This is a genomic window from Bradyrhizobium sp. USDA 336 (assembly GCF_044908355.1).
In the GTDB taxonomy this organism is placed as follows: Bacteria; Pseudomonadota; Alphaproteobacteria; order Rhizobiales; family Xanthobacteraceae; genus Bradyrhizobium; species Bradyrhizobium yuanmingense.
The window spans coordinates 1803627-1914334 of the sequence record NZ_JBIYDC010000002.1 but is presented as its reverse complement, the minus strand read 5'-3'; the positions used below and the strand labels follow the sequence as shown (position 1 = coordinate 1914334).

Sequence of the window (110708 nt, the reverse complement as noted above, 5' to 3'; positions counted from 1 at the left end):
GCGCTCGACCGGCGCTGCCGTGCGCCTGATCACCGACGGCGACGTCGCCGGCGTCATCCATTGCGCCGACCCCGACAACACCGGCGTCGACATGTATCTCGGCACCGGCGGTGCACCGGAAGGCGTGCTCGCCGCCGTGGCGCTGCGCTGCATCGGCGGCCAGATGCAGTGCCGCCTCATCCTCGATTCCGACGAGAAGCGCGAGCGCGCCGCCAAGATGGGCGTCAACGACCCCAAGATGATTTACGGTATCGAGGACATGGCGCGCGGCGACTGCCTGTTCGCCGCCACCGGCGTCACCACGGGCTCGCTGCTGTCCGGCGTCAAGTTCCGCAAGGACGGCGTCATCGAGACCGAGACGGTGGTGATGCGCTCCGTCACGGGCACCGTGCGCTACATCAAGGCCGAGCACCGCGAGCTGGCGAAGTTCCATCTGGATTGATCCAGGCAACAGCAACTGCCGTCATTCCGGGGCGACGGGACCGCGCGAAGCGCGCGGCCCGGAGAGCCCGGAATCCATCGGACGGCAGATTCCGACGCGAAATGGATTCCGGGCTCGATGCCGCCCATCGCCCCGGAATGACAACAAGAACAATCGGAGGAAAGCGCCCATGTCCGATCTCTCCGCCGTCAAAGCTCTCGTCTTCGACGTGTTCGGCACGGTCGTGGACTGGCGCACCAGCCTGATTACCGACTTCATGTGGTGGGGAAAACGGCGCGGCATCAGCGCGGATTGGACCGCGCTCGTCGACGGCTGGCGCGGCATGTACATGGCCTCGATGGACGACGTGCGCCAACATCCCGAGCGCGGCTACGTCATGCTCGACGATCTGCATCGCCGCTCGCTGGAGCAGCTCGTCGAGAAATTCGCGATCAGGGGCCTCACCGAGGCCGATCTCGATTACCTCACCAAAGGCTGGCACCGCCTGCATCCCTGGCCCGACAGCGTCGCCGGCTTGAGGCGTCTGAAATCAAAATTCGTGATCTCGCCACTCTCGAACGGGAACGTCGCGCTGCTCACCAACATGGCGAAGTTCGCCGGCCTGCCGTGGGACCTCATCATGTCGGCTGAGCTGTTCGAGCACTACAAGCCCGATCCCGAGACCTATCTCGGCGCAGCAAAGCTGCTCTGCCTCAGGCCGGAAGAGGTGATGATGGTCGCGGCCCACAATGGCGATCTCGCCGCCGCGCAGAAGAACGGGTTGAAGACCGCCTTCGTGGCGCGGCCGACCGAATACGGCCCGCTTCAGAAGGTCGATTTCGAAGCAACCGGCCAATGGGACATCGTCGCGAGGGATTTTGGCGGCATCGCGGACAAGCTCGGCTGCTAGGATGGGCAAGGGGATTCCCGAGCCGTATCAGCATCTGCGAACCTTCGCGTTCGGTGACAATCCTGCGCTGGCTGACGAATTGGTCGAGCTCGTCGTCATGGGCATCAAGACCGCGACGTGCAGCACCGAAGATGAGCCGAACACGTCTACGCCAGGTGAGCGCTGGGTCGTGCTCGACGGGCGAGCAGAGCCGCGCTGCGTCATCGAAACCATCGAGGTGACATATCGGCGCTTCAATGAAGTCGACGCAGCCTTTGCACATGATGAGGGAGAAGGCGACCGGAGCCTGGGTCATTGGCGCCGTGCCCATCAATCCTATTTCGGCAGGCTCGGGCGCTATAGCGACGACATGATGCTGATGTGCGAGCGTTTTCGCCTGGTCGAGGTCTTCGGCGATGTCGAGACCGATCGATAGCTACGAAACGGCGATCGGCAGTTCGGGATTGCTCGACGAGCTGCGGGAGTTCGATCCACGCGTGGTCGGGACGCTGCCCTTGGGACTCTCGACGCCGACGAGCGACATCGATGTCGTCTGTCACGTCGTGGACACGGCAGCTTTCGCCGAAGTGGTCTGGCGACGGTACCGCTCCTGTGACGGGTTTGCGCTCTACCAATGGTGCTCCAGCTGGCGGCCGGTGGTCGCCCGCTTCGAATGGGATGGCTGGCCGTTCGAGCTGTTTGGCGATCCGAGGCCGGTCGATCAGCAGGAAGGCTGGCTGCACTTCGAGATCGAGCGCAGATTGCTCGCGCTCGGCGACGGGCGTCTGCGCAAAGCCGTGGCCGACCATAGGGCGCGCGGGATGAAGACCGAGCCCGCGTTTGCCGCCGCGCTCGGCATTGCCGGGGACCCGTATTCCGAATTGCTTGCATTGGGCCGTGAGACCGACGCTCAGCTGCGGGCCCGCCTGGAGTGCCTGTAAGGTTCGCCGCGAGGGACCGCACAGGTCCGGGCGGCCCGCGCCGCCCGGATCTGAACTGACGGCTACAACGTCATCTTCATCGGCTCCGGATAGTAGCGGAAACCATCTCCGGCCTTGGCGACATGACCATAGCCTGGCCAGGCGAAGTGATAGGACATCACCGGGATCTTGTTCGCGGCCAGCATCGTCAGCAGCTTGACGCGCGATTCGGCCGCCTGCTTCGGGTCGGAATCGTAGGAGAACTCCATCCGTGGCTTCTCCAGCAGCAGCACCGAATGGTGCGAGAGATCGCCGAGGAAGGCGAACGACTTGCCTGCCGACGAGACCATGAAGATGGTGTGGCCGACGGTGTGGCCGGGCGCAGCGATCGCCTGCACGCCAGGCAGGAATTCCTCGCCGTCCTTGAAGAACTTGATCCGGTCTCGGACCGGCAGCAGGTTCTTGCGGGCGTGGACGACGAAGTCCTTGGCCGCGCTGCCGAGCTTGCCTTCGTCGGTCCAGAAGTCGAAATCGCTCTGGGCGATGTAGACTTGCGCGTTAGGGAACAGCGGCTTGCCGCCCTCGTCGACGATGCCGCCGATATGATCGATATGGGCATGCGAGCACACCACGGCGTCGATGTCGCCGGGTTTGATGCCGGCCTCGGTCATGCTCTTTTGCTGGCGGCCGGTGCTGGCACCGAACATTTTCGATGAGCCCATGCCGGTGTCGAACAGGATGAGCTTGTCTCCGGTGTTGACGATCGGGGAATTCTGTTCGAGCACGACATTGTCCGGCGACAGGAAATTGTCGGCCAGCATCTTCTTGACCTCTTCCTTGGAAACGCCGGTGAAGGTCCCGGAGGGATCGCCGAGCGGAAGTGGTCCGTCGGATACGACGGTCACCTCGGCATCGCCGAGAATGAAGCGGTGCCAGTAGGGCGTCTGGGTGCCGAGCTTGGGCGCCCGCGCCATCGCGCTGCTGCCGAGCATGGCGCTGGCGCCGAGGCCGGCGCCGAGTGCGAGTAGGGACCGACGCGAGACGTCGAATGTCATCCTTTTTCTCCGCTTTCGTTTTTCACTACGCGTTGTGCGCGTTGTGTTCGGCTCGCGCCGATAGGCGGATGCTGCTCCGGTTCAGATGAGCTAGCAAGTGGAATCGGTTTTGACGATGAGCGCCGCCTGCCGAAGCGAAAGCCATTCCGGCCGCCCGCCAACAATTGTGTCACCTTTGTGTCTGGTGTGTCTGGTGATCGTATGCCCCGGCATCACCAGCTGTATCGGACCACGCCCTTGCCTGCGTAGGAACGCGTGACGTTCGAGAACTCACCCTCGAACGTCCCGGCAGCCGACCAGCCGGTGAGCCACTTCTTCTCGACTGATCCCGTCACCAGCGCGGAGTCCGAGGCCATCGCTGCACCGTTCACGACAAAGCTCGCGCCGGGCAGAGCTTGGAACGTGGCTCCGATGACGCGGTCGGGACTGAAGTCGTGCGCCCAGGCGAGCCGCCCGCGCAAGGTGACGATCCCGTCAGCCTGGGCGAACGATTTGTCCGTGCGCAGGCCGAGCTCGGTGCGGGTGTTAGTGACGCTCTTGGCACCATAGGCCAGCGCGAACAGGTTGCCGCCAACGATGGCCTGTTCGGCGTAAGCCGGCAGGTCGAACGTCGTGAACTGCGCTGCGGCGTAAGGCGTAAGGCCGACCCCCTGCGTGACGAAGCGATAGCCGCCCTCGAGGCGGCCGGAATAGGCGTTGGCGTTGAACTCGGCGCGCAGGCGATCGACGCCGGCAACCGTCACGGTGCGATCTGTGGTGATGTCCTGCCATCCATAGGCCAGCGCACCGGTGATGTAGGCAGGGCCGACGATGTGCCGGAAGAAGGCGCCGACCTGGAACAGGTCGGACCGGCCGCCGCCGAGCGCGTTCGCTACGGTGAAGTTGGTGCCGCCGCCGGCGAGCGCGAAGCCAACCAGCGTATCCCGCGAGATGCGATAATCCGCACCGACGGCGGTGCCATAGAGGTTGCTTGTGGTGGTGTTGGACCCGACGACTGTACTGCCGTCAGTCTGCTGCGCGCCGCCGAAGCCTGCCGCCCAGACGCTCCACCGCTGCTCGAACGACGGTGCAACCGGTGCCTTGGTGTAGATCGCAGCCAGTGCGTCGTTCGGCTTGCGCTTGCGCGCGTACGCCAAGGCGGTCTCATCCGCATAGGCATTCGGCGTGCCGCCCGCACTGACGGGATCGCCGCGGCCCGCAATGAACGGATCGGTCATCACGCCCATGAACTGGTTCATCGCGTTGAAGGTCGCCTGCTGCGGCGCGCTGCCGACCTCGCCGGAGAGCTGGGTCAGGCCGGCGGGCGTCAGGCTACCGAACACCATCGGGATGGTGCCGTTGCTGTTGAAATAGTTGATGATCGCGTTGCCGACGTTCTGCTGATTGACGTTGAGGTTGCCCGATGGAGGCACGAAGTTCAGCGCAAGGTTCAGATAGGCGTGGGTGGCGTCGTAGCTCAGCGTGGTATTAAAGCCCGAAGGCAGGCCGACATTCAGGACCGTCGGATCGAATGTGCCGCTGACGCTGCCTGCGTTGAGAATGGTGTACTGCTTGGCGACATAGCTTCCGGCCGCGAAGCTCGCAGCTACCGTGGCACCGCCGAGGGTCGCATTGCCGGTCACATTGGCAAAAGTCGACGTCGTGGGGTCCACGTAGACAAGATACAACGCCCCGGACTGCATCGCGAGGCTTGCCACGGTCATGGACGTGCCTGGCGCGGCTACAATGCCCGGCGACAAAAGCCCACCCGCGTTGATCTGGGTGGCGCCAACGGTGCCGCTGCCGACCAGTTGGCCGCTTGCGTTCACCGTGGTGAGGACCGAGGATGCAATCGAGCCAATCACGGCGAGGACGCCGCTATTGACGGTTGTTGACCCGGTGTAGGTGTTCGCAGCCGTCAGCAATGTCACGCTCGTTGCGCTGTTGCCATTCTGCTGGAAGGCGCCGGTGCCGCTGATCACGCCTGTGAAGGTGAGAACGTTCGAGCGATTGACGGCGAAAGTGCCGTTGTTGACGACGTTGCCGACAATCGAACCGGTCGTGCCGCCATTGCCGAGCTGCAACGTGTGGCCGGAATTGATGCTGGTCCCACCGGTGTAGGTGTTGGCGCCGGTCAACGTCACAGTGCCGGATGGGCCGAAGCTCAGGCTCAGGCGCCCGGCGCCCTGGATGACACCACCGAAATCGCCGTTCATGATGGATATGGTGGTCGCGGCACTGGATCCGGTGTTTACCGTTCCTGCGCCGAGCAGGTTGCGCAGGGCGCTGGTATGGTCGTTGTAATCGAGGACCGCGCCTGCGGCCACCGTCGTTGAGCCGGCGTTGCCTGTAAGAAACGATAGGATGCTGTCGGTTGCCTGCAACGTGCCGCCGTTGACCGCGAGCGTCGTACCGGTGCTGACGGATGTGCCGACCGCGAACTGCACTTGAACGGTTCCCGTATCCGTTGCGGATCCGAACTGCACATGAGCGTCGTTCATGCTCATGCCGCCCGCGGCCAACAGAGTTGTGCCGGCGCCCGCCGCCAGGGTCGAGGTCGTGGCGGCCGTGAAGGTAATATCGTTCGCCAGTGTCCCGGTGACGGTCGTGCGTAATGTGCCGCCGCTCATGGTCATGGCGCCGCCGCCGAACGCGTCGATCGCGCCCGCAGTTGCGTGACCGCCCGTCAGTGTCCCGCCAGTGACCGCGGTGCCGCCCGCATAGGTGTTGGTGCTGTTCAGCGTGACTCTGCCGGGACCGGCGACCGTCAAGCTGCCGGGACCTGTGATCTGGCCGGTGCTGTCGACCATAAACTCCGCACTCGCGGAGGCCGTCGTGATGACGGTGTTAGAATTGAGCTGAAGAACGCCGCCGGCCGTAATATCGCCGGTCAGGAACGGGTTGCTTGATTGCACATTGATCGCGGCCGAGCCCGCACTGGTCTGCATGATCAGGGTGCCGTTGACGAAACCGAAATTGCTGTTCGTGGCCGAAGAGTTCAGATTCAACGTGCCAATCGTGAACGTCCCGGCCTGCAGATTGACTTGTGGACCTTGATTCGGGACCGTCGCATTGAATGTCGCAACAGCGTCGACTGCGTTGGGAACGGTGGCCGGCGTCCAATTTCCGCTTACGGCCCAAAATCCGGGGCCGCCATTCCAGGTCTGGGCGGCCGCCTGGCCGGAGATCGCCGTGAGCAGACCGGCCGCCACGGCGGGTAGCGCCGCCGTCAATGCGGTACTCGTCAACAGCGCCTTGATTGAACTCGTTCTCCGCCTCGTACGCGAGCCGCCAACCTCAATTGCCAATTCCACAGGGCGCCCCGATGCAATGCGTGGCCAAATGTTCCGAGCGAGACATACGTAGCTGTTTCGCCGCCGGCGGACCACCGGCGCCACTTCTCGTCGCCGACCTCACTGACGATTTCGGGGCGGTGTGATTGCGGGGCAACAGAAGGTTGCTTGTTTTCCGGGCAGCGCGACCACCCGCCGGTGTCTCGCCACTCACGCAATACGCAACGTGGGCTCACTGCCTTCCGTCTCGGCGAAGCCCGCCTGCAGCACCTCTTCGCGCTTGTGACGGAGATGTGCTCGCAGAATATGCGAGAGGCCGACGCCGTCGCGACGCTGGAGCGCGTTGAGGATTGCCTCGTGCTCCTTCACGGCCAGCGCCCAGCGCTGCGCCGTCATCGGCGTGACATAGCGCGCGCGCCGGATGCGCGCGGTCACCGAGGTGTAGAGCCCGGCGAGCACGGGATTTCCTGCTGCGGTCACGATGGCTTCGTGAATGGCACGGTTGCCGCGGTAGTACTGGATCAGGTCGCGCTCGCGATAATGCTGCACCATGTCCGCATGCGCGGCGGCGATTGCGTCGATCTCGGCGTCGCTGATGCGCTCGCAGGCGAGCTCGCCGGCGAGGGCCTCCAATCCCTGGCAGACCTCGAACAGGTCGCGCATGTCCTTGTCGGTCAGCTTTGCCGCGCGCGAGCCGCGATGCGGCAGCAGCTGCACGAGCCCTTCCGCGGCCAGCACCTTGAGCGCCTCGCGCAAGGGCGTGCGCGAAATTTCGAGCCGCTCGCACAGCTCGCGCTCGGGAATCCGCGCGCCCGGCGGGATTTCGCCGTCCAGCAGGATGGCGCGGATGCGGTTGACGACCTCGTCGTGAAGCATGGCTCTGAGCTCAATTTGAATGCAAAATCGAACTTATATGGGGGAATTGTCAAGTTCCAGCTTGAAAATTCCAAGTTTTGCATTCAAAAATGCAAAAAACAGAAAGGTATGAGGAAATGGACCTGCAAGTGGAGGCAGAAGACCTCGTGTTCGAGTGCGACGGCGGCATCGGGCGGATCACCTTCAATCGCCCGCAGGCCCGCAATGCCTTCACTTTCGCCATGTACGAGCGGCTTGCCGCGATCTGCGAGGAGGCCAACCGCGACCGTGATATCAAGGTGCTGGTGCTGCGCGGAGCCGGTGACAAGGCCTTCGCCTCGGGGACCGACATCAACCAGTTCCGCGAATTCAAGACACCGCAGGACGCCATCGATTACGAGAGCCGCATCGATCGCGTGCTGACCACGCTCGAGCAGTGCCGGGTGCCAACGATCGCGGCCATCAACGGGTTCTGCACCGGCGGCGGTGCGGGCATTGCCGCGGCCTGCGACCTCCGCATCGGCACGAAAGCTGCGAAGATCGGATTTCCCATCGCCAGGACGCTCGGCAACTGCCTCTCGATGTCCAATGTCAGCCGTCTCACCGCGCTGATCGGCGCTGCGCGCGTCAAGGATCTGATCTTCACCGCGCGCCTCGTCGACGCAGCGGAGGCCGCAAGCGTTGGCCTGCTCGGCGAGGTCGTCGAGGACATCGCCGCGCTGGACAAGCGGGCCGACGAGGTCGCCCGCCTCGTCGCGAGCCATGCGCCGCTGACGCTGAATGCGACCAAGCAGGCTGTCAGTCGTCTGCAACGGCGGCTGACGCAGGACGAAGGCGAAGACCTCATCCTGATGTGCTACACGAGCCAGGATTTTCGTGAAGGGCTCGATGCTTTCCTCAACAAGCGCGCGCCGCAATGGCGCGGCCAATAGGACGAGCCGATGCAAAGCGATCGATCGCAATCCACCTCTCGCCGTTCGGGACCGCTGGCCGGCCTCAAGGTCATTGACCTCACCCACGTCATGGCGGGACCGACCTGCACCCTGATGCTCGCCGACATGGGCGCCGACGTCATCAAGATCGAGAAATGGCCGAACGGCGACGACACCCGTCATTCGGTGCCGCCGAAGATCGGGGACGAGGCGGCCTCGTTCCTGATGATGAACCGCAACAAGCGCGGCATCGTGCTCGATCTCAAGACCGACGGCGGCAAAGAGGTGCTGCGCCGGCTGATCGCCGATGCCGACGTGCTGGTCGAGAACTTTGCGCCGGGCGCGATGGAGCGCCTCGGCTTCGGCTACGAGGCGCTGCACGCGGAATTCCCGGCGCTGATCTATTGCTCGCTGTCGGGCTTCGGCCGCACCGGCCCCTACAAGCACCGCAGGGGTTTCGATCTCGTCGCGCAGGCCATGAGCGGCATCATGAGCTTCACCGGCGAGCGGCCCGACGGTCCGCCCGTCAAGTGCGGCCCACCGCTGTCCGACATCACCGCCGGCCTGCTCGCGAGCATGGGTATCCTGGCGGCCTACACCCATCGCCTCAAGACCGGTGAAGGGCAGTGGGTCGAGACTTCGCTTTACGAAGCTGCGCTGGTGCAGACCTATTGGCAGTCGACCATCGCGCTCGCGGCGGGCACCGCGCCGCGAGCGATGGGCTCGGCCCATCCGCTCAACGCACCGTACCAGGCCTTCGAAGCCGCGGATGGCTGGCTGGTGGTCGGCGGCGCCAACAAGAAGCATTGGCTGTTGATGCTGGAAGCGCTCGGCGCGAGCGAGCTCGCCGACGATCCGCGCTTCGTCACCGGTGCCGATCGCATGGCCAACCTGAAAGAGCTCGAGGCCGTCCTGAGCGAGTGCTTCCGCAAGCAATCGCGGGCGCATTGGCTGGCGGCGCTGGACGAGAAGGGCGTGCCGTGCGGCCCCGTGCACGACATGCTGGAGGCCCTCAGCGACCCGCAGACGCTGGCGCGCGAGATGGTCGTCGAGGTCGAGCACTCCACGCTCGGTCCCGTCAAGACGATCGGGCTTCCCATCAAGTTTTCGGAGACCCCGGGCAAGGTGCTGTCGGGCGCACCGATCTATGGTGAGCACACGCGAGAGGTTCTGGCCGAGCATGGGTTCGACCAGTCACGAATCGAAGCGCTCGAAAAAGAAGGCGCAATCGTCTCGGCCCTGGAAAGATGCGAGGAACACGTCGCCTGACCGGACGTCGATACGACAACAACAAAAGATAAAAATCAGCTGGAGGAAATCATGGGTCGGACGTCAACATTTCTGCTCTCCGCAGCCGTAACCGTGCTCGCCGGCATGATGCCGGCGCTCGCCGCCTGGCAACCGCAAAAGCCGATCGAGTTCGTGGCCACCGCCGGCCCCGGCGGCGGCACCGACAATCTCGCGCGCGCGGTGCAGAACATCATCACCAAGCACAAGCTGATCGAGCAGCCGATCGTCGTCGTCAACAAGGGCGGCGGCAGCGGCGCCGAGGGCTATGTCTACGGCAAGGCCTCCGCCGGCGATCCCTACAAGGTGATCTTCGGCACCTCGAACGCCTGGCAGCAGCCGCTCGTCTCGAAGGTCGCCTTCAACTATACCGATCTCACCCCGATCGCGGCGATGGCGCAGGACGAGTTCCTGCTCTGGGTCAAGCAGGACGCGCCGTACAAGACTGCGGGCGATTATCTGAAGGCGGCCGCAGCGGGCGAATTCAAGATGGGCGGCGCGCAGTCCAAGGACACCGACGAGGTGCTGACGCGCATGATCGAGAAGGTCGGCAAGGTCAAGCTGACCTATATCCCGTTCAAGAGCGGCGCCGAGACCGCCGTGCAGCTCGCCGGCGGACACCTCGATTCCCACGTCAACAACCCCAGCGAAAGCCTCGGGCAATGGCGCGGCAGCACGCAGCGGCCGCTCTGCGTGTTCAGCCCGAAGCGGCTGCCGCAGGGGCCGAAGGTCACTGCGACGGATGGCTGGGGCGACGTTCCAACCTGCGTCGAGCAGGGCCTCGACATCAAGCAATATGAGCAGCCGCGCACGGTGTGGCTGCCCGGCAAGGTCACGCCGGAGCAGGCCGCGTTCTATGTCGACCTCATGAAGAAGGTGCAGGCGACGCCGGAGTGGAAGGACTACATCGAGAAGACCTCCCAGGTCGACACGTTCCTCACCGGTGCCGAGCTCGAAAAATTCATCAAGGAGGACCTCGAGCGCGTCAAGCAGGTCGCGGGCGAGCAGGGCTGGCTGGTGAAGTAAGGCATTACGCCATGATCTCACGCCGCACGCTTGAACTTGCGACAGCCGTGCTCACCGGCAGCTTCGGCGTGGCCGTCGTCGTCTCCAGCCTCGACAATGGCATCGGCTGGTCGAGCGCAGGCGTGGACGCCGGCACGTTCCCGTTCCTGACCGGGATCATCATCGTGGTCGGGAGCCTCACCAATCTGGTACGAGGCGTGCTGCCGGCCGCGACGCTCGCAAACGTTCCCATCGCGATCACGTCCATCGAGCTGCGTCGGCTCGCCGGCCTGTTCGTGCCGGCTGCCATCTTCGTCGCCGCGATCCCGCTCGCCGGGATGTACGTCGCCTCGGCTCTCTACGTCTTCACCGTGCTGGCGATCCCCCAGCACCAATCGGTGCCGCGCGCGCTCGCCATGGCAGGTGCCACGGCGCTCGCGCTCTACCTCGTGTTCGAGCGCATGTTCCAGGTCAGCCTGCCGCACGGCGCGCTCGCTTCGGCGCTCGGGTTCTGAGGGAGCAGCGGGATGGACAATCTCCAGGAACTCCTGCACGGCTTCACCATCGCGGTCACGGTGCCGCATCTGGTCCTGATGGTGGTCGGCGTGCTGCTCGGCATTCTCGTCGGCGTGCTGCCCGGGCTGGGCGCGCCGAACGGCGTGTCGCTGCTCCTGCCGCTCACCTTCGGCATGCAGCCGGTCTCGGCCATCATCCTGCTCTCCAGCATGTATTGGGGCGCGCTGTTCGGGGGATCGGTGACCTCCATCCTGTTCAATATCCCGGGGGAGCCGTCGTCGGTGGCGACCACCTTCGACGGCTATCCGATGGCGCGCGACGGCAGGCCGACCACCGCGCTCGCGACCGCCTTCGGTTCGGCGGCGTTCGGCGCGCTGGTCGGCGTCATCCTGATCACCTTCCTCGCCTCCTGGGTGGCGCAGGCTGCGCTCGCGTTCGGGCCGGCCGAGTATTTTGCCGTCTATTTTCTCGCCTTTGCCAGCTTCGTCGGCATGGGCGGTGCGGCGCCGATCAAGACCGTCGTGGCGCTGGCGCTCGGCTTCGCCATCGCCGCCATCGGCATCGACACGGTCTCCGGAAGCGTCCGCCTCACCATGGGCGTGGACGAACTCGTCAAGGGCGTCAGCTTCGTCGTGGCGGTCATGGGCCTGTTCGGCATTGGCGAACTGCTGGTCGCCGTCGAGGAGGAGTTTCACGCCCGCGCGGTCTCTTCCAAGATCGATTGGCGCGAGGTGTTTCGCGCCGTCGGCCGCCTGCCGCGGCACGGCGTTGCGCTGCTGCGCAGTGCCGCGATCGGATGCTGGATGGGCATCACGCCGGGCGGCCCGACCGCGGCCTCCTTCATGAGCTACGGTATCGCGCGGCGCTTTTCACGGCGCGGCCGACACTTCGGCACGGGCGAGGTCGAGGGCATCGTCTCGCCTGAGACGGCCGATCATGCCGCCGGGACCAGCGCGCTGCTGCCGATGCTCTCGCTCGGCATTCCCGGCTCGGCGACCGCGGCCGTGATGATGGGCGGGTTGATGATCTGGGGCCTCAATCCCGGGCCCATGCTGTTCGTGGACCAAAAGGATTTTGTCTGGGGCCTGATCGCCTCGATGTATGTCGGCAACATTGTCGCCGTCGCCCTGGTGCTGCTGACGGTCCCGGTGTTCGCCGCCCTGATGCGGATTCCCTTCGTGGTGATCGCGCCGCTGATCGTGATCATCTGCGTCGTCGGCGCTTATTCGGTGTCGAACTCCTATCTCGACGTCGTCATGATGCTCGGCTTCGGGGTCGTCGGCTATCTCTTCAAGAAGCTGTTCTATCCGCTGGCGCCGCTCGTGCTCGCGATCGTCATCGGCGACAAGGCCGAGGACGCCTTCCGGCAGTCGATGCTGATCTCCAAGGGATCTCTCGGCATTTTCTTTGCGAACAAGCTGGTGACGTGCCTGATCATGGGCGGCATCGCGCTGCTGCTGCTTCCGCTTCTGTTGCAGCTGCCGCGGCTGTGGCGCAAACCTGCGTCGCCCGCGACGGATGCGCCAGTCCAGGAAAGGGCGATCATATGACCGCAAAGCCGCTGATTGCGCTGGCCATGGGAGATCCCGCCGGCATCAGCCCGGAGCTGACGGCCAAGCTCGTGGCGCAGGACGACATCCGCGCGGGCTGCCGGCTCGTCGTTATCGGCGACCGCCGCATTTTCGACGAGGGCGCGCGCATTGCGGGCGTCAAGCCGGAGCTGAAGATGCTAGAGCAGGGCGCCGATCTTCGCGCAGCGCAGGAAGATGCGCTGTTCGTCGATCTCCGCCACCTTGCTCCCAGAGAGGTCGAGCCCAAGACTGCGACCCTTGCCGGCGGAAAATTCGCGCTGGCCAATTACAGGCATGCGCTCGAGCTCGGCCGCGACGGCCATGTCGACGCGGTCTGCTTCACGCCCTTCAACAAACAGGCGATGCGCCTTGCCCGCGCCGAGTACGACGACGAGATCGCGTTCTCGGCCGAGGTCGTCGGTCTCAAGACGCCGGCAAGCGAATTCAACGTGCTCGACCGGCTCTGGAACGCACGGGTCACCTCGCACATCCCGCTCAAGGACGTCGCTGCGAATCTATCCGGCGAACGCATCCATCGCGCGCTCAAGCTGACCGATTTCTGCATGCGGAACGCCGGCTTTGCGCGGCCGCGCATCGCGGTCGCAGGCCTCAATCCCCATGCCGGCGACGGTGGCAATTTCGGCCGCGAGGAGATCGACGTGATCGCGCCGGTGGTCGCAGCAAGCCAGCGCGAGGGCATTGCCGCGGAGGGACCGTTTCCGGCCGACACCGTGTTCCTGCGCGCCAAGGCGGGCGCCTTCGATGCCGTGCTGACGATGTATCACGACCAGGGCCAGATCGCGATGAAGCTAATGGGTTTCGATCGCGGCGTGACCTTGCTCGGCGGCTTCCCGTTCCCGATCTGCACGCCCGCGCATGGCACCGCCTACGACATCGCGGGGCAGGGCATCGCCTCGATCGGCGCCAGCCGTGCCGCGCTGCTGCTCGCCGCGGAGATGGCGCGGCGCACCGGCTGATCGCATGCTGATCTAGCGTGCCCGCCGGTGCCTCAGCGGCTCGCGAGCCATTTTGCGAGCGGCGTCGCCCCGAGCCGTGCTTCGCCGAGTGGGTTCAACGACGTGTCGTCGATGGGAGTGCCGTAGTACAGCGCCGTCCGATCTCCGATCACGGGGCGTGGGTCGCCGGACGCCTTCAGGCGGCTCGCGATGAATTCATTGAAGGGGGCCTTCTCGGGGCCGGCGATATCGATCGTGCCGTTGAGCGGCCGGCCGCTTGCGACCTCCGCGAGGCGATCGACGACGTCGTCGGCCGCGATCGGCTGAAATTGAGCCGTGGGAACGACGATCTTCCCCTCGATTGCGCTTGTGTCAGCAATGGCCGCGAGGAATTCGAAGAACTGGGTGGCGCGCACGATCGAGTAGGGCACCGAGGCGGACTTGATGACGGTTTCCTGCGCCAGCTTGGCACGGAAATAGGCGTTGTCGGGCGAGCGGTCGGTGCCGACGATCGAGAGCGCCACGTGATGCTTCACGCCTGCTGCGGTTTCTGCCGCGACGAGATTCTCGCTCGATTGCTGGAAGAATGCGAGCACCGCTGCCGGCTCCCAGGACGGTGCGTTGGCGACGTCAACGACCACATCCGCGCCCGAGAGCGCTGCGGCAAGGCCTTCCCCTGTCACGGCGTTCACGCCGGATCTCGGCGAGGCCGCCACCGCTTCGTGGCCTTGCTGCTTGAGCTTCGCCACCAGTCTTGATCCGATCAATCCGGTCCCGCCGATCACGACGATCTTCATGGCTTGCCTCCTTGCGGTTGCCGAGCGCGAGATGATCGAAGCCGATCGAAACTCCCGCCTCTCACATCGAGAATGTGGTGCGAAGTGACTCTAGCCGATCCATGGCGCAGGCTCTTGCCTGTAGCGGGCTTACCTTGCCGGAAAATGCTGCCAGCGTTTTGCCCGACGTGTCAAAATGTTTGGTCGCCGCAAGCGGCGTGGCCCTTGAAAATGCTAATGAAAACAATCCCCAGGCTACTGTGCATGGGGTTGTTTCGCAGTTTTGGATGGGACGGGCGACGGCCTCCGATTCCGGGAGGCGGCCGCTGCTCGCCTCACGACCCGCAGACGATCACGCCGTACCAGCCGAGCCCTCGATAGGTCTCGTAGCCCGGGGTGGCGTGGAACGCGACCAGCGTGCCCGTGCGTTCCTGATAGAAGCCCGAGCGCTGGCCGTTCAGCGACAGCGAGATGCGCTCGCTGAGGATGCCCTGGCCGTCGGACGCCGCGATCACGCGGAAATTCGAATCGACCAGCAATACGCGCGCCTTGTCGCTGTCGCCGACGCGCACGCCCTGCACGATGGCGCGGGCCTGCGGCTCCCAGTCGAAATGGATGGCGAGAACCCCGATCGGCGCGCCATGGGCCTGGCCGCCGGCGCGGACGCTGGCGCAATAGGTCGCGACCTGCGCATTGCCGAGCAGCGGCTGGTTCTCGACGTCGCCGGCGACATAGTCGTCCCCCGAGCGCAAGGACCGCGCGTCACGAAACCACTTGGTGTGGGCGACGTTCTGGCCGACGACGCGGAAGCGGTCGGCGCGGCCGTTGGCGATGACGTTGCCGTCGAGGTCGCAGAGCCAGAGATCGAGATAGACGGTGTAGGCCCCGAGGATCACGCCGAGGCGCTGCGAGGCATGGGAGACGGCCGCAGCATTGGACGAGGCTGCGCAATCGACCACGGCGGAATCGGTGGCCCACCAGCGCACGTCGCAGGTGCGTTCGTAGAGATTGCGGTCGATCAGCTCGATCGCGTTGAGCGACAGGTCGACCATCCGCTCGCCGCGGGAGCGCTGGCTCATGCGGTCGATCGAGGCGACGAGATCGCCGGTGCGTTTCGTCAATTGGGTCTCGAGCTCGCGGGCGATGGTTTCGACCTGCTGGCCGACGCCGCGCACCTCCTGTGCCACCACCGCAAAGCCCGCGCCTTGCGCGCCGGCGCGGGAGCTCTCGATCAGCGCGTTCAGCGCCAGCATCTTCATCTGGTTGGTGATCTGCTGGATCGACTTGGTCTTGTCGACCGCGATCTGGTTGACCTCGGCGGTGAGACGGTTGATCAGCGCGGAGACGTCGGAATCATCGTCCGCGGGTTCGGTGGCGATCGGCTTGGCTTTCAGACCCAGCGCAGCAGACATCGGGAACTTCCCTTGGCAATGAGGTCTGATCTGCAATGAACGGGGAACAACGACTTACAGATCGAATACGATTCTTTTTCGAGGATTCCGCCTAACGCCTGCTTAATTTGCTGTTCGGCGGGATGCCTAAATGATAGTCACTCCGGCCTGCCTGCTGGCCATCCACCGCTTTGTGCGTCCCGGCCGTTGCAAATCGCCGGGGTTTCCCAGCCAATCCTTTCAAGCCAGTCGCGGCCCCGAGCGTGTCGCCCGGACCCGAGTTCCCAATCGATAGCCCTCGTCATGACGCCTCCCGCATCCGCGCTCCCCGTCGAAGCGCCCCAGGCCTTCCTGGGCGTGGCGCGCTCGCTCACCGACAAGCTGTGGCGCGACCGGCTCGATGCGCGCGGGGCAGCCCAGGCGCTCGCCATCGTGCAGCGGCACCAATTGCCGGAACTGCTGGCGCGGGTGCTGGCCGGCCGCGGTGTCGACATCGATGCCGTCGCCGACTTCCTCGATCCGACCATCCGAAAGCTGCTGCCGGACCCGTTCACGGTGACGGAAATGGAGGCCGCCGCCAAACGCATCGCGGATGCCGCGACCAGGGGCGAGAAGGTCGCGATCTTCGGAGACTACGACGTTGATGGCGCGACCTCGGCGGCGCTGCTGGCCTGGCATCTGCGCCATTGCGGGCTCGATCCGCTGATCCACATTCCCGACCGGATTTTCGAGGGCTACGGCCCCAACACGGAAGCGGTGCGCGCGCTCGCGGGCAAGGGCGCCACGCTGCTCGTGACCGTCGATTGCGGCACCACCAGCATCGAGCCACTCGCCGAGGCCAAGCGCCTCGGCATGTCCGTGGTCGTGATCGACCATCACCAGGCTGGCACGGAGCTGCCGGTGGTGGATGCGCTGGTCAATCCGAACCGGCTCGACGATCTCTCCGGCCTCGGTCATCTCGCCGCTGTCGGCCTCGTGCTGGTGACGCTGGTCGCGGTCAATCGCGAGCTGCGGCAGCGTGGCTTCTGGACCAGCGAAATGCCGGAGCCCGATCTCCTGGGCATGCTGCATCACGTCGCGCTCGGCACCGTCGCCGACGTCGCGCCGCTGATCGGCCTCAACCGCGCTTTCGTCGCCAAGGGGCTGATCGCGATGCGTCGGCGCGACCATGTCGGCCACACGGCGCTGATGGACGTGGCGCGGCTCAACGGCCCGCCGGAGGCCTGGCATCTCGGCTTCATGCTGGGCCCGCGCGTCAATGCCGGCGGCCGTATCGGCCGCGCCGATCTCGGCGTGCGGCTGCTGCTCGAAGGCGACAGCGTCGAGGCGGCGCGGATCGCGGCCGAGCTCGACCGTCTCAACAGCGAACGTCGCGTCATCGAGCAGGCGGCGGAAGCCCAGGCCGAAGCCGAAGCGCTGGCCTCGATCGGGCTGGAGGACAAGCTCGCCGTGATCGTCACGGCCTCGGAAGGCTGGCATCCCGGCGTGGTCGGCCTCGTTGCCTCCCGCCTGAAGGAGAAGTTTTCGCGGCCGGCCTTTGCCATTGCGCTGGAGCCGGGGGGGATCGGCACCGGCTCGGGCCGCTCGATCGCCGGCGTCGATCTCGGCAAGGCGGTGCGGCAGGCGGTCGCCGACGGCATTCTGCTCAAGGGCGGCGGCCACGCCATGGCCGCGGGCGTGACGCTGCGCAAGGAGAAGCTCGCCGAATTCCGCGCCTATATCGAGACGGCGCTGGCGCGCGACGTCGCCGAGGCGCGCCACGTCAACGAGCTCTATATTGACGGCGCGGTCACCGCCCGTGCGGTGACGCCGGAGCTGGCGACGACGCTCAACCGCGCCGGTCCCTTCGGCAGCGGCAATCCGGAGCCGGTGCTGGCGCTGCCGTCGCACCAGCTCGTGTTTGCCGACGAGGTCGGGCAGGCGCATCTGCGCCTGCGCTTCAAGGCGGGCGACGGCGCCATCGTCAACGGCATCGCGTTCCGTTCGGTCGGCCAGAAGCTCGGCAATGCGCTGCTCGCCAATCGCGGCCAGCCGATGCACGTTGCGGGCTCGCTCTCGGTCGATCGCTACCAGGGCGCCGAGCGTGTGCAATTCCGTGTCGTCGACGTCGCGCTACCGGACCAGGGGCCATCCGTGATTAGATGACGCATGATCCGGAAAAGTGCGAAGCGGTTTTCCGACAAAGATCATGCGCAAAAAATAACGGCCTCGAACGACAAGAAAAGGGAGTGAGCATGGCAGGGCAGGTTGAGGGCAAGGTCGCGCTGGTGACGGGTGGCGCCTCCGGCATAGGCGAGGCCATCGTCGAGCTGTTCGCGCGCGAGGGCGCGAGTGTCGTCGTCACCGATATCGACGAGCTGCGCGGCCCGGAGCTCGCTAGGCGCGTAACAAACGTGGGCGGCAAGGCGATCTTCCTGGAGCAGGATGTCACCAGCGAAGAGCGCTGGATCGAGATCGTCGCCGAGATCGCAAAGCGCTTCGGCCGGCTCGACGTGCTCGTCTCCAATGCGGGTATCGGCATTTCCGTGCCGTCGATCGTCGACATGACGCTCGCCGACTGGCGCAAGCAGAACGCGATCAACCTCGATGGCGTGTTCCTCTCGGTCAAGCATTGCCTGCCTTTGATGCGCAGGACCGGCGGCGGCTCGATCATCATGATGTCCTCGCTGGCGGGCCTGCGCGGCTCGCCCGGATTGTCGGCCTATTCGGCGACGAAGGGCGGCGTGCGGCTGTTCGCCAAGTCGATCGCGATGGAATGCGCGGCTGCGGGCGATGGCATCCGGGTCAACTCGGTTCACCCCGGCATCATCGACACCCCGATCTGGGGCAAGATCCCGACGGGGGCGGCCGGCGCCGGCCAGAACGCTCCGATCGATCCGGAGGAGCGCGCCCGCGTCGTCACGCCGCTTGGCCGCGCCGGCCACGCCGCGGAGATCGCTTCGGGCGTGCTGTATCTCGCTTCCGATGCCTCGCGCTACGTCACCGGCAGCGAGCTCGTCATCGACGGCGGCATGAACGCCGGCGGCGTGCCGCGGCGCGCTTGAGCTGCGCAGGGCAGGGTGGCTGCCACAGGGGCTGACGCGCAGGCGTTGCCCCTGTACAAGATGAGCAACTGCCAACCGACAGAGGTTTTACTCGCCATGGCGCACAGCCTTCACGCGTCCTCGCCCGCGCCGCATCGTTCGAACCGGCCCGATCTCGCCACCGACGCGATCCGCACCGCGCGCGAAGATCTCGCCGCCTGCTTCCGCATGGCGGCGCGCAACGGCTTCGAGGAAGGCATCTGCAACCACTTCTCGGCCGTCGTGCCGGGTCATGACGACCTGTTCCTCGTCAACCCGTACGGCTACGCCTTCCGCGAGCTGACCGCCTCGAAGCTCCTGATCTGCGACTTCCACGGAAATGTCCTCGACGGCGAGGGCGTGCCCGAGGCGACCGCGTTCTACATCCATGCCGAGATGCACAAACGCCTGCCGCGCGCCAAGGTCGCGTTCCACACCCACATGCCCTATGCGACGGCGCTGTCGATGACCGAGGGCGAGCCCCTGATCTGGGCCGGCCAGACCGCGCTGAAATTCTACGGCCGCACCGCGGTCGACCGCGATTACAACGGCCTCGCGCTCGACAGCCGCGAAGGTGCCCGCATCGCGTCCGCCGTCGGCGATGCCGACATCGTCTTCATGAAGCATCACGGCGTGATGGTGCTGGCGCCGACCATCGCGGAGGCCTGGGACGATTTGTATTATCTCGAGCGCGCCGCCGAGGTGCAGGTGCTGGCGATGTCGACGGGGCGGAAAGTGCTGCCGGTGGATCCCGCCATTGCGGCGGAGACCTACAGGCAGATGCGCGAGGGCGATTCCGAGTCCGCCCGGCTGCATCTCGCCGCGATCCGGCGGCAGCTCGATGCGGAGGAGCCGCAATATCGGCACTGACCACGATGTCATTCCGCGGCGCGCGAGCTGCGCTGCGTATCAGCGGGCCGCGTTGAACTCTGACTTCAGCCAGTGTCGTACAGCCTCGACCGGCTCGGTGAGCGGCCGGTCGCGGCTGCGGACCAAGTGCAGCGAAGAGCCTTCCAGCTCCGGCCCGAATGGTGCGATCAACGTTCCCTGCGAAAGTTCGTCGGCGACGAGCACAAGACTGTGCAAAGCGATACCAGCACCCGCGACGGTTGCCTGGATGGCATGGGTTTCATCGCTGAAACGCACGCCGGCGCGCGCATCAACGTCGTTAATGCCGGCCGTCTTGAGCCAGCGCCGCCAGGTCGGATTTCGGGCATCACGACGGTGCCAGTCGAAATGTAGCAGTGTTGCTGAGCGCAGGTCGCTCGGTCTTCGGATGCCCAAGCGCGGACTGACCACCGGCGCGAAACGATCGACCGTGAGCGGCTCGGCAATCAGATCGGGATAAGGACCAGAACCGTAGCGAAGTGCGAGGTCCGCGGTCGAATTGAGATCGGCCACCTCCAAGCTCGCAAGCAATGTGAGATCAATGTCGGCTCTGCTCTTTCGGAGCCCAGCAAGACGCGGCACCAGCCATTTGGCTGTGAAAGCCGGCGTCGCCGAAAGTGTGACCACCGCCCGGCGCCGCTTCCGGCTCAATCCCTCCAGAACACGCGCAAACGCATCAAAGCCGTCGCGCAGGACTGGAAGCAGGACCTGACCTTCCGCGGTGAGCAGAACCTGTCGCGTCCGGCGCTCGAACAGCCTGACCCCGACCGTCTGCTCCAGCTGTCGCACCTGATGGCTGATCGCGGTCGGCGTGACGTGAAGCTCGTCGGCGGCGCGCTTGAAGCTGAGGTGACGTGCCGCCGCTTCAAATGCACGCAATCCCGCCAGCGGAGGAAGCCTTCTCATCGCGAACTCGAGGATGAATGCAGTTCATCCATAAGCTGAGCAACTTTCGTTTGTCAACGACGGGCCTGAACCGATCTATTGGTCAAACAGATGAGAGGAGTTCTGCAATGCAACTGCTACAGATCGATTCAAGCGCGCGGTTGGAGCCTTCAGATGCAAATCCGCGTGGTTCGCACACCAGGCGTCTGACTCAGCGTTTCGTCCAACGATGGCTACGGTCGCGGCCGGGGGATCGCGTCGTCAGCCGCGACCTCGGTCGCTTCGCACCGAGCCCGGTGACGGACGGCTGGGTCAAAGCGGCCTTCGCGAAGCCCGATCGGCGCGAGCCATGGATGAGCGAGGCTTTGGCGGAAAGCGATGCGCTGGTCGACGAGTTGATCTCAGCTGATCTGATCGTCGCGGGCGTGCCAATGTACAACTTCGGTGTGCCAGCGCAGTTCAAGGCATACATAGACAACGTCGTTCGGGTCGGACGCACGTTCGGCTTCGACCGATCACGCCCGGACGATCCATATTCGGCGCTGCTTGCGGGCATGGACAAGCGTCTTGTCATGCTCGGCTCGCGCGGAGACTACGGGTACGATCCGGGCGGGCGTATGGCCACCGTCAATCATGTCGAAGGAGCCGTCCGGGACGTGTTTGCTTTCATCGGGATCACGGCCTTCCACAGCATCGCAGTCGAGTACGACGAATTCGCCGACGATCGGTTGCAGGCGTCGATTGCCGCGGCCGAGCGTGCCGTGGATGACCTCGTCGACGAGCTGCTGAAGCTGACAAAACAGCGAAACGCGGCCTAAGGGTCGGCTGCAGCTGCGGCGGAGGCGCCAGCGCCGACGCTCCCAGCCGTGCTAGTTGGTTTGCCGCAGCTTGGCCAGCACTTTGAGCCCGCCGTAGCCATCGGCGGGCACGATCCCGACCTTCTGCTGAAAGTCCTTGACCGCCTTCATGGTGTCGTTGCCGACGCGGCCGTCGGAGCCGCCGGTGTCGAAGCCGGCCTTGGTCAGGCGCGTCTGCATCTCCTGCACTTCGGCGAGCGTCAACGCACGCTCGGAGCCCGGGAAGGGCTGGATGAAGGGCGGAGCTCCCAGGCAGCGATCCCCGAGATGGCAGATCGCAAGCGCGTAGTTCATGGAGGGGTTGTAGCTCTTCACCGAGTAGAAGTTCGGTCCGAGCAGGAAAGTCGGCCCGCCCGCAACCGGCGTCCACATCTGCGCGGATGCGGAGGCTTGCGGAAATGGTTGGCCGTCGGCACGCGTCACGCCGGCCGCCTGCCAGGCCGCATAGGTCCGGCTGCCGCTCATGTTGGCGGGCGCGCGCACCTCGTAGCCCCAATGCTCGCCGCGGTGCCACTTGCCGCGATTGACGAGATATTTTGCGGTCGAGCCCAGCGCGTCGTCGGGCTTGCCGAACGGAGAGACCTTGCCGTCGCCGTCATAGTCGATGCCGACATTGAGCCAGACCTCCGGCATCCATTGCGAATGGCCCATCGCGCCGGCCCATGATCCCCGCATGTCCTCAGGCGTGGACCAGCCCTTGTCGACGATGCGCAATGCATTGATCAGCTCGGTCTCCCAATAGGCCTTGCGGCGCGGCTCGTTCCAGGCGAGCGCGGCGAGCGATGGAAACACCGGCCGCATGTGGTTCTGCTGCACCAGCGGATCGCCATAGGCGGACTCGACGCCCCATAGCGCCAACAGCGTGCCGCGCTCGACCCCGAAATCGCGCTCGATGCGGACGAACAGCGCCTCGTTGTTCTTCAGCGCGATCTTGCCGTTGATGATGCGCCAGTCCGAGACGCGGCGGTTGATGTACTGCCAAACCTGCTCGCGGAATTCGGGCTGGTTGCGCATCTGCGCAAACACGCCCATGTCCGGTTCGACCCGTCCCATCGCGCGCTGCCATGTCGCGGCGGAAATACCTTTTGCCATCGCGCGCGCACGAAAGCTCTCGCGCCATTCGTCGAAGCCGGGAGGCGCGGCGAGAGCGCGGGTGGGAAGCGCGAGCAAAGCGGCTGCACCGAGCGTCGATTGGAGCAGGGCGCGGCGTGTGTGACGGGGCGAGGAATCAGTGTGCTTCATGGGCACATTCTAGCCGGAAACATGGCACGCGTGAGTCGGTTCCGAAACGGCCGCGTGCGTCAACTCGGCCCGACCCCGTCGGTCGTTCCCACCGGAACAAGTGCCGCACTCCCGCATTCCCTCCACGCCAGGACGAGGAGAAGAGCCGGCCGTGGTTGGGCCGTCCTTCCTGTTTATCGAAGCATCGGGGTGGAATGAAGATACGCACGCATGCCGAAAGCCATATCGTCGAACTCGACGACGGATCGCAATGGAAGATCTTTCCCGGCGACCTCGCGACGACGCTGAGCTGGAAGCCCGAAACCGATCTGCGTCTGGAGCCGAGCGGTGAGCGGGTGAATTCGCACGTGCTGGTCAATCCCGCCGACCAGACCCGCGTGCGGGTGATCGCAGCCGACGAGAGCTGGCCGGACGGCGCAGTCAAGAACGCCTTGAAAGGCGGGTAGCAGCCGCGTCAGCAGGCGAATGCCGGTCGCCTAGTTCTCCTGAAGGTCAGCCGCGATTCCGGCAAGCCACCGCCGGATCGTGGTTTCCGCCTTTGCATCCAAATTGCGAGCGAGCCGCTTCTCCAATTCGAGCACACGCTGCCGGCACGTCTTCAAAAGAGTCGCGCCTCGCGGCGTCAGCGTCCATTGCTGGATGCGGCCGTGAACGGGATGAGGCGTCATCGCAATCGCGCCGTCGCGTTCGAGATTGCGGATGATGACGCCGACGGTCTGGGGCGTCAGGAAGGTGAGGCGGGCGACATCGGCCCCCGACAAGCCCGGATAGGCGTTCAGCATCGTCAGCACCGCGAATTGCGGCGAGGTCACGCCGAGATCGGCGAGCGTGCGCTCCATCGTCAGGCGAACCGCGGCGTGGGCCTGGCGCAGCAGATAGCCGAGATAGCCTTGCTCGCCGCGCTTGCCTTCGCCCGGTGCCGGGACATGCACCGCGCCGGCTGCAACGGCCTTGCGGCCCGATTGCAATGTCATGACATTCGTCTTGCGCGACATATAAGAGCCCTTATAATGTATCCGAGCTCTTATAATAAGCCGAGGTGAATGGCAATGGCACACGCCCGCAGCGAATACGAGGATTTCAAGCGGATCGCGCCCGATGCGTTTGATCTGGTGCTGGCGCTGGGCCAGCTTGCGGCCAAGGCCGGCCTCGACAAGCAGCTGCTCGAGCTGGTCAAGCTGCGCGCCTCGCAGATCAACGGCTGCGCGTTCTGCGTGCAACACCACGTCCTGCTGTCGGAGCGGATCGGCGTTCCCCTCGACAAGCTCCATCTGCTCGCGGTCTGGCGCGAGGCGCCGATCTTTTCGCCGCGCGAGCGGGCTGCGCTCGCCTGGGCCGAGGCGCTGACCTGTCTGCCGGACGGCGTCAGCGAGGAGGTCTACGCGGAAGCGTCCGGCGAATTCTCCGAGACTGAACTGACGTACCTGACCTCGGCGGTCGCCTCGATCAACGTCTGGAACCGTTTTGGCGCGGCGTTTCGCTGGACGCCTGCAAAGCGGCCGGCGGCCGCCGTTGCAGCTTCGTCCTGACGGGGAGAGGGGAAGATCACGATGACAGCCATGAGCCTTTCAGCCGTGCAGTACCCGTTGCCGTCACGTTCGACAGCGTTCGCCGTCATCGCAGGATTAGTCTGCGCGCTGGCAATCGGCAAAGCTCTGCCGGTGACGATCGACAGCGTGTCCAGCGCCCTCGCGCCGCTCTGCGCGACGGCGGCGGAAGGCTCGCCGCTCGACAAGGTTGAGCCGATCGGCTCCTACGCGCTTCCGAACGTGCCCGGCAAACGCGTTACCATCGTGCGCGTGTCCTACGGTCCGGGCGGGTTTTCGCGCCCGCATCGTCACTCCGGCTCCGTCACCGCCTACATCACCAAGGGCGAGATCCGCTCGCAGCTCGGCGGCGGCCCGGTCGAGACGTTTGGCGTCGGCCAGTCCTTTTTCGAACCGCCGGGCTCGACGCATCTGGTCTCGGCCAATGCCAGCATGACCGAGCCGGCGGAACTGATCGCGGTGTTCGTGGCGGATGAGGGCGCGCAGCTGACGACGTTCCTGGAATAGGCTGCGCGCGTCATCCGCAATGGCTGTGCTCAGGCCGATCGCGATCGCCTCAACCGCTTCCAGGCCGGCGCGAGTCCGTATTGGACGACCGGAATGGCGACTGCGCCGACGAGCAGTCCAAGCGCACCCGAGATGGCTGCCTCGACCGACCATTCGACGATGCCGGCAACGGATGGAAGGAGATGTGCGGCAGCCTCGGTTATGGCATGGACCGTGTGGCCGATCGCGGGTGGGCCGTACTTCTCGATGCCGTGCAGGATGATGCCACCGCCGACCCAGATCATGGCGGCGGTGCCGATCGTGCTCAGCACCGCCAGGAAAACGGGCATGCCGCGGACGAGCGCGCGTCCAAGCAATCGGATCGCCCCGCCGGCGAGTGAGGCCCCGTCGTAGCGCGCGAGGGCCATGCCGGCATCGTCCGCCTTCACGATCAGGGCGACCACGCCATAGACCCCCACGGTGATAAAGAGGCCGACCAACGCCAGCACCAGCGCCTGTGTCCAGATGCTGCCCGCCGGGAGGGCCGCCAGCGTGATCGCCATGATCTCCGCCGACAGGATGAAATCCGTCTTGATGGCGCCAGCGACCTTCTCGTCCTCGACCGACTGGGCATTCAACGCAATCGGCTCGAGCTGAGCTTCGTGCTGGTGCGCATGATGCGGCATCACGGCTTCGAGCACCTTTTCGGCGCCCTCATAGCAGAGAAAGGCGCCGCCCAGCATCAGCAGCGGCGTGACCGCAGCGGGAAGGAAATAGCCGAGCAGCAGGGCAATCGGCAGCAAGATCAGCAGTTTGTTGCGTAGCGATCCGACCGCGATCTTGCCGACGATCGGCAGCTCGCGTTTCGAAGCGAAACCGATGACGTAGTTCGGCGTGACCGCCGCATCGTCGATGACCACGCCAGCCGCCTTTGTGCCTGCCTTGGCTGCCTGGCTAGCGACATCGTCGAGCGAGGCTGCAGCCACCTTTGCGATCCCCGCGATATCGTCGAGAAGACCGATCAGTCCAACACTCATCAACCCATCCTTCTTCGTTCGAGCGGGGGGAGTGCGCGACCAGATGCGTCCTGCCCGCTCCAGCAACGAACCAGTACGCTGTCAGTTCTCCTCGCCGCCCGCTCCCTCGCGCAGGTCAGGCTTGAGCACGTCTTCCGGCAGCGCATGGGCCACCGGCTGCGCCGTGACCGCGATCTCCGGGCCGATCTCGCGGCCGCGCGCGCGGATCAGCCGTTCATAGGCCGAGACCAGCGTCACGTAGGGGCTGACCCAGATCCAGCCATCGCGGGTGAACACCTGGACGTCGAAATGCAGGTGCATCGAGGTGCCGGCGGGACGGTCGAGGTAGTTCGAGATCACGCCGATCTTCTCGCCTTCGGTGACGATGCGGCCGTTGAGCACGCCATCGGCGTTCATCGCATGCGGATTCATGTGCATGTAGCGGAAACGAATGTGCTCGGTGCGGCTATTGACCTGAAGCGTTGCGGCCTGGTCCTTGGCTCCACGGATGACGATTGCGTCACGCACGGCGACGACGCCGCGCCGCTTGGGATCGCAGGGCTCGCGGCCTTCACCGGGCGAAGGGCAGTCGGCGGCGCGGATGTCCTCGCCCTGGTGGCCGTAACCTCCGCCGCATTGCCACACCTCGAAACTGCGCGACTCGCAGAAATTGTCGCGCCAGGGATAGGCGGTCGGGCCTTCGCTCTTGTCGCGCTTGCCGAAGGATTGGGAGCGCACGAAGGCGGGCGCCTTCTCCAAGGGAAAGCGGATCTGGGCGTAGGCCATGGCGTCGGGATGACCGCCCTGCTTGCGGTAGCCGGTGTTCGGAATGATGTCGCCGCTCGGCCGGTAGCTGAAATCCGGTGAACGCACCGCGGGGCGATCGATAATGTTGGAGGCAACGTCCGCCAGGGGCCGCATGCGCTGGCCGCCTGCGACGCGCAGCGCCTTGAGGAAACGCTCGGCGACTGGATAGGCCTCCTTGCAGGCGAGCCGCCGTGGCCTCGCGACACTGTCGAGGCACTGGATTGAGACCACATAGGCGGCGCCGAAGCGGGTGAAGGCGTAGCGCACATAGCCTTCCCGGATGAACCTGCGTAGATCCGGGTAGGTTGCGGCGAGCGGCTTGACTGGCTCGCCCTTGCCCCCGGCCGGATCGGCGATGTCGTAGAGCAGCGCCGAGCCCGTGATCTGCACCTCGACAGGCTTTGCGTACACCCGGCTCGGCATGCCGTCACCGGCGCCGGGCTCGATCGAGAAGGTCGCGCTGTAGCCGGCAGGACCGGCATCGAACATGTCGACGGGATTGAAGTCGGCTTGGTAGCGCGCTAGCGCGAGCGTCGCCGGCGCGCCGCTGCGCTGCGCATCGAGATATGCGGCGGCGTCGAACGGCAGCAGCACGGGGACGGGACTTCGGGTAATGCCGGTGAAGAAGCGCGAGGAGACCGCGTTGAGCTGCACCAGTGCCGGCATCGCGCGCGGATCGTAGCGCGGCACCGAACGGCGCGGTGCGAAGATGAAGTCGCCCGCAATTTGCGGACGGCTGTTGATCTCGCTGCGAAGCTGGTCGAGCGCCGCGCGCCACTCGATGCGCAGGGCCGTCAGCGAGGGGCTGCGGAATTCATCCGCAGCGATCGGTGCGGCAACGAGAAGCGACGGCCACGCCAGGAGAAGCGAGACGAAGCGGAGACTGTTCCTGCCCACTGCTTCGCCCCCGGCGGTACCTGTTCCGATCCTCGATGGCTCGCTTAGTCCTTGGCACGCTCGGAGTAGGAACCGTCTTCGGTCATCACCACAATGCGCGTGCCGACCGAGATGTGCGGCGGCACGGTGGTGCGCACGCCGTTGGACAGCACCGCCGGCTTGTAGGAGGAGGAGGCGGTCTGGCCCTTGGTCACCGGCTCGGTCTCCACCACTTCCAGCGTCACGCGCTGCGGCAGTGCGATCGACACCGGATTGGTGTCATGCATCGACAGTTTGACGGTCATGTCCGGCTGGAGATACGCGGCCGCGTCGCCGACGACGTCCTTGGAAACCTGAACCTGGTCGTAGGTCTCGGGGTTCATGAAGTGGTAGCCATCGCCATCTTCGTAAAGGAAGGTGTAGTTGCGCTCTTCGATGGTGGCCTTTTCGACCTGGTCGGTGGTCTTGTAGCGTTCCGAGATCTTTACCCCGTCCGAGATTCGGCGCATTTCGATCTGGCTGACCGGGGTTCCCTTGCCCGGATGGATGTTCTCGGCGCTCACGACGACATAGAGCTTGCCGTCTTGCTCGATCACGTTGCCCTTGCGAATAGAACTGGCGATGACTCTCAAAGCTGTATTTCCTGCTTGCTTGGCCCGGCACCAGCCAGGACGTGGTCGAATTGCTGGGGGACTTGGGGCCTCAAATCGGACCTCGGCACCCGTTTCGGGCCGCAACATACTGATTTTGCCGTTGGATGCCAGCATTTTGCTGCCGGCCGGGGCGGTGGGTTGATGGCTGGGGACAAGCCGATGTCGCCGTTTTGGTCGCCCGCGCGCCACCTCGACCGACGGCCGTTCCTCCAGGCAAGGGGCGCCGTGACCGGAGCTTTGCGGGGGTTTTTCGCCGAACAGGGGTTTGTGGAGGTCGAAACCTCCATTATCCAGGTCTCTCCGGGCAACGAGACCCATCTGCACGCCCCCAGGACCGAGATCATGCGGCCCGATGGCAGCCGGGCCAGCCGATACCTGCGCACCTCCCCCGAATTCGCCTGCAAGAAGCTGCTGGCGGCGGGCGAGACGCGGATTTTCGAGTTCGCACGGGTGTTCCGGGACCGCGAGCGCGGCGACCTGCATCTGCCCGAGTTCACCATGCTGGAATGGTACCGGTCGGGAGCGCCCTATGATGCCATCATGGCCGATTGCGTCGTCGTGATCGCCCGGGCGGCGCAGGCGACCGGGATCGGAACCTTCTCCTTCCGCGGCCGGACCGCCGATCCCTTCGCCGAGCCGGAGCTCCTGACGGTCGCGGGCGCCTTCGCGCAGTTCGCCGGCGTCGACCTGCTGTCGACAATCTCGGGCGGCGAGGGTAACCGTGCGGCGCTTGCCGCGGCGGCAGCCGGGAAGGTCCGCGTCGCCGAGGACGACACCTGGTCCGACATCTTCAGCAAGGTTCTGGTCGAGCACGTCGAGCCACAGCTGGGGCAGGGGCGTTTGACCATCCTGTTCGAATACCCATCTCCAGAGGCGGCGCTGGCGCGGGTAAAGGCGGACGATCCGAGGGTCGCCGAACGTTTCGAGGTCTATGCCTGCGGCGTCGAGCTCGCCAACGGCTTTGGAGAGCTGACCGATGCCGAGGAGCAGCGCAAACGCTTCACGGAATCCATGACGGAGAAGCAGCGCCGCTATGGCGAAGCCTATCCGCTCGACGAGGATTTTCTGGCGGCGGTCGCCGCAATGCCGGAGGCGAGCGGTGTCGCGCTCGGCTTCGACCGGCTGGTGATGCTGGCGAGCAGCGCCACACGAATTGATCAGGTGGTGTGGACACCGCCTGCGGATGAGAGATGACAAAGACGAACCTTGCACGCACTCTGCGCGAACCTGCCGAGCTGGTAGCCGAGGGCCTGGCGCCCGCATCGGCGCTGCCGGCGCTCGAACGCGTCGCTGCGCGCTATGCCGTGGCGATCACGCCGGATCTGGTCGGGCTGATCGATGCGACGGATCCCGACGATCCCATCGCGCGGCAGTTCGTTCCTGTTTCAGCCGAGCTCGAGGCGCAGCCGGGCGAGAATGCCGATCCGATCGGCGATCACCCGCATTCGCCGGTGGCGGGAATCGTGCACCGCTATCCCGACCGCGTGCTGTTCAAGCTCGTGCACGTCTGCGCGGTCTATTGCCGCTTCTGCTTCCGCCGCGAGATGGTCGGGCCCGGCAAGGAGAACGCGCTGTCGGAGAGCGCCTATAGTGCCGCGATCGACTACATCCGGTCGCATGACGAGATCTGGGAAGTGATCCTGACCGGCGGCGATCCCCTGATGCTGTCGCCCCGGCGGATGAGCGAGATCATGGCCGACCTTGCGGCCATCGATCACGTCAAGATCATCCGTCTCCACACCCGTGTCCCGGTGGCCGAACCCGCGCGCGTCAGCGCGGAGATGGTTGCAGCCCTGAAGGTTGCGGGCGCGGCCACCTGGGTCGCGGTACACGCCAATCACGCGCGCGAACTGACGGGGGCCGCGCGCGATGCCTGCGCGCGGCTCGTCGATGCTGGAATTCCCCTGGTGAGCCAGTCCGTGCTTTTGCGCGGCGTCAATGACGACATCGCCGCTCTCTCGGATTTGATGCGAGCTTTCGTCGAATGCCGGATCAAGCCCTATTATCTGCACCACGGCGATCTCGCCCCGGGAACGGCGCATCTGCGCACGACGTTGGCAGAGGGGCAGGCCTTGATGCGGCAGTTGCGCGGGCGGGTGTCGGGTTTGTGTCAGCCGGACTATGTCATCGACATTCCCGGCGGTGCCGGCAAGTCGCCGGTGGGTCCGAATTACGTGTCGGCGGTGAAAAATACCGCAAACGAGACAAGTGAAGCGGAATCAGAAACGCGCTATCGTATCGTCGACTATTGCGGCGACGTTCATCTCTATCCGCCCGAAGCATGAGTGGCGATGGCATCGACGCTGACTTGAGTGCTGGGCTTGGACGCTGATTTGAGAATGGAGAAATGGACATGACGAAGATCATGCTGGCAGTATCGCTCGTGGTCTTGCTTGGCGGCGCGGCTGTTGCGCAGACCGGCGGCTCCAAGGGGTCGACCTCAAGCGGCGCATCGTCCGGATCGGTGTTGCCGGCGCCGGTCGGTCATCGCCAGCCGCGTGCCAGCGATGTGCCTAGCGAGAAGAATCTGAGCGATGCGAACGATCCGCTCAGCAAGGAAAACCAGGCGCTCGACAAGAAGATCAAGAGCATCTGCCGCGGCTGCTGAGGCTTTACACCTCTCCCCGTCGGGGAGAGGTGAGGAACGAGGCATCCTAAACTCGTGATCCGTCAGGCTGACCTCTCGTGCAGTCCGGCGCGCTGGATATTGCGGCGAATCTCGACCGCGTCGGCGAGCTGCTCGAGCGTCTTCGCCGTCGTTGCCCAGTCGATGCAGCCGTCCGTGATGCTCTGCCCGTAAGTGAGCGGCTTGCCCGGCACGACATCCTGGCGGCCGGCGACGAGGTTGCTCTCGATCATCACGCCCATGATGCGGCTCTCGCCGCCAGAGATCTGGCGGGCGATGTCGGCCATCACCAGCGGCTGGTTCTCCGGCTTCTTGCTCGAATTGGCATGGCTGGCATCGACCATCACCAGCGGGGCAACGCCGGATTTGGTCAATTCGTTGCAGGCCGCCGCAACGCTTGCCGCGTCGTAGTTCGGCTCAGCTCCGCCGCGCAGGATGATGTGGCAGTCCTCGTTGCCGGCGGTCGAGGCGATCGCCGAGCGTCCGAGCTTTGTGACGGCCATGAAATGATGGGGATGCGAGGCTGATTTCACCGCGTCGGCCGCGATCCGCACATTGCCGTCGGTGCCGTTCTTGAAGCCGACCGGGCAGGACAGGCCCGAAGCCAGCTCGCGATGGATCTGGCTCTCGGTCGTGCGCGCGCCGATCGCGGCCCAGGAGACGAGGTCGGCGATGTATTGCGGCGTGGTCATGTCGAGGAACTCGGTGCCGGCGGGCAGGCCGAGATTGTTCACCGCCGCGAGCACGTTGCGCGCGAGCCGCAGCCCCTTGTTGATGTCGAAGCTGCCGTCGAGGTCGGGATCGTTGATCAGGCCCTTCCAGCCAACCGTGGTGCGCGGCTTCTCGAAATAGACCCGCATCACGATCTCGAGCTGATCGGCGAGATCCTCGCGAAGCTTTGCGAGCCGCTCGGCATAGTCGAGCGCCGCCTTGGGATCATGCACCGAGCAGGGGCCGACGACGACCAGAAGGCGGTCGTCCTGATTGCTCAGGATGGCATGGATGGCGTTGCGCGCGGCCATCACCACACGCGTCGCAGTGAGCGTGCGCGGGACCTCCCGCATCACCTCTTCCGGCGTGCTCAGTTCTTTCAGTTCGCGGATACGAAGATCGTCGGTCGTGCTCAGCACGGCGGGCTCCTGTCTGTTTTAGAACCTGCCGGCCAATAAAAAAGCCGCCAGGTCTGGCGGCTGTTCGGACGTTTGCTGCAATGTTTCAGATTGAGCGCGATCCTCCCGCCGCCAGCGAGCTGTCGTAGCTAAAATACCAAAAATAGCTGGTGGCGACGGTGATCATGGAAAGGCCATATAGCGTGCCGCTGACGCCTTGTCACCCCCCAATCAGAATGTGGAGCGACGAGGCGCCTCAACTGTTGCCTTTGCGTGCCGCCAGCGCCATTCCGATCAGGGTGGCGCCGCCGAAGAGCAGGTTGATACCGACGAGGACGCCAATGGCCCACTCCGCCGAGCTCGGCAGCCCCGTGATCACCATGAACGAGATCGCGATGTCGACGAGGCCCGAGATCAGCAGCCATGACCAGCGGCCGCTGAGCTCACGGCGGTGCTCCAGCGCGTACATGATAGTGGCGACGCCCTCGGCGAGGAAATAGGCGCCGAGCACGATAGTCAGCGTCAGCACGGCCTGCATCGGCCGGGCCAGCAGCAGCAGGCCGGTGAGCACGGCCAGCGCAGCCGAAATCAGCGACCACCAGAAGCCCGGCGTGCTGCGCGCCCAATAGGTCGCGATCAGTCCGCCGATGCCGCCGATCAGGAACATCCAGCCGAGGAAGATCGCAGTCGCAAGACTGGCGAGCGGCGGCAGGATGAGCGCAGCAATGCCGAGGACGGCAAGCAGGATCCCTTCGAACAGAAAAGCCTTCCAATGTGCCTTGACCGCCTGGTTCATCTCGGATTGGAGGCGGACAAATTCCTCGGGCGATGTCATCGTCTGGCTCCGGAACGAGAGGATTGCGTCCCAATCTAGTGGGCCTGTCGCGCGTTCGCCATGCGTTGGATCAAGTGCCGCCGGGCGCCGACGAAAAGCCTTCTGCGTTGGTGCGAATGCGGTTGCGGCCGAGAATGTAGATCGCCGATGTGACAATCAGAAGCGCTAGGCCGAGCAGGATCGAGACGAAACCGATCGGAATCAGCGCCAGCGTCAGGTTGCGCTCGGGGTTGATCAGCCAGTGATGAATCGAGGTCAGGACGAAGGCGAGCCCGACGAAGCCGATGCCGCCGCCGGCGAGCAGCAGCGCCCACATCCGGCGCAGCTGGCTGAGCCGCTCGCGCGCGACATCGGTTCGCGGCGCGTGGTGGCGCGCGACGCGCCGCACCAGGCGGATGGCGAAGGCAATCGAGCCGAAGCCGATCAACAGGCTCGCAGCGCCCAACCACATGCGGAGTGTCGGATCGAGATCGGGCATGCGCTGGAGCGTCAGCAGCGGGAAGTCGAAGGCCGTATGGAGCGCAAGCGGGCCGCCGAAGATCAAGAGCCGGCTGGAGAGACGGGCCCAATCGCGATGGTGGCGGTTTGCGCCAAGCGCCGTGCCGGCGCGCGCGATGGTCAGGTAGGCGCCGGCGATGATGCCGAGCGCGCCGTGGAACGGCACGGTCAGGACGCTGCGCAGCGCGGCGAGCGAGCGCCACATGTCGGCGTGATGGACCAGGTAGGCGAGATTCTCGTAGGCGGCGAAGCCGAGGCCGACCGCGGCGCCGTAGACCACTGTGTCCATCGGATTGGCAAAGGTGCGCCGCTTGGTCGAGGAGACCAGCACGATGGCGAGCACCTTGACTGCCTCCTCGGGCAGCGCGACGCCGAAGATCGAATGCATGGCCAGCGCCGCCCAGGGATCGTCGGGGGCGGCGACCATCTTGGCGAAGGGGGCGCGGGCGAGACCCAGCAGAGAAATGCTGGCCGCGCCTAACAGGAATGCGGTCCAGACCTGGGCCGGCGGCCCGGGGCGTTCCTCGGCAGCGATGACGAGCCAGAGCAACAGCAGCGCCGGGGCGATAGCGGCAGTTCCAATGACGGTGGGGAGCGCTTCGATCAGGTACATTGGCGCCGAAAATAGGTTCCCTTGATCCGCTTATCTACGCTCACCGATGCGACCATGTGTCATGCGCCGGCTGTCGGCTTCCTGAAGGCGTGCGACAGCTGCCGTTCATCCGGGCTCATTGTGGGGAGTAGAATGCGAGCGCAATCAATCGCATGATGGCAGAAGCTCGCCAGTCAGGGCAACGATTGCCCGGCACGCTGGGGATTGTGATTTGCAAGCCAGTTCAAGGAAATGCGCGGGATTCCTCGATTCCTGGCTTACCCGGCCCATCGGCCCGCGGGCGCGAGGCCCTCGCCTGGATGCAGCGCCAGCGCCTTCCGAGCTCAGTGCGTGGTGATCGCGGGCGGCGCGTCGGGTGCGACGTCGAAGGCGCCGAGATGGAATTCCTCGCCGGCGAACTCGTTTGACTCGGAACTCTGTGCCAGCAGCGTGAACGCGGCCTGCGGGTATCGCTTCCAGATCTCCAGATCGCCGGCGGTGATGGTGAGCCAGCCGAACGTGTACATGTAGCGTCCGGGCTCGGTGACCCGGCCGACCCTGTCCCAGGTGATCTTGTCGACTGCCATTCGGTCCCCCGATTGCAAGTCTGCAAAATGACGTCCGGCCCGAGGCTCAGACCTGCAAAAGCTGATCCGGCATTGGGGCCGCTATAGGGCGGCGAATTCAGGCCGACTTCAGCAAGGGCGCGCGGACGATCAGGCGGACGAGGTCGTCCCGGTCCAGCTTTTCGGCGAATTTGACCGCAAAGCCGTGCTCGAACTTGCGGATCACCCGCCCGACACAGGCGCCGACCGCAAGCGGGGTTCCGACCACCGGATCATACTCGGAGGACACCGCGACGCCGGCCGTCGAGACGTCGATGATGAAGCATGGGTGACTGCTGCCGTCCGCGAGGGTCAGCACGGTGTGCGAGACCTGCGGAACGAAACGCGCGTCAAGCCGCAGCTCCCGAACGCTGGCATCCTTCTGCTTCTTCTCGAGCCAGGTCAGCTTTTCCGACATCCAGGCGCGCCGCGCCCGCGTCATCTCGAGCTCCATCAGGAAGCCCGCCTTCAGCGTCGCGCTGATGGTGCCCTGGAATTCGCCGAAATCCTCGAAGTAGGAGGTCAAGCGCTCGCCGACCTTGCCGACCACGGGCACATCCACGATCATCCGGAACGGCGAGACGCGCTTGGTCCGGCAGGCGAAGCTGCGGAGCTTGCCCTCGCAATCATACCAGCGCGGCAGCGAGTAGCTGCCGCTGACCGTAACATCTACTGCTCGCTGCCTCAGGAAGTCTGCGACGGACATGAGCGCTGACCGGGGGTTCGGGTGATTGCCGTAGTTCCACGGTAGCGAACAAATTCTAAGCAAGTGATACCGCTGCCCAAGAGCTGGGGTGAATTTTCGGTAAACGACGCTGGGCGATGATGTCCCGGAATTCGCGGCATAAGGTCCTTGGCAACTGCCAGCGATCGCATGGGCCTACCGCGATCCGAAGAACGCCAAGAGCAAAGCCAGTGCGCCGATCGCCGCCGTAAGCTTGACCGCCATCCAGATCCACCCGCCCGGAGCGAGTTCAAAGCCGAACCATGGGGCGGAGCGACGCATCACCTGGACTGCGACGGATTCGGCGAGGGTGAGCGCGACAGCGATGCCGGCGAGCAAGGACCAGGAGTCGGCCGGGGGCAGCCATGGTGCGAGCCAGGCGGGGACCGAGGCTCTGACGGAGGCGAGCAGCGCGAACCATCCGAACCAGAATACAAAGCCCTTGATGATGTCTGGGCCGATTGTCCCTGGCTCGAAGCGGATGCCGATGTGGCCGAGCGCGCTTTCGATTCGCTCGCCATCGGTCAGGAAGAGAAAGGCACCGAGGTAGAGCGGAACGCGCGATTGGAAGAGCAGGGCGATGACACCGAACAGGACGATGTGGCCGATGGCGTCGCCGAGAATCTCCGCGCCGGCTTTGCCTGACCGCTCGGGCGGCGGGCGTCGTCAACGTCGCTTGGCGGTCCGGAAGCGATCGGACTCGGGCCATGTGATCGAGCATCTTGGCAAGCCGGTCCGGCGCGTGCTGGTGCGGGTGGCGCAGCCATGTGGGAAGCGCCGGCATCGGGGATGCGTCTGTGATGTCGTCATTGTGCTGCGGCATGGGCCTCGACCGTTTCGACCTGACATTGGTCGGAGACGAGGGGCGAGGAGGTTCATGCTGCCACGGCGGCTTTGCGCCTCTGGCGCTCCCTAGCGGAATCGAACCGCTCTCTCCACCGTGAAAGAGATGAGAATAGGTCCATGGCCGTCCACCTCCGTAACAATAGACATCGACAAGGCACAAACGAAGCTCAGGAAGATCCGCGGGCAGTTGACACGCGACCAAGAGAACTGGGCCGCCCGGGTTGGTCAACTCACGGCAGCGGCCAAGAGGTTGAGCGCTGCGATCATTGCGGCCGGTCGATGGAGGGCTGAGGCATGGCCAAGCAAAGGAGAAGCCCATCACCCGCGCGGGCATCACGCGGCGTCGCAACGCCGCCAAGCGTCGCCGGCTACGTCTAAGGACGCCTCTGGGCCGGCTCGACGCAGACGGTGCGTCGTGAGCGCAGAACATCAACCGGCGCCTGTTGTGGCTCGCGATCGAATGGGGACTGGAGCGAGCTCCGAAGGTCGGTCCCGCGCCCAGCGCCGAGCTTTGCGACTACTGCCGGAAGCACGGGATCAACTTCGACTGGATGCTCGACGGCGATCTAAAGGGCTCAAGAGGATGATCGACGAACGCCGAGGGCACCAGAGGGCTGAGCGAGCCCTTATGGCGAGGTATGCCCAGCTCACGCCTGAGCACCAGCTGATCGTGACCGCCGAGATCAACCGCATCCTGGCGAGCGCGACCAATGAAGCGCCATTGAGCAGAGCCCGCCGGTTCACGCTGGCGGGCCGTTCGTTTTCGGGCATCTCCGCGTGGAACAACCGCCACTTGCAATGGAACCGGAATTAACATATGATATTTTTATTACAGTTCAGATTATTACAGTTCAGAGTTGTGTTCGTTGAAGCAGATTGCACCCCAGGGGCTCTGTCGGCGCCCCGCTCTCGTCACGCCTGAAATGGTTGCACTCGCGATACTCGGGGGTCTGGCCCTGCTTGCTGTGCTTTGGGGGTGGTCGAGCCCACGAGTTGAGACGCCCCAGCACGTGGTCACCAAGCCCAATCCTCCTGATTGCTACTCAATCGCCAACAGGGTAGCCGCTGGCTGTTTCGAAAAAAATAAATGAGCGATGCCGGCGGCTTGCCTCGCGGCGACCGCAGGTTGCACAGGAGGCGCGACCGGCCGCGGCTGATGACGCACCGCCCCGGGCTCAGGCGGTAAGCACGAGGGCCCGCTGGTTTACGCTGGCGGGTCGTTATTTTTCCAGACTTCTGCCAAGCTGGCCTTATGATCTAGGGGATTCGGAGACATCTCGGTTAAGCGAGCATGGGCATGCAAGCGATGACGCGGGTGATATTGGTCGGCCTTCCTAGCCTACTTGTCTCTGCTTGTGTGAGCTCTAATCAAGTCACTTCCGGTCCGACAGCCCGATCGGGGGCACCATGGGCGCGAGATCTCAATGAACCGCCCCCTCGACGACAGGCGGCTGATGCAGCGATCTCAGGCATAAAGGCGGACCTGAATGCTGCGCGCGAAAGAGCTTCGCACTAGGGCTTGGCCCCGGGCTGCGCCCACAACGTCCGCCGGCCGGCGCGCTTTCCATTACTCAGATTGTAAATGCTTTATTTCGCTACCGCTCGTTCTGTGCCAGCATCGCGGCGCAATAGACCGGCCGATCGAATAGCAGGAAGGTGGAGCCGCTTTAGACGTCGCGCGCTTGGCTGTCTGGTGCTCCGGATTCAGCAGGCCCCAGAGTACCGCTAGAGCGGCCATGGCTCCGACCATCGCTAGGGCGAGCTTGTCGAGCTTCGTGAAAGCGGTGCGGCGATCGAGCCCACGTCCATGGGTGTTCGCACGGGTTTATTGGCCACACGTTGGACACGGCGGCAGAGTGGATCTTCAAGTGATTGGTTTTGGTGGCGCTCCCTAGCGGAATCGAACCGCTCTCTCCACCGTGAAAGGGTGGCGTCCTAACCGATAGACGAAGGGAGCAAACGCAGGGCCCTGCCGATTGTCCCGGCACGGCCGCTGGCCGGCCGAACAGGGCCCGGCGGCTTGCAGCGGGCGAACGTATAGTGGCCTTTGCGCTCCCGGGCAAGCCGTTCGGGAACGGTCTTTCGGCCCCGGTGGATAGCCCGGGGCGCGGGATCATTCGGAGGCGATTTCAACGGTTTGTTAGCGTTCCCTGCGTAGCGCTGGACGGGGAGATTTTGCCGATGCCACCGCCGAAGAAGCGCGCAGCCCGCAAGCTGCTGTCGCAGCATGCCTGGATCACGCTGGACGGCGGCTTTGCCGCGCGGCACTGCCTGGTCCAGGACATCTCGGATTCGGGCGCCAAGATCACCCTGGACGAGGACGCGAGCCAGCTTCCCGGCGTGATCCGGATGGCCTTTGCACGCGATGCGCGCACCGGGCGGAGCTGCCAAGTGGTCTGGCGCCGCGGCAAGTCGGCCGGCGTCAGGTTCCTCTGATCGCGGACGGTTCGATGGCGCGCGGGACCGGTCCAGGCTACAAGGCGGCGATGCGCACGCCGCTCCTCATCCTGCTGTCCTTGCTGGCCACGTCCGCGACCGCGGCCGAGAGCCTGCGCCTGCCGCCTGCCGAGCCACCGCAGGCCGGCAAGGCGCTGCCGCTACACGGCAGCACGGCCGGCAAGGCGCGGGCAGGCGCCTGCGCCGCCTATGGCGCTGGCTTCGTGATGGCCGAGGGCACCGGGACCTGCGTCAAGCTCGGCGGCTCGACCAGCGTCGACACCGGCATCCGGCGCTGAAGCCCATGTCCGCGGATCTGGTGCGGCTCGACATCATCGTCCCCGTGCTGATGTATTGCGCGCTGCTATGGTGGATCGGCCGCGGCCTCAGCTGGACCGCGCGGCTCGCCACGGCTGCGGTGACTCTGGTGCTGATCGTCGTCGTGCTGCTGGTCGAGCGCGGCTGGCGCTAAAGCCTCAAACAAAACCGCGAAAACAACCCCATGCACAGTAGCCGTCAAGCGCGGCCGTGACGCCGCGGGGCGCGCGCCCGAACGCGGATTCCCCGCGCGATCGCCGCAGCTTAAGGCGCGCGAGGTGCTCACGACATCGGCGGTGCGACGAATTGCGCAAATCCCGGCCGCTTGCCGAGCTCGGCGAGCCAGCGCGTGAGGTGCGGCTGGGCCGGCCGGCTGATGCCCTCGACCCCGAGCCAGCGCCGCGCATAGGATCCGACCGCGATGTCGGCGAGCGTGAACGCATCGCCGTCGATGAAGGGGCGCGTGGCGAGCAGGCGGTCGGCGATGGCCCAGACCTCGGCGGCAGCATCGGCATCGCGCTGCACCTGGATCATGTCGCGCTCGGCGGGCGCGGTGCGCACGATGCCCCAGAACACCGGGCGGTCGACCGGCTGCACCGTCGACAGCGTCCAGTCGAGCCAGCGGTCGACCGAGGCGCGCTGCTTCGGCGCCTCGGGATAGAGCGGCGTGCCGCGGCCATGCGCGAGGCAGAGATAGCGCATGATCGAGTTGGACTCCCACAGCACGAAGTCGCCCTCGACCAGCGTCGGGATCCGCGCGTTGGGATTCATCGCCAGATAGTCGGCCTCGCGGGTCTTGCCGTATTGCATGCCGGCATCGATGCGCTCGTAGGCGAGCCCAAGCTCGGTGCAGCACCACAGCACCTTCTGCACGTTGACCGAATTGGCGCGGCCCCAGATCGTCAGCTTGGTATCGGCCATGAAGCTCTCCCCGCGGCATTGTTCGGCGTCGTAGCCTGGATGGAGCGAAGCGCAATCCAGGGTCGGCGTCCCCGCATTCCGCTGCGCTCCATGCGGGCTACAATCCACCTTGCTGCGGGTGATAGCGGAATTCGGCGCGCGGAGCGATGCGCGATTGCATCGCGCCCGTCATGCAAAAAGCTCCGCACGCGGCGGAGCTTTCCTTGCAAAGTTCAAGCTTTTCGCTCAGCGGCCGAAGAACAGCCACAACAGAATGATCACCGGGATAGGCACGCCAATCATCCAAAGCAACAGCCCTCTCGCCATCGCATCCTCCTCCAAATCGGTTTCGTGAAAGGAGAACGTCCGGCGAGGGGCCTGGTTCCTGCCTGTGGCTTACCAATGGCCGGTGTTCGGCATCGACGCCCAGGGCTCCTGCGGCGGCTTCGGATCGCCCTTCTGCAGCAGCTCGATCGAGTGCAGGTCCGGCGAGCGGACAAAGGCCATGTTGCCGTCGCGCGGCGGACGGTTGATGGTGACGCCCGCCTTCATCAGCTTCTCGCAGGTGGCGTAGATGTCGTCGACCTCGTAGGCGAGATGGCCGAAGAAGCGGTCCTCGCCATACTTCTCCTCGTCCCAATTCCAGGTGAGCTCGACCAGCGGCGCCCCGCGCGTCGGCGGCTGCTTCTTCAGCGCCTCGAGATCGTCCGCCGAGCACAGGAACACCAGCGTGAACCGCCCCTTGTCGTTCTCGATCCGCCGCACCTCCTTCAAGCCCAGCGCATCCTGGTAGAACTTCAGCGCGACATCGAGATTGCGCACGCGCAGCATGGTGTGGAGGTATCGCATGGTTGTTGCTCCCTGGAACGGACGGAGGGTTTTGTCTTGGGCCGGGACGGCGGGTAGGAAATAGCAGGAAACGGGGAGGAGGGGCAGGGGGAACGTATGCGTGATGATGTGGACGAACGCCCCGCGTCAGCAGCCTGCAAGGCAAAATGAATCTGGCCACTGTTAACAACACAGATGGTATCGGCTCGTTCAAGATTGTACAAAGAGGGTACGAGCTTCCTCGCCAAAATTCCCAAGGATAACGTGCAGCATCAGCAATCAAAGCCGGAGAGAGACCAGCGCGGTGCAGCGTTCCATGAGGCTGGACACATTGTTGTGGCGTGGTGTCTAGGTCTAACCGTCGGTGGGGCGCAAATAGCCATCGGTGGTGACGATGCCAAGGGCTCTGCGGAGATCCAAAGCGCAAGCCATACGGACCTCGTAGACCAACTCGCAATTTGCGCGGCCGGTTTAGAAGCACAGGAGCTCTTTGACGCCCTCACGCATGAAGGAGCAGGCTGGGGTGATTACGGGAAGATGGTAGAGCTATTGGGACACCTTGAGGAAGAAGAGCAATTGAGAATGATGCATCGAGGACACGGGCGCGCATCGGATCTCGTGTCCACGCACCGCGCAAAGATTGAACGACTTGCTCTGACATTGTTCGACAAGAAGCGCCTGGGTGCGGAGGAGATCGCAAGGATTCTAGCGGACTAGCCGCGCCACAATTGCGAACGACATGCATGCCCTATGGGCGGGTTCGGTCGATGCCAAGCATTGGTGGGACGAATAATCAGAGGAAGACGTTCCTTGAGCAAAAAGCCCGACAAGTATCGAGGATGGCGAGATCCCGTAGGGCAACTCGTGCGCATCCGTACCGCGTTGGACATTATGCTGTCCTTTCGAGACAACTACCGCAAGCGGATGGAAGACGTGACGTCGGTCCTAGCGACCGTGAGACGGGAGACAGTGCCGGAGCGCATTCGCCCGCTGATCAATCGCATCATGGATGTGAGAGTGTCGGTACGAAAAGACCATGGGCACGGAAACACCCTCTGGCACTTCGAGAACCTGACCCCAAGACAGCGGAAGCAACTCCGCGCCGACATCCGCAATCTGTACGAGGCCTGTGCCTTCGACCTTGGCGCCATGGGAGACCATGAGTTCGTCTACCCAAAAGCTGAGCCGATTGAGCCCCTCAAGCGGGTGAGGAAGAAGAAAGCGGCAGATAGATAACCTCGTCTACGTTCCGCGCGGCGGCATGGGTGGAGTTTAGTGGAGTCTAGTGCACTGTCAGCGCAATCCAGGAATTGCAGATGGTATTCATTGATGCTTTCAGCTGGCATCGGCGACTTCACGGCCCGAACGTATGGCGGTATTCTCGCCACAAGGAGGGGCTCGATATGGCAAAGAAGGTCCGCGCAAAAAAGCTCGTCAAGAAAGAGATCACGACACGAAAGGGCGTCAACATGCTCAAGGGGCAATGGACGCTCATAAGCCCCAATTTGCTGGAGTTCTCGGCAACGCTGGTAGATTCGGTCAACGAGGGACCGGTTCGGCTCGCGATATTCCGCGTTCCCAAGGGATGGCTGAGCTCAAAATGAGACGCCGGGAGCTTGGCGTCTCACTTCCACACGATCTCGAGGCGACCGCCGAGCGCGGCGAGGTGGCGATCAGGAACGAATTGAGTGCACTGTCAGCGTAACCTCCGAGATGCTACAACGTGCGGCTGTGAATCTGTAGCAGGAGGGGAATGGTGGATCCTGAAAAACTGGTGTCACAACTCAATGCCGTGCGTGCTGCCCCCGCGCCGCATGTCGTGGCGTTCCTGGCAATGGCCCTACTCGTATACTTTGCCGTCGACTGGCGCTATTCGGGCATCGTTGCAAATCGGGATGCAACCATCGCCAGCCGGGATGCTGAACTCGCGTTGGCGCGGGGGCAGAGAGACGCCTACAAGGACAAGCTGAATGGCGCGTCACCGGACGAAGCAAAAAATCGAATCGAAGACCTCCAGCGCCAGGTTACTGCGCTCGCAAAGCACATTGACCCGCGATCAATCAAAGCGGACCAGGAACGGATTCTCGCCGCTGCGCTCAAGATTACGGATGGCACCAAGCCGCCGATCGGAATTGCTGCGGATGTCGCGTGCACTGATTGTTCTATCTACGGGAACGACATTGCGCGGATCTTTAATGATGCGGGCTGGGGAGTGACCGTCGGCATCATCATGGGAAATCCAACCCCTTCGATCGTAGGCCTCAACGTTGGTGTCGCTGATCCCGGAACGCTCAGTCCCATCGAGGCTAAGGTGATCAATGCGCTGAAGTCCGCCGGCGTACCATTCACGATGTCAGGTGGAGCAGTTCGACGCACCGACCTGACCGTGGGACCGGTGCTGTCGCGATAGCGGGGCCGCCGCCTATATGAACGAACGAAATTCGGAGGACTTTAGAAATGTCGCCACTGGAGCATTTGAGGATCTGGTCTGCGACCCTTGAGATAGATCTCCAGCAGGAACCGTCCGGTGAGAACCGCTGGATGATTGGCAAATTACGGTGACAGTGAATTTATCTGGCAGCACGAGTGAGTGACCGTCACCGTAATTTCTGCCACGTGCGCCAATCCTTGGCATCGACTTTCGCATTTGACCGCGCACATCGCCCCTACTTGCACTCAAAGCTCGCCGCGCTCTCGGGATCGCCTTGGCCCTTGTACCGCGCATGTTGCGGATAGGCGCAAAGCGGCCGGCTGCGGCCGGGAAAGGCTGGTCCCGTCGCGACCACCGCATCGGGCGCCTTGCCGTCTTCCACCCAGTTCACGACCGCGGTGAGGAGATCGAAGCGATCGAGCGCTGCGCCGCTCGAGCAGTGACCCATGCCAGGCACCAGGAAGGCCCGGCTCCATTTCTCCCGCACCAATTCCATGCCGCCGGAATCCGCCGCCATGCGCTCGTAGTAAGTCACGGTGTCGTTCGCCGAGAACCAGGGATCGCTCACACCGTGGTAAAACAGCAGCTTGCCGCCATGGCCGAAGTAGCTCGAAAGGTTGGTCCAGTAGGCGGTGTTGGTGAGGCGATCCATCCCGCTCGCGTTGACCCGGTCTTCGAGTTGATCGACGTTGATGCTTTCCCAAACGGGCGGTCCGACCGGACTGCGCGCGCCTGTGGCCAGGATGCCGGGAATGGCAACGCCTTCGGCTGCCACGCCGCTGTCCCACGGGAACGGCGGGTAGACTTGCGTGCCGCGTGAATTCTTCGGCCCGGCAAAAGCTTTCTTCAAGGCATCGACCTGCGGCGGCGCCACGCAAGAATCCGTCTTGTCGCCCTTGCAGGTGAGGACCGCGGGATCGAATTGACAAGCCTTGCCGTCGAAGATCAGGCCATCCTTGACGCCGTCCTTGGCGTCGCAGGCATCGAGGATCGCGTTCGTGATCAGCTTTCGCTCGGCCGGAGAAAACGTCTTGGCGGGCTCCGGCTTGCCGGACGCATCTTTCGGCGCGATCTGGCTGAAGGCAGCGTTGGCCCAGGCGAGACCGATATTGGAATTGCCGGTGCGCATCGCAGGCGCGCCGGCGACGATGCCGTCGAATTGCTCGGGATAGCGCGCCGACGCCAGCATGCCTTCGCGGCCCCCGGTTGAGCAGCCCGTGAAGTAGGAACGCTTTGCGGGCTGGCCATAGTAATGCGCGACGATCGCCTTGGCGGCCATCGTCACCTTGCCGACGGATGCATGGGCGAAGTTGAGCGCGGCTTCCTGGTCCTTCAGGAACGAGGCATCGAACACCGCGCCTTGATGACCGCTATCGGTGGAGACCACGGCAAAGCCGCGCGCCAGCGCCGGCACCTCGCCGGCCGCGTGGTAACCCAGCGGCGGCCGGATCGAGCCGTTCAAACCACCGCCGCCCTGAAACAAAAACCGGCCGTTCCAGCGATCGGGCAGGGCGACGGCAAAGCCGATCGCGTAGGACTTGCCCTCGACGCCCACGCGCTGATCGATCACGCCATCCGCGCGGCAGTTCGGCGGCAGCGCCACCGATACGGTGGCCGGCGCCGGCGGCGACGGCTGCACGGTGCCCGGCGGCGCCTCCGGCACCAGCTCGGCCTTGGTGACTGTTGCCGTCGATCCCGGCATCGTCCAGCCGGTCAGGTCAGCGCATTTGAGCGCAGGTGGTATGTTGGCTGAATCGTCGGCGCTTGCCGGCGAGATCGCAATGACCGTGATGGCCGCTATCAGACCCAGGCCAGCCATCGCATCATCAAGCGCCACCTTTCTTTTTCGCTGCATCGTTCCTCCCTGCGCTTTCTGAATTTTATTGCGGCACTTAACTCACGCCGGCCGCCGGCCGATCTGCTGCAGCGACACTGAAACTATCTTGTGTTATTCGGCAGGTGCAGTCCAGCGGCGCAGGCTTTCAACCGCTCTCGTCATTGCCTCCGCACTTGAACCCCGCCAGAGGTCGCGCCGACCAAACGGCATGGCCGCACTCGTTGCAGAACTCCTGTTCGATCTCGTCAGAACCCTCGTGGGTAGCTGGCTGAGACAGGCTGTAGTGGCCATCTGTGCGTGGCTCGATACCAAGATTCACGGCCGCGCGGCACGCTTTGTCGTGGGCGGGTTGCTCGGGATCGCCGCTTTTTTCCTCGTTCCTGTTATCGCTGGCTTGCTGGGTCTTTGATGCCCTGGCTGAGGACGTACCTTGTCATCGCATTGGCCATCGGGGCGCTCGTCTCGACGGTGCTCCTCGTCCTGGAGCCGCTGACCGACTTCGCGTTTCTTTGGCTGGAGTGGCCGGGTATCAGCGCAGCGTATTTTTTCCGGGGAGCGGTCGGAGGACCCATTGTCGGCATCGCCATTTCCTGGGTCGTGAATGCGCTGACTTACGGTCTGGGTGCTTTCGTCATTCTCAGCGTCATCAAGGTGCTGAGGGAAGCATGATCCCTCACGCCGTCTCCTCGTCACCCTTGGCCACGATCTCGACTTCGAAATAGCCCATGTCGCGGAGCTCGGCGGCTTTCTTCTCGGCCGCTTCCCTTGTGTCTCGCTTCAAGATGATCTGGCCCGCTCCGTCGCGGGCACAAACGAAATAAGGCATTTTCGATTCCCAATTTCGTTTGCATACGCACGGAGCCGGGTTCCCGCAATTGGACGGCTCACTCGTCCAGCCCGGCCTTTTGCCGCATCTTGTCGATCAGCTCCGAGGCCTCGGCCTTGGTCAGTTCTTCCTCGGGCAGGTCCTGGTGAGCCTGCTCGGCCAGGGTCTTGAGATAGGATTCCTGGGCTCCGGTCATCGGGTCGTCGCCGGAAACCCAGTCCTTCGGGTCCTTCCGGGTGTTGTCGGCCATCGCGCATCTCCTATTCGGTTTTCCGTAGAACGTCAGACTCGACTCTTCGTTCCGTTTTTGTTCTCATGGGCCATCTCTAGAATTTGCGAGGCGGAACAATGCCGGACCTGGACTTTCTCAGGCGGGAGATCGAACGGATGCGCATCCAGATGGGCAGGCAGAGGAAGGAGATCCTCCAGCTGCAACGGGCGGGTATCGGCACGGCCTCGGCCGAGGCGTTGCTGTCGCGGATGCAGGCGAAGGTCGAGAGCCTGTGCGCGGAACGCGATGCGCTGAAGGCGGCAGAGCCGCGCCAGTCCAAGGGCAGGGTGCTCGGCGGGAGGACATGGTGAGCAGGCGATGGTTCGACGATGAGCGAGACCTGTCGCCCTTCCTGACCGCGCTCGAGGACGTCCGCCGCAGGGCGACGCGGGAAGGGTGGTGCTATGCCCACGTCCAGGCCATCATCGTCGCCATCGACCAATACGCGGAAGCGGCGACAGGCAATCGCGAGTATTTCCTCAACAAGCCGGTTTCGATCGGGGACAACCGGAAGGCCGCAGACATTCCGTGAGCGCCCGAGCGGCTCTCGGGACTGCGCGGCTATCGTTGCCGATCAGCGCGGTGAGACCGAGGAGGAGGGCGCTGACCTCATGCGTTCCGCCGAAGCGGTCTTGCTTCGCGGCGAAGGCCTGGCGCGGCGCTTGCCCGACTTCGGACCAGCTTTTGGTGTGATCCCGTTCTGCTCGTCGAACTGCTTCAGCCAGGCCGCGATGTAGCGCGGGTCGTCGGGACAAAGCCGCTCGAGCAAACGAAGGTTCTGCGCTCTGAATTCCACAAGGGTTTTCGGCATCACGGCTCCTCAAAACCCTGCCCGTCGCAAAAAGTGCGGCCGGACGGCCGCCGGGTCAACGGCAAAGAGCGCTTGAAATCCCGAGCGAGCTGATGCAGCGCCAAAGCGAAAACCCCGCCCTTTCGGGAGCGGGGTTCTCTGTCGAGGTGAAGCTTAGGGACGCTTCAACTGTAAGACGCGCGAGGGCTAAGAAAGTTCAAACGAAAGTGCGCCGCTTCGCTGGAGTGGGGACGGGTTAGTCTGAATCGATTGCCGCGGCTCCTTCACCTCTCCCGCTTGCGGGAGAGGTCGGCGCGTCCGGGCGATGCGAAGCATCGTCCCGCGCGCCGGGTGAGGGCTTTCTCCTCTAGGGATTGTCCCATTGCGGAAATACCCTCTCCCCAACCCTCTCCCGCAAGCGGGAGAGGGAGCGCACCTCCGTCTTTGCAGCGATCGAGCTTCATTTCATCGCGCTCTAGAACGTGGAGGCGCTCGCGCCGGGCCATTACAAATCCGTAAGTCGGTTGAAAATCGACGCCGCAAAACTATCTCTGCGTCAGGCGGCAGCGTAACAAGCCGCCCCTCAACTGACACCCAGCCGCCGCGCTCAGAAAAAAGGCGAAGCTGGGTCCTTTGACATTCCCTGCTCAGGTCCCGCCTCATTGGCCTCAGAGGCAAACGTCGATGGCTGCCCGCACCTACAATCACGAACGCTGGTCGGAAGACGACGACCGGCTGCTTCGATCCATGTGCGAAACCGGAAAGAGCCTCACGCTGATGATCGTGAAGCTCAAGCGCCCCATTGCATCGATCAGGTCGCGCGCGATCGAGCTTGGCATCAATCTGCCGGGCACGCGCATCGGGCTGCGACGGAAGCGGCGAACAGCCCGTACGCCCAGACAAAGCCGCTGAAGGCACCACGACAATTCAGCCGCGCCGCTCTGCTGCGGAGCGGTGCGGCTGCAACCAAGCTCAGGCCGCAATCCGGTGTTCGACGGGCGCCGTCAGGAACTTGAGCGCTTCGGCGTGGGCGAGATCCGGAACCGCGATCGCCGTGTGGCTGTACATCGCGTGTGTGCGCGACGTCGCGATCTGGTCCAGGATCCCCTTGCCCTTGATGACGTGGAGGCCCATGCCGTCATCGACCGGGAAGATCGCCAGCACCACGTCGTAGGCCGCGATCACGGCTCTGAGCGCCTCGGCCTTGTCTTCGGCGACATCGACGAAAATACGAACATCCGCCGCGAGTTCACGCAGCTCGTTAAAATCCAGCACTTTGAGGATACTCCAACGCAACCAACCTGAGTGAAGCTTGGTCGCGTTAGGTTACTGAAGCGTCAACAAGGGATCGCCGAGCCACAAGTTTCACGACGAGGTGACGCCAAAGCGCGATGCTATCTAGGGCTTGGCGTCCTCCTTGCGCAGCCTGGCCTCGGCGGCCTCGTCCACGAGGGTCAGGCGGGCGCCGTCATAGCTCAGCTTGAGACCGCGGCCGACGATCCAGATCCAACCCTCCCGGTCCTTAATGGCCGAGGCGTTGAACTGCTCGGAGATCGATTTGACGGCAGCTTCCTGCGATCCCGGATTGTTCAGCGTTGCATTGACGCGCCAGATCGGATGCCTGGGGTCGGTCTCGTCGCCATCAACGGCGACCTTGGCGCCGTTGATGTCGCATGAGAGGGTGTACGGACCTCGGCTCGGCCGGCAGAGATAATGGCGTCGCCCGACGAGCTTGTTGGCCTCGTCGAATGTCATCCCGGGCGAGAAGCCGAACATGTCGGACTTTTTCACGAGGGCGAAGGACGTGGGCTTCAAGAAGCTAGGCTGGATCGCGACGAGGGCTGCGACGGCGACCACGATCAAACCTGCGATGACGATAGCGACCTTCATCAGAACCCCATCAGATACCTGTCCTGGCTTATAGCAGCCGCGCCGCTGTGCCAGGTTCGAGAAATTGCAGGTCCTAAAATTGCAGGTCCTGCAACGTCTTGCACAGGAAGTCGGGAACCTCGCGGAGCCCGTGCTTGCGTTTTTGGCCTCGATAGGGTCTAAGCCCGATCGCTTCATGACTTCTGGCATGAATCAGCAGCGCGCACTCGCGGGTCCGGCCGCGTCCCCAGCAGCAGAATTGCTCCGCGCACCCATTCAAAGGAATTCAGACCATGGCGAAGATGACGAAGACCCAATTGATCGATGCAATTGCCGAGGGCACGCAGCTTTCGAAGAACGACGTGAAGTCGGTGATCGAGTATATGGCGACGGTCGGCTACAAGGAGCTCAACGAGTCCGGCGAGTTCGTCATTCCCGGCTTTGTGAAGATGTCGGTCGTGAACAAGCCGGCGACCGAAGCCCGCATGGGCATCAATCCCTTCACCAAGGAGCCGATGCAGTTTGCGGCGAAGCCCGCCAGCAAATCGGTCAAGGCCTCGCCGCTGAAGGTGGCCAAGGACGCCGTCTGACGTGCCGGCGATGTCGGTGCGGTGGGCTCATTGACGCGCCGGCGCAGCAATCAACGGCCGAGGACCAGGTGGTGCTCGGCCATTGCGATGCCCGAACATCACGACGACCATCAGGGTAACCAGCACGCGGTACTCGCTTCGTCCTGAACGACGAGCTTTGTTCCCTCACCATGCTCATCCGCTTCACAAGAAAAAGCCCCGCGCTTTCGCGCGAGGCTTTTCTGGCTGACGGCGTTGGGATTTCAGCGCCTGGCCGACAGCCATGGCTTTAACCTAAAGTTGAAATCGCAAAAAGCAACAGCGCCGCCACGACGGAGTATGTTCGTCAGGCGGCGCTGCCGTGTAACTGGGCGCTGAAATCCCCAGCTTCCATAGGTGCTTGTCGCGCCGAAAAGGTTCAACGCCGCCCCCCACCAAAATTTTACGTCCGGGGCTGGACTTTTTGTTCTCATTTTGTTCTAGTGAGACGCGTTGATGGACCGTTGGAGGTTGCTCATGACCGTCGAAAAACAGCGCGAAGTGATCAGGCTCTGGAACGAGCTCAGAAAGGTCGAGGGCCCTGCGGCGGAGGAGCTGCGCATCCAGATCCTCGAATGCTTCTCGAAGGAGAAGCCGAAGCGGGCGGCCTGACTTTGTCGACGCCACGCGGCAACGCGCAAGCGCGATCCGCTCCGAGGGGGCGCGCTTGATCTGTCGCCGCGTTGCTTGCCGGCGAAGAGTCTTCTCGAAGTTGTGTCGAAGAAGAGTCTTGTTGCAGAAGAGACTTGTTGCAGAAGACACTCGTCGAAGAAGGGTCCCGCCGGGTCGACGGTGTGAGCGTGCGCGCTTTCATCGATCGTTAGGAGTTGCTCTCCGCGCATTCTTGCGACTCCGATTCGTTCTTCGCGAACGAAACGGAGTCGAAGCTGGAACAAAGCCGGGCGTTCTTGCGCCGCTCTCGCCGCGAAGGTGCCGGATGCGTCTGGCTAACGATAGCTTATGCGGATGCCGATAACCCTATTCGGTTAGGTTAAAAGCCCAATCGCGTTGCGCTTGCTGCGCCTTGGGGTAGGTGTTCGGCAACGACAAGCAAGAAACGCCTTTGCCAAAAACGATTTGCGCAAGCAGCAATTTGCCATGATGCCTTTTTCAGCTCCGTCCTTTTTCCAAGGCGACCGGCACACCTACCGGCGCGTCGCCGTCGTCGGCACGCTGTTCTGTATTGCTTTCGTTGTGATCAGCTTCTCGCTGCGGCCGCAGGCTGAGGACACGCGCGTTGCGGTCAAGGCCGACCGTTTGGTGCGCACGGCAGGCCAAGCCGCGCGCGCCAACTAACGCTCGTCGCCGCAACGGCGGTCATCGGCCGGCGCCTGCGGGCATCCGGCGCCGCGCGAGGCGAGCGCCACGAAGCCGGCATAGCCGGACAGGTTGAGCAAGACTTCGAGCCAGGCGGGCATATCTCTTTCTCTCCGCTCAGCAGGGAACGGACTCAACGTCCGCGCGCATTCCTGGTTCCATACTCCCCGCGAAGAAACTCAGAGCCGGGTGGACGGGTCGAGCCGGCGGCCGAGGGTCGCGACGGATTCGCTCGACGGCTGCTCCTTGAGGAACTCGGCGATGGCCTGCGCCAGCTCGCGGTCGCTCATCGGCGTCGGCGGCGGGCGCAGCGTGCCGACACCGAAGCTGCGGACGATCTCGTCGTAATGTTCATCCTCGGATTTGGGAGCCAATTTACGGATACGGGCCAGCAAAGCGGATAAGGGCAAACTCTCCTCCATGATCGTCGTCCCCGCTGGCAACCGTCATGGTCTGCTGCCATCTGCTCCCATGAAACTGAAAACCCCGCCAGCACCGCGGAGATGCTGACGGGGTCTTCGTGCTGTCGCCTCGACCCGGATGGCGGAGGCTCCCGCACTTGAGACGCTAACCGCCGTCTCGCCGTTTCGTTCCCGCCTCATCGACATTTCTTGCCTGCGGGCTGGTTCCATCCATGCGCAACCATCGCAGGCGCTCGCCGTTGTCTCCGCGACACGCGAAGGAGGACAAGCATGAAGAAGACACTGGCAGTTCTGGCCACCATCGCGGCGGTCGGTGTGACCGCGGTTGCGGCGCCCGCGCCGGCTGAGGCGCGCGGCCGCGGCGGCATCGGCCCGGGCCTCGCGTTCGGCCTCGCCGCCGGCGCGATCACCGCGGGCGCAGTCGCGGCTTCCCAGCCCTATGGCTATTACGGTCCCCGCTACCGCTATTACGACGGTCCCGCCTATTACGGACCGGGTCCGTATGCCTATTACGGCGGGCCGTACTACCGTCACCACCACTACCGTTATTGGTAGTCGGCGAATAGCGAAAAGCCCGGAGCGGTGCTCCGGGCTTTTTTCGTTCGCATGTCGTCATTCGTATGTCGTTGCGCCTGCCGGCGCGATGATGCCTACGGCCAGAGCGAGGGCCGCTCGACCTTGCGGGCATTCTCCAGCGTCGCCACGAAGTATTCCTCGCGCTCGCGCTTGAACTTTTCCTGTGTGGCACGGAAGGCGGCGACACGGGCGGCGATTTCTTCGCGTTCGCGCTCTTTGCGCTGTTCGTCTTCGGTCATGTCAAATCCCCTCGACACCTGAGTATGTGCACATCCGAACTCAAGCACTGCCGCCGCAATCACGTTGAGTCGCGTCAACACATCCATTGGCACTTCCGAATGGGGCGTCAATGGGGAGGAGGCATTGCAGGATTGTGATATGCGAAGGTCGGAAGAAATTGCCGAGTGCATTGCATTGGCGCTTGATAAGAGCGTCAACGATCTTGTCGCTTGCGTATGTTGCTGTCAGGCCAAACTATCGGGGAGGCGCGATTGATCGCATCGGATCTGCAGAGCGGTATCGAACGGCTCGGCGACATGATCGCCGAGGCCAGGACCATCGTGCCGTTCACCGGTGCCGGCATCTCGACCGAATGCGGCATTCCCGACTTCCGCTCGCCGGGTGGAATTTGGACGCGTAACCGTCCGATCCCGTTCGACGAGTTCGTCGCGAGCCAGTCAGCGCGGGACGAATCCTGGCGCCGCCGCTTTGCGATGGAGGAGGTCTTCGCCGCAGCGAAACCCGGCCGCGGCCATCGGGCGCTGGCATCGCTCTACCGCGCCGGCAAGGTTCCCGCCGTCATCACCTAGAACATCGACAATCTGCACCAGGCCTCGGGATTCGCGCCGGAGCACGTGATTGAACTTCACGGAAATACCACTTATGCGCGCTGCATCGGCTGCGGGCAGGACTATCCGCTGGACTGGGTGAAGCGCCGTTTCGACGGCGATGGCATCGCGCCCAACTGCACCGCCTGCGACGCGCCGGTGAAGACCGCCACGATTTCCTTCGGGCAAATGATGCCGGACGAGGAGATGCAGCGCGCGACAGCGCTGTCGCAGGCCTGCGATCTCTTCATCGCGATCGGTTCCTCGCTGGTGGTCTGGCCGGCGGCCGGCTTTCCGATGATGGCCAAGCGCGCCGGTGCACGTCTCGTGATCATCAATCGCGAGCCGACCGAGCAGGACGACATCGCCGACCTCGTCATCCACCACGACATCGGCGAGACGCTCGGGCCCTTTGTCGGCAATTGAGGCATCAATTTGATTCGCGGCTGTGCAAGCTGTTCATAGGTTCCGGCGAATCTCTTTTTTGTCTATGCGTCTCAACCGGGAGTGTTATCTTTTGAGTCGAAAGATTCGCGTCGCGTCGAATTGAGAACATTCTCTTAAGACGCGTGATTCGAGCGCCGCCAATGTGGCGGGTTGCATGGCAGTGTGGGGTCCGGGGTTATGGGGTCGTCGGACGGATTTGAGTCCAAGAAGCTTGGAGTTCCCGGACAGGGCACCTCGCAGGGGCGATTGACGCCGGGCGAGCATGGCGGAGCCGGCCGCGACAATGCGCTCAATCCCTTCACCGGATTGGGCGAAGCCAGCGCCAATCTCGTCGAGGTCACCGGCGTCATTAAATGGTTCGACGCCTCCAAAGGTTACGGCTTCATCGTTCCCGACAACGGCTGGCCGGACGTGCTCCTGCACGTTACCGTGCTTAGGCGCGACGGCTTCCAGACCGCTTATGAGGGCGCCCGCATCGTCGTCGAGTGCATCCAGCGCGCCAAGGGCTACCAGGCCTTCCGCGTTGTCTCGATGGACGAGTCGACCGCGATCCACCCGGCGCAGATGCTGCCGCCGCGCACCCATGTCACGGTCACCCCAACCAGCGGGCTGGAGCGGGCCCAGGTCAAATGGTTCAACCGGCTGCGCGGCTTCGGCTTCCTGACCTGCGGCGAGGGCACCCCCGACATCTTCGTGCACATGGAGACCCTGCGCCGCTTCGGCATGACTGAGCTGAGGCCGGGCCAGTATGTGCTGGTCCGCTTCGGGCCCGGCTCCAAGGGCATGATGGCGGCCGAGATCCATCCCGAGACCGGATCGCCGGGATTGCAGTCGCACTAAGGCTATGAATTCCAGCAATTGTGAGCAGAGGCGCGCCGCAAGTCCGGCGCGCCTCTTCCTTTTCCGGCGGTCGCCGCGTAAGGACTGACTGAAGTCCCACGCCATGAGAGCCCCCATGACTTCTGATCGAAAGGACGCCTGGTCCGCTCTGAAGGGCTGGCTTGCCGCCATCCTCGTCATCGCCGGCTGGGCCGTCGCCGGCGCGCCGGCCGGCGCCGCCAGCTTCCAGCCGCTCGAGATCGTCACCAAGAACGGCGTGCAGGTGTTCTCGGTCGAGATGGCAACGACCCCGGAGGAGAAGGAGACCGGCCTGATGTACCGCAAGGAATTGGCCGACGGCAAAGGCATGCTGTTCGACTTCAATCCCGAGCAGGAAATCTCGATGTGGATGAAGAACACTTATGTGTCGCTCGACATGATCTTCATCCGCGCCGATGGCCGCATCCTGCGCATTGCGGAGAATACCGAGCCGTTGTCGACGAAGATCATCTCCTCCCGGGGACCCGCTCGGGCCGTGCTGGAGGTGGTGGCGGGGACGGCGCAGAAGTACGGCATCCGCCCCGGTGATCGCGTCGGCCACCCCCTGTTCGGCGGCAAATAGGGCGGGCAGGGCCGATTGGGCTCAGGGCCGGCGGCTTTGGAAAGCTTGCTGGCGCTCCGGGAAGCGTGTATCGACGAGGCTCGCCGGACATTCGGGGTATAGCGCAGCCTGGTAGCGCGGCAGTTTTGGGTACTGCAGGTCGTTGGTTCGAATCCAGCTGCCCCGACCATTCCCCGGGCGGCGCTGGCCTAGAGGTCAGCATCCAACCGGCATGGCCTGGCATCCACGCGTCCGGCCTCCGCTTCGCCTGGAAATCAGCAAAGCCTCATCGAACCTTTGGGCGTCGCGATAGACAAATCCGTGTTGGGGATTTCAGCGCCCAATGTCTAAACGGACGCCGCCAAGCGATGAATATTCCGCTTGTGCGGCGTTGCGTTTTGCCCGGCGCGCTCGTCAGTTCGAGGCGTGCCAGCCGGGCGGAAATGGCACGTACGGCCAGGCCATCTGATTGTCGTTGGCGGCTTGCGGCGGCCGTTGCGAGGCCGTGCTCACGATTGGCGCGGGCGGGATCACGCGCAACGCGAGGCGCAGACGCGCACATTGCAATTTCATCATTGTCGTCCCCCCAGCAATCTACTTGCTTCCAAACGTCCGATCGTCTGCAAAGTTCAGTCTGAAAGTCACCCTGCGCCGAAACGGCGCGCTCGTCCTCAAATCACGGACATTCTAGAAAAACCGGCGCGGGCTTTCAACCAAACGCGCCGCGCCATCCCAAGAAGTAAGGTTGATCGGCAAGGTTAAAGACGAGCGGCTGTTGCGGCCGTTTGGCTGGCTGCTATCAGGTCGGTCCCGGCTCGCGATGGGCTGTCCACTCTGTGCCACCACAGATGACTGTTCGTCGCGGCGCGCGGATCAGCCTAAGTTCTGCGCCAGCGAGTTCTGCCATGGCTATTGACCGCAACATCGGGACCATCGGTCCGCAGTCAAACTGGACCGAGATCTGGCACCTCTGGACGGTGATCGTGCCGCGCCGCTCCATCAACGGGCAGTTCGTGCTCGGCAAGGTCTGGCGTCGCCACGACGGCCGCGACTGGATCTACAAGAAGTTCACCGAGTTCGACGGCGAAGAGGCGGCTTAACTGCCGCCTCTCTCAGGCCGCCTTCGCTTCCGCAGCCGGCTTGGCCGGCGGCGGCTTCAGCGGCTTGTCTTGTTTCTTCGACCACGAGATGTAGTAAGCCACGGTCGTCATGATCGCGATGCCGGCGACACTGACGAAGATCTGCGCGAGCAGCGACCCTGAGCTCATCGACAGCTCGAAATGACCGACGAAGGACAGGAACACGCCAACGCAGAACACGGCGAGCGACTGCTGGCCGCAGACGATTAAGGGGTCGAACACCTTCCACTCCAGCCCCGGCCACTCCTTCGGCACGAAGCGGATCACCAGGATCACGATCACCACGAAGTGGAGGAAGCGATACGGTGCGAGGTTGGTCTTGTCATTGGGGTTGAAGGCCGAGAACAGCCATTCCGGGAACATGCCGCCGAAGGTGGGGAAGCGGCCGGCCATGGTCATGACCAGCGCGAACAGGAGATAACCGAGGCAGACCCACAGCGTAACAGGCGAATTGATCAGCGCTGCCGAGCGCCGCGCACCGCCCATGGAGCACCAGGCGCCGAACACGAACAGCACCTGCCAGCAATAGGGGTTGAAGTACCACTGGCCGGCCGGATAGGCGGTCAGGTTCCAGCCGTTATGGCGCGCGACGAGCCACAGCACGATCGACAGGATCATCGTCAAATCGGGCTTGCGCAGCATGAACCACAGCACGGGCGGAAACAGGCCCATCAGCACGATGTAGAGCGGCAACACGTCGAGGTTGAGGGGCTTGAAGCGCAGGAACAGGCCCTGGCGCAGCGTCTCGGTGGCGTTGTCGACGAGGCCGGCGACGTTGAACTCGTTGATCATCTCGGAATCGCCGAAGCGCAGCGCGAGATAGCTGATCGAGGCGATGTAGATCACGAACAGGATGATGTGGGCGACATAGAGCTGCCAGACCCGCTTGGTCAGCCGCGTGGCGCCGACGATGAAGCCGCGGTCCAGCATCATCCGCGCATAGACGAAGGAGGCGGTGTAGCCGGAGATGAAGACGAACAGGTCGGCCGCGTCGGAAAAGCCGTAGTTGCGGGTCGTGATCCAGTTCACGACGTTGTCGGGGATATGGTCGAGAAAGATCGCCCAGTTTGCGACACCGCGAAACAGGTCGAGCCGGAGGTCGCGACCCTTGTCGGGAAGCGTGGCGCTGACGTTCAGGAAGGCCATGCGTCGGGAGCTTTCAGAGAGGACAGAAGCGCGGAGATCGATGAAACCGGGCCGCCAAAAGGGGTCCCAGGATGAGACGCGGGTACGCAATTGTCACGGTGCAGCATAATGACTATACCGTTGGCGAGGGTTGCCGGGGCCGGAATCAGGATCAGTTCCCAACCGGCTTCTCTATACTATCCCCGAGATTTCCACCAACTGCCACCGTGACGCATCGAAATCGAACGGAAAGATCAAGAGGCCCGGACCAGTCATGACCGCACGCATTTTCAAGCCCGCCAAAAACGCGATGCAATCCGGCCGGTCCAAGACCAGGGAATGGCAGCTCGATTACGAGCCGGAGCAGCCGCGCTCGGTCGAGCCGCTGATGGGCTGGACGTCGTCGGCCGACATGAAGCAGCAAATTACGCTGCGCTTCCACAGCAAGGAAGAGGCGATCGCCTATTGCGAGCGCAAGGGCATCGCCTATCAGGTGATCGAGCCCAAGGAGTCGATCCGCCGGCCGGTTGCCTATGCCGACAATTTCTCGTTCCGCCGCGGCGAGCCCTGGACGCATTGAGGGGCCATTCTCACCCGAAGCATCGAAAGTGCCGTCATGCCCGGGCTTGTCCCGCCTGCGCGGCCGAAGCCGCTTCGGCGAGGCGAAGGCCCGGGCATCCACGTTTTTGGCGGTAGACGAAGAACGTGGATGGCCGGGACGAGCCCGGCCATGACGAAGGGAGCGGCTGGTCGCCCGCGCCTGAGAACCCTTGGCACCAATTCCGCCCCGTGCTTCGCTGCCCCGCATGACACGACCAGGACGAGGTGGGGGATGGCGGGGCGTGACCAGCTCGACGGCGTCGATCTGAAAATCCTATCCGAGCTGCAGCAGGACGGGCGGGTTCGCAACAACGAGCTGGCGCTGCGGGTCGGCGTGTCCGCGCCGAACTGCCTGCGGCGGCTGAAATCGCTGTTCAGCCGCGGCGTGATCCGGGCGGTGCGCGCCGTGATCGACGAGCGGCTGCTCGGCTATGAGGTGGTGTCGTTCGTGTCGATCCAGCTCGGCAGTCAGGCCCAGCCGGTGCTGGAGGCGTTCGAGAGCTCGATCGCCGCGATCCCGCGCATCCAGCAGTGCTGGCGGATTTCCGGTGACACCGACTATCTGCTCAAATGCGTGGCCCCGAGTGTCGAGAGCATGCGTCAACAGCTCCTGCATTTCGCCGCGATGCCTCACGTCAAGAACGTCCGCAGCTTCCTCGTGCTCGGCGTTGCCAAGGACGTGCCGCTGCCGTTGCAGGAGATCGCGGTGCCGGAGCCGGCTGGGTAAGGCTCGAATATCCCACGATCAATCGAATTTCAGGGGCGTGCCTTAGCGATACCGTCCCCGAAACTCGCGCGGGGAGGTGCCGGTCCAGGTACGGAAAGCGCGCGAAAAGCTCTTCTCGTTGCGGAATCCGGCGATCTCCGCGATGCGCTTGATCGGCGTTCGGCCGCGCATCAGCTCCTGTTTTGCCAGTTCGAATTTTGCTTCTTCCTTGAGATAGCGCAGCGAGGTCGACTCCTCGCGCAGACGGCGGTGCATCGTGCGGGTGGAGAGCGCGAGCTCGCGGGCGACGTCCTCGGCGCCGAGGACCCGTCCGCGCGCATCGCGCAGCACGCGGCGGACGCGCTCGACCAGCAGGCGGTCGCGCCGGTAGGGCAGCACGGTGAGCCGGAGCGCGCCCTTGAGCATGTTGTCGAGATCGGCTGCGCTGCGCGTCAGCGGCAGCGAAAGATAGTGCTTGTCGAAGACGATGGCCGCGCGGTCCGCGTCAAAGCGGAGGCTCCGGCAAAAGATGGTCGGATAGACCGAGACGTGGCCGGGCTCGGAGTAAGGAAACTCAGCCGCGCGGAGCGCGATCTGGGAGTCGACAGCCCAGCATGAGAAGCCGAGCACGTAGCGGAACAGTGTGACGAGGCAGAACTCGCGGAACGGCCCGAGGTCGCGGAGCTGACGGATCGACACGACGGCGGTCTCTTCGCCGACCTCGAGATCGAGCAGCACATCCTCTGTGACCAGGCGGTGATGCCGGCACCAGCGCTTGAGCGCGACCTCCAGCGTCGGTGCGGTGATCGAGGCCCGGCACAACATGCCATAGGTGCCCCACGGCAGCCGGCGCGAGAACCAGCCAAGCGCCTCGTCATCGAGCTCGCGCATGGCATGGCCCGCCAGCGCCTCGAACTGGGCCGCGGTCACACGCCCATCAGGAGAATTCAGGAGCTCCGGCGCAACCTGGCCGCGGATCAAGGCTTCGGCGGGATCGCGGCCGTAATGCTCGTACGCGGCCACCACGCCGCGAACGAAGGCGGCGGGCGTGACGGCGCGGCGCGGAATTGCGGTGGCGGCTTGAAAAGGCATCGGAATTCCTTTCGGAAATCCTCGTCAAGTTTGGCGGAAAATGCAACCTTTTCGACTGCAAGAGGGCCGGGACCGGGCTAGGTTCGGAGCCCAAAATAGGGAGGACTCGCCTTGAACATCCCGAGCATCGATTTCGATCTGGGCGAAGACATCAGCCTGCTGCGCGACACCGTTCGTTCGTTCGTGGAGGCGGAGATCACCCCGCGTGCCGCCGAGATCGAAAAGGCCAATCTTTTCCCCGCAGACCTCTGGAAGCGCTTCGGCGACCTCGGCCTGCTCGGCATGACCGCGCCGGAGCAATATGGCGGCTCCAATATGGGCTATCTCGCCCATATCGTCGCCATGGAGGAGATCTCGCGCGGTTCGGCGGCCGTGGCGCTGTCCTACGGCGCCCATTCCAATCTTTGCGTCAACCAGATCCGCCGCAACGGCAATGACGCGCAGCGGCAGCGTTATCTGCCGAAGCTGATCTCCGGCGAATATGTTGGTGCCCTCGCGATGTCCGAGCCGGGCGCCGGCTCCGACGTGGTCTCGATGAAGCTGCGCGCCGACAAGCGCGGCGACCGCTACGTGCTCAACGGCTCCAAGATGTGGATCACCAATGGCGGCGATGCCGACGTGCTGGTGGTCTACGCCAAGACCGATCCGGAGGCCGGGCCGCGCGGCATGACCGCGTTCCTGATCGAGAAGGGTTTTAAAGGCTTCACGCATGGCCAGCATCTCGACAAGCTGGGCATGCGCGGCTCCAACACCTATCCCTTGTTCTTCGACGATTGCGAGGTGCCGGAGGAGAATGTGATGGGCAAGGTGGGCGAGGGCGTCAAGGTGCTGATGTCCGGCCTCGATTATGAGCGCGCGGTGCTCTCGGGCGGGCCGCTCGGCATCATGGCGGCCTGCATGGACGCGGTGGTGCCCTATATGCACGAGCGCAAGCAGTTCGGCCAGCCGATCGGCGACTTCCAGCTGATGCAGGGTAAGCTCGCCGACATGTATTCGACCTGGCAAGCCACGCGCGCCTATGTCTATGCGGTGGGCCGCGCCTGCGACCGCGCCGATCACGCGCGCACCTTGCGCAAGGACGCGGCTGCTGCGATCCTCTATTCCGCGGAGAAGGCAACGTGGATGGCGGGCGAAGCGATCCAGGCGCTGGGCGGGGTTGGCTATACCTCCGAATTCCCGGTCGGGCGCTTGTGGCGCGATGCCAAGCTCTACGAGATCGGCGCCGGCACCTCCGAAGTTCGGCGCATGCTGATCGGCCGCGAACTGATGGCCGAGACGGCTTAAGTCCTTCACCTCATTGGAATCACCATGCCGCTCCATTCCAGCATCGATCCGTCGTCATCAGATTTTGCGCGCAATTCCGAGGCCATGCGCGGTCTCGTCGCGGACTTGCGCGAAAAGCTCAGCCTGGTCGCCGGCGGTGGGGGCGAGGCTTCGCGCAACCGCCACACCGCGCGCGGCAAGATGCTGGCACGCGAGCGCGTCGACCTCCTGGTCGATCCCGGCACCTCGTTCCTGGAGCTGTCGCCGCTCGCGGCCTATGGCCTGTATGGCGGCGACGTGCATTCGGCGAGCGTCGTCACGGGGGTGGGGCGCATCTCGGGCCGCGAATGCGTGATCGTCGCCAACGATGCCACCATCAAGGGCGGCACCTATTACCCGATGACGGTGAAGAAGCATCTGCGCGCGCAGGACATTGCGCGGCAGAACAATCTGCCTTGCGTCTACATGGTGGATTCCGGCGGCGCCTTCCTGCCGCTGCAGGACGAGATTTTTCCGGACGAGCGGCACTTCGGCCGCATCTTCTACAATCAGGCGCAGATGTCGTCGCAGGGCATTCCGCAGATCGCGATCGTGATGGGCTCCTGCACCGCTGGCGGCGCCTATGTGCCGGCAATGTCGGACGAGAGCATCATCGTGCGCAACCAAGGTACCATCTTCCTCGGCGGCCCGCCGCTGGTGAAGGCCGCGACCGGCGAGGTCGTCAGTGCGGAGGAGCTCGGCGGCGCCGACGTGCATTCGCGGCAGTCCGGCGTGACCGATCACTATGCCCAGAACGATGCGCATGCGATCGGCATCGCCCGGCGTATCGTCGGCACGCTCAAGCCGTCGGGGCGGCCGAACCTGAACATGCATGTGCCACGCGATCCGCTGTTTCCGGCGGAGGAAATCTACGGCGTGGTGCCGGTCGACGGCCGCAAGCCGTTCGACGTGCGCGACATCATCGCGCGCATCGTCGACGGCTCGGAGTTCGACGAGTTCAAGAAACTCTATGGCACGACGCTGGTGTGCGGCTTCGCCCATATCTGGGGCTATCCGGTCGGCATCATCGCCAATAACGGCATCCTGTTCAGCGAGAGCTCGCTGAAGGGCGCGCATTTCATCGAGCTGTGCTGCCAGCGCGGCATTCCGCTTATTTTCTTACAGAACATCACCGGCTTCATGGTCGGCAAGAAATACGAGGCGGGCGGCATCGCGCGCGACGGCGCCAAGCTGGTGACGGCGGTCGCGACGGCGTCGGTGCCGAAATTCACCGTGGTGATCGGCGGCTCCTACGGCGCCGGCAATTACGGCATGTGCGGGCGCGCCTACGCGCCGCGCTTCCTGTGGATGTGGCCGAACGCGCGCATCTCGGTGATGGGCGGCGAGCAGGCCTCGATGGTGCTGAGCCAGGTTCGCCGCGACAATATCGAGGCCAAGGGCGAGAGCTGGTCCAGGGAAGAGGAAGACAAGTTCCGCGAGCCCATTCGCGCGCAATATGAGAGCCAGGGCCACCCGTACTACGCGACCGCGCGGCTGTGGGACGACGGCGTGATCGATCCGGCCGACACGCGTCTCGTGCTCGGCCTTGGCCTCTCGGCGGCATCGAATGCGCCGATCGAACCGACGAAGTTCGGCCTGTTCAGGATGTGATGCGATGGACCGCTCAAAGCTCTACCGGCGTTTTCGCACGCTCCTGATCGCCAACCGCGGCGAGATCGCCTGCCGCGTCATCCGCACCGCCCGAGCCATGGGCCTGCGCACGGTCGCGGTCTATTCCGAGGCCGATCGCGAGGCGATGCATGTCGCGCTCGCGGACGAAGCCGTGCTGCTCGGGCCCGCCCGTGCCCGCGACAGCTATCTCAACATCGAGCGTTTGATCGAGGCCGCACACAAGACCGGCGCGGAGGCCGTGCATCCCGGCTACGGCTTCCTGTCCGAGAATGCCGAGTTCGCGCAGGCGTGTTATGACGCCGGCCTCGTCTTCGTCGGGCCGACCGCCGGGATGATGACGGCAATGGGCTCGAAATCCGGCTCGAAAGAGCTGATGGAGAAAGCCGGCGTGCCCTTGGTGCCCGGCTATCACGGCGAGGCCCAGGACGACGCAACGCTTTCGAAAGCAGCGGACAAGATCGGCTTCCCCCTGCTGGTGAAGGCCTCCGCCGGCGGCGGCGGGCGCGGCATGCGCATCGTGCGCTCCGCCGACGAGCTTGCCCCAGCGATCGTCAGCGCCAAGCGCGAGGCCAAGGCCGCCTTCGGCGACGACCGCATGTTGATCGAAAAGTATGTCGATAATCCCAGGCATATCGAGGTGCAGATCATCGGCGACAGCCATGGCAATCTGCTCTCGCTGTTCGAGCGCGAATGCACCTTGCAGCGCCGGCACCAGAAGGTGATCGAGGAGGCGCCATCGCCGACGCTCAATGCCGCGCAGCGCGAAACCGTCTGCGCCGCTGCACGAAAGGCGGCGGGCGCGGTGAACTATGTCGGCGCCGGCACCATCGAGTTCGTCTCCGACGGCAAGGACGTGTTCTTCATCGAGATGAACACGCGCCTGCAGGTCGAGCATCCCGTGACCGAGCTGATCACGGGCATCGACCTCGTCGAGTGGCAGCTGCGCGTCGCCTTCGGCGAGGCGCTGCCACTCAAGCAAGACGAGATCAAGCTCAACGGTCACGCGGTCGAGGCGCGCGTCTACGCAGAGAACCCGACCAAGAACTTCATGCCGTCGGTCGGCAGGATCTCGACCTGGCGGCTGCCGGTCGAGACGGGCGGCCTGCGCATCGACGCCGGCTATCGCGAGGGCGATATGGTCTCGCCGTATTATGACGCCATGCTCGCCAAGGTGATCGCCTGGGCGCCGACGCGGGACGTCGCGATCGAGCGGCTGAACCGCGGGTTGGAACAGACCGACGTCCGCGGCATCGTCACCAACATCCCGTTCCTGTCGGCGCTGATGACGCATCCGAAGGTGCGGGCGAATGCGATCGACACCGGGTTCATCGAGCGTGAGCTGGCGGTGCTGACCGAAGCGGCGCCTGCACCCGGAGAGCTCGAGCTCTGCGCCGCAGTCGCCGCAATCGTCAACGAGGAGCGGCAGGCCGCGCAGGCGGAAGCGAATTCACCCTGGCAGACCTTCGGCTGGCAGCCGGTGGGTCGCCGCCAGCGCAGCTTTGCCTTCCGCGTCGGCCATGGTCCGGAGCAGAAGATCATTCTGAACTACGGCAGGGGACCGTCGACGCTGATGATCGGCGAGCGCGAGCTGGCGTTCACGATCGCAGCGAAGGATGGCGGCTTCGATCTGACGCTCGACGGCGTCAAATCGTCGGTGGCAGCGGTCATCGATGGCCATGAGCTGTACCTGCGCACGCGCAACGGCCGCTTCGACCTGCATTGGGTCGATCCGTTCGGAGGCGAGAGCGAGGAGCATGTCGGCGAGGATAAGATCGCAGCGCCCTTGCCCGGCACGGTGGTTGCCGTGCTGGCCGAGGAGGGGGCCAAGCTGGAGAAGGGCGCGCCGATTCTCACGCTCGAAGTGATGAAGATGGAGCAGACGCTACGCGCGCCCTATGCCGGCGTGCTGAAATCCATCAAGTGCAAGGTCGGCGACATCGTGCAGGAGGGCGTCGAGCTCGCTCTGGTCGAACCTTCAGGGGAATGAGATGAGCGATCCTGTCCGCATTATCGAAATGGGGCCGCGCGACGGCCTCCAGAACGAGAAGACCCCCGTCAGCGTCGAGGCCCGCATCGCCTTCATCGAGGCGCTGGTCGGGGCCGGTCTCGACACGGTCGAGGTCGGCGCCTTCGTCTCGCCCAAGGCCATCCCGCAGATGGCTAGCTCGGACGCCGTGCTGCGCGGCATCGCGCATGTGAAGGGCGCCGAATTTCACGTGCTGGTGCCGAACGAGAAAGGCTACGAGGCCGCGCGTGCCGCGGGCGCCAAAGTGGTCTCCGTGTTCGCGGCGGCCTCCGAGGGGTTTTCCCGGGCGAACATCAACTGCACGATTGCGGAGTCCATCGAGCGGTTCAGGCCGGTGCTGGCACGCGCCAGGGACGATGGTATCAATGTGCGCGGCTATATCTCCTGCGTGCTGGGCTGTCCGTTCGATGGCGAGATCAAGCCGAAGGCTGTCGCCGATCTCGCGAGCACGCTGTTCGAGCTCGGCTGCTACGAGATCTCGCTCGGCGACACCATCGGTGTCGGCACGCCAGCCAAGGCCAAAGAGATGCTGCGCGCGGTTGCCGCCAACATTCCCGCAGCCAGGCTCGCCATGCATTTCCACGACACATACGGCCAGGCGCTCGCCAACCTCTATGCAGGGCTGGAGGAAGGCGTCCGCGTCATCGACGCCGCCGCCGGCGGGCTCGGCGGCTGCCCCTATGCGCCGGGCGCGACGGGGAACGTCGCAACGGAAGACGTCGTCTACATGCTCGAAGGCATGGGGATCACGACAGGTGTCGATATGGAGAAGCTGCTGGCGGCGACGAACGCGATGAGCGTCGTGCTCGGCAAGCCGCCCGTGAGCCGCGTGGCGTCCGCGCTAAACGCGAAGAAGAAGCGGGCGGATTCCTAATTCTCCGTCATTGCGAGCGAAGCGAAGCAATCCAGAGTCTTTCCGTTGAGACGGTCTGGATTGCTTCGTCGCAAGAGCTCCTCGCAATGACGGCTGAGGCAGCTCTCGTAGGGTGGGCAAAGGCGCCTTGCGCCGTGCCCACCATCTTTCGCGATCATTGGCGAAGGTGGGCACGCTGTGCTTTGCCCACCCTACGAGACCGTAGCCTCAAGCCGCCTTCAGCCCGACATCCGGCAAACGCGGCCGGTTCTTGAGCGCCTTGGCCATCAGGGCCTCGACCTCCGCCTTTTCCTGCGGCAGCAGCGCCAGGCGCGGCGGGCGGGTCAGGGCGGTGCCGCGGCCCATGATGTGCTCGCACAGTTTGATGCACTGGACGAGATCCGGGCGGGCATCGAGGTGCAGGAGCGGCATGAACCATTCGTAGAGCGGCATCGCCTCGGCGAAGCGCCCGGCTTTGGCGAGGCGGAACAGCGTCTCGCCCTCGCGCGGGAAGGCGTTGGACATGCCGGAGACCCAGCCGACGGCACCCATGGCGACGCTCTCGACGATGACGTCGTCGAGACCTGCGAACAGCACGAAGCGATCGCCGACCATGTTGCGGGTGTCGATGAACCGGCGCGTGTCGCCGGAGGAATCCTTGAAGCAGACCACGGTCTCGACGTCGGCGAGCGAGGCGAGAATGTCTGGCGTAACGTCGTTCTTGTAGATCGGCGGGTTGTTGTAGAGCATCACAGGCAGGTCAGTCGCGGAGGCGACAGCGCGGAAATGCGCGGCGGTCTCGTGCGGCTTGGACGAATAGACCAGCGCCGGCATCACCATGACGCCGTCGATGCCGACGCGTGCTGCTTCCTTCGCGGTCTCCACCGCAAACGCGGTGGTGAATTCGGCGATGCCGCACAGCACGGGCACGCGGCCCTTGGCGACCGACTTCGCCGCTTCCATGATCGCGACCTTCTCCTTGCGCTCCAGCGAGGTGTTCTCGCCGACCGAGCCGCAGACGATCAGGCCGGAGACGCCGTCGCGGATCAATCCGTCCATCACCTTGGCGGTTGCGTCGATGTCGAGCGAGAGATCGTCGTGGAATTGGGTGGTGACGGCCGGGAAGACGCCTTCCCAGGAGATGCGTGGGCTCATTGTTTGGCTCCGATTGGACTTGTGCCGGCGGATCGTTCGATCCGCCGGGCATTGACGTGAAGAGGATGGATGAGGGTCAGAGCGTCGCGCCGACCTTGCGCAGCTCGGCGAGAACGGGGGCCTTGGGCAGCCAGATCTTGTCGAACTCGGCAATCACGGCCTCGGTATCCTTGGCGTCGACCTGGCGGATCGGGATCGGCGCGTTCTTGAAGTTCTGGATCAGCGTGGGCTCGTTGCCGGCGAGCTCGTCGATCTGCGCGTCCAGCGTCGTCTTGATCGTTTTCGTGATCAGCTCGCGATCGGCGGCGGGCAGCGATTGCCAGACGCGGCCGGAGACGACCGCGGCCATCGGCATGAAGACGGCGTTCATTTGCAGGATCACCTTCGACACCTTGTCGAAACGCTGGTTCCAGGAGAATTCGAGATCGGCCTCGAGGCCATCGACCTGGCCGTTGGCCATGGCGTCGAACACTTGCGGCGTCGGGATCGGCGTCGGCGCCGCGCCGAGCGAGGAATAGAAATCGCGATAGACCGGGGTCGGGTTGATGCGCAGCTTCATGCCCTTGATGTCGGCGAGCGAATTCAGGTCCTTGGAGGAGAACACCGCGCGCATTCCGGTGATGCCCCAGCCGAGCCCGATTGTGCCGGTCTCCTGCGGCAGCACTTCGAACAGCTTCACCGCCGCCGGATGCCGCACGAACTTCGCCACCGCCGGCGTCGAGCGCACGATGTAGGGCGCGTTGATCGCGGCGATGTGCGGCACGCGCGAGCCGAGTTCGGCGGCCTGGATGAAGCCCATGTCGAGCGCGCCGGACTGCAATTGCTGCATCATCGCGGTCTCGTTGCCGAGCTGGCCGGCGTGGAAGACGGTCAGGGTCAGGCGGCCGTTGGTGGCGGCCTTGAGCTCGTCGCCGAATTTGAGCGCGGCCTTGTTCCAGGAATGGCCGTTCGGCGTGATCAGGCCGAGGCGAAATTCCTTGGCCTGGGCGAGCGCCAGCGACGGGGCGAACACCGAGGCGGCGGCACTGGCGGCGAGAAAGCGGCGGCGGGAAAGCGGCATGGTCGGGCTCCTTTCGGATGGGTCTATTTGACGAGGATCAGCGAGAGCGAGGGATAGAGCGAGAGCAGCACCAGGAGGATGCAGGCGATGACGAAGAAGGGCAGCGTCACCATGAACATCCTGCCGGGCTTGGCGCCGGTAACGGCGGCCGCGACGAAGAAGCAAAGCCCGACCGGCGGCGACAACAGGCCGAGCACGAGGTTGATCACCACGACCACGCCGAATTGCCGGGGGTCGATGTGATAGATCTCGGTTGCGACCGGCAGCAGGATCGGCACCGTCATGATCAGGCCGGGAATGCCGTCGATCACCGTGCCGATCACGAGCAGGATGACGTTGCAGATCAGCATGAAGCTGACCGGGTCCTTGGCGACGGTCTGGATCCAGGCGGCGGTCTCCTGCGGCACCTTGCCGAAGATCAGCACCCAGGAGAACACCGCGGCGGCTGCGACCAGAAACAGCACGATCGCCGAATAGATCGCACTGCGCAGCATCATGTGTGGCAGCTGCGAGAACTTGAACTCCTTGGTCCAGAACTTTCCGACCAGGGCCGCGGCCACCGCGCCGACGGCCGCCGATTCCGTGGCGTTGGCGAGGCCGCCGAGGATGCTGCCTACGATGACGATCGGGATCAGCAGCGTCGGCGAGGTCCGCAGGATCGTCATCACGCGCTGGCGCGGCGTCTGATGGTCGGCGCGCGGATAGTTGTAGATGTAGCCCATCAGCGCGATGACGAGGCAGAACATCACGGTGAGGATGACGCCCGGGACGATGCCGGCGATCAGCATGTCGCTGACCGAGACCTGCGCCAGCACGCTGTAGACCACGAACATCACCGAGGGCGGGATGATCGGGCCGAGCATGCCGCCATAGGCGGTGAGGCCGGCCGCGAAGGTCTTGTCGTAGCCCTTCTTCTCCATCTCCGGGACCATGATCTGCGCCATGATCGCGACCTGCGCGGTCGCCGATCCCAGGATGGACGAGATGAACATGTTGGCGAGGATGTTGACGTAGGCGAGCCCGCCCTTGAGCGAGCCGACGAAGGCCATCGCCATGTCGACGATGCGCCGCGTGATGCCGCCGCCATTCATGATCTCGCCGATCAGGATGAAGAGCGGGATCGCGATCAGGCCGTAACTGTCGACGCCGCCGAACAGCTGCAGCGGATAGGATTGGAACAGCACCGGGTTGCCTGAAGCGGCGATATAGACGAGGCCGGCGAGGCAGAGACAGAGGCCGATCGGTACGCCGACCAGCATGAACGCCATGAAGGCTGCTGACGTGATCATCAATTGACCCCGTCGAGCTCGGAGAGCTGGAAGCCTTTTGGCGCGGTGCGCGGGACCAGCTCGAGATCTTCCAGCAGATTGGCGAGGCCGTGAACGGTCATCGACACCGCGAAGATCGGCAGCGTCAGATAGAGCACCCAGGTCGGCCAGTTCAGCGTTTGCGTGCGCTCGGTGTAGAGGAAATTGAACGTCTCGGCGGCGAGCTTGCGCCCGTCGAAGCCGGCGCGGGTGAGGCCGATCGGGTCCATCCAGAGCACGCAGGTGACGATCAGGGCGATGCCGAACACCACGACGAGGCCGGTCGAGATCACTTTTGCAAATTTCTGGTGCTGAGCGGACAATCGCTCCGTCAGCATGGTCACGGCGAAATCGAGCCGCAGCCGCGTCATCGCGGACGCCCCGATGAAGGTCAGCCAGACCACGCAGTAAACGGCGGATTCATCGATCCAGTAGATCGGGAAATGCGAGTAGCGGGTGACGACGTTCACCAGGATCAGGCCGGTGAGCAGGTACATCAGGCCCATCAGCGCGAGCCGCTCGCAGGCGAGCAGGGCACTCGACATCCGGACGATCATGCGTCGGAGGCTGAGTGCGCGCGTGGCCGGCATGGTCTGCTCGATCATGAAAGAGGCCCCAACCCCCTGAAGATTTGTCGTGCGATTGCCAAATGTATAATTTATACATTTTGGGAGTCAAACGGAGTTTGCGGTCATTTCGGCGGCAGGGCGCGCGTTTGCTGGGCATTAGGTTTGTGGCGCCCGGCTTTTGCCGGGCAGCTCGACATGCAAGACAGGGACCGTGTCGGCCGCGCGAGTCGGGAAGGACAACGGACGATCAGATGAAACAGCCTCTGAAGCATCGCACCCTGTCGGCCGCGATCGTCGACCAGCTCCGCCAGGCAATCCTCGACGGTACCTATCCGGCCGGATCGCAGCTGCGCCAGGACGCGTTGGGCGAAGCCTATGGCGTCAGCCGCATCCCGGTGCGCGAGGCGCTGTTCCAGCTCGAGGCGGAAGGCTTGGTGCGCATCGTGCCGCAGAAGGGCGCCATCGTCTCGGAGCTGTCGTTGGACGAGATCAACGACGTGTTCGACCTCCGCCGTATCCTGGAGCCGCGGCTGCTGGCGCAGTCGGCGCCGCGCTTCACCACGCAGGATTTCGACGGGCTCGACGACATCCACCGGAGCTTCGAGAAGGCGATCAAGGCGCGCAACGTCAGTGAGTGGGGCCAGCTCAATGCCGATTTCCACATGGCGCTCTACGTTCACGCCCCACAGCCGCGCACGCGCGCGATCGTGCTGTCGCTGCTGCAGACCAGCGACCGCTACACGCGGCTACAACTCTCCAACACCAAGGCGATGGGCATTGCCGAAAAGGAGCACGCCCATCTGATCGCGCTCTGTCGTGCGCAGAAAGTGGAGGAGGCCTGCCGATTCCTGGAGCGGCACATCGAGGCCGTGCGCAAGGACCTGCTGCAGGTGGTGGCGAACGCGCCGAAGTCGCGGCGGGGTTAGCCGAAGGCGTAACCCCGCTGTTCGTCTCCGCAGCGACAGAAGGGTGGATTACGCCTTCGGCTAATCCACCCTACAGACCGGCGATCGCTTCTACCTGCTCCCGTCCGGTCCCATCACGAGGTCCGGCAGCCAGGTCGAGATCCCCGGCACGAGGCACAGCAGCAGCACTGCAAGCATCATCAAGAGCACGAAGGGCAGCGTGCCCCAGATCACCTCCCGCAGGGGAATATCGGGCGCGACGTTGCGGATGACGAAGATGTTGAGGCCGACCGGTGGGTGGATCAGCCCCATCTCCATCACGATGGTCATGACGACGCCGAACCAGATGATGTCGAAATTGGCGGCGCGGAGCGGCGGCAGGATGATCGGTGCGGTCATCAGGATGATCGAGACCGGCGGCAGGAAGAAGCCGAGCACCACAACCATGACGAGGATCGCGAACAGCAGCTCCCAGCGCGGCAGATGCATCGCGACGATGGATTCGGCGACCGATTGCGAGATGTGCAGATAGCTCATCACGTAGGAATAGAGCAGGGACATGCCGATGATCATCATCAGCATGGTCGATTCCCGGATCGTCGACTTCATGATTGGCGCGAGGTCGCTCGGCCGCCACACGCTGTAGATCGCAGCGATCAGCGCCAGCGCCAGGAGGCCGCCGAGGCCGGCGGTCTCCGACGGCGTGGCGTAGCCGCCATAGAGCGCGACCATGACGCCGGTGAGCAGCAGCACGAATGGGATCACGCGTGGCAGCACGCTGAAGCGTTCGGCGAGCGTGTACTCGTCACGATGCAAGATCGGAGCCTCCGGTCCGCCGTTCTTGTAAGCCACCTCGGCGGCGGCATATTCCTGGCGGAAGCGAACGACGGCGTAGGCGCCGAATAGGAAGACCAACAGCAGGCCGGGACCGATGCCGGCGAGGAACAGGCGGCCGAGCGACTTCTCGGCGGCGACCGCGAACAGGATCATCGTGATCGAGGGCGGCAGCAGGATGCCGAGCGTGCCCCCCGCTGCGATGATGCCGGCGGCGAAGCCGCCGGAATAGCCGCGCTTGCGCATCTCGGGGATGCCGGCCGAGCCGATCGCCGAGCAAGTTGCCGGCGAAGACCCCGCCATCGCCGCGAACAGCGCGCAGGCGAACACGTTGGCAACGCCGAGGCCGCCGGGCACGCGGTGCAGCCAGGCATGCAGCGCCAGATAGAGATCCTGGCCGGCGCGGGACTTGCCGATCGCCGCGCCCTTCAGGATGAAGAGTGGGATCGACAACAGCGTGATCGAGGCCATTTCCTCGTAGACGTTCTGCGTCACCGTATCGAGCGAGGCCGAGGGCATGAAGATGGCCATGAACACCACCGCGACCGCGCCGAGCGCGAACGCAATGGGCATGCCCGAGAACATCACCAGCAGCGTCACGATGCCGTAGGCGAGGCCGATGCCGAAAACGCTCATGGCCGCTTGACTCCGGTGAAGGGCAGCGCAAGCTGCACGAGGATCTGGAGGCAGAGCAGGCTCATCCCGAGCGCCATCAGCGAGTAGGGGATGGCGAGCGGCGGCGACCACATCGAGTTGGAGACCTGGCCGTCGACATAGGCTTCGTGCGCCAGTGTCCACGACTTCCAGGTGAAGAAGGCGCAGAACAGGAACGTGGCGGCATCGACCAGCCAGAGCCGGACCTGGTTCGCGAATGGCGAGAGCAGGCCGACGAAGGCCTCGATGCCGATATGACCGCGATGCTGCTGCACGTAGGCCGCCGTCATGAAGGTCGCGCCGACCAGCAGGAACACGGCGGCTTCGTCCTGCCAATAGTTCGCGGCCTTGTACAGCGCGCGGCTGAGCACGCTGTAGCTCAGGATTGCACAGGCAGCGACAAGTGCGATCGCGGCGAACACGACGATGATGCTGTTGAGGACGGCGAGACCGCGATCGATCGCCGCCGCAGGGCCGGTCCCCGCGGCAACGCTCGTCCGGTCGTCACGATCCGGAAGCGGACCGTGGCTCATGCTGCGACGTCGATCGCTAGCTTGAGCAGGTTTGCGGCGGTCGCGGTCTTGGCGCTGTAGTCCTTCCACGCGGTGTCGCGGGCGATGTCGCGCCATTTTCCGACGGTGGCGGCATCGAGCGCCGAGACCTTTGCGCCAGCCTTCTCGTAGACCTTGGCGACATCGACATCGTCGTCCTGCGCGCCCTTGCGGCCAAAGGCTTCGAGCTCGGTACCGACCGCGAGCAGAATGTCCTGATGGTTCTTCGGCAGCTTGTCGAAGATCGCCTTCGACATCATCAGGGGCTCGAGCATGAACCAGTAGGACGTGCCCGCGCCTGATGTCAGCGACTTCGCGACCTCTTCCAGGCGGAACGAGATCAGGCTGGTCGAGGAGGTGATGCCGGCATCGCAGGCGCCGGTCTGCATCGCTGCGTAGATCTCGTTCGACGGCACCGACAACACGGAGGCGCCGGCGGTCTGCAGCACCATGTCCATCTCGCGCGAGCCGCCGCGCACCTTGAGGCCCTTGGCGTCTTCAGGAGCGACGATCGGCTTGGAGCGGCTGGCGACGCCGCCGGCCTGCCAGACCCAGGTGAGCAGGATGATGCCCTTGTCGGCGAGGAAGTCGGTCAGCGCCTTGCCGACCGGTTCCTTCTTCCAGCGCAGGCCCTGGTCGTAGGTGGTCACGAGGCCCGGCATCAGGCCGATATTGGTTTCCGGCACTTCGCCGCCGGCATAGGGCATAGGATAGAGGCTGATATCGAGCGCGCCCTTGCGCATGGCGGAGAACTGCGCGTTGGTCTTGATCAGCGAGGAGTTCGGATAGATCTCGGCGGCAATGTCGCCATTGCTGCGCTTACTCACTTCGGCGGCGAACATGCGGCACAGCCGGTCGCGGAAATCGCCCTTGTCGATGGTGCCGCCTGGGAACTGATGCGAGATCTTCAGCGTGGTCGCGGCCTGCGCGGTGCCGGTGCCGAAGCGGAGAATGGCAGGTGCCGCGACGGCGGTCGCGAGCAGATGGCGGCGCGTGAACATGATGTAATCCCCTTGGGCGTTTCTTTGGGCGTTTCTCGGAGTGTTTTAGGCAGAGGTGATTTGAACTGGGTTCTTCGCGACCGCGGGGCCAATCCAAGCCGGTCTCCATCCGATGGTCTTTCATCTGATAGTTCGAGACAGAGTGCCGCGGCAAGTGCCGGTTGTGCTGCGCTGCAGCACTTCCGATCCATGCGGGCTCGCCAACTAACGAGGGCGGCTGGCCGCAGAAATTTATCGATGGTCAGCGTAACAACGCCACACAGCTATCCGTCGAGACAGGATAGCGGCGTCCGTCGCTGACAAACACCATCACGAAGGAAGATGAACCATGACCATTCGCACCCGCATCGTGCTCGGCGTCTCGGCTGCCGCTCTCTCGCTAGGCCTCGCGTTTGCGCCGGCCGCCTTTGCTCAGGACAAGATGGGCAAGGATGATGGCATGATGAAAAAGGACACGATGTCCAAGGACGGCATGATGAAGAAGGACACCATGTCCAAGGACGACGGCATGAAGAAGGATCACATGTCGAAGGACGGCATGAAAAAGGACGACGGGATGATGAAGAAGAACTGATCCCGGGTCGTCATCGCGCAACGCCCCCTGGGCGGGCCGCGTCCTCTCGAATTCCGGCGGCATTTGAGGCCGCCGGAATGATGGCTCAGTTCAAGTTCAATTGAACGTGACCAGCGCGCTTTACTTGCGCTTCGCCTTGCGGGCGGCGTAGCGCGCGTCGCGCTTGGCCTTCTGCTCGGCCTCGATCGCAGCCTGCCTCTCGGCGGCTTCCTCGGCTTCCCGCGCGATCCGAGCAGCTTCGGCTGCCTTGGCCTCTTCCTCGAGGCGCTTCTGCTCGGCCTTTTCGGCCTCCCGCGCGGCCTTTGCCTCGGCGCGCTTGGCCGCGAGCGCCTCACGCTCGGCGCGCTTCGCCGCCACCGCGGGATCATCGGGCCCCGGCTGCGACTTGAACTTGTTCAAAAGATTTTTGCGGGCGTCTTGCGCCGCCTTTTGCCGGTCTGCAAAGCCGGGTTCCCTGAATCCACTCATCGACGAGCCTTGTCTTCCTCGCTTTCGATCCTACATCGGTGCCTGTTGGTAAGTCGGCTGGGCATAGCAGGCGCCACGCGACGCAGAAGCGTGTACATCGGCGCGCGTCGCGAAGCCACCCATAATCGCAGCCGATCAGGTCAACGAAAAATCGCCCCCCGACGATCTCTCGTAGCCCGAAAAAACTGCCGAATTGTGATCTCCCTCATAAGGGAGCACATGGGCGACGCCTAGCGTCCGCCCGCGACGAGACGGAGCACGGGCATGACGATCTCAAGACCGAGCCTGAAAGTGCTGGCGATTGCCTTCGCCTTGGCGGGCGCGGCCGGCGCCGCCTTGCTGCTGGCTCGTCCGCAGCCCATCGAAAGTGCCGTGCTGGGAGCGGATTGGGAATGCACCCAGACCGCATTCGTGCTCACGAGCTGCGCACCGCGCGTTCAGGAGGCAATTCCGGCGGTCGAAACCTTGCGCAAGGATGCAATCCAGCAGACCCGGGGCTGAATTGGGCCGGACGATCGGGATGTGACGCGACGCCGCAGAGGTGGTAAAGCCAGCGCGCCAGCGTGACCAGGCGGCCATGTCGAAGCCAGAGTCCAGATCCGAACCGGGCGAGGAGCCCCATCCTCGACCGAACCGTCAGCCCAAGCCTCCGTCCGGCGGCGACCGCCGCGGCGCGCTTGCAGGATTGATCATCGCGGTCGTGATCCTCGGCGTCGGCTGGTGGCTTGCCCGGGATCTGACGGCAGCCAGCAAGATGCAGGATTGCCTGATGTCCGGGCGAAGCAATTGCAATGTGATCGAGCCGGCTCGCTAGGCGCGCGCTACAGCATGGCCGATGGGACCGAAAAATTGCCCTGATCTTAATCATTTGTAACGGGACTTAGCCGATCAAGCAGGGCAGTGAATTCGGCCGGCATCAGCCCGGCGCGCGGCGATTCGTCGATCGCGCGCGGGATTCACGGCCATGAGAGAGCAGGGGGCGAGCACGCATGAGTGCGTCCAAACATATGAAGATCTTCATTATTCCCTTGGTTTCGGCCACGTCGCTGCTCGCGCTGTCGGCGCAGGCGCAAGAGGCCAGGTCCCGGCAAGAGGTCGTCCAACCGCCGGCCGGGCCGGCAGCAGGCGCGCCGCCACAGGCCAATCCGCCTATGCGCAAGGGCCCTCCGCCGCAGCAGGCGACCAGGCCTGCGCAGCCCGGCGGTCAGCCCCATGCCGGTCACAACGCCGGGGGCCCGCCGCCCGGACGTCACGTCGCGCGCGGTCCTGCTCCCACACGTGATTGGGGTGGGCACACCTATCGCGGCAATCTTGCCTGGGAGGGTGGACGCTGGCGCCACGAAGTCCGCCATGGCCGATCCGGCTGGTGGTGGGACGTTGGCGGTGTCTGGTATTATTATCCGCAGCGTATGGCCGGCCCGCCGGCCTACATCTCGGAGGACTATATCGACGACGTGCCGGTGGTCTACGCCCGGCCTCCGGTGGCCTATGCGCCGCCCCCTCCGCCGCCGCCACCGCCGGCCGATCCTGGCGCCAGCGCGCTAGGCGGTGCGATCGTCGGCGGCCTGCTGGGCGGCCTGATCTCAGGCAATGCAACGGGGGCCGCCGCAGGCGCGGTCTTCGGGGGCGCAACGGGTGCGATCGCCGGCGCGACCGCGGCGTCCCAGCCCGGCTATTACTGGGCGCAGGGCACCTGCTATTACCGCTATCCGAACGGCCAATATGTGCAGGCCGATCCCCGCGCCTGCTATTGAATTCGCTTGGCCGGTTTGGAGCATGGAGGCGGGCTTCGGGCCCGCCTCATCCTTTTGCACGCGGCGGTTGCATTGAAATAGCCCTGGTGCTCGTCGCCCCCTCACGTCAATTTCAAAGAAAAATGGCGGGATGATTCGCGGGGGATGTGGGACATGCTGGATGCCATCCAGATCAGCGTGGCGCTCTGGGCCATGATCGTTTGCGGCGGAATTAAACTCTCGCAGGCGTTGCCCTACCTGCTCTAAAGCGCGATGCGATTAGGATGAATCGTCATCGCGCTTTAGATTATGTTTGAGCATGATCTTTTCGGAAAACCGCTTCACACTTTTCCGGATCATGCTCTAAAGGCGGGATCGGCGGGCAGGCGAATTGCCTTGCTCCGTCAGGACACGAGCCAGTCGAAGAACGCAATCGAGGCCCAGACCAGGCCGGCGATCCAGGCCACCATGACGACGCCGATGGTGCCGAGATAGGCGATGCCGAGCAGGTCCGCGCGATGTCGCTGCCTCGGGACGATGACTTCGGTTGCTGCTTTGCGTGTCATGACCGGACATCACCCATGAAGCCTGGACACGTAGTTTAGCGGAGATGTCGCGGACAGGCTGTGACGTGGTTCACAGACCGGTGCAGGAAGGCTGGTGTTACCCCGCAATCATACGGACGAAATTGCCACGCACTCGTCCAGATGGCCGGCTAGAGTCTGCGCATGTACACCGAGTACGATCCGCAACACGAGGCCGAGGCCGCTATGAAGCGCGCCGCGGAGGCCGAGGGTGCCGACAGGCAACGGCTGATCCAGCTGGCCCTGGCATGGCACGAACTCGCCCGCGATCTGCACGATGAGCAAGCCGGCCCCTCACATCCAGCCGGGCGCAGGCCTTTGGCCCGATAGCGCTGAGATGAGAAAAACCCCGTGCTCGGGGGCAAGCACGGGGTCCTTCAAAGCCGACCGGGGCTGGCGGGTCGGCACCACTCTGTTCGGTTATCCAACGCGCGGACCGCGCATTCGTTCCCGATCAATCCGCAGCGCTGAAATCCGATCGCATTGCAGCGACCTTCCGCAGAAAGTCATCGTTAACGAATGCTCCGCGCAATCGAATTGCGGTCGCGATTCGTGCTTGCGAACGAAGCGGAGTCGGACCGTGAACAAACAAAAAGCCCCCGCAGGGGCTCAGTGTTTCACGCGGCTTCCGTCTTCGGGACGGCGTCGGCATTCACCGACAGCTTGACCACGTCGCCTTCGACGGCACCGACATATTTCGTGTCGATGTAGTGATGATGGTCCTTGTGACCTTCCGGGCTGTCCTTGCGCGTCAGCTTGATGCGGTTGCCCTCGAGACGATCGACGGTGCCGACATGGGCGCCGTCCTTGCCGATGATTTTCATGTGTTCTCTGATGTCAGCCATGCTGTCCTCCTTGCATGGCTTCAACTGCGAAGGCGCCGGTTCGTTGCAGCAGGCACGTTGGACCCGTTGGGATTTCCGGACGTTGACGCCTGATTGGATCTGTCAAGAAGCGCGATGGAGACCGTTCGGGCCTATCTGGAACGCAAGCACTGGGAACTCAAGCTGTTGAACGACGGCCTGAGAAACCCGCTCGATTTGGCGTCGCCGAGTTCCGTCGATGACGTCGTCAGATCCAAATTCCAGATCACGGCCGCGCTCAGGGCGGAGCATGAATTGCACGAGTGGAAGGCGACGGAAACAGCTTGGTCGCACACGGCCGATCCCGCAAGCGGGCCGTTCGAGTTCAGCTACGACTACCAGCGGGCCGATCTGACAGTACGCGGTCCTTCATTCTACGAGCTCGATGGTGGCTGCACGAGCACGGCGATCTACACCGCCTCGGGGATGGCGGCGATCTCCGCCGTGCTGCTTGCTTCCGCGCGGATCGTCGCGAAAGCCGATATCCTGGTGCTGCCGGGCTCCTACGGCGAGACGCTGGAGCTGATCCGAAGCTTCATGCCGCATTTGCGGATCGAACCCTTGCCGCTGCCGCTCGGCGATGCGCTTGCTCCGGAGAAGTCACCGCGTATCTTGCTGCTGGATTCCTGCTCCGTCGCCGGCGCCATCGAGGCGGTGTTGCGCCGTGACGGCTCGGGCCTCGATCTCCTGATTTTCGATACGACGTGCTTCGCCGGCAGGTCGGGCCGCATCAGGCGAGTGGTGGGGTGGGCCAGGCGACACGGAATTGCGCTGGTGCTGGTGCGAAGCCACAACAAGCTCGATTCGCTCGGAGCGGAATATGGCCGGCTCGGCTCGGCCGTCTTCGTGCACGGGCCTGAGCGTCCGTCGCGAGCAGGGGAAGTTGAATGGACACGTCTCGCGTCGGAAACCCGCAATGCAGTGCGGCTGCTCGGCGGCGCGGCCTTGCCGGCTCACTTCCCGCCGTTCGCGGGCAGCGCAGCGTATTGGGCGCTGACGAAGCGGCGCGTGGCGGTGATCTTGCGCAACGGTCGCAATACGGCGCGATACTTTGCCGCCGAGATCCCGGCGCTCTCGGCTCAGCTGCGCTTCACCCACGGTCTCTACGTGACCCTTCGCGGAAGGCGCGCGCTCGACGAGGCGACGGCGCGGCAGGCTGCCGAGGACATGAGCTGCGAATTGCGCCGCGAGGGCTTTCCCATCCGCCACGCCGGCAGCTTCGGCTTCGATTTCGCCGCGACCGAATGGTTTCACGACGCGACGACGGACCAGTACAGCGTCCGGGTGGCGGTCCCGGACCTGCCGACGGAGGTGTGGGATGATCTCACCGCGGCCATTGCGCGGTGGTGGCGCGGTCATCAGCGGGCAGGCGGTGGATAGGCCGCAGGGCGGGCACGTCGATCAGTCGAGCGCCAGGCAATATTCGCGGCGCGGCTTGTCGTGGCCGTTCTTCCAGTCCTCAACGGCAAATGCAGGCTGACGTTGTCCCATTGCGGCGCCAATGATCGAGGCCTGGACCACCTTGATGGGCCTCGTGACCACGTTTGTGTTCACCACGCCCGCATCGACGGCCAAATACGAGATCGCAACGGTCGCGACCGCAGATGCGATCGCCATTCTCGTCAATTCGGATTGCTGCATTCAGAAACCTATGGGTGCGTCTCACCCGGCGCTTAGATAGGGGCGATCGGCGCCGTTCAAAGGCCGGCAAATGGTTACCCACGCGTTCGTGAAGAGCGGCGGAGAGGCAACGAGCTGGCGATCCCGGCAGGACTCGAACCTGCAACCCGCGGAGTAGAAATCCGCTACTCTATCCAGTTGAGCTACGGGACCGTCTTGAGCCGGCCGGTTTGGACCGCTCGGATTGGGCGGCTGGCCGTTCATGTAGCATGCCAATATGAAAAAACTGGTGTTTCGCCAAGTCTGAACCGAACCGTTTTCCTCAGTGCGACGACAAAGCGGAACGGTGGGGTGTCAGGGTGCCGGATTGAGCGGCAGCGGACCGGACGATGGATCACATCGCCGGGAACGCTGAATAGCTTCCGGGGCACGGCCGCCGGTCGACTGGTCAGGTAGTGCTGCGCCATCAGGACGGCGTGCGTGGCGGTATCTCGGCCGGTCTCCTCTGGGCTTGCCTCTGTCATGGCGAATGCGACGCTTTGCACGTTCTGGTTCCATCGCCTTGAGTCCGTCACCTTTCCGCGCATTTCATTTGCCGCCGCGGCGTTCGTCCGCGCTTTCCGGGAGTCCTCCATGATCGGTCTTGTTCGCGCCGTCACAATCTGCGCCGCGCTGGCGCTCGGCCTCGTCGCTGCGCAGGCCGCCGACAAGGCGTTCAGACGCGACGACCTCGCCGATTCCGCGATCAAGCTGGAGGCCCAGATCAAGAGCGAGGCGGGGCCGGTCGCCAAGACCAATGCGACGCTGAAGACGGACGCCGACGCCGCCTTCCGGCGCAATGACTATCGCACCGGCCTTTCCGTGCTCGGCCAGATCGCCGCGACCACGCCCGAGGATGCCGGCAACTGGTTGCGGCTCGCCAAGGTCATCTTCCAGATTTCGCCAAAGAGCTCGAGCGAGCAGACCTTCCTTTTGGAGCGCGCCTCGACCGCGGCCTATATCGCTTACATGCGCGCCGGCAATCCGGGCGAGGAGGCCGACGCGCTTGCCGTCCTCGGCAAGGCGCTGGCCGACCGCAAGCTGTGGCGGCCGGCACTGGATGCGCTGCGGCTGTCGCTCGACATGCGCGAGGTCGCCGAGGTCCGCGGCCAATATGAGAAGATGCGCGACGAGCACGGCTTCCGGCTGCTCGACTATACCGTAGACTCGGATTCGGCGAGCCCGCGTGCCTGCTTCCAGTTCTCCGAGGAGCTCGCCAAGCGCACCGACTTCGCGCCGTTCCTGGCTCTCGCCGGGCAGGACAAGCCGGCGCTGTCGGCCGAAGGCAAACAGCTCTGCGTCGACGGGCTGAAGCACGGCGAGCGATACAACATCAACCTGCGCGCCGGCTTGCCGTCGACCGTGAAGGAGGGCCTGCCGAAATCGGCCGAATTCAACATCTATGTGCGCGACCGCAAGCCGTTCGTGCGCTTCACCAGCCGCGCCTATGTGCTGCCGCGGACCGGCCAGCGCGGCATTCCCGTCGTCAGCGTCAACACGCCCTCAGTCAGCATCAACGTGTTCCGGATCGGCGACCGCAACCTGATCAACACGGTGGTCGACAGCGATTTCCAGAGGACGCTGTCGAAGTACCAGCTCAGCGAGCTCGGCGACGAGCGCGGCGTCAAGGTCTGGACCGGCGAGCTTGCGACTGCGACGACGCTGAACCAGGACGTCACCACGGCGTTCCCGGTCGACCAGGCGCTCGGCGAACTCCAGCCCGGTGTCTACGTCATGACGGCCGCGGCGAGGGCCTCGGACGAGGACTACCAGCTCGCCACGCAATGGTTCATCGTCTCCGACCTCGGCATCGCCGCTTATTCCGGCAATGACGGCATCCATGTTTTCGTCAACTCGCTGGCGTCGACCGATCCGGTCGGCAAAGCCGAGGTGCGGCTGGTCGCGCGCAATAACGAGATCCTGGCGACGCGCAAGACCGATGATGCCGGTCACGTGCTGTTCGAGGCCGGCCTTGCGCGCGGCGAGGGCGGATTGTCGCCGGCGATGCTCACGGTCACCGGGGAGAAGGCCGACTATGCCTTCCTGAGCCTGAAGACCTCGGCCTTCGACCTGTCCGACCGCGGCGTTTCGGGGCGCGCGGTGCCCGCCGGCGCCGATGCCTTCGTCTATGCCGAGCGTGGCGTCTACCGTTCCAGCGAGACCGTGTTCCTCACCGCGCTGCTCCGCGACGGGCAGGGCAATGCCGTCACCGGCGGGCCGATGACGCTGGTGGTCGAGCGCCCGGACGGCGTCGAATATCGTCGCGCCGTGCTGGCGGATCAGGGCGCCGGCGGCCGCACGCTGTCCGTGCCGCTCAATTCGGCCGTACCGACCGGCACCTGGCGGGTGCGCGCCTTCACCGATCCGAAGGGAGCTTCGGTCGGCGAGACCACCTTCATGGTCGAGGATTACGTCCCCGATCGGATCGAATTCGACTTGTCCGCCAAGGACAAGCTGATCAAAGCTAACGCTCCAGTGGAGCTTAAGGCCGACGGTCATTTCCTCTATGGCGCACCGGCCTCGGGCCTGCAGCTCGAAGGCGACATGCTGATCGCGCCCGCGGCCGAGCGGCCCGGCTTCGCCGGCTACAAGTTTGGCGTCGACGACGAAGAGACCACCTCGAACGAGCGCACGCCGCTGGAGAACCTGCCCGAGGCGGACGCCCATGGCGTCGCGACCTTCCCGGTGACGCTGGACAAGCAGCCGGCCTCGACGCGTCCGCAGGAGGCGCAGATCTTCGTCCGCATGGTCGAGACCGGCGGCCGCGCCGTCGAGCGCAAGATCGTGCTGCCGGTCGCGCCCGCCACGGCGCAGATCGGCATCAAGCCGCTGTTCGGCGACAAGAACGTCGCCGAGGGCGACAAGGCCGAGTTCGACGTCGTGTTCGTCTCGCCGGAGGGCGAGAAGCTGCGCCGCGACGGCCTGCGCTACGAGCTCCTGAAGATCGAGTCGCGCTACCAGTGGTACCGCCAGAACAATTACTGGGAGTACGAGCCGGTCAAGTCGACCTCGCGCGTCGCCGACGGCGACGTCACTGTTACGGCCGACAAGCCGACGCGGATCTCGCTCACGCCGCAGCCCGGCCGCTACCGGCTCGACGTCAGGTCGAACGAGGCTGACGGTCCGGTGACTTCGGTGCAGTTCGACGTCGGCTGGTACTCCGACGGCAACGCCGACACGCCGGACCTGCTGGAGACCTCGATCGACAAGCCGCAATACGCCTCCGGCGACACCATGACGGTGTCCGTCAACGTCCGCAGCGCCGGCAAGCTCACCGTCAACGTGCTCGGCGAGCGGCTGCTGACGACGCAGACCATCGACGTCAAGGAAGGCACCGCGCAGGTCAAGCTCCCGATCGGCAAGGATTGGGGCACCGGCGCCTATGTGGTGGCGACGCTGCGCCGTCCGCTCGATGCCGCCGCCCAGCGCATGCCGGGCCGTGCGATCGGGCTGAAATGGTTCGGCATCGACAAGCAGGCTCGCACCTTGCAGGTCAAGCTGTCGCCCCCTTCGCTGATCCGGCCGAATTCAACGCTGAAGATCCCCGTCAAGCTCGATGGGCTCAATCCGGGCGAGGACGCCAAGGTCGTCATCGCCGCGGTCGACGTCGGCATCCTCAATCTCACCAATTACAAGCCGCCGGCCCCGGACGATTATTATCTCGGCCAGCGTCGCCTCAGCGCCGAGATCCGCGACCTCTACGGACAGCTGATCGACGGCATGTCGGGCACGCGCGGCCAGATCAAGTCCGGCGGCGACGCCGGTGGCGAGCTCCAGGGCTCGCCGCCCACGCAGAAGCCGCTCGCGCTCTATTCCGGCATCGTCACCGTCGCTGCCGACGGCTCGGCCGAAGTGAGCTTCGATGTTCCGGAGTTCGCGGGAACCGCGCGCGTGATGGCGGTGGCGTGGACCGCGACCAAGCTCGGCCGCGCCAACACCGACATCGTGATCCGCGATCCCGTCGTGCTCACGACGACGCTGCCGCGCTTCCTGCTCAATGGCGACCGCGGCTCGGTCAATCTCGAGATCGACAATGTCGAGGGCCAGGCCGGCGACTACGTCATCAACGTGAAGGCGGGCGGCCCGGTGAAGATGACCGGCAATCCCGCAACCACGGTGAAGCTCGCCGCCAAGCAGCGAAATTCGTTCTCGCTCGCGCTCGATGCGACCGCGGCGGGGCAGGCGACGCTCGACGTCGACATCAAGGGCCCGAATGGCCTCGCGCTGGTGCGTCACTATGCGTTCGACGTCAAGCCAGCGACGCAGGTGCTGGCGCGGCGCTCGATCCGGACGCTGGCGAAGGGCGAGAGCCTGACGCTGACCTCGGACCTGTTCTCCGACCTCGTGCCGGGCACCGGCGCTGTCTCGGTCTCGGCGAGCCTGTCGACCGCGCTCGACGCGGCAACGATCCTGAAGGCGCTCGACCGCTATCCCCATGGCTGCTCGGAGCAGATCACGAGCCGGGCGATGCCGCTGCTCTATGTCAACGAGCTCGCGGCCGGCGCGCATCTTGCCATGGACACCGAGGTCGACCAGCGCATCCGCGACGCCATCGAGCGGCTGCTGGCGCGCCAGGGCTCGAACGGCTCGTTCGGCCTGTGGCTGGCCGGCGGCGACGATGCCTGGCTCGATGCCTACGTGACGGATTTCCTCACCCGCGCCCGCGAGAAGGGCTTTGCGGTGCCGGACGTGCTGTTCAAGAACGCGCTGGACCGTATCCGCAACTCTGTCGTCAATGCCAATGAGCCGGAGAAGGACGGTGGCCGCGATCTCGCCTATGGCCTGTATGTGCTCGCCCGCAACGGCGCAGCCCCGATCGGCGATCTCCGCTATCTCGCCGACACCAAGCTCGCTAACCTCGCGACCCCAATCGCGAAATCGCAGCTTGCCGCGGCGCTGGCCTTGGTCGGCGACCGCAACCGCGCCGAGCGGGTCTATGGCGCCGCGCTCGACAGCCTCGCGCCCAAGCCCGCGCTGGAATTCGGCCGCACCGACTACGGCTCGCAGCTGCGCGATGCCGCAGCATTGGTGTCGCTTGCCAGCGAAGGCAACGCGCCGAGGGCGACGCTGACGCAGGCGGTGTCGCGGGTCGAGACCGCCCGCGGGCTGACGCCCTACACCTCCACGCAGGAGAATGCGTGGCTGGTGCTAGCGGCACGGGCGCTCGCCAAGGAGAACCTCTCGATCGAGGTCGATGGGCAGCCGGTCAAGACCGCCTTGTACCGCAGCTACAAGGCGGACACGCTGGGCGGCAAGCCGCTGAAGATCACCAACACCGGCGATGCGCCGGTGCAGGCGGTCGTCTCGGTGTCGGGCTCGCCGGTCACGCCGGAGCCGGCGGCGTCCAACGGCTTCAAGATCGAGCGCGGCTACTATACGCTCGACGGCAAGCCCGCCGACATCAGCAAGGTCAAGCAGAACCAGCGCTTTGCGGTGGTGCTGAAGATCACCGAGGCCAAGCCCGAGTACGGCCACATCATGGTGTCGGACTATCTGCCGGCGGGCCTGGAGATCGACAATCCGAACCTGGTGTCGTCGGGCGACAGCGGCACGCTGGACTGGATCGAGGACGGCGAGGAGCCGGAACATACCGAATTCCGCGACGACCGCTTCACCGCGGCCGTCGACCGGGCCTCGGATTCCAAGTCGGTCTTCACGCTCGCCTATGTCGTGCGCGCGGTCTCGCCCGGCAAATACGTGCTGCCGCAGGCCTATGTCGAGGACATGTACAATCCCTCGCGCTATGGCCGGACCGGCACGGGCAGTGTCGAGGTGCGGGCGGCGAAGTGAGTGCTGGTGGGATGAGCGAGGTCGCGCCTCAAACTCGGTCGTCATGCCCGGGCTTGACCCGGGCATCCACGGACTTTGCCGCGGCGACGAAGAACGTGGATGGCCGGGACAAGCCCGGCCATGACGGAGCAAGGGGCGGGGGGCTTCGCATCCTCTCCACCCTCGCACTCACCCTCATCCTCGCCATCATCGGCTTTGTCGGCTGGGTCTACTCCCTCGGCCCGTTGCCGCTCGATGAAGCGCGGCAAGTCTCCACCACGATCGTTGACCGCAACGGCAAGCTGCTGCGCGCCTACGCCATGGCTGACGGGCGCTGGCGGCTGCCGGTCGATGCCAACACAAACGTCGATCCGACCTATCTGAAGCTGCTGTTCGCCTATGAGGACCAGCGCTTCTACGCCCACAACGGCGTCGATCCGCTCGCTCTGGGACGCGCCGCGTTGCAGCTGGGAACGCGCGGCCACATCGTCTCGGGCGGCTCGACCATCAGCATGCAGCTGGCCCGTCTGATGGAGCCGCGCCGGCAGCGCTCGCTGTACGCAAAATTGCGGCAGATCGTGCGTGCCATCGAAATCGAGCGCAGCATGAGCAAGGAGCAGATCCTCGATCTCTATCTGGCGTTGGCGCCCTATGGCGGCAATCTCGAAGGCATCCGCGCGGCGTCGATCGCCTATCTCGGCAAGGAGCCGAAGCGGCTGTCGCTGGCGGAGGCCGCGTTGTTGGTCGCGCTGCCGCAATCGCCGGAGACCCGCCGGCTGGATCGCTTCCCGGAGGCAGCCCGCAAGGCGCGCGACCGCGTGCTCGACCGCATGGTCGAGGAGCACGTGGTCAGCACTGAGGAGGCCAATCAGGCCAAGGCGGTACCGGTGCCGACACTGCGCAGGCCGATGCCGATCCTGGCGCCACACGCCTCCGACGCCGCGCTGTCGACGGTCAAGGACACGCCGATCATCAAGCTGACGCTCGATGCGACCTTGCAGAAGGTGCTGGAGCCGCTGGCGCGCGACCGCGCAATTGCGCTGGGGCCGAACATCTCGGTCGGCATCGTCGTGGTCGACAATGAGAGCGGCGACGTGCTCGCGCGTGTCGGCTCGGCCGATTATTTCGACGAGAGCCGGGCGGGGCAGGTCGATATGACTCGCGCCATCCGCTCGCCAGGCTCGACGCTCAAGCCCTTCATCTACGGGCTGGCCTTCGAGGACGGCTTTGTCCATCCCGACAGTCTGATCGACGACCGCCCGGTCCGCTTCGGCTCCTATGCGCCGGAAAATTTCGACATGACTTTCCAGGGCACGGTTCCGGTGAGGAAGGCGCTGCAACTGTCGCTGAACGTGCCGGCCATCGTGCTGCTCGACCGCGTCGGCTCGAGCCGGCTGACCTCGCGGCTGCGGCAGGCCGGCGGCAACCTCGTCCTGCCCAAGGACGAAGCGCCCGGCCTCGCCATGGGCCTCGGCGGCGTCGGCGTGACGCTGCAGGATCTGGCCCAGCTCTATGCCGGCTTTGCCCGCCTTGGGACCACCAAGCCGTTGCGCGAGATCGTCACGGCCAAGGACGAGCGGGAGCCGCTGCGGCTGCTGGATCAGGTCGCAGCCTGGCAGGTCGGCAACGTCTTGCTCGGCACGCCCCCGCCGGAGAACGCCGCCCACAACCGCATCGCCTTCAAGACCGGCACCTCCTACGGCTATCGCGACGCTTGGTCGGTCGGCTTCGACGGTCGCATGACCATCGGCGTCTGGGTTGGCCGTCCGGACGGAGCGCCGGTTCCCGGCCTGATCGGACGCGTCGCCGCCGCGCCCATCCTGTTCGATGCCTTCGCCCGCAGCGGCAAGACGCTGGCCGCCTTGCCGAAGCCGCCCAAGGGAACCCTGGTCGCAAGCAACGCGAAGCTGCCGCTGCCCTTGAAGCGGTTCCGTCCGGTCGGCGAACTGGTGCGAAGCGGGGGCGAGCAGCCGCTGCACATCCAGTTTCCGCTGAACGGCTCGCGGATCGACGTCGATCGATCGGGCGGCCGGGAGAGCGCGGCCATGCCGGTCAAGGTCGCCGGCGGCGTGCTGCCCATAACCGTTATGGTTAACGGCACCGCGCTCGGCGAGATCGACGGCCGCCGTCAGCGGCTGATCGATCCGCCCGGCCCGGGCTTTGCTCGGCTCACCGTGATCGACGCCACGGGCGCCGCGGACACAGTCGTCATTCGAATTCAATGACCCTGCCTTAAGCGGTTGTGGCCATGGCGGTTTCAGCGTAAGCGGAACCAATGGCCGAGACCTACCCCAGCCCCCGTTTTGGTGCCCCCCGCGAGTCGAAATCGCCCACAAATCCGGGCAGCGGGCTCGTGCGCATGCTCGACATCGTCACGGCCAGCCACCCGCGCGCAGTCGGCTTCCTGGTGCTGTGCGCGCTGCTGCTGTTCCTGCCGGGCTTCTTCACCATCTCGCCGATCGACCGCGACGAGGCGCGGTTTGCCCAGGCCACCAAGCAGATGGTCGAGAGCGGCGACTATGTCGACATCCGCTTTCAGGAGGACGTCCGCTACAAGAAGCCGGTCGGCATCTACTGGTTGCAATCGGCGACCCTCGAAGCCGCATCGATGCTCAAGCTGCCGAAGGCCGAATTGCGTATCTGGGTCTACCGGCTGCCGTCGCTGATGGGGGCGATCGGCGCCGTGCTGATGACCTATTGGGCCGCGCTCGGATTCATAACACGACGTGCCGCGGTGCTGGCGGCGCTGATGATGTGCGCCTCCGTGCTGCTCGGCGTCGAGGCGCGCCTGGCCAAGACCGACGCCATGCTGCTGCTCTGCGTGGTCGCCGCGATGGGCGCGATGGCGCGGGCCTATCTGTCCTGGCAGCGCGCCGAGGACGAGACGCATCCGCCCTGGAGCTGGCCCGCGATCTTCTGGACCGCACTCGCCGTGGGCATCCTGATCAAGGGCCCTCTGATCCTGATGTTCGCAGGCCTGACCATCGTCGCGCTCGCGATCCAGGACCGCGACGCCTCCTGGCTGTGGAAGCTGCGGCCTGTCTGGGGCCTGATGTGGATGCTGGTGCTGGTGCTGCCCTGGTTCGTCGCGATCTTCTGGCGCGCGGGCGAGACCTTCTTCACCACCTCCGTCGGCGGCGACATGCTGAGCAAGCTCGGCGCCCAGGAATCCCACGGCGCACCGCCCGGACTTTACCTGGCGCTGTTCTGGATCACGTTCTGGCCAGGTGCGCCGCTGGCGGCGATGGCGGCGCCCGCGGTGTGGCGGGCCCGCCGCGAGCCCGGTGCGCAGTTCCTGCTGGCCTGGCTGATCCCGTCCTGGATCGTGTTCGAGGCGGTGCTGACCAAGCTGCCGCACTACGTGCTGCCGCTGTATCCCGCGATAGCGATCCTCACCGCCGGCGCGGTGGAGCGGCGCGTTCTGTCGCGCTCCTGGCTGATGCGCGGCTCGGCCTGGTGGTTCGCGATCCCCGCAGCCGCCTCCATCATTGCGGTGGTCGGCTCGGTGATACTGACGCGGCAGCCCGCTTTCGTGGCCTGGCCGTTCATCGCGGCCGCGCTGATCTTCGGTCTGTTCGCCTGGTGGCTCTTCGATACCAACCGCGCCGAGCGCTCGTTGCTCAACGCCCTGGTCGCAGGCCTGATGCTCGCCGTGACGATTTACGGCATCGTGCTGCCATCGCTGACGCCGCTGTTTCCCAGCATCGAGATCGCGCGCGCGCTTCGCAACGTCACCTGCGTCGGACCGAAGGCGGCTGCGGCCGGTTATCACGAGCCGAGCCTCGTCTTCCTGGCGGGCACCCGGACCTTGCTCACCGACGGCTCCGGTGCGGCGGATTTCCTGCGGCAGGGCAGCTGCCGCTTCGCGCTGATCGAGCAGCGCTCGGAGCGCAGCTTCGTGCAGCGCGCCGAGGCGATCGGGCTGCGCTACAAGGTGGGCGCGCGCATCGACGGCTATAATTTCTCGCAAGGGCGCGCGATCTCGATCTCGATCTTCCGCTCGGAAGGAACCGAATAGGGTGCGGGCCCCGACCGACATTGCGCCGCATGCCGGCTATCCCGCGCAATTGCTAGCGGTATCCTGGCGCGCGCTGGCGCAGCTCGTGCGGTCGCCCTCGCATTCGCGCCGCGCCGAGGCCGCCCGGAAGCTGGCGCGGCATTCGCTATGGATTGCCACGGCGGGTGCAGCGCTCGTCATCGTGCTGATGGTCGCGTTCGATCAGACCGAAATCCTGCTGATGCCGCCGCGCGGCACGCCGAGCCTGTGGCCGATCCGCATCCTCACCGATTTCGGCAAGGACGAGTATATCCTCTCGGTGCTGGGTGCTGCGCTGGTGGTGCTGGCGCTCGTTGCGGCAGGGCTGCACGGGAGGCGTCGCGCGCTGTTGCTCGGCTTCGGTACGCGGCTGCAATTCCTGTTTCTGTCGGTTGCCGTGTCAGCCTTCGTCGCCGAAATCCTGAAATATGTCATCGGCCGCGGACGTCCGTTCGTCGGGGGCAAGGCCAATCCGTTCAACTTCGTCCCGTTCGAGGGGACGGGGGCTTATGCCAGCCTGCCGTCAGGCCACGCCGTGGCCGCGTTCGCCCTGGCGTTTGCCGTCTCGGCACTGTGGCCGCGTCTGCGCGTCTTCATGTTCACTTACGCAATCGTGATCGTGCTGACGCGCCTGGTGTTGCTGGCGCATCATCCGAGCGACGTGGTCGCAGGCGCTCTGGTCGGAACGGTGGGCGCCATGGCCGTTCATTACTGGTTCGCGGCCCGAAAGCTCGGATTTGCCATCCGCGCCGACGGCACCATTGTGCCGCTTTCAGGGACGTTTTCCGACCGCCTCAAAAGGGTTGCCCACCGGGCATCCGCCCCATAAAAGCGGCTGCCTGCCGGGACCGCCGGTTCCCCTGGGCAGGTCAATTCCAACCACGAGCCTCGATTTGTCGACGTCCCAGCCTTCGGTGTCCATCGTTGTTCCCGTGCGCAACGAAGCCGACAACATCGCGCCGCTGATCTCGGAGATCGGCGCGGCACTCGATGGCCGCTGGCCCTATGAGATCATCTACGTCAACGACGGCTCGACCGACGCCACCGGCGAGCGGCTTGGCGCCATCATGAAGCAGCGGAGCAATCTGCGTCAGCTTCGCCATGCACGATCGGGCGGCCAGTCGGCGGCCGTGCGCAGCGGCGTGCGCGCGGCGCGCGGGGAGATCGTGGCGACGCTCGATGGCGACGGCCAGAACAATCCGGCCTTCCTGCCCGACCTGATCGCGGCAGTCGAGAAGGGGGCAGGGCGCGTCGGTCTCGCGGCCGGCCAGCGGATCGGGCGCAAGGACACCGGCTTCAAGAAATTCCAGTCGCGCGTCGCTAACGGCGTTCGCAACGCCATCCTGAAGGACGGCACGCGCGACACCGGCTGCGGGCTGAAGGCGTTCCGGCGTGACGTTTTCCTGATGCTTCCATATTTCGACGGGCTGCATCGCTTCCTTCCCGCGTTGGTCCGCCGCGAAGGCTACGACATCGCCTATGTCGACGTGATCGACCGGCCGCGCCATTCGGGCGTGTCCAACTATGGTTTCTTCGACCGGCTGTGGATCGGCATCATGGATCTCGCCGGCGTCTGGTGGCTGATCCGCCGCAAGAAGGCGACGCCTGAAGTGACCGAGGTGAACGCATGATCATTCAATACGGTCAGGCGCTGAGCAATTATCTCTATGACGTCTTCGTCGCCAAATTCGACTTCTGGCTGGCATTCGGCCTGGTCGCGCAGCTGTTCTTCACGGCGCGCTTCCTGGTGCAGTGGATCGCGAGCGAGCGCGCCGGCAACAGCGTGGTGCCGATGGCGTTCTGGTTCTGCTCGATGGGCGGCGGGCTGATGACGCTGGTCTATGGCGTCGTGAAGCGCGAACCCGTCATCATCCTCGGACAGTCGCTCGCGACCATCATCTATATCAGAAACATCATGCTGATCTGGAAGAACCGCGGCACCGCCTCAAAGACGCTGGACCGCTGACCGAGCGTTCGGCTCCGCTTGTTGAAGCCTGGCACGTTGCTGGGCGAGATGCCCAATCCTGATGCTCACATGGCCGCTTTCAGGGCAGCGAAGCCGCGATCGAGATCGGCCTTGAGGTCGTCGGTGTTCTCGAGCCCGATGTGGAGACGCAGCGTCGGGCCGCCGGGCGCCCATTTGGTCGCGGTGCGATAGGCATCGCAATCGAAGGGAATTGCAAGGCTCTCGAACCCGCCCCAGGAAAAGCCCATGCCGAACAGCTTCAGCGTATTGAGCATGGTGTCGACCGCCTTCTGCGGCGCTGGCTTCAGCACGATGCTGAACAGGCCGGAGGCGCCGGTGAAGTCGCGCTTCCAGATCGCATGACCGGGATCAGTCTCAAGCCCGGGATGCAGCACGCGCGCAACCTCGGGCCTCGCCGCCAGCCAGCGCGCCATCTCGAGCCCGGAGCGATGATGCTGCGCCAGCCGCACCGATAGCGTGCGGAGGCCGCGCAGCGCCAGGAAGACGTCGTCGGGACCGGCGCAGACGCCAAGCAGGCGGATGCCTTCGGCAATCATCGGCCAGGCCTTGGCGTTGGCCGAGATCGTGCCGAACATGATGTCGGAATGACCGCCGATATATTTGGTGGCGGCCTGCATGCTGATGTCGACGCCCTGGTCGAGCGAGCGGTGATAGAGCGGCGTCGCCCAGGTGTTGTCGTCGATGACGAGCGCGCCGCGCCCATGTGCGACTTCGGCGATGGCGCGAATGTCGGGCATCTCGAACGATTGCGAGCCCGGCGCCTCCACCAGAACGGCCCGGGTGTTGGGCTTGAACAGCTTGTCGATGCCGGCGCCGATCATCGGATCGAAATAGGTGGTCTCGACGCCGTAGCGCGTGAGCATGCCGTTACAGAAATTGCGCGAGGGCCGATAGATGTTGTCGACCACCAGGATGTGGTCGCCGGCCTTCAGCACCGAGAGCAGGGTGGTGGAGATCGCCGACAGCCCCGACGGCACGATACCGACGCCGGCGCATTGCGGACCCTCCAGCGCCATCAGCGTCTCCTGGAACGCCTTGGTGGTCGGGGAACCGTGACGGCCGTAGGTGAACTCGCCGCGATGGGCGTGCAGGTCCTCTGCGGTCGGATAGAGCACGGTCGAGCCGTGAAAGACCGGCGGATTGACGAACCCCTTCTGCGCCTTGGTGTCGCGGCCGGAGGTGACCAGCCGGGTATCGGCGTGCTGCTCTTGGGGGGACGAAGAATCCATGCGCCTGCTTTCAAAACCGCGTTTCCACCGGACGCATCGCGCCCCTGGGCCGACCGAAAGGCCGCGGTCGTTAATAACAGAACACAGAAGAGTCCCGTCAACCCCTTGACCCGGAACGCTAGTCGTTCTGTGATGCGCAGGTGCTATTCAGTCGCCGCATGTTGAGGGGCCTGCCGCGACCTTCGATCCATTGCCTGACCGGACGTCGCGTCACAGCCAAGAGATGGCGGGCGCCGGCGGCGGGGATGAAGGTATGGCCTCCCGAGATCGGCGAGTGTTCGGCAAGGTTTTCCAGCATGACTCTTGCAAGGCCGGATTCTTGAAGGACCTGGCTTGGCAGAGACGATCCTAAGACAACATTCCTGACCTTGAGACGACCTTGAAAGGCCCAAAGCCCATGAAACGCGTAACCCTGGCTCTCTCCCTTGCTCTCGCCGCCGGCCTCACCGCCCAAGCCGCCGATGCGCAAACGCTCAAGACCGTCAAGGATCGGGGCATGGTGTCCTGCGGCGTCAGCCAGGGCCTGCCGGGCTTCTCGTCGCCCGACGATAAGGGCAACTGGACCGGCATCGACGTCGACGTCTGCCGCGCCATTGCCGGCGCCATCTTCAACGATCCGACCAAGGTCAAGTTCGTGCCGCTGTCCGCCAAGGACCGCTTCACCGCGCTGCAATCCGGCGAGATCGACGTGCTCTCGCGCAACACCACCTGGACCATCTCGCGCGACACCTCGCTCGGCGCCAATTTCACCGGCGTGACCTATTACGACGGGCAGGGCTTCATGGTGAAGAAGTCGCTCAAGGTGAATTCGGCGCTCGAGCTCAACAGCGCATCGGTCTGCGTGCAGACCGGCACCACCACTGAGCAGAACCTCGCCGACTACTTCAAGGCCAACAACATGAAGTACGAGGTGATCGCGTTCGCCACCAACGACGAGACCGTCAAGGCCTATGAAGCCGGCCGCTGCGACGTCTTCACCACCGACCAGTCGGGCCTGTACGCCAACCGCCTCAAGCTCGCCAGCCCCAACGACCATATGGTGCTGCCCGAGATCATCTCGAAGGAGCCGCTCGGTCCGATGGTGCGGCACGGCGACGACCAGTGGTTCGACATCGTGAAATGGACGCTGTTCGCGATGCTCACCGCCGAAGAGCTCGGCGTGACCTCGAAGAACATCGACGAGAAGGCGAAGCTGGAAAATCCCGAGCTGAAGCGCGTGCTCGGCAGCGACGGCAATTTCGGCGAACAGCTCGGCCTGACCAAGGATTGGGTGGTGCGGATCGTCAAGACCGTCGGCAATTACGGTGAGGTGTTCGATCGCACCGTCGGCGCCGGTTCGCCGCTCGGCATCAATCGCGGCGTCAACAATCTCTGGAACAAGGGCGGTCTTCAGTACGCGCCGCCGATCCGCTGATCAGCCCTGATCGGCCGGCAGCGGCATGAGCACCGAGGCTCGAAAACCGCCGCCCCAGATCGCGCTGAAGATCCGGCGCATTCTGGGCGGCAAGGCAGGCTGGAACGGCGTTGCCGTCCAGTTTGCCTTCGCGGCGATCCTGGGCTGGATCGGCTACGAGATCGTCTCCAATGCGCGGGCCAATCTCGAGAACCAGCACATCGCCGCCGGCTTCGGCTTCCTCAGGAACAATGCCGGCTTCGACGTCAACCAGACCCTGATCTCCTATACCGGCTCGGACACGTTCCTGCGCGTGTTCGTGGTCGGGCTGTTGAATACGCTCGTGGTCTCCGTGGTGGGCATCGTCTTCGCCACGGTGATCGGCTTCATCGTCGCGCTGTGCCGGTTGTCGCCCAATTGGCTGCTGGCACGGGTCGGCGAGATCTATGTCGAGGTCATCCGCAACCTGCCGCTGCTGTTCCAGATTTTGTTCTGGTACCTGGCGGTGCTCGCGGCTCTGCCCAATCCGCGGCAGAGCATTTCCCTGTTCGGCATTGCCTTCATCAGCAATCGGGGCCTCGTCATTCCCAGCCCGATCGGTCAGAGCGGTCTCGCGCCGTTCCTGGCGGTGCTGGCGCTCGGCATCGTCGCCTCACTGGCGCTGCGCGTCTACGCAAGGCGAGCGCTGTTCCAGCGCGGGCAGGTGATCCGCATCTGGCCTTCCGTGCTGGCCATGCTGTTTGGGCTTCCGCTCGCCACGATGCTGGTGTTCGGTCTGCCCTTCACCTTCGAGCTGCCGCAGCTGAGGGGGTTCAACTTCGCCGGCGGCTCACGCATCATCCCGGAATTCGTGGCGCTGACGGTGGCGCTGGCGACCTATACCGCCGCCTTCATCGCCGAGATCGTGCGCGCTGGCATCCTGTCCGTTCACAAGGGGCAGATGGAGGCGGGATCTTCGCTCGGCCTCAGCCGCGGCGCCACGCTCCGCCTCATCGTCGTGCCGCAGGCCATGCGCGTCATCGTGCCGCCGCTGACCAACCAGTACCTCAATCTCACCAAGAACTCGTCGCTGGCGGTCGCGATCGGCTATCCTGACCTGGTGTCGGTGTTTGCCGGAACGTCGCTGAGCCAGACCGGGCAGGCGATCGAGATCATCGCCATGACGATGGGCGTCTATCTCCTGATCTCGCTCCTCACCAGCGCGATCATGAGCGTCTACGGTTGGCGCGTCAGCCGGAGCCTCGGCGCATGAGCGATGTCATGTCATCCAGCTTCGTTCGCCAGGATCTGCTCGCCGAGCGTCCGGCGCCGGTGAAGACGACGGGCTTCATCGGCCTGATGCGCACGCGCCTGTTCAACTCGCCGACCAACATCCTGCTGACGATCGTCGGCGCCTTGCTGCTCTGGTTCACCATCGTCCCCTCCGTCAAGTTCCTGATGGTCGATGCGGTCTGGAGCGGTAAGGACCGCACCGCGTGCCTCGCCGAGAACGCCGGCTTTGCGGTCGGCGCCTGCTGGCCCTACATCCAGGCGAAGCTCCCGCAACTGATCTACGGCTTCTATCCCGAGGCCGAGCGTTGGCGGGTGAACTTGACGCTGTTGCTTGCAGTCGTCCTGCTGTTGCCGCTGCTCATTCCGCGGCTGCCGGCGAAGAGCCTGAATGCCGGCCTGTTCTTCGTCGCCTTTCCGGTGGTGGCGTTCTTCCTGCTGCACGGCGGCGGCATCAAGGGCTTCGGGCTGAGCTGGACGGCCGGCCTGCTGCAATTGTTCGACGAGAGCATCGTCGGTGCCGGACAGGCGCTGCTCACCTCGAGCAGGACCTCCGCGGTCGGTCCGCTGCTGTGGGCGCTCGGGAGCCTCATCGTGCTGCTCGGCACGGTGACCCATTGGCTGATCTTTCCGCTCACCTGGCTGCGCGATTTAATCCAGGGCACGGGCCAGCCGGTCTGGGCGGATTTCGCCGTCACGGGCGCGATCGTCTGCCTGATCGCCTTCGTTCTCGGCGGTGGTGTTCGCACCGGCGGGCGGGCTCTTGCATCGAGCGTCGCCACCTTCATTGGCATCGCCCTCGTCATCAGGCTGATGGACCTCGACCACGGCGGATTGCCGATCGTGACGACGAATCTGTGGGGCGGCCTCCTGGTGACGCTGGTGGTCTCCGTCACCGGCATCGTCACCTCGCTGCCGATCGGCATCGCGCTCGCACTTGGCCGCCGCTCGACCATTCCCTTGATCCGGATCTTCTCGATCGCCTTCATCGAGTTCTGGCGCGGCGTGCCGCTGATCACCGTGCTGTTCTTCGCAACCTACATGCTGCCGCTGTTCCTGCCCGGCAATTTCACCGTCGACGGCTTGGTGCGTGCGCTGATCGGCATCGCGCTGTTCACCGGCGCCTATCAGGCCGAGAACGTCCGCGGCGGGCTCGCGGCCATCCCGCGCGGGCAGAGCGAGGCGGCCGCCGCCCTCGGACTGTCCTGGTGGAAGACGACCTCGCTGATCGTGCTGCCGCAGGGGCTGCGGCACGTCATTCCGAACCTCGTCAACAGCTTCATCTCGCTGTTCAAGGACACCTCGCTGGTCTCGATCGTGGCGCTGTTCGATCTGCTCGGCTCGCTGCGCGCCTCGTTCGCGGATCCGAAATGGTCGACGCCGTCGACGGCGTTCACCGGCTTCGCCTTCGCCGGGATCATCTACTTCCTGTTCTGCTTCGGCATGTCGCGCTATTCCTTGTTCGTCGAGCATCGCCTCAACGCCCACCGCCGCAACTGATCGAGACCACCATGTCCGAGCCCATCGTCAAGATTTCCGGCCTGAACAAATGGTATGGCGAATTCCACGTCCTGCGTGACATCGATTTGGCGGTGCAGAAGGGCGAGCGCATCGTGATCTGCGGCCCCTCGGGCTCGGGAAAGTCCACGCTGATCCGCTGCATCAATGCGCTGGAGGAATTCCAGGAGGGCGAGATCGTCGTCGACGGCATCGAGCTCGGGCCGAACCTCAAGCACGTCGACGCGGTCCGCCGTGAAGTCGGCATGGTGTTCCAAAGCTTCAACCTGTTCCCGCACCTGACCGTGCTCGACAATTGCACGCTGGCGCCGATCTGGGTCCGCAACATCCCCAAGAAGGACGCCGAGGCGACCGCGATGAAGTTCCTGGAGCGGGTCAAGATCCCGCACCAGGCCAACAAGTTTCCGGGTCAGATGTCCGGCGGCCAGCAGCAGCGTGTCGCGATCGCCCGAGCCCTGACCATGAACCCGAAGGTGATGCTGTTCGACGAGCCGACCTCGGCGCTCGACCCCGAAATGGTCAAGGAGGTGCTCGACACCATGGTCGACCTGGCCGAGGAAGGCATGACCATGCTGGTCGTCACCCACGAGATGGGCTTTGCCCGCGAGGTCGCCAACCGCGTCGTGTTCATGGACGCCGGGCAGATCATCGAGGCCAACACTCCGAACGAGTTCTTCGCCGCTCCGCAGCACGCCCGCACGAAGCTGTTCCTGAGCCAGATTCTGCGCTGAGCCCGGCGACCTGTGGCCTCGCCGGTCTGAGCGCAAGCCTGGCACCATCCGAATCGGCTTGCCTCTCTTCGGACCATCCTCCGGAGAGAGACCTTGCAGAGCAGTGCCGGTGTGCGCGCATACCATAATGCGCGACTGGAAAAGAAGCTGAAGAAGCAGGCGGACGCCGTCATGGCCTTCGCGATCGAGGCACTCGGGCAGGGCAGGCCTGATGAGGCCGAGATGCTCTGCCGCGAAATCCTGAAGGAGGTGCCGGATCATTTCCATGCCACGCACCTGCTCGGCCTGCGCGCGTTCGACGGCGGGCGGCTCGATGAGGCGGAATTCCTGCTCGAGCGTGCAATTGCACTCGATCCGCGTTCGCCCGATGCGCACGGCAATCTCGGGACGGTCTATTTCGCGCTGGAGAAATTCGCTGGCGCCCGCGCCTGCCAGGAGAAGGCCATCGCGCTCAAGCCGAATTGTCCGATCACCCTGACCAATCTCGGCAATACGTTGCTGCATATCGGCCTCGGCAATGAGGCGATCGGGCTGCACGAACGGGCGATCAGGCTGAAGCCGGATTATGCCGATGCGTTTTGCAACCGCGGCATGGCGGAATTGATGACGGGCCAGTTCGAGCGCGCCAAGGCGAGCTTCGAGCGCGCCCTGTCGTTTCAGCCATCGCACGCCGAGGCGATCGCGGGCAGGGGGATGGTCAGCCTCGAGCTCCGGCACTTCGCGGAGGCGGGCGCCGCCTTCGACGCCGCGCTCGCGATCAAGCCGGGTTCGCCGCGGATTCTGCTGCAGCGTGGACGGCTCAACCTAAGTTTGTCCCGGCTGGAGCAGGCGGCCGCGGACCTCGACGCGGCGCTGGCGCAATCGCCACGGCTCGAGCTCGCGCTGTGCTGGCGGGCGCAAATCGACATTCTCGCAGGAAACACGGCGCGGGCGATGGCAGGCGTCAAGACGCTGCTCGAGGTCAATCCGCGATCCGAGATGGGTTTGGCGCTGCTGGCGGCCTGCCACGTGAACCAGGGAGACATCGCGACCGCGCTCGCGCACCTCGACGCCGCGCTCGAGATCGCGCCGGATTTTCCGGAGGCGATCGGATACAAGATCTTCGTGCTGGACTACCTGCCGGAGGCCGATTTCGCCGCCCAGCAGGCCGCGCGGAAATACTGGTGGGGCGCGATCGGCGCGAAGCTGCAGCAAAGGACGCTTTCGCCCCAGCAGCTCGATCCGGACCGGCAGATCGTGATCGGATACGTCGCATCCGAATTCAGGAACCACTCGGCGGCATACTCTCTGTTGCCGGTGCTGCGTCATCATGATCACGCCCAGTTCAAGATCGTCTGCTATTCCTGCTGGCCGGTACAGGACAAGATGACGGAGAGATTCAAGCCTCTCGCGGATGTCTTCGTCGATGCCGCACAATTGTCCGATGACGAGCTGGCCGACCGCATCCAGGCCGATGGCATTGATATTCTGATCGATGTCTCCGGGCACACGACCGGCAGCAGGCTTCATGTCTTTGCCCGCAAGCCGGCGCCGATCCAGGTCACAGGCTTCGGGCACGCCACGGGGACAGGCCTTCAAACCATGGACTACGTGCTCGCGGACCCGATCTTCATTCCGCAATCGGCGCGTCATCTCCTGGCCGAGAAGGTCCATGACCTGCCGTGCCTGATCACGATCGATCCGATTCTGGACATTCCGCCTTCAGAGCCACCCATGCTCCGCAACGGCTACGTCACTTTCGGGGTGTTCAACCGCATCTTCAAGATTTCGGACGAGGCCATCCGGGTGTGGTCGAACGTGATGCATGCGGTGACGGGATCGAAGATCATCATCAAGAACGGGCTGCTTGAGGATCCATTGCTGCGCGATCGGCTGGTCGCGCGGTTCGCGGCACACGGGATCGCCGAAGAGAACGTCATCTGCATGGGCTCGACCTCGCGCCCCGAGCATCTGCGGGCCTTCGCGATGGTCGACATGTCCCTCGACACCTTCCCGCAGAACGGCGGCATCAGCACCTGGGAGTCCCTCTATGCCGGCGTTCCCGTGGTCGCCAAGCTCGGCAGCGGCGCCTCGTCGCGCGCCGGCGGCTCCATCGTCGCCGCCGTCGGCCTGGAGGACTGGGTCGCCGAGGATGACGCGGGCTATGCAGCGATCGCGTGCAAATATGCGGCGCAGCCGTCCTACCTGGCAAAGCTGCGGGCGGATCTGCCGGCTCGGATCGCAGCCTCGCCGGCCGGCGACGTCGAATTTTACACGCGCGAGGTCGAAGCGGCTTATCGCCGGTTCTGGCGCGATCATTGTGCCGCCGCTTCGGAGGTGGCGTAGGAGGATCTTGCGCCGGGCCCCGGGAAATCCCGGAGGCGATAGGACTCCGGTGACCGGCGGGCCAAGCTCGCGAATCAGTTAGACTCTGCTGAGGGCATCCTCCGGAGATACACCTTGCAGAAGAGCGTCGGCGGCGCGCGCGCGTTCCAGAATGCGCGATTGCAGAAGAAGTTGATGAAGCAGGCCGACGCCGTCATTGCCGCTGCGGCGGACGCCTATGGCCAGGGCCGATATGCCGAGACCGAGGCGCTGTGCCGCGAGATCCTGAAAGCGCTTCCGGATCATGTCGATGCCATGCACCTGCTCGGCATGTGCGCCCATGACGGTCGGCGCCTGGAAGAGGCGAGGGAGCTGCTCGAGCGCGTGATTGCGCTCGATCCGCGCCTGCACGATGCCCACAACAACCTCGCGACCGTGCATTTCGATCTCGGCAATCTCGAAGAAGCACGGCGCTGCCAGGAGAGGGCGATCGCGCTGAAGCCGAATTTCGCGGTCGGGCTGACCAATCTCGGCAACACGCTGATGCATCTGGGGCAGTACGTGCAGGCGCTCGAGATGCACGAACGCGCCATCAAGATCAAACCGGATTACGCCGACGCGTACTGCAATCGCGGCATGATCGAGATCTTGCTGGGACAGGTCACGAAGGCCAAGGAGAGCTTCGATCGCGCCTTGCTGTTTCAGCCGCGCCACGCCGAGGCGATCGTCGGCCTCGGCATGGTCGCCATGGAGCTCCGGCACCACGAGGAGGCGGCGGCCAAGTTTGCGATGGCGCTCGCGATCAAGCCGGGCTCGCCGAGGATCCTGGCCCAGCGCGGGCGGCTCAGTTACGAGCTGCAGCGCCTGGAGCCCGCGCTTGCGGACTTCGATGCGGCGCTCGCGGTCTCGCCCAAGCTCGAGCTTGCGCTCCGGGGCAAGGCGCAGGTCTGCCTCGTGATGGGAAAGACCGCACAGGCGACGGCGGCGGCAACGGCGTTGATCGAGCAGAATCCGCGCTCCGAGATGGGGCTGGCGCTGATGGGCTTTGCCTATTCGAACCAGGGCGACATGGACTCTGCGATCGAGTATCTCGATCGCGCGCTGGCGATCAGGCCGGACTATGGGGATGCAATCAGGGGCAAGATCTTCCTTCAGGACTATCGCGCCGAGGCCGATTTTGTCCTCCAGCAGGCGGTAAGACGCGAGTGGTGGGACAGGATCGGCTCCAAGCAGCCGCGGCGGACGCTGCCGAAGCGGCCGCTCGATCCGGACAAGCAGATCGTGGTCGGCTATGTCGCGGCCGAGTTTCGGCAACATTCGGCGGGGCTGACCTTGCTGCCGGTGCTGCGCCATCATGATCACGCCAAGTTCAAAATCATCTGCTATTACTCCTGGCCGGGCGCGGATGAGTACACCGCCAAGTTCAAGGCGCTGGCGGACGTCTGGGTCGACGCCTGGGACCTTTCCGACGACGAGCTCGCCGATCGTATTCAGGTCGACAATGTCGACATCCTGATCGACGTTTCCGGCCACACGACCGGCAACAGGCTGCAATGCTTCGCGCGGAAGCCGGCTCCGATCCAGGCCACCGGCTTTGGACACGCGACGGGCACGGGCATGCCGACCATGGATTACGTGCTCGCCGATCCCATTTTCATTCCGCCATCGGCCCGGCACCTGTTTCCCGAGAAGATCCACGATCTGCCGTGCCTGATCACGATGGAGCCGGTCACCAATCTAAAGCCCTCCGAGCTGCCGATGCTCCGCAACGGCTACGTCACCTTTGGTGTGTTCAACCGCATCTACAAGATCTCGGATGATGCGATCCGCGTGTGGTCGCGCATCATGCGGGAAGTGCCGGGATCGAAGATCATCCTCAAGCATGGTCTGCTCGACGACGCCCTGCTGCGCGATAGCCTGATCGCACGCTTCATCGCACAGGGTATTGCGGAGGAGGACATCACTTGCCTCGGCACCACCTCGCGTGACGACCATCTGATGGCCTTCGACAAGATCGATATTTCCCTCGACACGTTCCCGCAGAACGGCGGCATCAGCACCTGGGAATCCCTCTACAAGGGCGTTCCGGTCGTGGCCAAGCTCGGCATTGGAGCCTCCTCGCGTGCCGGCGCCTCCATCGTGGCGGCCATCGGCTTCGGCGACTGGGTCGCGGAGGACGACGACGGCTATGTCGAGATCGCCCGCAAGTTTGCCTCGCAGCCCGAATATCTGGCGAAGTTGCGCGCGGGCTTACCGGCCCAGATCGCAGCCTCGCCCGCCGGCAATGTCGAGATCTACACGCGTGAGCTCGAGGCGGGCTACCGAAAGTTCTGGCGCGACTATTGTGCCGCTGCCGCCGAGCACGGCGACGCTGCGGTCAGCGGGGCGGACGCACCTGGCAGCTCCTGAGCCGCATCCTGCAGGCGACCCCCGGGATATCCCGGACGGATTTCTGGTCCGGCAGCCCGGCCGGGTCGGTGCGCGAATCAGTTAGACTCGGCCTTGGGCCATCTTCCGGAGAGACACCTTGCAGAGCAGCGTCGGCGCGCGCGCATTCCAGAATGCGCGATTGCAGAAGAAATTGAAGAAGCAGGCCGACGCCGTCATCTCCGCAGCGGCGAGCGCCTATGGCCAAGGCAGATATGCGGAGAGCGAGGCGCTCTGCCGCCAGATTTTGCAAGCCGTTCCGGATCATTTCGACGCCACACACGTGCTCGGCCTCAGCGTGCAGCAGGGCGGGCGCCTCGACGAGGCGCAACAGCTGCTCGAGCGCGCGATTGCGATCGATCCGCGTTCGCACGAGGCTCAGAGCAATCTCGCGGCGCTCTATTTCGTGCTTCAGAAATTGGAAGCGGCGCGCGCCTGTCAGGAGAAAGCGATCGCGCTGAAGCCGAATTTTACGCCGGCCCTGGCCGGTCTCGGCAACACCCTGCTCCAGATGAACCTGCCCGAGCAGGCCATCGAGGTCTACGATCGCGCCATCAAGCTGAAGCCCGACTACGCCGACGCGCTTTGCAATCGTGGCGTGGCGGAGCTGGCGCTGTTCCGGTTTGACCGCGCCAGGCAGAGCTTTGATCGCGCTTTGTTGTTTCAGCCGCGCCACGTCGAAGCACTCATCGGCAAGGGCGTGGTCAGCATCGAGCTCAAGCGCTACGATGAGGCGGAAGCTGCGCTCGCAGCGGCATTCGCGATCAAGCCCGATTCGGCCAAGATTCTAGCGCAGCGCGGACGCCTCAACTCTGCGCTGTCGCGGCTGGAACAGGCGGCGGCGGACTTCGATGCGGCACTTGCGCTTTCGCCCCGGTTCGAGATGGCCTTGCGGGGAAAGGCGGAGGTCTCGCTTAGCCTCGGAAACACCGCACAGGCGATCCTGGCCTGCACGACCTTGCTCGAGCAAAATCCACGTTCCACGATCGCATTGGCGTTGCTGAGCTCCTGTTTTGCAAATCAGGGAGAAATCGCGTCCGCAATCGAACATCTCGACGCCGCGCTGGCGATCTCGCCGGATCCAGACTTGATGGCGCGGAAGATCTACTATCTGGACTTTCTGCCCGACGCCGATTTCACGATCCAGCAGGCGACGCGAAGGTCCTGGGGCGAAGCGATCGGTGCCCGCGTGCCGCAGAGGAAGCTCGCCCCCCGGCAGCTCGATCCCGACAGGCGGATCGTGATCGGCTATGTTTCCGCCGAATTCTGGTATCATTCGGCGGCGTTCGGCTTGCTGCCGGTGCTGCGCCATCACGATCATGCCAGCTTCGAGGTCGTCTGCTATTCGTGTTCGCCGACACGAGATGCGATCACAGCCGAATTCAAGTCGGCGGCAGACGGATGGGTCGATGCCTGGCAGATGTTCGACGACGAACTGGCCGATCGTATCGAGGCCGACAAGGTCGATATCCTGATCGACGTGTCCGGGCACTCGTCGGGCAACAGGCTTCAGGTCTTCGCCCGCAAGCCGGCTCCCATCCAGGTCACGGGCTTCGGGCACGCGACCGGTACGGGCCTTCGGACGATGGACTACGTGCTCGCGGATCCGGTCTTCATTCCGCAATCGGCGCGGCATCTGCTGGCCGAAACAGTCTATGACCTGCCGTGCCTGATCACGATCGATCCCATCCTGGATGTGCCGCCTTCGGAGCTTCCCATGCTTCGCAACGGCTACGTCACTTTCGGCGTGTTCAACCGCGTCAACAAGATCTCGGACGAGGCCATTCGCGTGTGGTCGAACGTGATGCGGGAGGTGGCCGGATCGAAGATCATCATCAAGCATACGCTGCTCGACGATCCCCTGGTGCGCGACGGCCTGCTCGCGCGCTTTGTCGCCCACGGGATCGCCGAGGAGAGGATCACCTGCCTCGGCTCGTCCGAGCGCGCCGATCATCTGCGAGCCTTCGCGCTGGTCGATATTTCGCTCGATCCGTTTCCGCAGAACGGCGGCGTCAGCACCTGGGAATCCCTCTATGCGGGCGTTCCGGTCGTCGCCAAGCTCGGCCACGGCGCATCCTCGCGCGCCGGCGGCTCCATCGTGGCCGCCGTCGGTCTTGACGACTGGTTGGCCGAGGACGACGAGGGCTACGCCGCTATCGCGTGCAAATTCGCTGCCCAGCCCGCGCATCTGGCAAAGCTGCGCGCGGAATTGCCGGCCCGGATCGCGGCTTCGGCCGCGGGTAATGTCGAAACCTACACGCGCAGGGTCGAGGAGGGTTACCGCAAGTTCTGGCGCGACTATTGTGCCGCGGCCTCGGAAAGCGGGCGGGTCGCTTGAGCCGGCCGAACTGCGCAGATTTTGTGGATCTGCGCCCTCGGCCCGATGATGCGTGTGACGATCAGACGAAGGGCGGCTTGATGTTGCTGCGCTTCTCCAGCCATTCCGGCACCGGCAGGTTCTTGGCGCGCATGAAGTCGGCGTTGAACAGCTTCGACAGATAGCGGCTGCCGGAATCGCACAGCACGGTAACGATCGTCTTGCCGGGCCCGAGCTGCTTCGCAAGCCGCATCGCGCCGACGACATTGATGCCCGTCGAGCCGCCGAGGCACAGACCTTCGTGCTGGAGCAGCTCGTAGATCGCACTGACCGCGTCGGTGTCGGGAATGAGATAGGCATCGTCGACCTTGGCGGTCTCGACGATGGCGGTGGCGCGGTTGAGGCCGATGCCCTCCGTGATCGAGCCGCCCGGCGTCGCCTTGGGATCGCCGGTCCTGAAATATTCGTACATGCCGGCACCGTGGGGATCGGCGCAGGCGATGCGGATGTTCTTGTTCTTCTCCTTCAAATAGCGGCTGACGCCGGCGAGCGTGCCGCCGCTGCCAACCGAGCAGACGAAGCCGTCGACCTTGCCGCCGGTCTGCTCCCAGATCTCAGGCCCCGTGGATTCGTAATGCGCCTTGGCGTTGTCCAGGTTGTTCCACTGGTCGGCGAACAGCACGCCATTGGGCTCGGTCTTGCGCAGCTCGTCGGCGAGCCGCCGGCCGACATGCTGGTAGTTGTTGGGGTTGGCGTAGGGAAGGGCCGGCACCTCGATCAGCTCGGCACCGCAAAGCTTCAGAAAGTCCTTCTTCTCCTGACTCTGCGTCTCCGGGATTACAATCAGGGTGCGATAGCCGCGCGCGCTCGCAACCACGGCAAGGCCGATGCCGGTATTGCCGGCGGTCGCTTCCACCACCAGCCCGCCGGGCTTCAGCTCGCCGCGCTTCTCGGCCTCCAGGATCATCCATTTGCCGGCGCGGTCCTTCACCGACTGACCGGGATTCATGAACTCGGCCTTGCCCAGGATGGTGCAGCCGGTCAATTCCGAAGCCTGCTTGAGCTTGATCAGGGGGGTGTTGCCGATGGCTTCGACAACGTCGTTGCGAATGGTCATGTCGGGGGAAATCACTACCAAGGGGTTGATCGGCTTTGGCCCGAACCTAGTGCTTGGGAGGCCAAAGGGGAAGGCTTTTGCGCTGCGGCGAACCTGACCGAAACGCCCGCGGAAACAGTGATATGCCCGAGACGAGACCGGCGCTGATGCGCGCGGCCGCGAGGCGGGATATCGGTAGGAGGAAACGACCGAACCCCGGCCAGGGCACGAACGATTGCGCTCCCCATCAGCACTGTCGCGACCGATTCTTGCCACTGGCGAGACGGGTCGCGACAGGACACGTGGACGCGGTGACGGCCAAAGAGATATCGGTACGTTGGACGGCTTCGTTTTCGGCAAGATTGGCTGGTGTTGTGCGTCGCCCAGAGGGTGGGACTGAGCTGAAGGCGTGCAACGCGTTGGGAATAAAGAGCGAAGCTAAGGGTGTGGCCGCGATATCACATGAAATCTTGGTAAGCTTGCTTACGTTTCCCAATGTTTCGCAATGAAGAAAGTCTCTGCGAGACAGGCGCTTTTCGCATTCTTGTCAGTTCGCTCCCGCCTCGTTGGCACGGGCATCTCGCAATTGCGGCACTGTCCCGCCGTTCCGGGCCCGGCTAGTATGAAGCTCAGGTTCCGCAGAAAGCATCATTACTGTGAGCGCGTCGTCCAAAGCCTCCCGACCGTCCCGCCGCGAATCGGTTAATCCGGCAGCGTTGCGGCGGCTTGATCTGCCCGGCGGGGGGTGGATGTGACACAGCAAGTTCCAGTGATCGCCTCGCGGCGGTCTCTCGGTTCTGCATTCGGAACGCTGCGCGCGGCGCGATGGATTGCGGTGCTCTGTCTCGCTGCCGGCTCGGGGGCGTGCGTGCTGACCCAGGATCTTCCCGATCCCGCGCTCGACGTTCCCGCGCACTACAAATATGCCGGCAAGGGCGATGCGCCGCCGTCGCTGGATTGGTGGCGCGGCTTCCGCTCCGCGGAGCTGACGCAACTGATGGAGGAGGCGCAGACCGTTAATCTCGACATTGCCGCAGCCGTGGCGCGCATTGTCCAGGCTGACGCGCAGGCGCGACAGGCCGGCGCGGCGCTGCTGCCGAGTGTCTCGACAGCCGGATCGGAGTCCTATTCACGCACATCCGGCTCGAGCGCTTCGGGGCTGTCCATCGGCGGGCGCGAGGTCGTCAATTATTCGGCCTCGCTGAGCGCGAGCTATCAGCTCGATTTCTGGGGGCAGAACCGCGACGCGCTGCAATCGGCGGAGGAGACGGCGAACGCCAACCGTTTCGATCGCGACACGGTCGCGCTGACGACGCTCGCCGCCGTCGCCAACGCCTATTTCCAGGTGCTGGCCTCGCAGGACCGCATCAGGACCTCACAGCGCAACATCGCGAGCGCGCAGCGCATCCTCGATGCGGTCAGGGAGCGCCGCAGGGCCGGCACCGGCACCGATCTCGACGTCGCTCAGCAGGAGAGCGTGCTGGCGAACCAGAAGGCGCTGGTGCCGCCATTGCGCCAGACGCTGGACCAGAACGTCAATGCGCTCGCCGTGCTGGTGTCGCGGCCGCCGGAGAGCGTGCGCGTGCACGGCGGCTCTCTGGACCGGATCGCGATCCCGCGCGTGACGCCCGGCCTGCCGTCGGAGCTGCTGACGCAGCGGCCGGACATCCGCCGACAGGAGGCGCAGCTCGCCTCGGCCACTGCCAACATCGGCAATGCCCGCGCGCAGTTCTTTCCCACCATCCAGCTCACCGGCAATGGCGGCTATCAGAGCTCGGCGCTGGTCTCGCTGTTCCAGCCGCATGCGGCCTTCTTCCAGCTCGTGGGCAGTGCGACACAGCCGATCTTCGACGGCGGCAGGATCCTCGGGAATTTCGAGTTGGCCAAGGCGCGGCAGGACGAGCTGCTGCAAACCTATCGCAAGACCATCATCCAGGCCTTTGCCGACGTCGACAACGCGCTGTTCTCGATCAAGCAGACCACGTTCAGGCTGCAATTGCAGCGTGACGTCGTCGCCGCCTCGCGCCGCGCCTTCGATCTCTCCGAGCAGCAATTGCGTGCCGGCACCGCCGACATCGTGACCGTGCTCAACACCCAACTGACCCTGTTCCAGGCGGAAGATGCGCTGTCGCAGGCCCAACTCGCACGGCTTCTGGCCATCGTCAGCCTGTACCAGGCGCTCGGCGGCGGCTGGGAGCCGCGAATGGAGAAACCGGTCAATGCTCTTTAAGCCGGACACCAAGCAGGGCGCGGGAGAGGGGACGGCGAAGAGATCGCGCGGCCGTGGCATCGTCATGACCCTGGTCACGCTCGCGATCCTCGGCGGCCTCGGCTATGTCGGCTGGATCGTCATGCAACAGCAGCAGACGAACAACCGCAATCAGCGCCCCGATCTGCCGGTGCCGGTGCTGGCGGCGAGCCCGCGCATCCAGGACGTGCCGGTTTATCTCGACGGCGTCGGCGCGATCCGCGCGCTCAACACCGTGACCGTGCGCTCGCAGGTCGACGGCAAGCTGATCGCGGTCAATTTCACGGAAGGTCAGGACGTCAAGAAGGGCGACGTGCTCGGCGAGATCGATCCGGCGATCTATCAGGCGCAGTACGACCAGGCGGTTGCCAAGAAGGCGCAGGATCAGGCCCAGCTCGCCAACCAACGCATCGACCTCGCGCGCTACGAGCAGCTCGCCGCCTCCAACGCCGGCTCCAAGCAGCAGGCCGACACCCAGCGTGCGCTGGTCGCGCAGACCGAGGCGCTGGTCAAGGCCGACCAGGCTGCGATCGACAACGCGGCGGCGACGCTGAGCTACACCAAGATCGTGGCGCCGATCTCGGGCCGCGTCGGCCTGCGCCTGGTCGACCAGGGCAACATCATCCATGCCTCCGACACCACGGGCCTCGTGGTGATCACGCAATTGCAGCCGATCGCGGTGTGGTTCAGCCTGCCGCAACAGCAGATCATGCGCGTCAACGCGGCGGCGGCGAAGGGGCCGCTCGCGGTCGACGTGTTTGGCAATGACGGCATCACGGTGATCGATACCGGCAAGCTCACCGGCATCGACAACCAGGTCGACCAGACCACCGGCACGCTCAAGCTCAAGGCCGAATTCCCCAATGCCAATTACCAGCTCTGGCCGGGCCAGTTCGTCAACGTCCGCCTCAAGGTCGAGACCTTGACGCAGGCGTTGGTGGTGCCGACCTCGGCGGTGCAGCGCGGCCCGTCGCGCGGCCGATCGGCACTTTCAGCTACGTCATCGGCGCGGACAACATCGTCTCGGCCAAGCCCGTGACGGTGACCCAGCAGAACGAGCATGACGCCGTGATCGCCAGCGGCCTGTCGGTGAGCGAGAGGGTGGTCACCACGGGCTTCGCAAATCTGTCCGACGGCTCCAAGGTGATCGTCGGCCGCGACGACCAGACTCCGTCGGCCGATCTTGCCCCGCGCAAGCGCTCACGCGCACCGGACGCCCCGAAGAAGGATGGTGCCAACGAAGGCCAGAAGGACGGGCAGAAGGACGGCCAAGCCAAGGACGGCGAGTTGCGCGCCAAGCGCAAGAGCAGCGAAGGCGACCAGAAGGGGCAGACAGGACCGGCGCCGGGGCCGGGGGCATCGGAAAGTGGAGCCAAGCAGCCATGATCCCGACAACAGCCGCTTGAAGCGGCAGGCATAACCCATGGGTGTCTCCGAACCCTTCATCCGCCGGCCGATCGCGACCTCGCTGCTCGGCATCGCGCTTCTGATCGGCGGGCTGCTCGGCTATTTCGCACTGCCCGTCTCGGCGCTGCCGCAGGTCGATTTCCCGACCGTGCAGGTGACGACGCAGCTGCCGGGCGCGAGTCCGGACGTGATCGCCTCGCTGATCACCGCGCCGCTGGAGCGGCAGCTCGGGCAGATCCCGTCGCTCTCGGCGATGAACTCGACGAGCTCGTTCGGCGTCAGCCAGATCTCGCTGCAGTTCGAGCTCAACCGCGACATAGACGGGGCGACGCAGGACGTGCAGGCCGCGATCAATGCCGCCGCGGGCGTGCTGCCGAGGACGCTGCCTTACCCGCCGACCTACGCCAAGGTGAACCCGGCGGATGCGCCGGTGATGACGCTGGCGCTGCGCTCGGACACGATCTCGCTCCGGGTCATGAGCGACATCGCCGACACCATTCTGGCGCAACGTTTGAGCCAGATCTCCGGCGTCGGGCGCGTGTCCGTGCTGGGCGGGCTGAAGCCGGCCGTGCGCATCCAGGCCGACCTGGCGCGCCTTGCAGCCTACGGCATCGCGATGGAAGATCTGCGCACCGCGATCGCCAATGCCAATGTCTCGGGGCCGAAAGGCTCGCTCGACGGCGCGCAGCAATCCTATATCATCGCCGCCAACGACCAGATCGCGGCGGCCGACGCCTACAAGCCCGTCATCATCGCCTACCGCAACGGCTCGCCGGTGACCATTGCCGACGTCGCCCAGATCGTCGACGGCCTCGAGAACGACCGCACCGGCGGCTGGTACCAGGGCACGCCGGCGGTCATCCTCGACATCCAGCGCCAGCCCGGCGCCAACGTCATCGACGTCGTCAGCCAGATCCGCGCCGAGATCCCGAAACTGCAGCGCGCGATCCCGGCCGGCGTGAACCTCACCATCGTCTCCGACCGCACCGTTACCATCCGCGCCTCGGTGCGCGACGTACAATTCACGCTGGTCCTTGCCGTCGTGCTGGTGACGCTCGTGGTGCTGCTGTTCCTGCGCTCGCTGCGCGCAACCGTGATCGCCGGCGTCGCGCTGCCGCTGTCGCTGATCACGAGCTTCGGCATCATGTATTTTGCCGGCTTCAGCCTCGACAATCTGTCGCTGATGGCGCTCACGATCGGCACCGGATTCGTCGTCGACGATGCCATCGTGATGATCGAAAACATCGTGCGTCACATGGAAAATGGCGACGGCGCCATGGAAGCCTCGCGCAAGGGCGCCAGCGAGATCGGCTTCACCGTGATCTCGCTGACGGTGTCGCTGATTGCGGTCTTCATCCCGCTCCTGTTCATGTCGGGCCTGGTCGGGCGCATGTTCCGCGAATTCGCGCTGACCTTGACGATTGCGGTCGTGACCTCGGCGGTGGTCTCGCTGACGCTGACGCCGATGATGTGCTCGCGGCTGCTCAAGCACGCGCACGAGGAGCTGGCCGTGCCGGGATTGGCCGCGATCAGCCGCTTCATCGACCGTACGGTCGACGCCTATCACACATCGCTGTTGTGGGTGCTGGAGCGTCAGCGCGCCACGCTGGTCGTGACGTTCGTTACGCTGATCGCGACGCTGGTGCTCTATGTCGTCGCGCCCAAGGGCTTCCTGCCGCTGCAGGACACCGCGTCGATCACGGCGGTGACCGAGGCGGGGCCCGACGTGTCGTTTGCGGAAATGAAGAGGCGGCAGGCCGAGGCGGCCGAGGCCATCAGGGCCGACCCTGATGTGGTCGGCGTGGTGTCGGTGATCGGTGCGGGCTCCATCAACCCGACCACCAATGTCGGCCGGCTCGTCATGAGCTTGCGGCCGCGCGGCGAGCGCCAAGACGATGTCAGCGTGGTCGTAACCCGGCTGAAGGAGCGGGTCTCCGGCATCCCCGGCATGACCGTCTATTTCCAGCCGGTGCAGGACGTGCAGATCTCGACCCAGTCGAGCCGCTCGCAATACCAGTACACGCTGACCGGCACCGATGCGACGCTGGTCTCGGAATGGGCGCGCAAGCTGGTTGCGGAGATGCGGCGCGATCCCTTGTTCCGGGACGTCTCCTCCGAGGCGCAGGAGGGCGGCCTGCGGGCGCAGCTCGATGTCGACCGCACGCGCGCCGGCCAGCTCGGGGTGAGCCTGCAAGCAATCACCGACACGCTGAACGATGCCTTCGCGCAGCGGCAGATCTCGACCATCTACGGCCAGGCCAACCAGTACCGCGTGGTGCTGGAGGCCCTGCCGATGTATCAGCGCGATCCCTCGATCCTGTCGAAGCTCTATCTGCCGGGCGCCGCGAGCGCCACCGCCGGCGCGCCCAATGCCCAGGTGCCGCTGTCGGCCGTGGCGACGCTGAAGCGGACCACGGCGCCGCTCGCGATCTCGCACCAGGCGCAATTCCCGTCGGTGTCGC

General features: G+C 64.6%; 113 protein-coding genes, 3 tRNA genes and 3 pseudogenes (2 of these 119 cut by a window edge). 72 read left to right on the top strand and 47 right to left on the bottom strand.

Translation table 11 applies throughout. From position 1 onward, the window contains the following. The 4 genes from glpX to ABIA45_RS09910 form a co-directional block, all read left to right on the top strand. Window positions 1-442: the final stretch of a class II fructose-bisphosphatase gene (glpX, locus tag ABIA45_RS09925; RefSeq protein ID WP_157285871.1), read on the top strand. 560 nt of this gene lie to the left of the window's left edge; only the last 442 of its 1002 coding nucleotides appear in the window; the start codon falls outside the window, past its left edge; it ends in the stop codon at window positions 440-442. 169 nt (window positions 443-611) lie between these two features. Next, complete coding sequence (locus ABIA45_RS09920) at window positions 612-1331, top strand: haloacid dehalogenase type II (RefSeq protein WP_404651884.1); 720 nt, start codon at window positions 612-614, stop codon at window positions 1329-1331. Between the two features lies 1 nt (window position 1332). Beyond that, window positions 1333-1746 (top strand): ASCH domain-containing protein, encoded by a 414-nt coding sequence (locus tag ABIA45_RS09915; RefSeq protein WP_404651882.1) that lies wholly within the window; start codon window positions 1333-1335, stop codon window positions 1744-1746. Continuing rightward, entirely contained in the window at window positions 1727-2251 is a 525-nt protein-coding gene (locus ABIA45_RS09910; protein ID WP_404651881.1) for a DUF4269 domain-containing protein, read from the top strand. Before ABIA45_RS09915 ends, ABIA45_RS09910 begins: the two co-directional genes overlap by 20 nt. A 62-nt stretch (window positions 2252-2313) precedes the next feature. On the opposite strand, the gene ABIA45_RS09905 is transcribed toward ABIA45_RS09910, so the two are convergent. From ABIA45_RS09905 to ABIA45_RS09895, 3 genes are all read right to left on the bottom strand, one after another. Beyond that, complete coding sequence (locus ABIA45_RS09905; protein WP_404651880.1) at window positions 2314-3285, bottom strand: MBL fold metallo-hydrolase; 972 nt, start codon at window positions 3283-3285, stop codon at window positions 2314-2316. A 212-nt stretch (window positions 3286-3497) separates the two neighbouring features. Next, the gene (locus ABIA45_RS09900) at window positions 3498-6512 is read right to left on the bottom strand and encodes an autotransporter domain-containing protein (RefSeq protein ID WP_404651879.1); all 3015 of its coding nucleotides are present in this window, start codon (window positions 6510-6512) and stop codon (window positions 3498-3500) included. A gap of 255 nt (window positions 6513-6767) precedes the next feature. Next, complete coding sequence (locus ABIA45_RS09895) at window positions 6768-7433, bottom strand: GntR family transcriptional regulator (protein WP_404651878.1); 666 nt, start codon at window positions 7431-7433, stop codon at window positions 6768-6770. A gap of 116 nt (window positions 7434-7549) precedes the next feature. On the opposite strand from ABIA45_RS09895, the gene ABIA45_RS09890 reads away from it, so the two are divergent. Genes ABIA45_RS09890 through ABIA45_RS09865 form a run of 6 tightly spaced genes read left to right on the top strand, consistent with a single transcriptional unit; the run spans window position 7550 to window position 13700 of the window. Beyond that, entirely contained in the window at window positions 7550-8344 is a 795-nt protein-coding gene (locus ABIA45_RS09890) for an enoyl-CoA hydratase/isomerase family protein (RefSeq protein WP_404651876.1), read from the top strand. 9 nt (window positions 8345-8353) lie between these two features. Further along, complete coding sequence (locus ABIA45_RS09885; RefSeq protein WP_404651874.1) at window positions 8354-9613, top strand: CaiB/BaiF CoA transferase family protein; 1260 nt, start codon at window positions 8354-8356, stop codon at window positions 9611-9613. 51 nt (window positions 9614-9664) lie between these two features. Beyond that, window positions 9665-10657 carry a tripartite tricarboxylate transporter substrate binding protein gene (locus ABIA45_RS09880; protein WP_275499097.1) on the top strand — a complete coding sequence of 331 codons (993 nt, stop codon included), beginning with the start codon at window positions 9665-9667 and terminating at the stop codon, window positions 10655-10657. 11 nt (window positions 10658-10668) lie between these two features. Next, complete coding sequence (locus ABIA45_RS09875) at window positions 10669-11151, top strand: tripartite tricarboxylate transporter TctB family protein (protein WP_157285863.1); 483 nt, start codon at window positions 10669-10671, stop codon at window positions 11149-11151. A 12-nt stretch (window positions 11152-11163) separates the two neighbouring features. Next, window positions 11164-12702, top strand: a complete 1539-nt coding sequence (locus ABIA45_RS09870) for a tripartite tricarboxylate transporter permease (RefSeq protein WP_404651872.1) — start codon at window positions 11164-11166, stop codon at window positions 12700-12702. Then, window positions 12699-13700, top strand: coding sequence for a 4-hydroxythreonine-4-phosphate dehydrogenase PdxA (locus ABIA45_RS09865; RefSeq protein ID WP_275499094.1), 1002 nt, complete (start codon window positions 12699-12701; stop codon window positions 13698-13700). The genes ABIA45_RS09870 and ABIA45_RS09865 overlap by 4 nt, the downstream gene beginning before the upstream one ends. Before the next feature lie 32 nt (window positions 13701-13732). On the opposite strand, the gene ABIA45_RS09860 is transcribed toward ABIA45_RS09865, so the two are convergent. Both ABIA45_RS09860 and ABIA45_RS09855 read right to left on the bottom strand, forming a co-directional pair. Continuing rightward, window positions 13733-14476 carry an SDR family oxidoreductase gene (locus ABIA45_RS09860; protein ID WP_404651870.1) on the bottom strand — a complete coding sequence of 248 codons (744 nt, stop codon included), beginning with the start codon at window positions 14474-14476 and terminating at the stop codon, window positions 13733-13735. A gap of 314 nt (window positions 14477-14790) precedes the next feature. Continuing rightward, a complete protein-coding gene (locus tag ABIA45_RS09855; RefSeq protein WP_404651868.1) occupies window positions 14791-15867 on the bottom strand; it encodes a methyl-accepting chemotaxis protein in 1077 nt (358 codons plus the stop codon). Window positions 15868-16149: 282 nt separating this feature from the next. On the opposite strand from ABIA45_RS09855, the gene recJ reads away from it, so the two are divergent. The 3 genes from recJ (at window position 16150) to ABIA45_RS09840 (ending at window position 19778) form a co-directional block, all read left to right on the top strand. Beyond that, the gene (recJ, locus tag ABIA45_RS09850; protein WP_404651866.1) at window positions 16150-17991 is read left to right on the top strand and encodes a single-stranded-DNA-specific exonuclease RecJ; all 1842 of its coding nucleotides are present in this window, start codon (window positions 16150-16152) and stop codon (window positions 17989-17991) included. Between the two features lie 89 nt (window positions 17992-18080). Continuing rightward, entirely contained in the window at window positions 18081-18890 is an 810-nt protein-coding gene (locus ABIA45_RS09845; RefSeq protein WP_271546613.1) for an SDR family NAD(P)-dependent oxidoreductase, read from the top strand. Window positions 18891-18986: 96 nt separating this feature from the next. Then, the gene (locus tag ABIA45_RS09840) at window positions 18987-19778 is read left to right on the top strand and encodes an aldolase (RefSeq protein WP_404651864.1); all 792 of its coding nucleotides are present in this window, start codon (window positions 18987-18989) and stop codon (window positions 19776-19778) included. A gap of 39 nt (window positions 19779-19817) precedes the next feature. Here the strand turns inward: ABIA45_RS09840 and ABIA45_RS09835 are convergent, their stop codons facing one another. Then, entirely contained in the window at window positions 19818-20702 is an 885-nt protein-coding gene (locus tag ABIA45_RS09835) for a LysR substrate-binding domain-containing protein (protein ID WP_404541279.1), read from the bottom strand. 107 nt (window positions 20703-20809) lie between these two features. On the opposite strand from ABIA45_RS09835, the gene ABIA45_RS09830 reads away from it, so the two are divergent. Next, window positions 20810-21499, top strand: coding sequence for an FMN-dependent NADH-azoreductase (locus ABIA45_RS09830; RefSeq protein ID WP_404651863.1), 690 nt, complete (start codon window positions 20810-20812; stop codon window positions 21497-21499). A 51-nt stretch (window positions 21500-21550) separates the two neighbouring features. On the opposite strand, the gene ABIA45_RS09825 is transcribed toward ABIA45_RS09830, so the two are convergent. Next, window positions 21551-22780 (bottom strand): lytic murein transglycosylase, encoded by a 1230-nt coding sequence (locus ABIA45_RS09825; RefSeq protein WP_404651862.1) that lies wholly within the window; start codon window positions 22778-22780, stop codon window positions 21551-21553. Between the two features lie 194 nt (window positions 22781-22974). On the opposite strand from ABIA45_RS09825, the gene ABIA45_RS09820 reads away from it, so the two are divergent. After that, a complete protein-coding gene (locus tag ABIA45_RS09820) occupies window positions 22975-23226 on the top strand; it encodes a hypothetical protein (protein WP_035999836.1) in 252 nt (83 codons plus the stop codon). Between the two features lie 30 nt (window positions 23227-23256). Here ABIA45_RS09820 and ABIA45_RS09815 read toward each other — a convergent pair whose 3' ends face one another. Next, window positions 23257-23775 (bottom strand): MarR family winged helix-turn-helix transcriptional regulator, encoded by a 519-nt coding sequence (locus ABIA45_RS09815; protein ID WP_404651860.1) that lies wholly within the window; start codon window positions 23773-23775, stop codon window positions 23257-23259. Between the two features lie 54 nt (window positions 23776-23829). Between ABIA45_RS09815 and ABIA45_RS09810 the strand changes: the two genes are divergently transcribed. Both ABIA45_RS09810 and ABIA45_RS09805 read left to right on the top strand, forming a co-directional pair. Further along, the gene (locus tag ABIA45_RS09810) at window positions 23830-24309 is read left to right on the top strand and encodes a carboxymuconolactone decarboxylase family protein (RefSeq protein WP_157285852.1); all 480 of its coding nucleotides are present in this window, start codon (window positions 23830-23832) and stop codon (window positions 24307-24309) included. A 21-nt stretch (window positions 24310-24330) separates the two neighbouring features. After that, window positions 24331-24834, top strand: coding sequence for a cupin domain-containing protein (locus tag ABIA45_RS09805; RefSeq protein ID WP_225141852.1), 504 nt, complete (start codon window positions 24331-24333; stop codon window positions 24832-24834). Window positions 24835-24863: 29 nt separating this feature from the next. On the opposite strand, the gene ABIA45_RS09800 is transcribed toward ABIA45_RS09805, so the two are convergent. The 3 genes from ABIA45_RS09800 to efp all read right to left on the bottom strand — a co-directional run bounded on the left by ABIA45_RS09800 (window position 24864) and on the right by efp (window position 28144). Beyond that, complete coding sequence (locus ABIA45_RS09800; protein WP_404651859.1) at window positions 24864-25850, bottom strand: DUF808 domain-containing protein; 987 nt, start codon at window positions 25848-25850, stop codon at window positions 24864-24866. 81 nt (window positions 25851-25931) lie between these two features. Further along, window positions 25932-27533, bottom strand: coding sequence for a M23 family peptidase (locus ABIA45_RS09795; protein WP_404651857.1), 1602 nt, complete (start codon window positions 27531-27533; stop codon window positions 25932-25934). A 44-nt stretch (window positions 27534-27577) separates the two neighbouring features. After that, window positions 27578-28144 (bottom strand): elongation factor P, encoded by a 567-nt coding sequence (gene efp, locus ABIA45_RS09790; RefSeq protein ID WP_028136595.1) that lies wholly within the window; start codon window positions 28142-28144, stop codon window positions 27578-27580. A 162-nt stretch (window positions 28145-28306) separates the two neighbouring features. On the opposite strand from efp, the gene epmA reads away from it, so the two are divergent. From epmA to ABIA45_RS09775, 3 genes are all read left to right on the top strand, one after another. After that, window positions 28307-29359, top strand: a complete 1053-nt coding sequence (gene epmA, locus ABIA45_RS09785) for an EF-P lysine aminoacylase EpmA (protein ID WP_404651855.1) — start codon at window positions 28307-28309, stop codon at window positions 29357-29359. Further along, window positions 29356-30450 (top strand): lysine-2,3-aminomutase-like protein, encoded by a 1095-nt coding sequence (locus ABIA45_RS09780; RefSeq protein WP_404651853.1) that lies wholly within the window; start codon window positions 29356-29358, stop codon window positions 30448-30450. Before epmA ends, ABIA45_RS09780 begins: the two co-directional genes overlap by 4 nt. A gap of 68 nt (window positions 30451-30518) precedes the next feature. Next, a complete protein-coding gene (locus ABIA45_RS09775; protein ID WP_157285847.1) occupies window positions 30519-30773 on the top strand; it encodes a hypothetical protein in 255 nt (84 codons plus the stop codon). A gap of 62 nt (window positions 30774-30835) precedes the next feature. On the opposite strand, the gene ABIA45_RS09770 is transcribed toward ABIA45_RS09775, so the two are convergent. The 6 genes from ABIA45_RS09770 to ABIA45_RS09745 all read right to left on the bottom strand — a co-directional run bounded on the left by ABIA45_RS09770 (window position 30836) and on the right by ABIA45_RS09745 (window position 35493). After that, window positions 30836-31921 (bottom strand): 3-deoxy-7-phosphoheptulonate synthase, encoded by a 1086-nt coding sequence (locus ABIA45_RS09770; protein WP_271546593.1) that lies wholly within the window; start codon window positions 31919-31921, stop codon window positions 30836-30838. A 235-nt stretch (window positions 31922-32156) separates the two neighbouring features. Next, window positions 32157-32735, bottom strand: a complete 579-nt coding sequence (locus tag ABIA45_RS09765) for an HdeD family acid-resistance protein (protein WP_275509755.1) — start codon at window positions 32733-32735, stop codon at window positions 32157-32159. A 70-nt stretch (window positions 32736-32805) separates the two neighbouring features. After that, the gene (locus ABIA45_RS09760; RefSeq protein ID WP_404651850.1) at window positions 32806-33846 is read right to left on the bottom strand and encodes a PrsW family glutamic-type intramembrane protease; all 1041 of its coding nucleotides are present in this window, start codon (window positions 33844-33846) and stop codon (window positions 32806-32808) included. Between the two features lie 323 nt (window positions 33847-34169). Beyond that, complete coding sequence (locus tag ABIA45_RS09755) at window positions 34170-34412, bottom strand: hypothetical protein (RefSeq protein WP_198399898.1); 243 nt, start codon at window positions 34410-34412, stop codon at window positions 34170-34172. A gap of 97 nt (window positions 34413-34509) precedes the next feature. Continuing rightward, the gene (locus ABIA45_RS09750) at window positions 34510-35136 is read right to left on the bottom strand and encodes a PilZ domain-containing protein (RefSeq protein ID WP_157285844.1); all 627 of its coding nucleotides are present in this window, start codon (window positions 35134-35136) and stop codon (window positions 34510-34512) included. Window positions 35137-35310: 174 nt separating this feature from the next. Beyond that, the gene (locus tag ABIA45_RS09745; protein WP_404651848.1) at window positions 35311-35493 is read right to left on the bottom strand and encodes a hypothetical protein; all 183 of its coding nucleotides are present in this window, start codon (window positions 35491-35493) and stop codon (window positions 35311-35313) included. 150 nt (window positions 35494-35643) lie between these two features. Here ABIA45_RS09745 and ABIA45_RS09740 point away from each other — a divergent pair, with 150 nt between their 5' ends. Next, entirely contained in the window at window positions 35644-35799 is a 156-nt protein-coding gene (locus ABIA45_RS09740) for a hypothetical protein (RefSeq protein ID WP_404651846.1), read from the top strand. Between the two features lie 784 nt (window positions 35800-36583). Next, window positions 36584-36814: a hypothetical protein gene (locus ABIA45_RS09735; RefSeq protein WP_275499062.1), complete on the top strand. Its 231-nt coding sequence runs from the start codon at window positions 36584-36586 to the stop codon at window positions 36812-36814. A gap of 1068 nt (window positions 36815-37882) precedes the next feature. Here ABIA45_RS09735 and ABIA45_RS09730 read toward each other — a convergent pair. Continuing rightward, window positions 37883-37957 (bottom strand) — tRNA-Glu (locus ABIA45_RS09730). A gap of 224 nt (window positions 37958-38181) precedes the next feature. Here ABIA45_RS09730 and ABIA45_RS09725 point away from each other — a divergent pair. The 3 genes from ABIA45_RS09725 to ABIA45_RS09715 are packed head-to-tail and all read left to right on the top strand — an operon-like array spanning window position 38182 to window position 38908. After that, complete coding sequence (locus tag ABIA45_RS09725; RefSeq protein ID WP_197952920.1) at window positions 38182-38436, top strand: PilZ domain-containing protein; 255 nt, start codon at window positions 38182-38184, stop codon at window positions 38434-38436. Between the two features lie 50 nt (window positions 38437-38486). Beyond that, on the top strand, window positions 38487-38735 hold the full coding sequence (locus ABIA45_RS09720) for a hypothetical protein (protein ID WP_404655644.1): 249 nt from the start codon (window positions 38487-38489) through the stop codon (window positions 38733-38735). Window positions 38736-38740: 5 nt separating this feature from the next. Further along, window positions 38741-38908, top strand: coding sequence for a hypothetical protein (locus ABIA45_RS09715; RefSeq protein ID WP_225150781.1), 168 nt, complete (start codon window positions 38741-38743; stop codon window positions 38906-38908). 128 nt (window positions 38909-39036) lie between these two features. On the opposite strand, the gene ABIA45_RS09710 is transcribed toward ABIA45_RS09715, so the two are convergent. Next, entirely contained in the window at window positions 39037-39675 is a 639-nt protein-coding gene (locus tag ABIA45_RS09710) for a glutathione S-transferase family protein (protein WP_271546579.1), read from the bottom strand. A 375-nt stretch (window positions 39676-40050) separates the two neighbouring features. Beyond that, window positions 40051-40503 (bottom strand): VOC family protein, encoded by a 453-nt coding sequence (locus ABIA45_RS09705; RefSeq protein WP_404651843.1) that lies wholly within the window; start codon window positions 40501-40503, stop codon window positions 40051-40053. A 195-nt stretch (window positions 40504-40698) separates the two neighbouring features. Between ABIA45_RS09705 and ABIA45_RS09700 the strand changes: the two genes are divergently transcribed. From ABIA45_RS09700 to ABIA45_RS09685, 4 genes are all read left to right on the top strand, one after another. After that, a complete protein-coding gene (locus ABIA45_RS09700) occupies window positions 40699-41199 on the top strand; it encodes a hypothetical protein (RefSeq protein ID WP_404651841.1) in 501 nt (166 codons plus the stop codon). A gap of 93 nt (window positions 41200-41292) precedes the next feature. Further along, the gene (locus ABIA45_RS09695; RefSeq protein ID WP_404651839.1) at window positions 41293-41718 is read left to right on the top strand and encodes a hypothetical protein; all 426 of its coding nucleotides are present in this window, start codon (window positions 41293-41295) and stop codon (window positions 41716-41718) included. A 167-nt stretch (window positions 41719-41885) separates the two neighbouring features. Further along, entirely contained in the window at window positions 41886-42086 is a 201-nt protein-coding gene (locus tag ABIA45_RS09690; protein ID WP_404651838.1) for a hypothetical protein, read from the top strand. 149 nt (window positions 42087-42235) lie between these two features. Continuing rightward, window positions 42236-42892: a hypothetical protein gene (locus ABIA45_RS09685; RefSeq protein ID WP_404651837.1), complete on the top strand. Its 657-nt coding sequence runs from the start codon at window positions 42236-42238 to the stop codon at window positions 42890-42892. A 256-nt stretch (window positions 42893-43148) separates the two neighbouring features. Here ABIA45_RS09685 and ABIA45_RS09680 read toward each other — a convergent pair whose 3' ends face one another. Both ABIA45_RS09680 and ABIA45_RS09675 read right to left on the bottom strand, forming a co-directional pair. Then, the gene (locus ABIA45_RS09680) at window positions 43149-43565 is read right to left on the bottom strand and encodes a tannase/feruloyl esterase family alpha/beta hydrolase (RefSeq protein WP_404655642.1); all 417 of its coding nucleotides are present in this window, start codon (window positions 43563-43565) and stop codon (window positions 43149-43151) included. A 117-nt stretch (window positions 43566-43682) separates the two neighbouring features. Further along, window positions 43683-44615 (bottom strand): annotated as a pseudogene (locus ABIA45_RS09675) (tannase/feruloyl esterase family alpha/beta hydrolase); the annotation flags it as partial. Between the two features lie 343 nt (window positions 44616-44958). Between ABIA45_RS09675 and ABIA45_RS09670 the strand changes: the two are divergent. Together ABIA45_RS09670 and ABIA45_RS09665 are read left to right on the top strand one after the other, a co-directional pair. Beyond that, complete coding sequence (locus ABIA45_RS09670) at window positions 44959-45159, top strand: hypothetical protein (protein ID WP_404541241.1); 201 nt, start codon at window positions 44959-44961, stop codon at window positions 45157-45159. Continuing rightward, window positions 45159-45419 carry a hypothetical protein gene (locus ABIA45_RS09665; RefSeq protein WP_404541239.1) on the top strand — a complete coding sequence of 87 codons (261 nt, stop codon included), beginning with the start codon at window positions 45159-45161 and terminating at the stop codon, window positions 45417-45419. The genes ABIA45_RS09670 and ABIA45_RS09665 overlap by 1 nt, the downstream gene beginning before the upstream one ends. Window positions 45420-45423: 4 nt before the next feature. Here ABIA45_RS09665 and ABIA45_RS09660 read toward each other — a convergent pair whose 3' ends face one another. Next, on the bottom strand, window positions 45424-45576 hold the full coding sequence (locus ABIA45_RS09660) for a hypothetical protein (protein ID WP_157783960.1): 153 nt from the start codon (window positions 45574-45576) through the stop codon (window positions 45424-45426). A gap of 58 nt (window positions 45577-45634) precedes the next feature. Further along, window positions 45635-45826 (bottom strand): DUF3072 domain-containing protein, encoded by a 192-nt coding sequence (locus ABIA45_RS09655; protein ID WP_225141865.1) that lies wholly within the window; start codon window positions 45824-45826, stop codon window positions 45635-45637. 98 nt (window positions 45827-45924) lie between these two features. On the opposite strand from ABIA45_RS09655, the gene ABIA45_RS09650 reads away from it, so the two are divergent. Both ABIA45_RS09650 and ABIA45_RS09645 read left to right on the top strand, forming a co-directional pair. After that, on the top strand, window positions 45925-46158 hold the full coding sequence (locus ABIA45_RS09650; protein ID WP_271546558.1) for a hypothetical protein: 234 nt from the start codon (window positions 45925-45927) through the stop codon (window positions 46156-46158). Next, window positions 46155-46379, top strand: coding sequence for a hypothetical protein (locus ABIA45_RS09645; protein ID WP_085974320.1), 225 nt, complete (start codon window positions 46155-46157; stop codon window positions 46377-46379). The genes ABIA45_RS09650 and ABIA45_RS09645 overlap by 4 nt, the downstream gene beginning before the upstream one ends. Window positions 46380-46421: 42 nt before the next feature. On the opposite strand, the gene ABIA45_RS09640 is transcribed toward ABIA45_RS09645, so the two are convergent. Beyond that, on the bottom strand, window positions 46422-46658 hold the full coding sequence (locus ABIA45_RS09640) for a hypothetical protein (protein WP_157284226.1): 237 nt from the start codon (window positions 46656-46658) through the stop codon (window positions 46422-46424). A 663-nt stretch (window positions 46659-47321) separates the two neighbouring features. On the opposite strand from ABIA45_RS09640, the gene ABIA45_RS09635 reads away from it, so the two are divergent. After that, window positions 47322-47549, top strand: coding sequence for a hypothetical protein (locus tag ABIA45_RS09635; protein ID WP_035999684.1), 228 nt, complete (start codon window positions 47322-47324; stop codon window positions 47547-47549). 60 nt (window positions 47550-47609) lie between these two features. Here the strand turns inward: ABIA45_RS09635 and ABIA45_RS09630 are convergent, their stop codons facing one another. After that, window positions 47610-47912 (bottom strand): hypothetical protein, encoded by a 303-nt coding sequence (locus ABIA45_RS09630; protein ID WP_275502085.1) that lies wholly within the window; start codon window positions 47910-47912, stop codon window positions 47610-47612. 123 nt (window positions 47913-48035) lie between these two features. Next, window positions 48036-48527 (bottom strand): hypothetical protein, encoded by a 492-nt coding sequence (locus ABIA45_RS09625; RefSeq protein ID WP_404651833.1) that lies wholly within the window; start codon window positions 48525-48527, stop codon window positions 48036-48038. A gap of 272 nt (window positions 48528-48799) precedes the next feature. On the opposite strand from ABIA45_RS09625, the gene ABIA45_RS09620 reads away from it, so the two are divergent. From ABIA45_RS09620 to ABIA45_RS09610, 3 genes are all read left to right on the top strand, one after another. Beyond that, window positions 48800-49096 (top strand): HU family DNA-binding protein, encoded by a 297-nt coding sequence (locus ABIA45_RS09620; RefSeq protein WP_008558895.1) that lies wholly within the window; start codon window positions 48800-48802, stop codon window positions 49094-49096. 495 nt (window positions 49097-49591) lie between these two features. Next, complete coding sequence (locus tag ABIA45_RS09615) at window positions 49592-49726, top strand: hypothetical protein (RefSeq protein WP_260347228.1); 135 nt, start codon at window positions 49592-49594, stop codon at window positions 49724-49726. 486 nt (window positions 49727-50212) lie between these two features. Beyond that, window positions 50213-50410 carry a hypothetical protein gene (locus ABIA45_RS09610; RefSeq protein ID WP_333920065.1) on the top strand — a complete coding sequence of 66 codons (198 nt, stop codon included), beginning with the start codon at window positions 50213-50215 and terminating at the stop codon, window positions 50408-50410. On the opposite strand, the gene ABIA45_RS09605 is transcribed toward ABIA45_RS09610, so the two are convergent. Both ABIA45_RS09605 and ABIA45_RS09600 read right to left on the bottom strand, forming a co-directional pair. Next, the gene (locus tag ABIA45_RS09605; RefSeq protein ID WP_036045606.1) at window positions 50407-50532 is read right to left on the bottom strand and encodes a hypothetical protein; all 126 of its coding nucleotides are present in this window, start codon (window positions 50530-50532) and stop codon (window positions 50407-50409) included. The two genes, ABIA45_RS09610 and ABIA45_RS09605, sit on opposite strands and share 4 nt — an antisense overlap. 78 nt (window positions 50533-50610) lie before the next feature. Further along, on the bottom strand, window positions 50611-50853 hold the full coding sequence (locus tag ABIA45_RS09600; RefSeq protein ID WP_404651830.1) for a hypothetical protein: 243 nt from the start codon (window positions 50851-50853) through the stop codon (window positions 50611-50613). Window positions 50854-51123: 270 nt separating this feature from the next. On the opposite strand from ABIA45_RS09600, the gene ABIA45_RS09595 reads away from it, so the two are divergent. Further along, window positions 51124-51408 carry a hypothetical protein gene (locus tag ABIA45_RS09595; protein ID WP_157284232.1) on the top strand — a complete coding sequence of 95 codons (285 nt, stop codon included), beginning with the start codon at window positions 51124-51126 and terminating at the stop codon, window positions 51406-51408. A gap of 95 nt (window positions 51409-51503) precedes the next feature. On the opposite strand, the gene ABIA45_RS09590 is transcribed toward ABIA45_RS09595, so the two are convergent. Next, the gene (locus tag ABIA45_RS09590; protein WP_271540429.1) at window positions 51504-51755 is read right to left on the bottom strand and encodes a hypothetical protein; all 252 of its coding nucleotides are present in this window, start codon (window positions 51753-51755) and stop codon (window positions 51504-51506) included. Window positions 51756-51920: 165 nt separating this feature from the next. Between ABIA45_RS09590 and ABIA45_RS09585 the strand changes: the two are divergent. The 4 genes and pseudogenes from ABIA45_RS09585 (at window position 51921) to ABIA45_RS09570 (ending at window position 54313) form a co-directional block, all read left to right on the top strand. Continuing rightward, window positions 51921-52682: pseudogene (locus ABIA45_RS09585) on the top strand (SIR2 family NAD-dependent protein deacylase). 198 nt (window positions 52683-52880) lie between these two features. After that, window positions 52881-53543 carry a cold-shock protein gene (locus ABIA45_RS09580; protein WP_035999666.1) on the top strand — a complete coding sequence of 221 codons (663 nt, stop codon included), beginning with the start codon at window positions 52881-52883 and terminating at the stop codon, window positions 53541-53543. Window positions 53544-53658: 115 nt separating this feature from the next. Continuing rightward, complete coding sequence (locus ABIA45_RS09575) at window positions 53659-54144, top strand: DUF192 domain-containing protein (RefSeq protein WP_271540426.1); 486 nt, start codon at window positions 53659-53661, stop codon at window positions 54142-54144. A gap of 92 nt (window positions 54145-54236) precedes the next feature. Next, window positions 54237-54313 (top strand) — tRNA-Pro (locus tag ABIA45_RS09570). Between the two features lie 224 nt (window positions 54314-54537). Here ABIA45_RS09570 and ABIA45_RS09565 read toward each other — a convergent pair. Next, window positions 54538-54699 (bottom strand): hypothetical protein, encoded by a 162-nt coding sequence (locus ABIA45_RS09565; RefSeq protein ID WP_404651828.1) that lies wholly within the window; start codon window positions 54697-54699, stop codon window positions 54538-54540. Window positions 54700-55028: 329 nt separating this feature from the next. Here ABIA45_RS09565 and ABIA45_RS09560 point away from each other — a divergent pair, with 329 nt between their 5' ends. Beyond that, complete coding sequence (locus tag ABIA45_RS09560) at window positions 55029-55223, top strand: hypothetical protein (protein WP_271540422.1); 195 nt, start codon at window positions 55029-55031, stop codon at window positions 55221-55223. Window positions 55224-55235: 12 nt separating this feature from the next. On the opposite strand, the gene ABIA45_RS09555 is transcribed toward ABIA45_RS09560, so the two are convergent. Continuing rightward, window positions 55236-56408, bottom strand: a complete 1173-nt coding sequence (locus tag ABIA45_RS09555; protein WP_157284240.1) for an OpgC domain-containing protein — start codon at window positions 56406-56408, stop codon at window positions 55236-55238. A 253-nt stretch (window positions 56409-56661) separates the two neighbouring features. Here ABIA45_RS09555 and ABIA45_RS09550 point away from each other — a divergent pair, with 253 nt between their 5' ends. After that, a complete protein-coding gene (locus ABIA45_RS09550; RefSeq protein ID WP_024337795.1) occupies window positions 56662-56967 on the top strand; it encodes an ETC complex I subunit in 306 nt (101 codons plus the stop codon). Window positions 56968-57219: 252 nt separating this feature from the next. Then, entirely contained in the window at window positions 57220-57714 is a 495-nt protein-coding gene (locus ABIA45_RS09545) for an Lrp/AsnC family transcriptional regulator (RefSeq protein WP_404651826.1), read from the top strand. Window positions 57715-57756: 42 nt separating this feature from the next. Here the strand turns inward: ABIA45_RS09545 and ABIA45_RS09540 are convergent, their stop codons facing one another. Further along, entirely contained in the window at window positions 57757-58785 is a 1029-nt protein-coding gene (locus ABIA45_RS09540) for an AraC family transcriptional regulator (RefSeq protein WP_404651825.1), read from the bottom strand. Between the two features lie 111 nt (window positions 58786-58896). On the opposite strand from ABIA45_RS09540, the gene ABIA45_RS09535 reads away from it, so the two are divergent. Genes ABIA45_RS09535 through ABIA45_RS09520 form a run of 4 tightly spaced genes read left to right on the top strand, consistent with a single transcriptional unit; the run spans window position 58897 to window position 64619 of the window. Further along, the gene (locus ABIA45_RS09535; protein WP_271540413.1) at window positions 58897-60069 is read left to right on the top strand and encodes an isovaleryl-CoA dehydrogenase; all 1173 of its coding nucleotides are present in this window, start codon (window positions 58897-58899) and stop codon (window positions 60067-60069) included. A 24-nt stretch (window positions 60070-60093) separates the two neighbouring features. Beyond that, complete coding sequence (locus tag ABIA45_RS09530; RefSeq protein WP_404651823.1) at window positions 60094-61698, top strand: carboxyl transferase domain-containing protein; 1605 nt, start codon at window positions 60094-60096, stop codon at window positions 61696-61698. A 4-nt stretch (window positions 61699-61702) separates the two neighbouring features. Continuing rightward, on the top strand, window positions 61703-63706 hold the full coding sequence (locus tag ABIA45_RS09525) for an acetyl/propionyl/methylcrotonyl-CoA carboxylase subunit alpha (RefSeq protein WP_404541220.1): 2004 nt from the start codon (window positions 61703-61705) through the stop codon (window positions 63704-63706). 1 nt (window position 63707) lies between these two features. Then, on the top strand, window positions 63708-64619 hold the full coding sequence (locus ABIA45_RS09520) for a hydroxymethylglutaryl-CoA lyase (RefSeq protein ID WP_404651821.1): 912 nt from the start codon (window positions 63708-63710) through the stop codon (window positions 64617-64619). Between the two features lie 207 nt (window positions 64620-64826). On the opposite strand, the gene ABIA45_RS09515 is transcribed toward ABIA45_RS09520, so the two are convergent. From ABIA45_RS09515 to ABIA45_RS09500, 4 genes are all read right to left on the bottom strand, one after another. Beyond that, window positions 64827-65753, bottom strand: a complete 927-nt coding sequence (locus tag ABIA45_RS09515) for a dihydrodipicolinate synthase family protein (RefSeq protein ID WP_404651820.1) — start codon at window positions 65751-65753, stop codon at window positions 64827-64829. Window positions 65754-65829: 76 nt separating this feature from the next. Continuing rightward, entirely contained in the window at window positions 65830-66813 is a 984-nt protein-coding gene (locus ABIA45_RS09510) for a TRAP transporter substrate-binding protein (protein ID WP_157284254.1), read from the bottom strand. 23 nt (window positions 66814-66836) lie between these two features. Continuing rightward, window positions 66837-68102, bottom strand: a complete 1266-nt coding sequence (locus ABIA45_RS09505; protein WP_275509783.1) for a TRAP transporter large permease — start codon at window positions 68100-68102, stop codon at window positions 66837-66839. Beyond that, window positions 68102-68710 (bottom strand): TRAP transporter small permease, encoded by a 609-nt coding sequence (locus tag ABIA45_RS09500; protein WP_275510218.1) that lies wholly within the window; start codon window positions 68708-68710, stop codon window positions 68102-68104. The genes ABIA45_RS09505 and ABIA45_RS09500 overlap by 1 nt, the downstream gene beginning before the upstream one ends. 230 nt (window positions 68711-68940) lie before the next feature. Here ABIA45_RS09500 and ABIA45_RS09495 point away from each other — a divergent pair, with 230 nt between their 5' ends. Beyond that, window positions 68941-69615, top strand: a complete 675-nt coding sequence (locus ABIA45_RS09495) for a GntR family transcriptional regulator (RefSeq protein WP_157284257.1) — start codon at window positions 68941-68943, stop codon at window positions 69613-69615. 90 nt (window positions 69616-69705) lie between these two features. Here ABIA45_RS09495 and ABIA45_RS09490 read toward each other — a convergent pair whose 3' ends face one another. The 3 genes from ABIA45_RS09490 to dctP are packed head-to-tail and all read right to left on the bottom strand — an operon-like array spanning window position 69706 to window position 72634. Then, complete coding sequence (locus ABIA45_RS09490) at window positions 69706-71064, bottom strand: TRAP transporter large permease (RefSeq protein ID WP_128261780.1); 1359 nt, start codon at window positions 71062-71064, stop codon at window positions 69706-69708. Further along, a complete protein-coding gene (locus ABIA45_RS09485) occupies window positions 71061-71615 on the bottom strand; it encodes a TRAP transporter small permease (RefSeq protein WP_404651816.1) in 555 nt (184 codons plus the stop codon). The genes ABIA45_RS09490 and ABIA45_RS09485 overlap by 4 nt, the downstream gene beginning before the upstream one ends. Beyond that, the gene (gene dctP / locus ABIA45_RS09480) at window positions 71612-72634 is read right to left on the bottom strand and encodes a TRAP transporter substrate-binding protein DctP (RefSeq protein WP_128261779.1); all 1023 of its coding nucleotides are present in this window, start codon (window positions 72632-72634) and stop codon (window positions 71612-71614) included. The genes ABIA45_RS09485 and dctP overlap by 4 nt, the downstream gene beginning before the upstream one ends. Window positions 72635-72962: 328 nt before the next feature. On the opposite strand from dctP, the gene ABIA45_RS09475 reads away from it, so the two are divergent. Further along, entirely contained in the window at window positions 72963-73208 is a 246-nt protein-coding gene (locus ABIA45_RS09475) for a pentapeptide MXKDX repeat protein (RefSeq protein WP_036027965.1), read from the top strand. 120 nt (window positions 73209-73328) lie between these two features. Here the strand turns inward: ABIA45_RS09475 and ABIA45_RS09470 are convergent, their stop codons facing one another. Beyond that, window positions 73329-73676: a DUF6481 family protein gene (locus tag ABIA45_RS09470; RefSeq protein WP_157284263.1), complete on the bottom strand. Its 348-nt coding sequence runs from the start codon at window positions 73674-73676 to the stop codon at window positions 73329-73331. A gap of 264 nt (window positions 73677-73940) precedes the next feature. Between ABIA45_RS09470 and ABIA45_RS09465 the strand changes: the two genes are divergently transcribed. The 3 genes from ABIA45_RS09465 to ABIA45_RS09455 all read left to right on the top strand — a co-directional run bounded on the left by ABIA45_RS09465 (window position 73941) and on the right by ABIA45_RS09455 (window position 75430). Then, window positions 73941-74177, top strand: a complete 237-nt coding sequence (locus tag ABIA45_RS09465; protein ID WP_275509791.1) for a hypothetical protein — start codon at window positions 73941-73943, stop codon at window positions 74175-74177. A gap of 76 nt (window positions 74178-74253) precedes the next feature. Next, window positions 74254-74490, top strand: coding sequence for a hypothetical protein (locus tag ABIA45_RS09460; protein ID WP_057029336.1), 237 nt, complete (start codon window positions 74254-74256; stop codon window positions 74488-74490). Between the two features lie 175 nt (window positions 74491-74665). Beyond that, a complete protein-coding gene (locus ABIA45_RS09455; RefSeq protein ID WP_404651814.1) occupies window positions 74666-75430 on the top strand; it encodes a hypothetical protein in 765 nt (254 codons plus the stop codon). Window positions 75431-75813: 383 nt separating this feature from the next. Here the strand turns inward: ABIA45_RS09455 and ABIA45_RS09450 are convergent, their stop codons facing one another. Then, entirely contained in the window at window positions 75814-75975 is a 162-nt protein-coding gene (locus ABIA45_RS09450; protein ID WP_035999590.1) for a hypothetical protein, read from the bottom strand. 162 nt (window positions 75976-76137) lie between these two features. Between ABIA45_RS09450 and ABIA45_RS09445 the strand changes: the two genes are divergently transcribed. Continuing rightward, a complete protein-coding gene (locus ABIA45_RS09445; protein ID WP_157284271.1) occupies window positions 76138-76323 on the top strand; it encodes a hypothetical protein in 186 nt (61 codons plus the stop codon). Between the two features lie 287 nt (window positions 76324-76610). Here the strand turns inward: ABIA45_RS09445 and ABIA45_RS09440 are convergent, their stop codons facing one another. After that, complete coding sequence (locus tag ABIA45_RS09440; RefSeq protein ID WP_025036201.1) at window positions 76611-76838, bottom strand: DUF2171 domain-containing protein; 228 nt, start codon at window positions 76836-76838, stop codon at window positions 76611-76613. Window positions 76839-76952: 114 nt separating this feature from the next. Here ABIA45_RS09440 and ABIA45_RS09435 point away from each other — a divergent pair, with 114 nt between their 5' ends. Next, window positions 76953-78236, top strand: coding sequence for a hypothetical protein (locus ABIA45_RS09435; protein WP_271540389.1), 1284 nt, complete (start codon window positions 76953-76955; stop codon window positions 78234-78236). A gap of 21 nt (window positions 78237-78257) precedes the next feature. Here ABIA45_RS09435 and ABIA45_RS09430 read toward each other — a convergent pair whose 3' ends face one another. Both ABIA45_RS09430 and ABIA45_RS09425 read right to left on the bottom strand, forming a co-directional pair. After that, window positions 78258-78473, bottom strand: coding sequence for a hypothetical protein (locus ABIA45_RS09430; protein WP_271540387.1), 216 nt, complete (start codon window positions 78471-78473; stop codon window positions 78258-78260). Window positions 78474-78612: 139 nt separating this feature from the next. Next, a tRNA-Arg gene (locus tag ABIA45_RS09425) sits at window positions 78613-78689 on the bottom strand. Window positions 78690-79109: 420 nt separating this feature from the next. On the opposite strand from ABIA45_RS09425, the gene ABIA45_RS09420 reads away from it, so the two are divergent. From ABIA45_RS09420 to ABIA45_RS09395, 6 genes are all read left to right on the top strand, one after another. Continuing rightward, complete coding sequence (locus tag ABIA45_RS09420) at window positions 79110-84305, top strand: alpha-2-macroglobulin family protein (protein ID WP_404651813.1); 5196 nt, start codon at window positions 79110-79112, stop codon at window positions 84303-84305. A 95-nt stretch (window positions 84306-84400) separates the two neighbouring features. Then, window positions 84401-86509 carry a penicillin-binding protein 1C gene (gene pbpC / locus ABIA45_RS09415; protein WP_404655640.1) on the top strand — a complete coding sequence of 703 codons (2109 nt, stop codon included), beginning with the start codon at window positions 84401-84403 and terminating at the stop codon, window positions 86507-86509. A gap of 50 nt (window positions 86510-86559) precedes the next feature. After that, window positions 86560-88302 (top strand): ArnT family glycosyltransferase, encoded by a 1743-nt coding sequence (locus tag ABIA45_RS09410; RefSeq protein WP_404651812.1) that lies wholly within the window; start codon window positions 86560-86562, stop codon window positions 88300-88302. Between the two features lies 1 nt (window position 88303). Then, window positions 88304-89149: a phosphatase PAP2 family protein gene (locus ABIA45_RS09405; protein WP_271542142.1), complete on the top strand. Its 846-nt coding sequence runs from the start codon at window positions 88304-88306 to the stop codon at window positions 89147-89149. Window positions 89150-89213: 64 nt separating this feature from the next. Further along, window positions 89214-89951, top strand: a complete 738-nt coding sequence (locus tag ABIA45_RS09400; RefSeq protein ID WP_271542143.1) for a glycosyltransferase family 2 protein — start codon at window positions 89214-89216, stop codon at window positions 89949-89951. After that, complete coding sequence (locus tag ABIA45_RS09395; protein WP_025036223.1) at window positions 89948-90286, top strand: lipid-A-disaccharide synthase N-terminal domain-containing protein; 339 nt, start codon at window positions 89948-89950, stop codon at window positions 90284-90286. The genes ABIA45_RS09400 and ABIA45_RS09395 overlap by 4 nt, the downstream gene beginning before the upstream one ends. A 65-nt stretch (window positions 90287-90351) precedes the next feature. Here the strand turns inward: ABIA45_RS09395 and metC are convergent, their stop codons facing one another. After that, window positions 90352-91536: a cystathionine beta-lyase gene (metC, locus tag ABIA45_RS09390; protein WP_404651811.1), complete on the bottom strand. Its 1185-nt coding sequence runs from the start codon at window positions 91534-91536 to the stop codon at window positions 90352-90354. A 397-nt stretch (window positions 91537-91933) separates the two neighbouring features. On the opposite strand from metC, the gene ABIA45_RS09385 reads away from it, so the two are divergent. The 7 genes from ABIA45_RS09385 (at window position 91934) to ABIA45_RS09355 (ending at window position 103516) form a co-directional block, all read left to right on the top strand. Next, window positions 91934-92950 (top strand): amino acid ABC transporter substrate-binding protein, encoded by a 1017-nt coding sequence (locus ABIA45_RS09385; RefSeq protein WP_057029155.1) that lies wholly within the window; start codon window positions 91934-91936, stop codon window positions 92948-92950. Window positions 92951-92975: 25 nt separating this feature from the next. Continuing rightward, window positions 92976-94181 carry an amino acid ABC transporter permease gene (locus tag ABIA45_RS09380; protein ID WP_404651810.1) on the top strand — a complete coding sequence of 402 codons (1206 nt, stop codon included), beginning with the start codon at window positions 92976-92978 and terminating at the stop codon, window positions 94179-94181. Continuing rightward, complete coding sequence (locus ABIA45_RS09375) at window positions 94178-95698, top strand: amino acid ABC transporter permease (RefSeq protein ID WP_404651809.1); 1521 nt, start codon at window positions 94178-94180, stop codon at window positions 95696-95698. Before ABIA45_RS09380 ends, ABIA45_RS09375 begins: the two co-directional genes overlap by 4 nt. Before the next feature lie 11 nt (window positions 95699-95709). Further along, window positions 95710-96447, top strand: a complete 738-nt coding sequence (locus tag ABIA45_RS09370; RefSeq protein WP_271542147.1) for an amino acid ABC transporter ATP-binding protein — start codon at window positions 95710-95712, stop codon at window positions 96445-96447. Between the two features lie 93 nt (window positions 96448-96540). Beyond that, window positions 96541-98772, top strand: coding sequence for a tetratricopeptide repeat protein (locus ABIA45_RS09365; protein ID WP_404651808.1), 2232 nt, complete (start codon window positions 96541-96543; stop codon window positions 98770-98772). Between the two features lie 114 nt (window positions 98773-98886). Continuing rightward, a complete protein-coding gene (locus ABIA45_RS09360; protein ID WP_404651807.1) occupies window positions 98887-101160 on the top strand; it encodes a tetratricopeptide repeat protein in 2274 nt (757 codons plus the stop codon). Window positions 101161-101278: 118 nt separating this feature from the next. Then, on the top strand, window positions 101279-103516 hold the full coding sequence (locus ABIA45_RS09355; protein WP_404651805.1) for a tetratricopeptide repeat protein: 2238 nt from the start codon (window positions 101279-101281) through the stop codon (window positions 103514-103516). Between the two features lie 61 nt (window positions 103517-103577). Here the strand turns inward: ABIA45_RS09355 and ABIA45_RS09350 are convergent, their stop codons facing one another. Further along, window positions 103578-104612, bottom strand: a complete 1035-nt coding sequence (locus tag ABIA45_RS09350) for a cysteine synthase A (protein WP_035999544.1) — start codon at window positions 104610-104612, stop codon at window positions 103578-103580. Window positions 104613-105336: 724 nt separating this feature from the next. Here ABIA45_RS09350 and ABIA45_RS09345 point away from each other — a divergent pair. The 3 genes and pseudogenes from ABIA45_RS09345 to ABIA45_RS09335 form a co-directional block, all read left to right on the top strand. Then, window positions 105337-106821 (top strand): efflux transporter outer membrane subunit, encoded by a 1485-nt coding sequence (locus ABIA45_RS09345; RefSeq protein ID WP_271542152.1) that lies wholly within the window; start codon window positions 105337-105339, stop codon window positions 106819-106821. Continuing rightward, window positions 106811-108225, top strand: a pseudogene (locus ABIA45_RS09340) (efflux RND transporter periplasmic adaptor subunit). Before ABIA45_RS09345 ends, ABIA45_RS09340 begins: the two are co-directional and overlap by 11 nt. 37 nt (window positions 108226-108262) lie before the next feature. Continuing rightward, a protein-coding gene (locus ABIA45_RS09335; protein ID WP_404651804.1) for an efflux RND transporter permease subunit crosses the window boundary here: on the top strand, window positions 108263-110708 show its 5' portion. The gene runs 704 nt beyond the window's last position; the window shows 2446 of its 3150 coding nt (coding positions 1-2446); it begins with the start codon at window positions 108263-108265; the stop codon falls past the right edge of the window.

Coding starts and splice junctions, on each gene's coding strand:
- ABIA45_RS09845 (WP_271546613.1), top strand. CDS start 18,081: ATGGCAGGGCAGGTTGAGGGCAAGGTCGCGCTGGTGACGGGTGGCGCC.
- ABIA45_RS09375 (WP_404651809.1), top strand. CDS start 94,178: ATGAGCGATGTCATGTCATCCAGCTTCGTTCGCCAGGATCTGCTCGCC.
- ABIA45_RS09500 (WP_275510218.1), bottom strand. CDS start 68,710: ATGCCGGCCACGCGCGCACTCAGCCTCCGACGCATGATCGTCCGGATG.
- ABIA45_RS09780 (WP_404651853.1), top strand. CDS start 29,356: ATGACAAAGACGAACCTTGCACGCACTCTGCGCGAACCTGCCGAGCTG.
- ABIA45_RS09885 (WP_404651874.1), top strand. CDS start 8,354: ATGCAAAGCGATCGATCGCAATCCACCTCTCGCCGTTCGGGACCGCTG.
- ABIA45_RS09840 (WP_404651864.1), top strand. CDS start 18,987: ATGGCGCACAGCCTTCACGCGTCCTCGCCCGCGCCGCATCGTTCGAAC.
- ABIA45_RS09830 (WP_404651863.1), top strand. CDS start 20,810: ATGCAACTGCTACAGATCGATTCAAGCGCGCGGTTGGAGCCTTCAGAT.
- ABIA45_RS09875 (WP_157285863.1), top strand. CDS start 10,669: ATGATCTCACGCCGCACGCTTGAACTTGCGACAGCCGTGCTCACCGGC.
- ABIA45_RS09915 (WP_404651882.1), top strand. CDS start 1,333: ATGGGCAAGGGGATTCCCGAGCCGTATCAGCATCTGCGAACCTTCGCG.
- ABIA45_RS09490 (WP_128261780.1), bottom strand. CDS start 71,064: ATGAGCGTTTTCGGCATCGGCCTCGCCTACGGCATCGTGACGCTGCTG.
- ABIA45_RS09560 (WP_271540422.1), top strand. CDS start 55,029: ATGGCTATTGACCGCAACATCGGGACCATCGGTCCGCAGTCAAACTGG.
- ABIA45_RS09665 (WP_404541239.1), top strand. CDS start 45,159: ATGCCCTGGCTGAGGACGTACCTTGTCATCGCATTGGCCATCGGGGCG.
- ABIA45_RS09725 (WP_197952920.1), top strand. CDS start 38,182: ATGCCACCGCCGAAGAAGCGCGCAGCCCGCAAGCTGCTGTCGCAGCAT.
- ABIA45_RS09595 (WP_157284232.1), top strand. CDS start 51,124: ATGAAGAAGACACTGGCAGTTCTGGCCACCATCGCGGCGGTCGGTGTG.
- ABIA45_RS09505 (WP_275509783.1), bottom strand. CDS start 68,102: ATGATCACGTCAGCAGCCTTCATGGCGTTCATGCTGGTCGGCGTACCG.
- ABIA45_RS09815 (WP_404651860.1), bottom strand. CDS start 23,775: ATGTCGCGCAAGACGAATGTCATGACATTGCAATCGGGCCGCAAGGCC.
- ABIA45_RS09655 (WP_225141865.1), bottom strand. CDS start 45,826: ATGGCCGACAACACCCGGAAGGACCCGAAGGACTGGGTTTCCGGCGAC.
- ABIA45_RS09515 (WP_404651820.1), bottom strand. CDS start 65,753: ATGAGCCCACGCATCTCCTGGGAAGGCGTCTTCCCGGCCGTCACCACC.
- ABIA45_RS09735 (WP_275499062.1), top strand. CDS start 36,584: ATGATCGACGAACGCCGAGGGCACCAGAGGGCTGAGCGAGCCCTTATG.
- ABIA45_RS09420 (WP_404651813.1), top strand. CDS start 79,110: ATGATCGGTCTTGTTCGCGCCGTCACAATCTGCGCCGCGCTGGCGCTC.
- ABIA45_RS09620 (WP_008558895.1), top strand. CDS start 48,800: ATGGCGAAGATGACGAAGACCCAATTGATCGATGCAATTGCCGAGGGC.
- ABIA45_RS09380 (WP_404651810.1), top strand. CDS start 92,976: ATGAGCACCGAGGCTCGAAAACCGCCGCCCCAGATCGCGCTGAAGATC.
- ABIA45_RS09870 (WP_404651872.1), top strand. CDS start 11,164: ATGGACAATCTCCAGGAACTCCTGCACGGCTTCACCATCGCGGTCACG.
- ABIA45_RS09440 (WP_025036201.1), bottom strand. CDS start 76,838: ATGGCTGACATCAGAGAACACATGAAAATCATCGGCAAGGACGGCGCC.
- ABIA45_RS09860 (WP_404651870.1), bottom strand. CDS start 14,476: ATGAAGATCGTCGTGATCGGCGGGACCGGATTGATCGGATCAAGACTG.
- ABIA45_RS09625 (WP_404651833.1), bottom strand. CDS start 48,527: ATGAAGGTCGCTATCGTCATCGCAGGTTTGATCGTGGTCGCCGTCGCA.
- ABIA45_RS09485 (WP_404651816.1), bottom strand. CDS start 71,615: ATGAGCCACGGTCCGCTTCCGGATCGTGACGACCGGACGAGCGTTGCC.
- ABIA45_RS09465 (WP_275509791.1), top strand. CDS start 73,941: ATGACGATCTCAAGACCGAGCCTGAAAGTGCTGGCGATTGCCTTCGCC.
- dctP (WP_128261779.1), bottom strand. CDS start 72,634: ATGTTCACGCGCCGCCATCTGCTCGCGACCGCCGTCGCGGCACCTGCC.
- ABIA45_RS09760 (WP_404651850.1), bottom strand. CDS start 33,846: ATGTACCTGATCGAAGCGCTCCCCACCGTCATTGGAACTGCCGCTATC.
- ABIA45_RS09370 (WP_271542147.1), top strand. CDS start 95,710: ATGTCCGAGCCCATCGTCAAGATTTCCGGCCTGAACAAATGGTATGGC.
- ABIA45_RS09545 (WP_404651826.1), top strand. CDS start 57,220: ATGGCGGGGCGTGACCAGCTCGACGGCGTCGATCTGAAAATCCTATCC.
- ABIA45_RS09430 (WP_271540387.1), bottom strand. CDS start 78,473: ATGGCGATCGCATCTGCGGTCGCGACCGTTGCGATCTCGTATTTGGCC.
- ABIA45_RS09765 (WP_275509755.1), bottom strand. CDS start 32,735: ATGACATCGCCCGAGGAATTTGTCCGCCTCCAATCCGAGATGAACCAG.
- ABIA45_RS09575 (WP_271540426.1), top strand. CDS start 53,659: ATGACTTCTGATCGAAAGGACGCCTGGTCCGCTCTGAAGGGCTGGCTT.
- ABIA45_RS09605 (WP_036045606.1), bottom strand. CDS start 50,532: ATGCCCGCCTGGCTCGAAGTCTTGCTCAACCTGTCCGGCTATGCCGGC.
- ABIA45_RS09895 (WP_404651878.1), bottom strand. CDS start 7,433: ATGCTTCACGACGAGGTCGTCAACCGCATCCGCGCCATCCTGCTGGAC.
- ABIA45_RS09750 (WP_157285844.1), bottom strand. CDS start 35,136: ATGTCCGTCGCAGACTTCCTGAGGCAGCGAGCAGTAGATGTTACGGTC.
- metC (WP_404651811.1), bottom strand. CDS start 91,536: ATGGATTCTTCGTCCCCCCAAGAGCAGCACGCCGATACCCGGCTGGTC.
- ABIA45_RS09540 (WP_404651825.1), bottom strand. CDS start 58,785: ATGCCTTTTCAAGCCGCCACCGCAATTCCGCGCCGCGCCGTCACGCCC.
- ABIA45_RS09755 (WP_198399898.1), bottom strand. CDS start 34,412: ATGGCAGTCGACAAGATCACCTGGGACAGGGTCGGCCGGGTCACCGAG.
- ABIA45_RS09820 (WP_035999836.1), top strand. CDS start 22,975: ATGAAGATACGCACGCATGCCGAAAGCCATATCGTCGAACTCGACGAC.
- ABIA45_RS09825 (WP_404651862.1), bottom strand. CDS start 22,780: ATGAAGCACACTGATTCCTCGCCCCGTCACACACGCCGCGCCCTGCTC.
- ABIA45_RS09495 (WP_157284257.1), top strand. CDS start 68,941: ATGAAACAGCCTCTGAAGCATCGCACCCTGTCGGCCGCGATCGTCGAC.
- ABIA45_RS09680 (WP_404655642.1), bottom strand. CDS start 43,565: ATGGATCGCCTCACCAACACCGCCTACTGGACCAACCTTTCGAGCTAC.
- ABIA45_RS09565 (WP_404651828.1), bottom strand. CDS start 54,699: ATGATGAAATTGCAATGTGCGCGTCTGCGCCTCGCGTTGCGCGTGATC.
- ABIA45_RS09475 (WP_036027965.1), top strand. CDS start 72,963: ATGACCATTCGCACCCGCATCGTGCTCGGCGTCTCGGCTGCCGCTCTC.
- ABIA45_RS09865 (WP_275499094.1), top strand. CDS start 12,699: ATGACCGCAAAGCCGCTGATTGCGCTGGCCATGGGAGATCCCGCCGGC.
- ABIA45_RS09520 (WP_404651821.1), top strand. CDS start 63,708: ATGAGCGATCCTGTCCGCATTATCGAAATGGGGCCGCGCGACGGCCTC.
- ABIA45_RS09615 (WP_260347228.1), top strand. CDS start 49,592: ATGACCGTCGAAAAACAGCGCGAAGTGATCAGGCTCTGGAACGAGCTC.
- ABIA45_RS09530 (WP_404651823.1), top strand. CDS start 60,094: ATGCCGCTCCATTCCAGCATCGATCCGTCGTCATCAGATTTTGCGCGC.
- ABIA45_RS09805 (WP_225141852.1), top strand. CDS start 24,331: ATGACAGCCATGAGCCTTTCAGCCGTGCAGTACCCGTTGCCGTCACGT.
- ABIA45_RS09510 (WP_157284254.1), bottom strand. CDS start 66,813: ATGCCGCTTTCCCGCCGCCGCTTTCTCGCCGCCAGTGCCGCCGCCTCG.
- ABIA45_RS09670 (WP_404541241.1), top strand. CDS start 44,959: ATGGCCGCACTCGTTGCAGAACTCCTGTTCGATCTCGTCAGAACCCTC.
- ABIA45_RS09600 (WP_404651830.1), bottom strand. CDS start 50,853: ATGGAGGAGAGTTTGCCCTTATCCGCTTTGCTGGCCCGTATCCGTAAA.
- ABIA45_RS09555 (WP_157284240.1), bottom strand. CDS start 56,408: ATGGCCTTCCTGAACGTCAGCGCCACGCTTCCCGACAAGGGTCGCGAC.
- ABIA45_RS09550 (WP_024337795.1), top strand. CDS start 56,662: ATGACCGCACGCATTTTCAAGCCCGCCAAAAACGCGATGCAATCCGGC.
- epmA (WP_404651855.1), top strand. CDS start 28,307: ATGGCTGGGGACAAGCCGATGTCGCCGTTTTGGTCGCCCGCGCGCCAC.
- ABIA45_RS09455 (WP_404651814.1), top strand. CDS start 74,666: ATGAGTGCGTCCAAACATATGAAGATCTTCATTATTCCCTTGGTTTCG.
- ABIA45_RS09410 (WP_404651812.1), top strand. CDS start 86,560: ATGGCCGAGACCTACCCCAGCCCCCGTTTTGGTGCCCCCCGCGAGTCG.
- ABIA45_RS09800 (WP_404651859.1), bottom strand. CDS start 25,850: ATGAGTGTTGGACTGATCGGTCTTCTCGACGATATCGCGGGGATCGCA.
- ABIA45_RS09470 (WP_157284263.1), bottom strand. CDS start 73,676: ATGAGTGGATTCAGGGAACCCGGCTTTGCAGACCGGCAAAAGGCGGCG.
- ABIA45_RS09385 (WP_057029155.1), top strand. CDS start 91,934: ATGAAACGCGTAACCCTGGCTCTCTCCCTTGCTCTCGCCGCCGGCCTC.
- ABIA45_RS09890 (WP_404651876.1), top strand. CDS start 7,550: ATGGACCTGCAAGTGGAGGCAGAAGACCTCGTGTTCGAGTGCGACGGC.
- ABIA45_RS09350 (WP_035999544.1), bottom strand. CDS start 104,612: ATGACCATTCGCAACGACGTTGTCGAAGCCATCGGCAACACCCCCCTG.
- ABIA45_RS09710 (WP_271546579.1), bottom strand. CDS start 39,675: ATGGCCGATACCAAGCTGACGATCTGGGGCCGCGCCAATTCGGTCAAC.
- ABIA45_RS09685 (WP_404651837.1), top strand. CDS start 42,236: ATGGTGGATCCTGAAAAACTGGTGTCACAACTCAATGCCGTGCGTGCT.
- ABIA45_RS09905 (WP_404651880.1), bottom strand. CDS start 3,285: ATGACATTCGACGTCTCGCGTCGGTCCCTACTCGCACTCGGCGCCGGC.
- ABIA45_RS09835 (WP_404541279.1), bottom strand. CDS start 20,702: ATGAGAAGGCTTCCTCCGCTGGCGGGATTGCGTGCATTTGAAGCGGCG.
- ABIA45_RS09580 (WP_035999666.1), top strand. CDS start 52,881: ATGGGGTCGTCGGACGGATTTGAGTCCAAGAAGCTTGGAGTTCCCGGA.
- ABIA45_RS09450 (WP_035999590.1), bottom strand. CDS start 75,975: ATGACACGCAAAGCAGCAACCGAAGTCATCGTCCCGAGGCAGCGACAT.
- ABIA45_RS09880 (WP_275499097.1), top strand. CDS start 9,665: ATGGGTCGGACGTCAACATTTCTGCTCTCCGCAGCCGTAACCGTGCTC.
- ABIA45_RS09635 (WP_035999684.1), top strand. CDS start 47,322: ATGGCTGCCCGCACCTACAATCACGAACGCTGGTCGGAAGACGACGAC.
- ABIA45_RS09705 (WP_404651843.1), bottom strand. CDS start 40,503: ATGCGATACCTCCACACCATGCTGCGCGTGCGCAATCTCGATGTCGCG.
- ABIA45_RS09640 (WP_157284226.1), bottom strand. CDS start 46,658: ATGCCGAAAACCCTTGTGGAATTCAGAGCGCAGAACCTTCGTTTGCTC.
- ABIA45_RS09920 (WP_404651884.1), top strand. CDS start 612: ATGTCCGATCTCTCCGCCGTCAAAGCTCTCGTCTTCGACGTGTTCGGC.
- ABIA45_RS09525 (WP_404541220.1), top strand. CDS start 61,703: ATGGACCGCTCAAAGCTCTACCGGCGTTTTCGCACGCTCCTGATCGCC.
- ABIA45_RS09460 (WP_057029336.1), top strand. CDS start 74,254: ATGTCGAAGCCAGAGTCCAGATCCGAACCGGGCGAGGAGCCCCATCCT.
- ABIA45_RS09435 (WP_271540389.1), top strand. CDS start 76,953: ATGGAGACCGTTCGGGCCTATCTGGAACGCAAGCACTGGGAACTCAAG.
- ABIA45_RS09445 (WP_157284271.1), top strand. CDS start 76,138: ATGTACACCGAGTACGATCCGCAACACGAGGCCGAGGCCGCTATGAAG.
- ABIA45_RS09720 (WP_404655644.1), top strand. CDS start 38,487: ATGCGCACGCCGCTCCTCATCCTGCTGTCCTTGCTGGCCACGTCCGCG.
- ABIA45_RS09650 (WP_271546558.1), top strand. CDS start 45,925: ATGCCGGACCTGGACTTTCTCAGGCGGGAGATCGAACGGATGCGCATC.
- recJ (WP_404651866.1), top strand. CDS start 16,150: ATGACGCCTCCCGCATCCGCGCTCCCCGTCGAAGCGCCCCAGGCCTTC.
- ABIA45_RS09590 (WP_271540429.1), bottom strand. CDS start 51,755: ATGGATGTGTTGACGCGACTCAACGTGATTGCGGCGGCAGTGCTTGAG.
- ABIA45_RS09810 (WP_157285852.1), top strand. CDS start 23,830: ATGGCACACGCCCGCAGCGAATACGAGGATTTCAAGCGGATCGCGCCC.
- ABIA45_RS09395 (WP_025036223.1), top strand. CDS start 89,948: ATGATCATTCAATACGGTCAGGCGCTGAGCAATTATCTCTATGACGTC.
- ABIA45_RS09775 (WP_157285847.1), top strand. CDS start 30,519: ATGACGAAGATCATGCTGGCAGTATCGCTCGTGGTCTTGCTTGGCGGC.
- ABIA45_RS09855 (WP_404651868.1), bottom strand. CDS start 15,867: ATGTCTGCTGCGCTGGGTCTGAAAGCCAAGCCGATCGCCACCGAACCC.
- ABIA45_RS09715 (WP_225150781.1), top strand. CDS start 38,741: ATGTCCGCGGATCTGGTGCGGCTCGACATCATCGTCCCCGTGCTGATG.
- ABIA45_RS09660 (WP_157783960.1), bottom strand. CDS start 45,576: ATGCCTTATTTCGTTTGTGCCCGCGACGGAGCGGGCCAGATCATCTTG.
- ABIA45_RS09690 (WP_404651838.1), top strand. CDS start 41,886: ATGGCAAAGAAGGTCCGCGCAAAAAAGCTCGTCAAGAAAGAGATCACG.
- ABIA45_RS09910 (WP_404651881.1), top strand. CDS start 1,727: ATGTCGAGACCGATCGATAGCTACGAAACGGCGATCGGCAGTTCGGGA.
- ABIA45_RS09610 (WP_333920065.1), top strand. CDS start 50,213: ATGATGCCTTTTTCAGCTCCGTCCTTTTTCCAAGGCGACCGGCACACC.